The 115,343-nt window shown below is 63.5% G+C and carries 90 protein-coding genes (2 of these 90 cut by a window edge); 49 read left to right on the forward strand and 41 right to left on the reverse strand.

All coding sequences use genetic code 11. The features are described 5' to 3' along the window. The 3 genes from ACFWAD_RS12480 to ACFWAD_RS12490 all read left to right on the forward strand — a co-directional run. Window positions 1–2,458, forward strand: partial view of a non-ribosomal peptide synthase/polyketide synthase gene (locus tag ACFWAD_RS12480; protein WP_378544162.1) — the 3' portion only. It extends 24,131 nt beyond the left edge of the window; 2,458 of the gene's 26,589 nt are visible here — the last part of the coding sequence; its start codon lies beyond the left edge, outside the window; it ends in the stop codon at window positions 2,456–2,458. 80 nt (window positions 2,459–2,538) lie between these two features. Further along, window positions 2,539–3,744: a lipase family protein gene (locus ACFWAD_RS12485; protein WP_378544606.1), complete on the forward strand. Its 1,206-nt coding sequence runs from the start codon at window positions 2,539–2,541 to the stop codon at window positions 3,742–3,744. Between the two features lie 73 nt (window positions 3,745–3,817). Then, complete coding sequence (locus ACFWAD_RS12490) at window positions 3,818–4,291, forward strand: DUF5709 domain-containing protein (RefSeq protein WP_003945009.1); 474 nt, start codon at window positions 3,818–3,820, stop codon at window positions 4,289–4,291. On the opposite strand, the gene ACFWAD_RS12495 is transcribed toward ACFWAD_RS12490, so the two are convergent. Beyond that, a complete protein-coding gene (locus ACFWAD_RS12495; RefSeq protein ID WP_378544166.1) occupies window positions 4,280–5,320 on the reverse strand; it encodes a diguanylate cyclase domain-containing protein in 1,041 nt (346 codons plus the stop codon). The two genes, ACFWAD_RS12490 and ACFWAD_RS12495, sit on opposite strands and share 12 nt — an antisense overlap. 621 nt (window positions 5,321–5,941) lie before the next feature. Here ACFWAD_RS12495 and ACFWAD_RS12500 point away from each other — a divergent pair. Next, window positions 5,942–6,922, forward strand: coding sequence for a hypothetical protein (locus tag ACFWAD_RS12500; RefSeq protein ID WP_378544169.1), 981 nt, complete (start codon window positions 5,942–5,944; stop codon window positions 6,920–6,922). Here the strand turns inward: ACFWAD_RS12500 and galE are convergent. From galE to ACFWAD_RS12530, 6 genes are all read right to left on the reverse strand, one after another. Continuing rightward, window positions 6,894–7,928, reverse strand: a complete 1,035-nt coding sequence (gene galE / locus ACFWAD_RS12505) for a UDP-glucose 4-epimerase GalE (protein WP_378544172.1) — start codon at window positions 7,926–7,928, stop codon at window positions 6,894–6,896. The genes ACFWAD_RS12500 and galE overlap by 29 nt on opposite strands. Further along, on the reverse strand, window positions 7,925–9,055 hold the full coding sequence (locus ACFWAD_RS12510) for a nucleotidyltransferase family protein (RefSeq protein ID WP_378544175.1): 1,131 nt from the start codon (window positions 9,053–9,055) through the stop codon (window positions 7,925–7,927). Before ACFWAD_RS12510 ends, galE begins: the two co-directional genes overlap by 4 nt. Further along, the gene (locus tag ACFWAD_RS12515; RefSeq protein WP_378544178.1) at window positions 9,034–9,912 is read right to left on the reverse strand and encodes a hypothetical protein; all 879 of its coding nucleotides are present in this window, start codon (window positions 9,910–9,912) and stop codon (window positions 9,034–9,036) included. The genes ACFWAD_RS12510 and ACFWAD_RS12515 overlap by 22 nt, the downstream gene beginning before the upstream one ends. Window positions 9,913–9,919: 7 nt before the next feature. Further along, entirely contained in the window at window positions 9,920–10,192 is a 273-nt protein-coding gene (locus ACFWAD_RS12520) for a PqqD family protein (RefSeq protein WP_378446008.1), read from the reverse strand. Between the two features lie 47 nt (window positions 10,193–10,239). Further along, window positions 10,240–12,327: a glycosyltransferase gene (locus tag ACFWAD_RS12525; RefSeq protein WP_378544181.1), complete on the reverse strand. Its 2,088-nt coding sequence runs from the start codon at window positions 12,325–12,327 to the stop codon at window positions 10,240–10,242. 775 nt (window positions 12,328–13,102) lie between these two features. Beyond that, window positions 13,103–13,900: an ArsR/SmtB family transcription factor gene (locus ACFWAD_RS12530; protein ID WP_378544184.1), complete on the reverse strand. Its 798-nt coding sequence runs from the start codon at window positions 13,898–13,900 to the stop codon at window positions 13,103–13,105. Between the two features lie 410 nt (window positions 13,901–14,310). Here ACFWAD_RS12530 and ACFWAD_RS12535 point away from each other — a divergent pair, with 410 nt between their 5' ends. Continuing rightward, the gene (locus ACFWAD_RS12535) at window positions 14,311–15,726 is read left to right on the forward strand and encodes an NAD(P)/FAD-dependent oxidoreductase (RefSeq protein ID WP_378544187.1); all 1,416 of its coding nucleotides are present in this window, start codon (window positions 14,311–14,313) and stop codon (window positions 15,724–15,726) included. A gap of 68 nt (window positions 15,727–15,794) precedes the next feature. Here ACFWAD_RS12535 and ACFWAD_RS12540 read toward each other — a convergent pair whose 3' ends face one another. Together ACFWAD_RS12540 and ACFWAD_RS12545 are read right to left on the reverse strand one after the other, a co-directional pair. Continuing rightward, a complete protein-coding gene (locus ACFWAD_RS12540; RefSeq protein ID WP_003945020.1) occupies window positions 15,795–16,223 on the reverse strand; it encodes a PaaI family thioesterase in 429 nt (142 codons plus the stop codon). A 236-nt stretch (window positions 16,224–16,459) separates the two neighbouring features. Further along, window positions 16,460–17,242, reverse strand: coding sequence for a hypothetical protein (locus ACFWAD_RS12545; RefSeq protein WP_378544190.1), 783 nt, complete (start codon window positions 17,240–17,242; stop codon window positions 16,460–16,462). Between the two features lie 202 nt (window positions 17,243–17,444). On the opposite strand from ACFWAD_RS12545, the gene ACFWAD_RS12550 reads away from it, so the two are divergent. From ACFWAD_RS12550 to ACFWAD_RS12560, 3 genes are read left to right on the forward strand one after another with little or no spacing between them, the layout of a single operon-like run. After that, entirely contained in the window at window positions 17,445–18,905 is a 1,461-nt protein-coding gene (locus tag ACFWAD_RS12550) for a FecCD family ABC transporter permease (protein ID WP_378544609.1), read from the forward strand. Further along, window positions 18,902–19,993, forward strand: coding sequence for an iron chelate uptake ABC transporter family permease subunit (locus ACFWAD_RS12555; RefSeq protein WP_230815623.1), 1,092 nt, complete (start codon window positions 18,902–18,904; stop codon window positions 19,991–19,993). Before ACFWAD_RS12550 ends, ACFWAD_RS12555 begins: the two co-directional genes overlap by 4 nt. After that, window positions 19,990–20,841, forward strand: coding sequence for an ABC transporter ATP-binding protein (locus tag ACFWAD_RS12560; protein ID WP_378544193.1), 852 nt, complete (start codon window positions 19,990–19,992; stop codon window positions 20,839–20,841). The genes ACFWAD_RS12555 and ACFWAD_RS12560 overlap by 4 nt, the downstream gene beginning before the upstream one ends. Before the next feature lie 10 nt (window positions 20,842–20,851). Here the strand turns inward: ACFWAD_RS12560 and ACFWAD_RS12565 are convergent, their stop codons facing one another. Beyond that, window positions 20,852–23,425 carry a bifunctional lysylphosphatidylglycerol flippase/synthetase MprF gene (locus ACFWAD_RS12565; RefSeq protein WP_378544196.1) on the reverse strand — a complete coding sequence of 858 codons (2,574 nt, stop codon included), beginning with the start codon at window positions 23,423–23,425 and terminating at the stop codon, window positions 20,852–20,854. Between the two features lie 189 nt (window positions 23,426–23,614). On the opposite strand from ACFWAD_RS12565, the gene ACFWAD_RS12570 reads away from it, so the two are divergent. The 14 genes from ACFWAD_RS12570 (at window position 23,615) to ACFWAD_RS12635 (ending at window position 40,499) form a co-directional block, all read left to right on the forward strand. Further along, complete coding sequence (locus ACFWAD_RS12570) at window positions 23,615–24,028, forward strand: BlaI/MecI/CopY family transcriptional regulator (protein ID WP_003944876.1); 414 nt, start codon at window positions 23,615–23,617, stop codon at window positions 24,026–24,028. Window positions 24,029–24,053: 25 nt separating this feature from the next. Further along, complete coding sequence (locus tag ACFWAD_RS12575; RefSeq protein ID WP_230815619.1) at window positions 24,054–25,007, forward strand: M56 family metallopeptidase; 954 nt, start codon at window positions 24,054–24,056, stop codon at window positions 25,005–25,007. Between the two features lie 261 nt (window positions 25,008–25,268). Further along, window positions 25,269–27,242: a DEAD/DEAH box helicase gene (locus tag ACFWAD_RS12580; RefSeq protein WP_378544199.1), complete on the forward strand. Its 1,974-nt coding sequence runs from the start codon at window positions 25,269–25,271 to the stop codon at window positions 27,240–27,242. Window positions 27,243–27,459: 217 nt separating this feature from the next. Then, window positions 27,460–28,917 carry an NADP-dependent phosphogluconate dehydrogenase gene (gndA, locus tag ACFWAD_RS12585; RefSeq protein ID WP_378445999.1) on the forward strand — a complete coding sequence of 486 codons (1,458 nt, stop codon included), beginning with the start codon at window positions 27,460–27,462 and terminating at the stop codon, window positions 28,915–28,917. 62 nt (window positions 28,918–28,979) lie between these two features. After that, entirely contained in the window at window positions 28,980–30,482 is a 1,503-nt protein-coding gene (locus ACFWAD_RS12590; protein WP_378544202.1) for a DEAD/DEAH box helicase, read from the forward strand. A gap of 4 nt (window positions 30,483–30,486) precedes the next feature. Then, the gene (locus ACFWAD_RS12595) at window positions 30,487–31,368 is read left to right on the forward strand and encodes a DMT family transporter (RefSeq protein ID WP_378544205.1); all 882 of its coding nucleotides are present in this window, start codon (window positions 30,487–30,489) and stop codon (window positions 31,366–31,368) included. 3 nt (window positions 31,369–31,371) lie between these two features. Beyond that, window positions 31,372–32,808, forward strand: a complete 1,437-nt coding sequence (locus ACFWAD_RS12600; protein ID WP_378544208.1) for a GuaB1 family IMP dehydrogenase-related protein — start codon at window positions 31,372–31,374, stop codon at window positions 32,806–32,808. Between the two features lie 311 nt (window positions 32,809–33,119). Further along, window positions 33,120–34,502, forward strand: a complete 1,383-nt coding sequence (locus ACFWAD_RS12605; RefSeq protein WP_378445995.1) for a hemolysin family protein — start codon at window positions 33,120–33,122, stop codon at window positions 34,500–34,502. Then, on the forward strand, window positions 34,495–35,583 hold the full coding sequence (locus ACFWAD_RS12610) for a hemolysin family protein (protein ID WP_214886613.1): 1,089 nt from the start codon (window positions 34,495–34,497) through the stop codon (window positions 35,581–35,583). Before ACFWAD_RS12605 ends, ACFWAD_RS12610 begins: the two co-directional genes overlap by 8 nt. Window positions 35,584–35,586: 3 nt before the next feature. Then, window positions 35,587–36,462, forward strand: coding sequence for a 3-methyladenine DNA glycosylase (locus ACFWAD_RS12615; protein WP_378544212.1), 876 nt, complete (start codon window positions 35,587–35,589; stop codon window positions 36,460–36,462). A 19-nt stretch (window positions 36,463–36,481) separates the two neighbouring features. Beyond that, window positions 36,482–37,783 (forward strand): CoA transferase, encoded by a 1,302-nt coding sequence (locus ACFWAD_RS12620; RefSeq protein WP_378544215.1) that lies wholly within the window; start codon window positions 36,482–36,484, stop codon window positions 37,781–37,783. A gap of 31 nt (window positions 37,784–37,814) precedes the next feature. Next, window positions 37,815–38,291 carry an OsmC family protein gene (locus ACFWAD_RS12625; RefSeq protein ID WP_230815609.1) on the forward strand — a complete coding sequence of 159 codons (477 nt, stop codon included), beginning with the start codon at window positions 37,815–37,817 and terminating at the stop codon, window positions 38,289–38,291. After that, window positions 38,284–39,318, forward strand: a complete 1,035-nt coding sequence (locus tag ACFWAD_RS12630) for a nucleoside hydrolase (protein WP_378544218.1) — start codon at window positions 38,284–38,286, stop codon at window positions 39,316–39,318. Before ACFWAD_RS12625 ends, ACFWAD_RS12630 begins: the two co-directional genes overlap by 8 nt. 233 nt (window positions 39,319–39,551) lie before the next feature. Continuing rightward, window positions 39,552–40,499 carry a sulfite exporter TauE/SafE family protein gene (locus ACFWAD_RS12635; RefSeq protein WP_378544221.1) on the forward strand — a complete coding sequence of 316 codons (948 nt, stop codon included), beginning with the start codon at window positions 39,552–39,554 and terminating at the stop codon, window positions 40,497–40,499. A gap of 61 nt (window positions 40,500–40,560) precedes the next feature. Here the strand turns inward: ACFWAD_RS12635 and meaB are convergent, their stop codons facing one another. From meaB to mutA, 3 genes are read right to left on the reverse strand one after another with little or no spacing between them, the layout of a single operon-like run. Beyond that, on the reverse strand, window positions 40,561–41,580 hold the full coding sequence (gene meaB / locus ACFWAD_RS12640) for a methylmalonyl Co-A mutase-associated GTPase MeaB (RefSeq protein ID WP_378544224.1): 1,020 nt from the start codon (window positions 41,578–41,580) through the stop codon (window positions 40,561–40,563). A 17-nt stretch (window positions 41,581–41,597) separates the two neighbouring features. Then, entirely contained in the window at window positions 41,598–43,850 is a 2,253-nt protein-coding gene (gene scpA, locus ACFWAD_RS12645) for a methylmalonyl-CoA mutase (protein ID WP_378544227.1), read from the reverse strand. Next, the gene (mutA, locus tag ACFWAD_RS12650) at window positions 43,847–45,742 is read right to left on the reverse strand and encodes a methylmalonyl-CoA mutase small subunit (protein WP_378544230.1); all 1,896 of its coding nucleotides are present in this window, start codon (window positions 45,740–45,742) and stop codon (window positions 43,847–43,849) included. Before mutA ends, scpA begins: the two co-directional genes overlap by 4 nt. Window positions 45,743–46,178: 436 nt before the next feature. Between mutA and ACFWAD_RS12655 the strand changes: the two genes are divergently transcribed. From ACFWAD_RS12655 to ACFWAD_RS12665, 3 genes are read left to right on the forward strand one after another with little or no spacing between them, the layout of a single operon-like run. Then, complete coding sequence (locus tag ACFWAD_RS12655) at window positions 46,179–46,922, forward strand: TVP38/TMEM64 family protein (protein ID WP_378544612.1); 744 nt, start codon at window positions 46,179–46,181, stop codon at window positions 46,920–46,922. 31 nt (window positions 46,923–46,953) lie between these two features. Beyond that, the gene (locus ACFWAD_RS12660; RefSeq protein WP_378544233.1) at window positions 46,954–47,550 is read left to right on the forward strand and encodes a hypothetical protein; all 597 of its coding nucleotides are present in this window, start codon (window positions 46,954–46,956) and stop codon (window positions 47,548–47,550) included. Window positions 47,551–47,604: 54 nt separating this feature from the next. After that, window positions 47,605–48,138 (forward strand): hypothetical protein, encoded by a 534-nt coding sequence (locus ACFWAD_RS12665; protein WP_378544236.1) that lies wholly within the window; start codon window positions 47,605–47,607, stop codon window positions 48,136–48,138. A gap of 49 nt (window positions 48,139–48,187) precedes the next feature. Here ACFWAD_RS12665 and ACFWAD_RS12670 read toward each other — a convergent pair whose 3' ends face one another. From ACFWAD_RS12670 to ACFWAD_RS12680, 3 genes are read right to left on the reverse strand one after another with little or no spacing between them, the layout of a single operon-like run. Beyond that, window positions 48,188–49,471 carry an SPFH domain-containing protein gene (locus ACFWAD_RS12670; protein ID WP_378544239.1) on the reverse strand — a complete coding sequence of 428 codons (1,284 nt, stop codon included), beginning with the start codon at window positions 49,469–49,471 and terminating at the stop codon, window positions 48,188–48,190. Then, entirely contained in the window at window positions 49,471–49,902 is a 432-nt protein-coding gene (locus tag ACFWAD_RS12675) for an NfeD family protein (RefSeq protein WP_003944877.1), read from the reverse strand. Before ACFWAD_RS12675 ends, ACFWAD_RS12670 begins: the two co-directional genes overlap by 1 nt. 42 nt (window positions 49,903–49,944) lie before the next feature. Continuing rightward, on the reverse strand, window positions 49,945–50,772 hold the full coding sequence (locus tag ACFWAD_RS12680) for a DUF3097 domain-containing protein (protein ID WP_378544242.1): 828 nt from the start codon (window positions 50,770–50,772) through the stop codon (window positions 49,945–49,947). A 67-nt stretch (window positions 50,773–50,839) separates the two neighbouring features. On the opposite strand from ACFWAD_RS12680, the gene ACFWAD_RS12685 reads away from it, so the two are divergent. Then, entirely contained in the window at window positions 50,840–51,631 is a 792-nt protein-coding gene (locus ACFWAD_RS12685) for a hypothetical protein (RefSeq protein WP_378544245.1), read from the forward strand. Here the strand turns inward: ACFWAD_RS12685 and ACFWAD_RS12690 are convergent. Both ACFWAD_RS12690 and ACFWAD_RS12695 read right to left on the reverse strand, forming a co-directional pair. Next, window positions 51,621–53,414: an enoyl-CoA hydratase-related protein gene (locus ACFWAD_RS12690; RefSeq protein ID WP_378544248.1), complete on the reverse strand. Its 1,794-nt coding sequence runs from the start codon at window positions 53,412–53,414 to the stop codon at window positions 51,621–51,623. The two genes, ACFWAD_RS12685 and ACFWAD_RS12690, sit on opposite strands and share 11 nt — an antisense overlap. Window positions 53,415–53,568: 154 nt before the next feature. Then, complete coding sequence (locus ACFWAD_RS12695; RefSeq protein WP_378544251.1) at window positions 53,569–54,060, reverse strand: hypothetical protein; 492 nt, start codon at window positions 54,058–54,060, stop codon at window positions 53,569–53,571. Window positions 54,061–54,137: 77 nt separating this feature from the next. Between ACFWAD_RS12695 and ACFWAD_RS12700 the strand changes: the two genes are divergently transcribed. Together ACFWAD_RS12700 and ACFWAD_RS12705 are read left to right on the forward strand one after the other, a co-directional pair. Continuing rightward, entirely contained in the window at window positions 54,138–54,479 is a 342-nt protein-coding gene (locus ACFWAD_RS12700; RefSeq protein WP_003944783.1) for a metallopeptidase family protein, read from the forward strand. A 106-nt stretch (window positions 54,480–54,585) separates the two neighbouring features. Then, a complete protein-coding gene (locus ACFWAD_RS12705; RefSeq protein WP_378544254.1) occupies window positions 54,586–55,194 on the forward strand; it encodes a transcriptional regulator in 609 nt (202 codons plus the stop codon). An 11-nt stretch (window positions 55,195–55,205) separates the two neighbouring features. Here ACFWAD_RS12705 and ACFWAD_RS12710 read toward each other — a convergent pair whose 3' ends face one another. The 8 genes from ACFWAD_RS12710 to ACFWAD_RS12745 all read right to left on the reverse strand — a co-directional run bounded on the left by ACFWAD_RS12710 (window position 55,206) and on the right by ACFWAD_RS12745 (window position 63,943). Then, on the reverse strand, window positions 55,206–56,258 hold the full coding sequence (locus ACFWAD_RS12710; protein WP_378544615.1) for a ferrochelatase: 1,053 nt from the start codon (window positions 56,256–56,258) through the stop codon (window positions 55,206–55,208). Between the two features lie 84 nt (window positions 56,259–56,342). Beyond that, window positions 56,343–57,140: an NADH-dependent enoyl-ACP reductase InhA gene (gene inhA / locus ACFWAD_RS12715; protein ID WP_003944803.1), complete on the reverse strand. Its 798-nt coding sequence runs from the start codon at window positions 57,138–57,140 to the stop codon at window positions 56,343–56,345. Window positions 57,141–57,197: 57 nt separating this feature from the next. Continuing rightward, window positions 57,198–57,947 carry a 3-oxoacyl-ACP reductase FabG1 gene (gene fabG1, locus ACFWAD_RS12720; RefSeq protein WP_378533077.1) on the reverse strand — a complete coding sequence of 250 codons (750 nt, stop codon included), beginning with the start codon at window positions 57,945–57,947 and terminating at the stop codon, window positions 57,198–57,200. A gap of 70 nt (window positions 57,948–58,017) precedes the next feature. Then, window positions 58,018–58,998, reverse strand: coding sequence for a VWA domain-containing protein (locus tag ACFWAD_RS12725; RefSeq protein ID WP_378544257.1), 981 nt, complete (start codon window positions 58,996–58,998; stop codon window positions 58,018–58,020). Further along, a complete protein-coding gene (locus tag ACFWAD_RS12730) occupies window positions 58,995–59,987 on the reverse strand; it encodes a DUF58 domain-containing protein (protein ID WP_003944991.1) in 993 nt (330 codons plus the stop codon). The genes ACFWAD_RS12725 and ACFWAD_RS12730 overlap by 4 nt, the downstream gene beginning before the upstream one ends. Continuing rightward, window positions 59,984–61,180: an AAA family ATPase gene (locus ACFWAD_RS12735; protein ID WP_378544259.1), complete on the reverse strand. Its 1,197-nt coding sequence runs from the start codon at window positions 61,178–61,180 to the stop codon at window positions 59,984–59,986. The genes ACFWAD_RS12730 and ACFWAD_RS12735 overlap by 4 nt, the downstream gene beginning before the upstream one ends. A gap of 152 nt (window positions 61,181–61,332) precedes the next feature. Then, window positions 61,333–62,880 carry an NlpC/P60 family protein gene (locus ACFWAD_RS12740; RefSeq protein WP_378446120.1) on the reverse strand — a complete coding sequence of 516 codons (1,548 nt, stop codon included), beginning with the start codon at window positions 62,878–62,880 and terminating at the stop codon, window positions 61,333–61,335. 451 nt (window positions 62,881–63,331) lie between these two features. Continuing rightward, window positions 63,332–63,943, reverse strand: coding sequence for a DUF6676 family protein (locus ACFWAD_RS12745; protein ID WP_378544261.1), 612 nt, complete (start codon window positions 63,941–63,943; stop codon window positions 63,332–63,334). A gap of 455 nt (window positions 63,944–64,398) precedes the next feature. Here ACFWAD_RS12745 and acnA point away from each other — a divergent pair, with 455 nt between their 5' ends. Both acnA and ACFWAD_RS12755 read left to right on the forward strand, forming a co-directional pair. After that, window positions 64,399–67,200, forward strand: coding sequence for an aconitate hydratase AcnA (acnA, locus tag ACFWAD_RS12750; protein WP_019748421.1), 2,802 nt, complete (start codon window positions 64,399–64,401; stop codon window positions 67,198–67,200). 180 nt (window positions 67,201–67,380) lie between these two features. Continuing rightward, window positions 67,381–67,947, forward strand: a complete 567-nt coding sequence (locus tag ACFWAD_RS12755; protein ID WP_214886600.1) for a TetR/AcrR family transcriptional regulator — start codon at window positions 67,381–67,383, stop codon at window positions 67,945–67,947. A gap of 60 nt (window positions 67,948–68,007) precedes the next feature. Here the strand turns inward: ACFWAD_RS12755 and ACFWAD_RS12760 are convergent, their stop codons facing one another. Further along, window positions 68,008–69,639, reverse strand: coding sequence for an ABC-F family ATP-binding cassette domain-containing protein (locus tag ACFWAD_RS12760; RefSeq protein ID WP_020907739.1), 1,632 nt, complete (start codon window positions 69,637–69,639; stop codon window positions 68,008–68,010). Window positions 69,640–69,768: 129 nt separating this feature from the next. Here ACFWAD_RS12760 and ACFWAD_RS12765 point away from each other — a divergent pair, with 129 nt between their 5' ends. Both ACFWAD_RS12765 and ACFWAD_RS12770 read left to right on the forward strand, forming a co-directional pair. Beyond that, on the forward strand, window positions 69,769–70,554 hold the full coding sequence (locus ACFWAD_RS12765; protein ID WP_378544264.1) for an SDR family oxidoreductase: 786 nt from the start codon (window positions 69,769–69,771) through the stop codon (window positions 70,552–70,554). Window positions 70,555–70,564: 10 nt separating this feature from the next. After that, window positions 70,565–71,695 carry a lycopene cyclase family protein gene (locus tag ACFWAD_RS12770; RefSeq protein ID WP_378544267.1) on the forward strand — a complete coding sequence of 377 codons (1,131 nt, stop codon included), beginning with the start codon at window positions 70,565–70,567 and terminating at the stop codon, window positions 71,693–71,695. A gap of 14 nt (window positions 71,696–71,709) precedes the next feature. Here the strand turns inward: ACFWAD_RS12770 and ACFWAD_RS12775 are convergent, their stop codons facing one another. Then, entirely contained in the window at window positions 71,710–72,681 is a 972-nt protein-coding gene (locus ACFWAD_RS12775) for an alpha/beta hydrolase (RefSeq protein WP_378544270.1), read from the reverse strand. Between the two features lie 140 nt (window positions 72,682–72,821). On the opposite strand from ACFWAD_RS12775, the gene ACFWAD_RS12780 reads away from it, so the two are divergent. Further along, window positions 72,822–73,679, forward strand: coding sequence for a Ku protein (locus ACFWAD_RS12780; protein WP_230815586.1), 858 nt, complete (start codon window positions 72,822–72,824; stop codon window positions 73,677–73,679). 1 nt (window position 73,680) lies between these two features. On the opposite strand, the gene ACFWAD_RS12785 is transcribed toward ACFWAD_RS12780, so the two are convergent. The 8 genes from ACFWAD_RS12785 to ACFWAD_RS12820 all read right to left on the reverse strand — a co-directional run bounded on the left by ACFWAD_RS12785 (window position 73,681) and on the right by ACFWAD_RS12820 (window position 95,004). Beyond that, complete coding sequence (locus tag ACFWAD_RS12785) at window positions 73,681–87,996, reverse strand: amino acid adenylation domain-containing protein (protein WP_378544274.1); 14,316 nt, start codon at window positions 87,994–87,996, stop codon at window positions 73,681–73,683. Between the two features lie 338 nt (window positions 87,997–88,334). Next, complete coding sequence (locus ACFWAD_RS12790) at window positions 88,335–88,757, reverse strand: metal-sulfur cluster assembly factor (RefSeq protein ID WP_003944963.1); 423 nt, start codon at window positions 88,755–88,757, stop codon at window positions 88,335–88,337. Continuing rightward, window positions 88,754–89,254 carry a Fe-S cluster assembly sulfur transfer protein SufU gene (sufU, locus tag ACFWAD_RS12795; protein ID WP_378544277.1) on the reverse strand — a complete coding sequence of 167 codons (501 nt, stop codon included), beginning with the start codon at window positions 89,252–89,254 and terminating at the stop codon, window positions 88,754–88,756. Before sufU ends, ACFWAD_RS12790 begins: the two co-directional genes overlap by 4 nt. A 3-nt stretch (window positions 89,255–89,257) precedes the next feature. Further along, window positions 89,258–90,523 (reverse strand): cysteine desulfurase, encoded by a 1,266-nt coding sequence (locus ACFWAD_RS12800; RefSeq protein ID WP_003944865.1) that lies wholly within the window; start codon window positions 90,521–90,523, stop codon window positions 89,258–89,260. A gap of 5 nt (window positions 90,524–90,528) precedes the next feature. Continuing rightward, on the reverse strand, window positions 90,529–91,344 hold the full coding sequence (sufC, locus tag ACFWAD_RS12805; protein ID WP_230815582.1) for a Fe-S cluster assembly ATPase SufC: 816 nt from the start codon (window positions 91,342–91,344) through the stop codon (window positions 90,529–90,531). A 62-nt stretch (window positions 91,345–91,406) separates the two neighbouring features. Then, entirely contained in the window at window positions 91,407–92,627 is a 1,221-nt protein-coding gene (gene sufD / locus ACFWAD_RS12810) for a Fe-S cluster assembly protein SufD (RefSeq protein WP_378533099.1), read from the reverse strand. Then, complete coding sequence (sufB, locus tag ACFWAD_RS12815; RefSeq protein ID WP_003944799.1) at window positions 92,627–94,087, reverse strand: Fe-S cluster assembly protein SufB; 1,461 nt, start codon at window positions 94,085–94,087, stop codon at window positions 92,627–92,629. The genes sufD and sufB overlap by 1 nt, the downstream gene beginning before the upstream one ends. Before the next feature lie 170 nt (window positions 94,088–94,257). Further along, a complete protein-coding gene (locus ACFWAD_RS12820) occupies window positions 94,258–95,004 on the reverse strand; it encodes a helix-turn-helix transcriptional regulator (RefSeq protein WP_378544281.1) in 747 nt (248 codons plus the stop codon). 130 nt (window positions 95,005–95,134) lie between these two features. Between ACFWAD_RS12820 and mptB the strand changes: the two genes are divergently transcribed. The 5 genes from mptB to ACFWAD_RS12845 all read left to right on the forward strand — a co-directional run bounded on the left by mptB (window position 95,135) and on the right by ACFWAD_RS12845 (window position 101,271). Then, on the forward strand, window positions 95,135–96,889 hold the full coding sequence (gene mptB / locus ACFWAD_RS12825) for a polyprenol phosphomannose-dependent alpha 1,6 mannosyltransferase MptB (RefSeq protein ID WP_378533101.1): 1,755 nt from the start codon (window positions 95,135–95,137) through the stop codon (window positions 96,887–96,889). After that, the gene (locus ACFWAD_RS12830) at window positions 96,886–97,827 is read left to right on the forward strand and encodes an ABC transporter ATP-binding protein (protein ID WP_378533103.1); all 942 of its coding nucleotides are present in this window, start codon (window positions 96,886–96,888) and stop codon (window positions 97,825–97,827) included. The genes mptB and ACFWAD_RS12830 overlap by 4 nt, the downstream gene beginning before the upstream one ends. Window positions 97,828–97,841: 14 nt before the next feature. Further along, window positions 97,842–98,681: an ABC transporter permease gene (locus tag ACFWAD_RS12835; protein WP_378544284.1), complete on the forward strand. Its 840-nt coding sequence runs from the start codon at window positions 97,842–97,844 to the stop codon at window positions 98,679–98,681. After that, the gene (locus ACFWAD_RS12840) at window positions 98,663–100,123 is read left to right on the forward strand and encodes a hypothetical protein (RefSeq protein ID WP_378544287.1); all 1,461 of its coding nucleotides are present in this window, start codon (window positions 98,663–98,665) and stop codon (window positions 100,121–100,123) included. Before ACFWAD_RS12835 ends, ACFWAD_RS12840 begins: the two co-directional genes overlap by 19 nt. A gap of 173 nt (window positions 100,124–100,296) precedes the next feature. Continuing rightward, a complete protein-coding gene (locus tag ACFWAD_RS12845; RefSeq protein ID WP_378533107.1) occupies window positions 100,297–101,271 on the forward strand; it encodes a heme A synthase in 975 nt (324 codons plus the stop codon). Window positions 101,272–101,334: 63 nt separating this feature from the next. Here ACFWAD_RS12845 and ACFWAD_RS12850 read toward each other — a convergent pair whose 3' ends face one another. Further along, window positions 101,335–101,697 (reverse strand): hypothetical protein, encoded by a 363-nt coding sequence (locus ACFWAD_RS12850; RefSeq protein ID WP_378544290.1) that lies wholly within the window; start codon window positions 101,695–101,697, stop codon window positions 101,335–101,337. Between the two features lie 83 nt (window positions 101,698–101,780). On the opposite strand from ACFWAD_RS12850, the gene ACFWAD_RS12855 reads away from it, so the two are divergent. Next, on the forward strand, window positions 101,781–102,746 hold the full coding sequence (locus tag ACFWAD_RS12855) for a quinone oxidoreductase family protein (protein WP_378544293.1): 966 nt from the start codon (window positions 101,781–101,783) through the stop codon (window positions 102,744–102,746). A gap of 56 nt (window positions 102,747–102,802) precedes the next feature. On the opposite strand, the gene ACFWAD_RS12860 is transcribed toward ACFWAD_RS12855, so the two are convergent. Further along, the gene (locus tag ACFWAD_RS12860) at window positions 102,803–103,786 is read right to left on the reverse strand and encodes a heme o synthase (protein ID WP_283304656.1); all 984 of its coding nucleotides are present in this window, start codon (window positions 103,784–103,786) and stop codon (window positions 102,803–102,805) included. Between the two features lie 200 nt (window positions 103,787–103,986). Between ACFWAD_RS12860 and tkt the strand changes: the two genes are divergently transcribed. The 6 genes from tkt (at window position 103,987) to ACFWAD_RS12890 (ending at window position 111,660) form a co-directional block, all read left to right on the forward strand. Further along, on the forward strand, window positions 103,987–106,089 hold the full coding sequence (gene tkt, locus ACFWAD_RS12865) for a transketolase (protein WP_378533111.1): 2,103 nt from the start codon (window positions 103,987–103,989) through the stop codon (window positions 106,087–106,089). Window positions 106,090–106,094: 5 nt separating this feature from the next. After that, window positions 106,095–107,219, forward strand: coding sequence for a transaldolase (gene tal, locus ACFWAD_RS12870; protein WP_378445962.1), 1,125 nt, complete (start codon window positions 106,095–106,097; stop codon window positions 107,217–107,219). A 4-nt stretch (window positions 107,220–107,223) separates the two neighbouring features. Then, window positions 107,224–108,768, forward strand: coding sequence for a glucose-6-phosphate dehydrogenase (zwf, locus tag ACFWAD_RS12875; RefSeq protein WP_378544296.1), 1,545 nt, complete (start codon window positions 107,224–107,226; stop codon window positions 108,766–108,768). Beyond that, window positions 108,768–109,676, forward strand: coding sequence for a glucose-6-phosphate dehydrogenase assembly protein OpcA (gene opcA / locus ACFWAD_RS12880; protein ID WP_095970270.1), 909 nt, complete (start codon window positions 108,768–108,770; stop codon window positions 109,674–109,676). Before zwf ends, opcA begins: the two co-directional genes overlap by 1 nt. Beyond that, window positions 109,669–110,409 carry a 6-phosphogluconolactonase gene (gene pgl / locus ACFWAD_RS12885; protein ID WP_378544299.1) on the forward strand — a complete coding sequence of 247 codons (741 nt, stop codon included), beginning with the start codon at window positions 109,669–109,671 and terminating at the stop codon, window positions 110,407–110,409. Before opcA ends, pgl begins: the two co-directional genes overlap by 8 nt. 327 nt (window positions 110,410–110,736) lie before the next feature. After that, a complete protein-coding gene (locus tag ACFWAD_RS12890; RefSeq protein WP_378544302.1) occupies window positions 110,737–111,660 on the forward strand; it encodes an SDR family oxidoreductase in 924 nt (307 codons plus the stop codon). 10 nt (window positions 111,661–111,670) lie between these two features. On the opposite strand, the gene ACFWAD_RS12895 is transcribed toward ACFWAD_RS12890, so the two are convergent. After that, a complete protein-coding gene (locus ACFWAD_RS12895) occupies window positions 111,671–111,799 on the reverse strand; it encodes a hypothetical protein (RefSeq protein WP_283304649.1) in 129 nt (42 codons plus the stop codon). A gap of 68 nt (window positions 111,800–111,867) precedes the next feature. Between ACFWAD_RS12895 and ACFWAD_RS12900 the strand changes: the two genes are divergently transcribed. The 4 genes from ACFWAD_RS12900 (at window position 111,868) to ACFWAD_RS12915 (ending at window position 113,940) form a co-directional block, all read left to right on the forward strand. Next, complete coding sequence (locus ACFWAD_RS12900; RefSeq protein WP_378533121.1) at window positions 111,868–112,212, forward strand: iron chaperone; 345 nt, start codon at window positions 111,868–111,870, stop codon at window positions 112,210–112,212. 107 nt (window positions 112,213–112,319) lie between these two features. Beyond that, window positions 112,320–112,967, forward strand: a complete 648-nt coding sequence (locus ACFWAD_RS12905) for an AAA family ATPase (RefSeq protein ID WP_378544305.1) — start codon at window positions 112,320–112,322, stop codon at window positions 112,965–112,967. A gap of 29 nt (window positions 112,968–112,996) precedes the next feature. Next, complete coding sequence (locus tag ACFWAD_RS12910; protein WP_230815565.1) at window positions 112,997–113,317, forward strand: TfoX/Sxy family protein; 321 nt, start codon at window positions 112,997–112,999, stop codon at window positions 113,315–113,317. Between the two features lie 122 nt (window positions 113,318–113,439). Further along, window positions 113,440–113,940 (forward strand): hypothetical protein, encoded by a 501-nt coding sequence (locus ACFWAD_RS12915; protein WP_378544308.1) that lies wholly within the window; start codon window positions 113,440–113,442, stop codon window positions 113,938–113,940. Window positions 113,941–113,968: 28 nt separating this feature from the next. Here ACFWAD_RS12915 and ACFWAD_RS12920 read toward each other — a convergent pair whose 3' ends face one another. Together ACFWAD_RS12920 and ppc are read right to left on the reverse strand one after the other, a co-directional pair. Beyond that, window positions 113,969–114,754: an oxidoreductase gene (locus tag ACFWAD_RS12920; RefSeq protein WP_378544311.1), complete on the reverse strand. Its 786-nt coding sequence runs from the start codon at window positions 114,752–114,754 to the stop codon at window positions 113,969–113,971. Window positions 114,755–114,876: 122 nt separating this feature from the next. Next, on the reverse strand, window positions 114,877–115,343 hold the final stretch of the coding sequence (ppc, locus tag ACFWAD_RS12925; RefSeq protein ID WP_378544314.1) for a phosphoenolpyruvate carboxylase. 2,308 nt of this gene lie beyond the right edge of the window; only the last 467 of its 2,775 coding nucleotides appear in the window; the start codon falls outside the window, past its right edge; its stop codon occupies window positions 114,877–114,879.

Consider the following 115,343-nt stretch of genomic DNA (forward strand, 5'->3'; position numbering starts at 1 on the left):
GTCGATGACCTACCGCGAACTCGACGAGGAATCGACAAAGCTGGCGAGAGCGCTGTGCCGGCGCGGTGTCGGACCCGAAGATTTTGTGGCCTTGGGTCTGCCGCGGTCCGCCGCGGAGATCGTCGCCATCTGGGCGGTCACGAAGACCGGGGCAGCATTCTTGCCCGTCGACCCGAACTATCCCGACGACCGCATCAACCATATGCTCGACGATTCGCGGGCCGTACTCGGCATCACCGACGACGCTCACCGCAGTCAACTTCCCGACACGGTCGAGTGGATGGTCCTCGATGAAGCGGAGACCGTCGACGAGATCGAGCGCCAGAGCGTCGCCGCGATCACCGATCGCGACCGCACGATCCCACTGCATCACGGGCATCCCGCGTACCTGATCTACACCTCGGGTTCGACCGGGAAGCCGAAGGGCGTCATCGTCACCCACCTCGGGTTGTCCAACCTCAACGCCGAAGAACACAAGAGATTCAACGTCCAGCCGTACTCGCGGATCTCGCACCTCGCATCACCGAGCTTCGACGCCTCCGTCTTCGAACTCATGATGGCGTTCGGCAGCGGGGCCTGCCTGGTCGTCATCCCACCCACGGTCTTCGGCGGATCCGAGTTGGCCGAAATCTTTGCCGACGAACACGTCTCACACGCATTCATCACACCGACCGCGCTCAGCTCCATCGAAAGCTCCGCGCTGCCAGAACTCCGCGTGCTCGCTGTCGGCGGCGAAGCCTGCCCACCCGAACTCGTGGACATCTGGGGCCGAGACCGTCGCATGTTCAACGGATACGGACCCACCGAATCCACGATCCAGGCCAGCGTCAGTGAACCCATGCGCCCGGGCAAGGACATCAACATCGGCCGTCCGGCCATCGGCTTCGCCGGCCTGGTCCTCGACGGGCACCTCAAGCCCGTGCCGGTGGGAGTCATCGGGGAGCTGTACGTGACCGGCCCCGGACTCGCCCGCGGGTACCACAATCGTCCCGACCTCACCGCCGACCGATTTGTCGCCGATCCGTTCGGCGAACCAGGCCAGCGGATGTACCGCACGGGCGACCTGGTGCGCTGGCGCTCCGACAGCACCCTCGAATACCTGGGCCGCAGCGACTTCCAGATCAAGGTCCGCGGATTCCGCATCGAGCTCGGCGAAATCGACTCCGTCCTGATGGCACACCCCTCCGTCTACTTCGCCGCGACACTCGGCCACGAAGCGCCGTCGGGGGAGACGATGATCGCCTCCTACATCCAGCCCGTGGATGGACAGACCGTCGACGACTGGGAGCTCCGACGCCACCTGTCTTCTCGCCTACCTGCGCACATGGTTCCCGGCGCGATCGTTGTCGTCGACCGCATACCGGTGACGCCGGTCGGCAAGCTGGACCGCAAAGCACTGCCGACGCCGAGCTTCGAGCGTCGTTCGGTCCCGTACGCACCGCCGGCCAACGGCACCGAACGAACAGTCGTCGACATCTTCGAGACCGTGCTCGGTCACGAACACATCGGCGTGGACGACGACTTCTTCGAACTGGGAGGAACGTCGATCGTGGCCACCCGGATCACCATCGAACTCGAAAAGCGCCTCGGGATGCGGGTGCCGTTGCAGGCACTGTTCCTGGATCCGACGCCTGCCGGTGTCGCCCGGGCGGCCGACGGAATGGACGCACACTCGCCGGACGACTCGTCGGATCTGCTTGCCCCGATGATCACGCTGCGCGCCGGATCCGATCGTGCACCACTGTTCTTCGTTCATCCAGGTATCGGATTGTCCTGGGGCTACGCGGAATTCGTCAAGCATCTCGAGCTGGATCAACCCGTCTACGGTCTGCAGCTACCGTCACTGAGCGGCGGGCCCAGCTTCGACTCGCTGACCGAACTCGCCGACGACTACGCGAATCGCATTGCAGCGGTGGCATCGACCGGCCCGATCCATCTGGCCGGCTGGTCGCTCGGCGGCGTCATCGCACACGCCGTGGCGCACAGTCTCACTCGGAGCGGACGTGACGTGACGCTGTCGATCCTCGACAGCTATCCATCGTCCGATTCCGATCAGCCCGCTGAACTCTCGGTCTCCGAACTGCTGGCGGGGCTCGCGATGCCTGCGGGATCGAAGACAGTCGAGACTTTCGAAGAAGCGGCGGAATTGCTGGAGCGGACCCTGGGAGCCGGGATCGGGATCGAAGCGGAGCATCTAGCGCGGATCAGTCGCGGTTACTCCCACTCCGTCGCGTTGACGAATCAGCACCGACCGCCGGTTCACGCCGGAGACATCGAGTTCTTCGTCGCCGGAAGGTCGAGCGAAAACGGACACGATGTGGCCGAATGGCGCCGGTTCGTGACGGGTGACATCCGCGTCGTCGAAGTCGACTGTGAACACAACCAGATGATCGAACCGGGGCCTGCGGCATCCATAGCTGTACGATTGCGAGAAGTTATCGCTCAGTGGGGTGTCTGAACCAGGTTCGACATGGGTATGAGTGAAACACACAGGGTGATGGATCCCGCGTGGGTCCGGACGAGGGGAAAACATTGAAACTGCGAACCAAACGCGTGTTTACCGGATCGATGCTGACTGCCGCGGCACTGACCGCCACACTGCTCTCCGGGTGGACCGCACAGGCAGATCCCGCGTACCCCGCACCGGACCCGGACCCGTTCTATTCGCAGGCAGCAGCCGAGGGCAGCGCCGGCACGCCGATCTCCGTACGGCGAGCCCCCGATCTGATGACCTTTCCTGGCGTCGCGATCTGGCAGGTCAGCTATCGGTCCACGAATTCCGAGAACAAGCCGATTGCCGCGGTCAGCACGATCCTGGTCCCGCCGAACCAAGCGCAAGACGGCCCATTGCTCTCCTATCAGCACATCGTCAACGCACTCGGAACAGGTTGTGCGCCATCGCGAGCGCTCTACGCATCGGATCCCAACATCGTCATCCGTGAAGCACCCATCCTCAACGTCGCTCTGCAGCGCGGATGGACTATCGCGCTTCCCGACCATCTCGGACCCAACAGCGCATACGGCGCCGCAAGACTGGGCGGACAGATCACGCTCGACGGCATACGCGCCGTCCAGAAAGTCCCCGAATTGCGTAGCGGCGCCAGCCCAGTCGGCATCGCTGGATACTCCGGTGGCGGTATGGCCACCGCGTGGGCAGCTGCACTGGCGCCGACCTACGCACCCGAGGTCAACCTCGTAGGTGTAGCCGAAGGCGGCGTTCCGATGAATCTGTCCAAGATGGCCAATGGACTCGGGCAAGATCCGCACCCGGCATTCGGTCTCGCCTTCGCCGCAGCGATGGGCCTCGAGCGGGAGTATCCCGACCTCCTGCCACTCGGTAACCAACTCAACGACCTCGGTCGGTCGATGCGGTCCGAACTCACCAATGCCTGCACCAACGACATCCTGAGAGTCGGCGCCGGGCGCAGTGCTTCCCAGGTGTCGACGTCGACTTCCCTGTTGTCCAGTCCTGAGGTGCGAAAGGTGATGGACGACAACAGCGTCGAACTCTATCCAGGAGTACCGACCGCCCCGGTGTTCGAATGGCACACGCCCGACGACGTGCTGATTCCCATCGATTCGGTGGTCAACACCATTTCGAGGTACTGCGCCGCCGGAGCAACGATTCAATCCCAACTGTTCCCCAGCCCGGACCACCTGACCACTGCGGTCCTCGGCTTGCCCACCGCGTTCGAGTACCTGCAGGACCGGTTCGACGGAGTGCCGGCCCCGCGTTCGTGCTGAATGTATCCGGAGTGATGTATCGGGCAAGCGCGGCACATGGCCAACTCGGTGTGCTCGTGGCATCGTTGATCGTATGAGCGACACGGATGACACCGGCGCAGCCGGCAATGGCGATTACAGTCTCGATCCCGACGACCAGCTTCAGCCCGAAGACACCCTGATCGATCGAGGCGTGGACGACATTCTCGACGAGGGAATCTCACCACCGGAGCGCCCACTCGGACTGGACGCTCACGGGTTGACCGGTAGCGAAGAATCAGCGGGGGAGACCCTCGACGAGCGCCTGGCCGAGGAAGAACCCGATCCGTACGCGTCGCTGGGTGATCCGCTGAAGGATCCCGCCGATGCCGACGAATTCGAACGGGAAGAAGAATTCCCGAATGGTGACGAAGTGGGTAACCGCCGTGTCGGGCGTCTCGTTGCCGAGGACGAGGGCCGATACGAAGACGAGGAAAGCGAACTCATTGCCGGAGACGTCGGAATCGACGGCGGCGCAGCGTCGGCAGAGGAAGCCGCGATGCATCTGATCGACGACTCAGAGGACTGAACGACCGCCGACCTGTTGTGGCTGCTGATCGGTGAGAACGATGGAATGAACGTGATTTCCGCCCATCCTCTTACTTTCGTACATCGCTGAATCGGCTAGGCGGTGTAGATCGTGCAGGCCGCTTTCTGCTGCCTGCACGTCCGGCCAGCCGCCGTTGTGTACGGCTATGCCGATGCTCGTCGTCGAGAGTGGTTCGCCTGTAGGGGAGTTCATGACGGGGTGGATCCGCGCGAGCAAGTCGCCCACATAGGGCAACGGCATCATCTGAACGACGACGAATTCGTCTCCGCCGATGCGAGCGATCGCTGCGTCCGATCTGGCCCAGTCGTGGAGTCGGTACGCGGTCCGTAGGATGACGCGGTCACCAACGTCGTGGCCATAGGTGTCGTTGAAGTGTTTGAAATTGTCGATGTCGATCACCACAACCAGCAAAGACTGATCGAGGCTGGATTTCGCCTGTAGGAGTTCGGAAGTCCGCCGCGCCAATCCGCGCCGATTCAGCAGATCCGTCAATGGATCGAGTTCGGAGCTTTGTGCGTCGTTGCTCAGGAGAGCCAGAGCAATCTGTGTGACAACCGGTATGACAGTAATGACAGGGATGGCAAAGGCAATGCGTCCCAGTACGTCTGAGGCTGATGAAGGTGCGTCCGTGAAAACCCCGATGCTGGCGACAACGATAATCGCCCCGGACCACAGGAGGTGCCACAGTTGGGCTCGAAGGTTGTGAAAGAAGGCTACATACGAGCCGACGAGCCCGAAGACGAGGCATCCGAGCAATCGCTGATCCGGATTCGCCTCGGCCAGCACGATCACCGCAATAGCGAAGTCCCCGGAAACGACTAAGAAATACGACCTTTCACGGCTGGTCGCAATGACAGGCAGGGCAATTCCACCGATCATCACAAGCACTGCGACGACGACGTCCAACGGAAATCCGATGGTCTGTACCGAGTGGGTGCCCAGTCGCTTCAACAGAATCGTGACACCCAGGAGGAGAACCAATACGCCGATGCCTATCCGAGTCGGCATCAGAATTCCGTTGTCACGCAAGAATCGCGTGAATCGGTCAAACTGGTCTGGCACTGCGAGCCACCGGTGCACGACCTTGGGTGTGTCGCTCATCGCGGCCACTGACCATGAGAAGCGGCCGGTCGAATACAACACATGCGGCGATAGTAGTCCGTGGCAAGGACAATGGAACTGCACTCGCGTCCAGCCTGTCGCCCTTAATACGTCACAGTGACGAATTGACGGCGGGTGGCTGGAAGTGGGCGAGCCGCATTCATCAACATCAATCCACATCAGAGCGCTTATTGGACGATCTTGCTTCGTGAGCAACTAGGCCACTCGGCGCGGCCGCAGTCGCCGACAAGGCCAGATGGCGATCGCTGGCAACTCGGCCGGCGACAGTCGAGTCGCAATGATCAGATCAAGTCAGCCCTAGGCAGTCAGTGATCTCGGACGGAAATATGCGAACAGACGGCAGATGAAACCGACAGATCGACACGGGCGGGCGGCGCCTAAGGCGAATGCAAGAAACGGCACTTAAGCCGAAATATCGCCAGGTCGATAATTTGCCGATAATCTACATTATGTCAAGTAATGGATATTCGAACGTCCCCCGTCAGCTCGTCCGCTAGCTTTACCCACATGGATTCTGTGGCGCTTGTCCTCGGCTCACCGCGTGGTCGTCGGTTCTGCGCCAACGTCGGGTACGCGAGCCACGCCGGCGCACGCTCCGGTAGACATTGGACTCAATCGACCGAGCATGCGCTCGAAGTGCTCGACGCTGTTGACGTCCGAGCAATCACCGAAATGTCGGAACTCGAGATTCTGCACTGTCTCGCGTATGCCGTGGATTTTGCACGCTATTGGGAGCCGCCCGACGAGGAAGACTTGATCTTCGTGCGCCCCGCGGTCATTGCGGCATTACACCCGATCGCCCGGACCCTTCTCGGCTCGCCACACTCTGCCTGGTGGACCGAGCCGATTGACCTCCTGAACCAGCATCTGGTTGAGAAGCGAAATCCCATCTACGGCTGGTCGGACTTACCCTTGCGGATTTACCGTACGGAAGACGGCCTTGAACAGTGGCGCGCTGAGGCGCTCGATACCGAACGTCAGTTTCTGGAGTATCAGAACGCAGATCCGGACCGTCATATCGGAGGCGAATGGTGGTCCACCCCATTTGCCAACGGCACAACTGAAACGACCAGGACTCGCGACGGTATCGGAGCCCTCGGAGTGTTTCTCGAAGAAGACAGCTCGTCGAACGAGGCTCGGGTGCAGCCTGTAAGGATCCATGGCACGCCCCGCATCTATGAAATCGCCGGTCCATCGGACTGGGCGAAACTGGTCGACACCTATCCCCTGGCAGTGCCCGCTTCACGTCGCTCCGTGTGGTACGACACGACCGGTGAATTCCGCAACTGGTTCATCCCGGATTGGGTCTCGGTGGCCGACGACTACGACGCCGTCCACCTGACGATGATGGCGTACCTGACCACTCCAGGCATCGCGATACCGCTGTCGTCCAACTCTGGTGCCACCGTGCTCGCCGGGTGGAATCCCGACACCACCTTCTGGCTACGTAGCAACAACATCACCCTCGACGACGACCCGACAGGCTGACGTTCGGCGACACCGAATTCAGTAAGTGCGACCGCACGGCCAGCCACCGTGCGGTGTCCTCGATCCCCTGTTCCAGGGTGAATGTCGGAACCCACCCGAGTAGTCGCAACGCACGGTCGTTCGACGCATAAGCGCCGGCAGTGTCACCGGTGCGTCGGTCGGCAACGACCACGTCGATATCTTCACCGAGCACATTCTCGAATGTGCGAACCAGCTCCCACACCGTGGTCCCCCGCCCACTGCCCAGATTGACGACAGTCATTCCCGATGAATCGGCGGTGATCCGGTCGAACCGTTGCAGTGCTCGAACATGAGCATCTGCAAGGTCCCAGACATGAACGTAATCACGCACTCCGGACCCGTCGCGCGTCGGCCAATCCGTCCCGGTCACTGTGAAAGGTGTTCCTGTCGAATATGATTCGAAGAGCTTTCCGAGTGCGTGCGTCGGGTGTGCCGATGGTGTTCCGCTTCGCAGTTCCGGATCTGCTCCGACCGGGTTGAAATAGCGGAGAGATATCGCCGATAAATCTGTTGCTGCCACGATGTCGTCGAGCATCGTTTCGAACTGAGCTTTGCTGTGCGCGTAGGGACTCTGCGGTTCGATCGGCGAGGATTCGTCGACACACCCGCCCTCGCCCGGCGCGTACACCGCGGCAGAGGAACTGAATACGAAGCGCCCACACCCGTTCCGAAGGACACTCGAAACCAGCGCCAGTGATTTGGAGACGTTGTTCTCGTAGTACCGCGCCGGGCTACTCACGGAATCTCCGACCACGATCAGGGCAGCACAATGAACTGTGGCACCGATATCAGGATGGTCGGTGAATATCTTGTCGAGTAATTTCTCGTCCGCAATGTCGCCGCAGTAGAACGGGAATCGACGGGCGAATTCGGCACGGCCTGTCAGCAGGTTGTCGAGGATCACGACATCGATCCCGGCGTCGACGCACCTCGACGCCACGGTGCTTCCGATGAACCCCGCTCCGCCGGTGATCAGGACTTTCATGCTGCTCCCCCGGCATCTTCGACAGCAGTCCTCGCACGACGGACGAAGTGAGACACGCGTGCGCGCGCCAAGTCCCATCCGCGTAGGTCCCGTCCGTCCCGGATCGAGAGCCGATCACGGTCGAGAAAGAGCGGCACCATGACCAGGTCGCGGTAGAGCGAGTGCAGACGTGGGCGATCGGCCAACCACAACGTCCATTGCCACCACCAACGCGCGGTGGTGGTGCTCACTCCGGTGCTCACGCCGAAGATCGATTCCACGGCGGCCCAGTGGACGTTCACAGCCCGACGGACATCGCGTGGCAACTGGCGCCGAGATAGCGTCACAGCGAGTGCCGGTTCGGAAGAGAGCAGATACCCCACGTCGAAAACACTGTTCAATGACAAATCGGCTCGAATCAAGGCCCGATCAGCCAGCCGCGCGTGAGCGATGACGTGCAGCGTCACGTCGGCAATCGCAAGCCGGGATCCTTTCGCCTCTGCGCTGATTCCTCGGACCGCGGCCTCTCGGGTCAATGCGTGACGGGCGAACCGCGGAAGCAAGTGCGAATGGATTTCGACGGAGCCATGACGGTCGTCGCGAAGTAGTGCCGGTTCCTGATGATCGTCGTGATCGATGGCGTCAGAGTCCACTTCGTCCAGGCGGACCATTCGATAGCCGAAATCGAGGATCGCTTCGTTGGCCGGAACGGCGTGTGCAGGGTCGACGACCAAGAGGTCGATGTCCGTCATCCGTCGTGCTGCCGGGTTCGGCCAGACACTTCGCTCGAGAAGGGCGGCACCCTTCAGCGCAACCGTCGGAAATCCGTTGCTGTGTAACAACTCTTGCAGTTCCACTCGCTGCGCGTCGAGGTCCGAGATCCGAATGGTGTTTCGGTGATGGACAAGGCTCAGCGTCAATTCCGGACTCGATGCGGTGGCCGAGGATTCCGACAGCATTTCCGCGAAGCTCGCAGGCAGGACCGATGCGAAGCCGGCCTCGACTGCTCGGGAGGCGAGCAGCGGCAACACCTTGTGCCTGGCAGCGGCGTCGATGACTCTGGGCCAATCCTGCTGTGAACACAAGCGGATGACATCGGCCCCACACTCGGGTTCCAACATGGAAATCAGATACCGGGTGTCACGCATGACGCCACCAGTTCCTCCACAGTGTCCGCGCCGGTGTCGCCGTGGTGCCGAATCAGTCTGTAGCACGGGGCATTCGAGAGTAGGGCAGCGATGTTTCTCAGGGTCAGTCCGTGATTGTCGGACCACAACGCGGATTGCTCGGCCAGCGACTGTATCGCCTGGGATACGGGCATCGGAGCGAGTCGAGTCGGACCCTCGTCCCATCCGTCGAGGATCAGCACCAGGTCGATTCCGCGAACCGCCGAGTCGACGTTCGGTTCGGCCGGCAAGGTTGACGGGTCCAATGCCCACACCGGCGGGGCGTACGGAAGATACAGCGAATCGTGCGCTTTGATCTCCGGGAGGACGTCGAACGTACCCGCTTTGAGGTGAACCCGCCGCGGTAAGCCCACAGCGTCGGTACCACGAATGAAGACGCCTTCGTCAGCACGCAGTTGTGCACCCCGCAGGGCAAGGGCGAGCGCCAAGGTGGTCTTGCCCGCCCCGGAATGCCCGGCGATCGCCACTCTCACACCGTCGCAGTCGACCAGAGCGGCGTGCAGCCGTGTCCACTGTTGGGCCTGTGCGGCTGTCATGACATCCCGGTGCACCGTGCGATACACACTCTCCGCGAGATGTAGACCGGCCAGACCGACCAGCATTTCATTGCCCCCACCGATGGTCGATTCGATAGTGACGTCCCAGCGACCGAATGTCGCTCGATTCCGCTGAATCCGAACGTCGACGTTGTTGTCCGCAGGCCAGGGGCTGGCAATCCGATGCTCGACGACGCCGACCTCTGGTATGCCGAAACCGCGCACAATCGCGTCAACCCACAGATAGTGCGCCCGGAATTGCGGTACGTCGTTCCCGATCACGGAATTCTCACACCAGCAGACGCGAGGTGCTCAGCTGTCCGTACGTCTCGGTGACTACCGACTGCGCGTCGTGGTCAGGGATCTCGAGCACCTCCGCCACAGCCTGGACGATCTCGCTGACGGTCCGGCCGTCACACAGTTCCCACACCAACGTCGCGACTGGGTTGAGGTGATGGGCAACCTCGCTGGAACTGTCGTACAGCACAACCCCGTCGGTGAGGTCGTTGCTCTCCACCGTCTGAGAGCGTTGCGGTCTCACATCTTCGAGTAGTTCGGTCAAGATATCTCCTTGATTCAGCGAATCCGATTTTCGTTTTGGTGGTGGTCTCACAGCGCGAAGCGTCGTGAGTATTCGGATTCGATTGCGCCCGAACGAATCAGGCTGCGCGTGGAGGCGATGCCGGGTGCCACCGTCAGGCACGTGAGCGCTCCCCCGGCACTCGCATCCACCAGGTACTCGCCCAGAGTTCGGTAGTGACCCGCCCATTTTCCGAATGCTTCGGGATCTGACTCCGGATCCGCAATCTCGTCGAGAATTCGCTCGAAGGCGCGCGAATGGACGAGAACGGCGTGGACACCACGGTTCTCGGGGCTGGTGCGCAAGAGTGCCGAACCGACGAGCAGAGCTCCGTCCCTCGATTTCGGGTCGTGTCCTAGTTGGACGAGATCCCAATCGCGGTGATCGAGCTCTTCGCGTGCATGGTCCAGGATCGAGGCAGCCGCATCGAGCAAACTGACGTCGTCAGCAGTGATGAGGACCGAATCCCAGCCCTTCTCGGTCGCCCGAGAGACCGCGCGACGCCACGAGACGGCAAAGGCCGCTTCCTGATTCAGCACGTCCTCGAAAGCTGAGACCCTCTCCACCGCGGCTACGCCCGGCAGGCGAATGAATCTATGCCAGGACGCCTTCCATCTGTCGATGTCGAGGTCGAGATTCACGACGACAACGCCGAGTTCCGAGTTCGAATCCTCGATATCCGAGTCATGTTCTCCCACTGACCGGGCGGGCGACAGGGGACGATCGAGCACAACGTCGACTGCGCCCCGCTCGAGCAGATACGCCGCCAGTGAAAAGTCGGTCGGCGCGGGTCCGTCGATGAGACGAGAGAGTTCGTCCCGCAAAGCTCGGTACGCCGCCGCGCGAACAATCAGTGTGGCCCCGGGCAGGTTGTCGCCGGGTGCGTGGATAACGGCAGTATCGGCGTCGGTGGGGAGATCGTTGGTTATGTTCCGCAGTTTGTACGCGAGGGCGGGTTCGATCACGCGCTCCTCGTCCAGGAAAACCACCGACTTCCATCCCAGCAGAATTGCCTTGTCGATTCCGGCGAGCAACGCGGACGCCGTCCTCCACACCTCCGGACCGTCCTCTTGCGACGGAATCGCACGGTGAACGGTCAGTTCGATCGACTCGGCCTCGGCCAGGCATGAACGCCACGGAGCGACTCGGCTGTCATCGCTGAGAACGATCACCCCACCGAAAATCAGTTCCGGTCGCTGGACGCTCAGTTCGGCACGGCGGCGAATCTCGGGATACGAATCACCGAGGTACCTGGAGAACTGACGATGGAGTGAGCCGAGGTCCCAACCGACTTCACTCCAACCGAGCAGGTAATTGTGAACACGATCTTCCCAATTTATTCGATACGGGACACCTGCCGGGCGCTCGAATCGATGGTGCCAACCGAATGCCGGAAGGCAGACGACCTTGCCGCCGTTGATTCGGAACTTCTCGTGGATGTACCCCTCCTCGCCTCCGAATCCGGTGAAATGCGAGTTCAATCCGGGCCACGCCTCGCGCCTGCAGGCAAATGAGCCGAGGCCCTGCATGACAATTTCGAAAGGCACGTCGGGGTGTTGCTTCGCGCGCGGATCAACACCCCAGGAGCCGAACATTCCGTTGCGCCACTTGGGGTCCATATGGGTCGCCGCGATATGCGAGGAATCCTGGGAGAGCATCGGTCCCTGGATCAAATCGTCGGTTTCCGGGTTCGCATCGAAATACGCCAGCAGGGCCGACAGCGATCCAGGTGCCAGGATCACGTGAGAATCGAGGACTAGGACGTACTTCCCGGTTGCCTTGCGGAACAGGACATCCCGCACTGCGGTGGATCGAACATCGGTAAACGGAATGTAGCGGAAACGGTCGATGTATCCCGCAAACGACTCGAGCATAGGCGCCGGCAACCCCTCGGGGTTGTTGTCCAACAAGACGAACTCGACTCTGTCCAGAATCTCGCGATGATGGACCAGGATCGAGTGGATCGTGAAGTACGCCCCGTCGAAATCGTCGTAGGTCGCGATTGCGATAGTCAGATCAGCCGGTTCTCCGTGCGGCGGCGTCTCCCTCACCTGGACTGGGCCCGCGCTCTGAAGCTTCTTCAGAGCGCGGTGTAGCGCGACGTCGAACTCTGTCATCGTCGTGTGCTCACTCGGAACCAATTTCGTTGTGTCGGTTACGTGGGTTCTGTGGGATTCGTCGGCAGAGTCGGGACGGTCGGAAGGGTTGGCTCGGTGCGAGTGGTCGGCACCGTTGGCACAGTCGGGACGGTCGGCTCTGTCGGCTCAGTCGGCCCAGTGGGCCCGGTGGGTTTTGCGGTCGTCGTTCCACCCGAACCTGAAGAGCTACCAGTTGATCCCGAACTCCCGGTACTACCAGAACTACCCGAGGACCCCGAACTTCCCGACGATCCTGAACTTCCCGACGATCCGGGGTTGCCCGGCTCGTTTCCGCCCGGCTGGTTCCCTCCCGGAGTATTGCCTCCGGGTTGGTTCCCGCCCGGTTGTTCACCGCCTGGTTGATTCGGATTCTGCTGGCCACGACTAGGCGCTCCGGAAAGATTCGGCGTGTCACCGGCTGCGAAGGCCGGCGCCGCACCACCGAGGCTGATCGACGTCACGACCGGCACAGTTACCGCCGAGGCCGCTAGAACTGTCTTGACGAACTTGCGCCGATCAACCGGAACATTCTGAAAAGCGTCGCCGCCCATAGCGTTTCTCCCATGCGTCCGAGACGAGGTCGTCCTCACCCGATGTCGGGGCAAACGCTAGCATCCAACTGGCAACTTTACAGACTGAACGCGCCGGAATTTGGGCTTTTTGCGAATTTGAGACCGGATCGTGCCGACAATTCGGGCCGAAGTACGGCGAACTCCTCCTGTTCAGGGGACACGTTTGTCGTGGTCGACAACCGTCAACCGACCGGCATCTCCCACGGCGCCACCGGAAGCGTGTTTCCGGTCTCGAGATAGGACTTCAGGTTCGACAGCACCGCCGACCATCCGCCCGCTACCTCCATGCGAGCCGATTCGTCCGCCAAATCGGTGTGCTTGACGGTCAGGCGCACGATCGCGCCGAAGGCTTCGATGTCAAAACTCACCCGCGAGATGTCGACGCCTGGTTCACCGTTCGGATCGGCCCAGGTGGTAACCAACCTCGACGGCGGGTTGCTCTCGACCACGGTGCCGACTACATCCGCGATGTTCGAGCCGTCGATCCGGCGATGCTCCCACGTCGATCCCGGCTGCCAATCGGAGACGTTGCTGTGTCCCCAATACTCTGCAGTGGCCTGTGCATCCGTGAGTGCTTTCCAGACGTTCTCGGCTGTGCTGGCGATGTAGGTGACATACACAAAGCTGGGCTTGTCGGTCATGGCTTCCTCCGCGAGTTTTTTGACGGCACTGAGCGCGTTCAGGCGCGGTACCTCGAACTTGTTGATCCATCGCTCTCGAATTTCCTCGAGCGCAACGGGATTGAGATAATGAAGCTTGGATCTCCCCTGCCGAACCGTGCTGATCAGATTTGCATCCTCGAGCGCTGTGAGGTGTTGCGTGACAGCTTGTCGACTCATGTCCAGGCTGTCGCACAGGTCGCCGAGCGACTGACCGTTGGCTATGAACAAGCGATCCAGAAGAAGCCTCCGTGTCGGATCGGCAAGAGCTTTGAACACTGCATTCATCCGGTCGTCCACAACTTCATAATATGCAAGCATTTACTTGCATGTCAATGGTTGGGCGTGCCGGGTTTCGAAAGTGGGGATCGATGAGGTGTGATGTCACTAGGTAAATGTGATCTGAATCCCGGATCGCAGCAGACGAGAGGTTGGGCACATGGACTGGGCAGCAATTGGAGTAGGTGTCGGGTACGCGTCGGTGGCCCTGTCGATCCTGGTTTTCGTCGGCGGGTGCATCGCACTGTTCATCTTGTCGGTCCGCCAGTAGCCGACACCTCGACAAAGTGGTGATCACCCCCGGTTCGGCGAAGCCGATCGCATCGGGAGTGATCACCTCCGAGGCCGCTTGATCGATTCGGACCCTGCTGCGTTCGACGGCCTGCTCGCAGAGAAGCTCGGCCGCGGTGGGACTACCGTAGGACTGTCGCCTAGAACTCGAGGAGTACGGAATGAGCATCCAGTCGGTTGAACCGCACCGCCACCGCGTAGTGGTGATCGGTTCCGGCTTCGGAGGATTGTTCGGCACTCAGGCTCTCAAAAAAGCCGATGCCGACATCACGATGATCGCGCGTACAACCCACCATCTGTTTCAGCCGCTCCTCTATCAGGTTGCCACCGGCATCCTCTCGGTCGGGGACATCGCTCCCGCTACGAGGCTCGTGCTGCGTAAGCAGAAGAACGCCCAGGTACTGCTCGGTGAAGTCGAGACGATCGATCTCGAGAACCGGACTGTGACCTCGCGCCTGCTCGAACGCGTCACGGTAACGCCATTCGACAGTCTGATCGTGGCAGCAGGTGCCGGTCAGTCGTACTTCGGTAACGATCAGTTCGCAGAGTTCGCCCCGGGCATGAAAACAATCGACGATGCCCTCGAACTGCGTGGACGTATCCTCGGCGCGTTCGAACAAGCTGAGCTGTCGGACGATCCTGCCGAGCGCGCGCGCTTGCTGACCTTCGTCGTGGTCGGCGCCGGCCCCACCGGCGTGGAGTTGGCCGGACAGATCGCCGAGCTTTCCCGCCGAACGCTCGACGGCGCTTTCCGCAAGATCGATCCGCGTGAGGCACGTGTTGTGCTCCTGGACGGCGCGCCTGCAGTCCTGCCCGTGTACGGCGGCAAGCTCAGCCGTAAGGCAGCCGAGACCCTCGAGAAGCTCGGCGTAGAGATCCAGCTCGACGCGATGGTCACCGACGTCGACAACGACGGTCTGATCATCAAGGAGAAGGACGGCACGCTTCGCCGTATCGAGTCGCAGTGCAAGGTGTGGTCTGCCGGAGTTCAGGCGAGCCCTCTCGGCAAGCAGCTCGCAGAGCAGAGCGGCGGAGAAACCGACCGCGCCGGCCGCGTGATGGTCAATCCCGACCTGTCGCTTCCCGGACACCCTAATGTCTTCGTCATCGGCGACATGATGTCGCTCGACAAGCTTCCCGGTTTGGCTCAGGTCGCCATGCAGGGCGGCAAGTACGCGGCCAAGCAGATCAAGGCGGAACTGAATGGTCAGTCCCCCTCGGCGCGAGTTCCGTTCAAGTACTTCGACAAGGGCAGCATGGCAACGATCTCGCGCTTCAGCGCGGTAGCCAAGGTGGGCAAGCTCGAGATCAGTGGCTTCATCGGATGGGTTGCCTGGCTGGCAATTCACCTTCTGTACTTGGTCGGGTTCCGTTCGCGAGCCTCGACGCTCTTGTCATGGGCTGTGACGTTCTTCGGGCGTGGCCGTGCTCAGATGGCGTCCACCGAGCAGCAGGTCTTCGCGCGAAACGCGATGGGCGAATTGGAGAAGAAGAACAAGGAAGCGACCGAGTCCGGCACTGCTTCCAACGGCGAGTCGAAGAAGACGGCAGGCAAGCAACAGAAGGCTGCCGGCTGATCAGTACCTGAGTGAACGGCGAAGGGTGGCAGTGGAGTTCAACTCCACTGCCACCCTTTCCCGTGTTCTCAGTTTCCGATCTTCGCCACCTCGGTGATGTTCGCGAGGCGAACCTGTCCCTTGGAGACGAGTCTGTCGTTCTCGTCGGTGATGCGAACCTCCCAGAGCTGCTGAGTGCGTCCGCGATGAATCGGGGTGGCTTCTGCGGTGAGTGTGCCTTCCCTCGTTGCACGCAGGAAGTCGGTGTTGTTGTTGACGCCGACCACGTGACCTCGCTCGCCCAGCCACACGGTGCCACCGACGCTGGCGAGAGACTCCACCACCGAGCAGTAGACGCCTCCGTGCTGAATCCCCGCGGGTTGGTGCAGCGTGGGCTTGACCGTCCATTGCGCCCGCACACGATCTGGGCTCAGTTCGGTGTATTCGAGGCCGATGGTGGCGTCGAAGCCCGTTCCGAGCCGTTTCATCATCTCTGCGGTCTCAGCAGTGTCGACCATGCCATCTCCATCTGTGATTCTCCGGCGCCGGTGTGGCTGCCACTCCCTACTTGATTACACGAGAGGTAACTCGAGCTTGGAATCAGGTCTGGAAAAAGAACCGGCGGGTTTCACATCAATCGATGTGAAACCCGCCGTGGGAAGGACCGGGAGTCTCTGCAGCCCTCAGGACTCCGGCGCGGTCCGGCAGTTTCGCCGCTCTCGCGGTGTGTAACTCTCCGCGAGGTGTTCCACAATCATAGGCAAGGCTGACCTAATTTAGCAAGCCCTTCGTCGAACTGGTTCCAGCGAGGGCGCAGCGAGACCTTGCGGCGCGCGCGAACCGGCAACCCGGCTGCGACAAAGGCGTCGAGCAGGCCCTGTCCACGGCGCTGCGCTACCGATTCGCCTTCACCGGCCAGGATGGGGACATAAGCAGCTGCACCCAGGATCGACTCCCCCACCAGTCCCCAGAATCTGAACTGGTCGACGGGCGCACATCTGGCCACGGCGTCGTAGATGGCGCGCAGCGACGTCAGGCAACGGTGCGCAGTCCAGATGAGGAGCGCCTCTTCACACGGCATGTCGACGACGCCGTCACTGCCGCACTCTCGCCCGTTGGGTGCCACACGAAGCGTTTCGTCGACTACGCCTGCCCAATCGATTCCGCCGTCGCTGTCCATGTGGATGAACAGGTTCTCGAGCCCCGGATCCCAGGCGGACCCCTCGGAGACGATGGATGCGGCAACTCTGCCGACCACGGCATGAATGAGCGACGTCGCAACCTGTATCGCGGCAGCTTCAGCACTGTCGAGATCTTGAAGTGACCGGGCGAACATCTGTTGCACCCGATCCCCACACAAGCCTTCGCTGAGCTGCCACCAGCGCCGTTTGCCTTCGCCCGCCATGGCGGCAACCGCATAGACACGCGGATAGTCAGGGTTGAGTGCTCGTAGGCGAACGCTGGTGCGGCTCAATGCGTTCGACCGGAGTTCGAATTCACGAACATCCGCATGCTGGGTGGTCAAGGTGATTGTCACCGTGCACTCCAATCGGCCGAAGTTGTCTTGTGGTTCTTAATGTAGGTTAGCCTCACCATAATTCAAGAGTAAAGAACTGTGACGCTGGGCACCGCATATTCACAGGAACTTGCCCCGCGGGGAGCACACCCACATAGGGTTCCGTAACCTAAGATGCGAATTCCCTGCGCACAAAGACCAGGAGCTCGAACCGCCAGTGACGATGATCAAATCTCTCGGGAACGGACATCCCCGAGGACCCAGCGAGACGTACGGACGGCGCATAGTGCCGCGCGGCCCGGCTCCTGTCCGAATGCGTGTTCTAGCTGGCATTTTCGACGCGGGGGTGTTCCTGCTTCCGTTGCTCGTCGGCTGGTACATCGTTCAGTCGCTCCGAGACGAGAACGGTGGCGGCGAAGCCGACCGCGCCGTATTCGGTGGGACGGCAATAGCCATTGCCGTCGGTCTCCTTGTGTGGAACCTCGGATTCCGCGAAGGTGCCACGGGCCGGACCTCGGGAAAGGGATGGGTAGGCCTGGTCACGCGAGACGCGAAGACAAAGCAGCCCATCGGTGTTCGCCGGGCTCTGCGCAGGCCGTTCGATCGAACCGGTATCGAGGTGGTGCGTGAAAGCACGGCGCGCGAAGAAGGGTTCGAGGAACTCGCGCGCGACAACAGCGTCGGGGCAACTCGTCGACGCCGACTGATCGGTCTCGCGGTGCTCACGGTACTTCTCGCGCTCGTCATGCTCGCGAGCATCGCGGTGGGCGCTCGGCCGCTGACGTTTGCCGAGATCTTCCACGCCATCTTCAGTTCGGACGGCACCCAGACGGACATCATCGTGCGAACGTTGCGTGCGCCTCGGACCATCCTGGGTCTTGTTGTCGGCATCGCACTCGGTATCGCCGGCGCCCTGATTCAGGGACACACGCGTAACCCGTTGGCAGATGCCGGTCTGCTCGGCCTCAACGCCGGCGCGGCGTTCTTCGTAGTCATGGCGATCTATCTTTTCGGCTTCACCGCACCGAGTCAGTATCTCTGGTTCGCGTTTGCAGGATCGTTCGTCGCCAGCATCGTCGTCTTCGGCTTGTCCTCCATCGGAAACGGCGGCGCAAGTCCTCTGAGTTTGGCTCTGGCGGGCGCAGCCGTCGCGTTCTTCCTGCAAGCCATGACCAACGCCGTGATCATCCTCGACCAGACCAGCCTGGACGCCTACCGTTTCTGGGTAGTCGGGTCGGTGTCCGGTCGAGGGTTCGACGTTCTCTGGCAGGTCCTCCCCTTCCTGATACTCGGTTTGGTCATCGCCCTGGCAAGTACGCCTGGTCTCAACGTCCTGAGCCTGGGTGAAGACGTCGCAAAAGCGTTGGGAACGAACATCGCGTTCAGTCGCACACTCGGCATCATCGCGATCACCCTGCTGACCGGCGCCGCGACTGCAGCGTGTGGACCTATCGCGTTCATCGGATTGGTGGTCCCCCACGTGGCCCGGGCCATCACCGGACCCGACTACCGATGGCTGGTCCCGTACGCGGGCTTGCTCGGTGCGGTCATGCTGATCACCGCGGACATCATCGGTCGCGTGGTCGTGCGCCCCGGCGAGTTGCAGGTCGGAATCATCCTGGCCCTCTTCGGCGCTCCGTTCTTCATCGCTCTCGTACGCCGCAGGAAGTTGGCAAGTCTGTGACGCTCAAGCAAGAACTCCGGGTACTGCCCCGGACCGTCCCCTCCCGTAAGTCGATTCGTATCGGTGGATTCTCGCTCGTCTACCGTCCACTCGCGGTGTCGGTGAGCATTGCACTCGCGGTCGCACTCTTCCTTCTGCTCTGCATCAACATCGGACGCGGCGACTATCCGATCTCGATCCCCGATGTCATTTCCGTCCTGCTCGGCAATGGAAGCAAGACACAGAACCTGATCGTCTTCGACCTCCGACTTCCTCGCTCGCTCACCGCACTCTTCATCGGTATGGCACTCGGCATTGCCGGTGCGGTCACCCAGACGATCGCTCGCAACGCCCTCGCCAGCCCCGACATCCTCGGAATCACGGCCGGATCGAGTGCTGCCGCAGTTGCTCTCATCGTGCTCGGCGGTGGCGGGTCGTTCGTGGGACTGCTTGCCACACTGGGGATTCCGTTGGCGGCACTCTGTGGCGGACTGCTGACAGCAGTGGTGATTTACGCCTTGGCATGGCGTAAAGGCGTAGAGGGGTTCCGCCTCATCCTGATCGGCATCGGCATAAACGCCATGCTCGTGGCAGCGACGGGATGGCTCCTCATCTCGGCGGACATAAACGATGCTTCCCGAGCGCAGGTGTGGCTCAACGGTTCGCTCAACGGTGCCACCTGGAATCAGATGTGGCCGGTAGCCATCGCTGTCGCGGTGGTCGGCGGCTACGCGGTGATCGCCTCGTTCACCATGGGAGCGCTGCGGTTGGGCGACGACAACGCCACCTCACTCGGTGTTCGCTTGCAATCGTCGCAGGCCAAACTGTTGCTCTCCGCCGTGGCGCTGGCCGCCATCGCAACCGCCGCAGCAGGTCCGGTCGGCTTTGTCGCCCTGGCTGCGCCTCAGGTCGCCATGCGTCTGGTGCGCTCTGCCGGCCCGCCCATCGTGGCTTCCGCGCTGACCGGTGCTGTACTGGTGGTCGGCAGCGACGTCATTGCTCGAACAATTCTGCCTGTGGAACTCCCCGTCGGAATCGTGACTTCCGCACTGGGTGGTCCGTTCTTGCTCTACCTGTTGGTTCGTAACAATCGGAAGGTCACAGCATGACCACCATCGCCCAGTCCACCGATGCTCCTTCGCGTCTCGTCGCGCAGAATCTGACGCTCGGGTACGGGGATCGCATCATCGTCGACGGACTCGATCTCGAGATCCCCACCGGCGTGATCACGACGGTCATCGGACCCAACGGTTGCGGCAAGTCGACACTTCTCCGCGCGCTGGGCCGTCTACTCAAGCCCAAGGGTGGATCGGTCATTCTCGACGGCAAGGCGATCAGTTCGATGAAGACCAAGGAAGTCGCGCGGGTCCTCGGCATGCTCCCCCAGACGCCGGTAGCGCCTGAAGGGCTCACCGTCGCCGATCTGGTCTCACGTGGACGCCACCCGCATCAGTCGTGGATTCGGCAGTGGTCTGCGGACGACGAGGGCGAGGTCGCCGAAGCACTCGAGCTGACCGGAGTCTCGGACCTTGCGGATCGGCCGGTCGATCAATTGTCCGGCGGCCAGCGTCAGCGGGCCTGGATCTCGATGGCTCTCGCCCAGGGAACCGACATCCTGCTCCTCGACGAGCCGACCACGTACCTCGACCTTGCGCACTCGATGGAAGTCCTCGACCTGGTGGATCAACTCCACGAGGAAATGGGGCGCACCGTGGTGATGGTTCTGCACGACCTCAATCTCGCAGTCCGGTACAGCGATCATCTGATCGTGATGCGCGACGGCTCCGTCGTCGCTTCGGGCGTCCCCAAGGACATCATTTCCGCGGAACTTCTGCTCGAGGTGTTCGGTCTCGAAGCTGCAGTCATCGACGATCCGGTCTCGGATCGGCCCCTGATCGTCCCGATCGGCACCCGACACGTCTTCGGCGCTGTCGGCGGGCCGGCCAAGCCCGCCTGAAGATCGCGAATCAGCGACCCAGAATCGTCCGAACGAGTTTGAATCCCTGACCGATCGACACGGTCGGCAGATACGCCCGCCCGACCGCGTTGCCGATGCTCGGTAGCGCGGCCGGATCGGCAAAAGTCATGTGCATCGGCACGTACCGGGGTTGGAACTTCGATTTGAAGGCCAGCAGCGATCGGAAGCCGTACACCGGTTCCAGTGTGCGACCGAGTAGATCGAGGACGCTGTCCATCATCGCCGAGAAGGTCGTGGCCTCAGGTTCGGCTGCGTCCGTAGTGGAGTCGGCGGCGATTGTTGCCAACGGTGCACCGGACAGACTGAGGAACTCGACACCCTCCTCCTCCAATTTCAGTGCGGCAGAAGCAATGAGGAACTCCATCGCGGGCCGGAACCCTTCGGAGCGTCGCCTCATGAAGTCGAGGGTCCAGCCGACGACCTGGCCGTCACGGTGCACCGGCAGCCACGACGTGACACCGTGCACCGTGCGATCCTCGTCGACGGCGATCAGGCAGCGCACCGCCTCGTCGTCGACCTCGTCGAGTCCGCCGAGAGTGAAGCCCATCTCGGGCATCCCCTTGTCCGCTACCCACTCTTCCGAGATCGCGACGATCTGATCCTTGATCGCGAGAGGCGCGTGCGGGAAGGAAATCCACTCGGCCGTGATCCCGGACTTCTTCGCCCGATTCAGTGCCGTGCGCACGTCCTGGAACCGCTTGCCCGTGAACGCGATTCCGCCCAGATCGAGCACAGTTTCCTCGGCGACCTGTAGGCCGCTCCAGCCCATGGAATCGGTAATGGTGCGCGCGTCGTCGGTCACCGAGTAGAAGCACGGGATCCAACCGTTCGACGACGCGAACTCCGCGAACCCCTCGATCGCTGCGCGCATCCGATCAGGAGGACCGACCGGGTCACCCGTGGTGAGTGCGACTCCGGCGATGACGCGGTAGGCGACGTAGCTCGAACCGTCTGCACTGAACCAGTAGGTGTTGCCCTTCCACGTCGTCATCCACGACAACGGACTGCCGGTGCCGGCGAGCAACATCGATCGCGCACGTTCGGCGGCTTTCGGATCAGCGGTCTTGACGGGCTTGAGGAAGCTCACGAAGACCAGCACGGCAGCAACGCCCCAGAACACGACACCGGTCCACTCGAACAGCAAAGTCGACTCGATGTCCACGGGAAGCAGACGCGGGTCGATCAACTGCAGGTACACCGGCGGTACGAGGCGCTGCGGGAAGTCTGCGAGCAGCATGGTGACAGTGGGCTCGCGGTCGAACCCGTGCCTGGCGAGCATTCCGCCGCCCACGTAGATCACGGCGAGGACCCCGAGCGACGTCACGATCGCGACGCCCAAGCGTCTGTATGTCTTGGCCGGGGCCGCCACGTCGAAGTATCGGCGTGTGGAGATCAAGAGGACCAGCACGAACAGCGGCGTCAGGAACGGCACGAGTGTCCGGTACACGTTCGGATCGCTGATTCCGTAGAAGAGACTGTCGCTGTCCACGGCGTCGACGAACCTGATGACGAAGTTCCCGATCGAGAGGACGAGCAGGACAACCTGAGCGCACACCGTCGCAATCCAGGCGAATCTGCGGCCACGCCGAAGCCCGTCGCTCAGCACCAGGACAAAAATCGACGGCATCAGCGAGAGCAGAGTCGGCCCGATACCCGAGAGTCTGAGCTCGAGGAGTCCTCGCCGGCAGTCCGGGTCCGACGCGGACTCCTCGCACAGTTCTCGAACCTCGGCGACGGTCCACGGAACTCCGCGGAAGAGGTCACGCAGGACGGCAAGTGGACCTACCGCTTGCGGAGACAGTGCGGCGATCATCGGGCCGATCGCGCTGGCCGCCACGACGATGGCGACGAGGACGCGGCCCTCCCGCTGGGTCCCGGCGATGCGCTCACCGCGAGCCGACCGTCCTACGATCCACTGGCCGATCACCAGACCTACGACGGCGGCGAAGAACCTGATGACATCTTGAAGCTGCCCGCTGAACAGGGCCAAGGTGATGGTCAAAGCCAGGGTTCCGACGCGAATGCGTCGACGCCACAGTGTGCCCATGTTCGAGCTGGCGGCCATGGCGGCGCCGACGATCCACGCGCTCGCGCCGACAGCGGAGCCGACGTGTAGGCGGAATCCCCAGTTGGAGTCGAACACTTTCACGAACGATGCCCAGCCGAGTCCGAGGAGTACACCGAGGATTTGGGTGCTCGCTCCGGCGATTGCGAGCTTGAGCGTCCCCAAGCGCCGCTCGAGGGGCGCAGCGACCGCGATCAGGAGCACGCTCGCACCGATGTACCCGAGCAGGTTTCCCGCCCACAGAGCGGAGGTGAGCGGAGTCCAGATGCGTCCGTGCTGGATCGAGCCCATTCCCGCGCCGATCGCGTGCTCGAGGTCGCGGGACGGTCCGTGCACCAGGCTGCCGGTGGCGGCGCCCAGGATCCACATGGTGAGAAGTAAAACGACCGTCAACGGTGCGTCGCGAATGCCGAAACGAACGATGTCGGCAGCTTTCTGCGCGACTGCCCGTGCCCGTGATGTGGATTCTGCGGTGCTCGGCGAACTGTCGATCGTCATCTACGTGCGGCTGCTTTCTGCGGATCGACTGGCGGTGTCCAATTAGGGCATGTTCATTGTCGGGACTTTGGTCGTCTTTCACCACCGTAACCGTCACGCAGATCACTATGGCCAATACCACACCCCCACCGAGGCGGTTACTACTACCAGTAGTACGTATTTCGTCGTGGAAGTCCGTAGAATCGAAGAATGGCAGGTCTAGGTGAACTCGAACGCGCGGTGATGGATCATTTGTGGTCCACATCAGAACCGCAAACTGTGCGACAGGTGCATGAAGCACTCGCGACGCATCGCGAATTGGCGTACACGACGGTCATGACCGTTCTGCAGCGCCTGGCGAAGAAGCATCTGGTGATTCAGCAGCGCGACGATCGCGCGCATCGCTATCTTCCCGTCAACAAGCGCGAAGAACTGGTTGCGAGCCTGATGGTCGACGCTCTCGCCCAGGCTCCGGAGTCCGGCGGTCGCGCTGCGGCACTCGTTCACTTCGTGGGCCAGGTCAATGCAGACGAAGCAGATGCTCTCCGCGAAGCGCTCGCTGCCCTCGAGGTGCGCGAGTCCGCGAAAAAGGCTGCGCAGCCCGGAATTTCTAGGCCGAACTGAATTCGTCGTGCATGATGTGTAGGACATGAACGCCACTACTGCACTGGTTTTCGGACTGCTTGCCTTGTTGCTGGCCGGTCCGGTACCCGCACTCCTGAGCCGCTCCACGTGGCCTTACCGCGCTCCACGCGCGGCGTTGGTCCTGTGGCAAGCCGTCGCGATCGCTGCGGTGTTGTCGGCATTCAGCTCGGGCCTAGCCATTGCCAGCCAGCTGCTCGTTCCCGGCGCTGACGGAAGGCCGACGACGGCCCCGACGGCCGAAATCGATGCACTCGGACTCCCTCTGTGGATTCTGTACGTGGTTGTTTTTGCCCTGACACTCCTGATCGGCGCAAAGCTGATCTTCTCGGTCATCCAGGTCGCCGTGAGAACCCGACGTCGCCGTGCACGTCACCGCGTGTTGGTGGACCTTCTCGACGACTGCGCCATGCCCGCGTCGGTGGAACGCACACCCGATCTGCGAGTGCTCGACGTCGACGAACCGATCGCCTATTGCCTGCCAGGTCTGCGCCAACGCGTGGTTCTCAGTCAAGGCACCTTGCAGAACCTCGATCATGCCGAGGTCAAGGCCATCCTGACGCACGAGCGTTCACACCTGCGAGCTCGTCACGATCTGGTCCTCGAGGCATTCACCGCGGTCAACCACGCGTTCCCCCGTTTCGTCCGTAGCAAGTCGGCTCTGGGATCGGTACAACTCCTGGTGGAGTTGCTCGCCGACGATTCAGCTGTGCGGGCTACCGGTCCCACTCCCCTCGCGCGGGCACTGGTCGCGTGTGCCGGATCGACGGCACCCCGCGGAGCGATGGCAGCAGGCGGCCCGTCAACGCTCATCCGAGTGCAGCGCCTCTCGGCTGACGATGCCGATCCCCGGATTGCGATTTTCGCGTATCTGGGGGCGGTCGCCATTCTCGTGGTGCCCACCGTGGCTGTGGCAGTGCCCTGGCTCACGGAACTTCGCCTGCTTTTCAACGCCTACTGAGTCTTGACCAGCGCAACCACGTGTAGTAGTGCAGGTCACAGGCGGGGTTACCTGACTTCGACCTAGCCGGTGGCGTAGAGTGGACCTCGGCCACCATCGTGGTCCGTCAACATATAACGGCACACAGCCCAATTCCCCGCAGTATGCGTTCGGATTGCCAGGTGACATGTGCCCTGGCTCGTCCCTTTGCGAACTGTGTCGTGTATTTCAGCATGGCTTCTTCCGCTCCGCGACGTGCCCGTAGTCCGGAGAGGTTTCCGCGTGACCAACGCTGTCCAAATGTCGTCTTCCGAGAACATCGAAGACACCACCGTCAACACCCCCGCTGCCGAAGAAGCAGTCGCCACCGAGCCGGGTATCACCTTCGCCGAGATCGGCCTGCCCGAGCAGCTTGTTGCCGCATTAGCGCGCAACTCCATCACCGTCCCGTCCCCCATCCAGGCGCAGTCCATCCCGGACGCGCTCGCCGGAACCAACGTTCTCGGCCGCGCACAGACCGGATCGGGCAAGACCCTCGCATTCGGCCTGCCGATGCTGACCCGCCTCTCGCGCCACGAGGATCGCCCGGCCGCCAAGCGTCCCCGTGCACTCGTGCTCGTCCCCACCCGTGAGCTTGCTTTCCAGGTGGTCGACTCCCTCAACTCCTACGCCGGCGCACTCGGACTCACGGTTCGTCCCGCTGTCGGTGGAACGCCGTTCGCCAAGCAGGTCGATCAGCTCCGCCGCGGCGTCGACGTCCTCGTCGCCACCCCGGGTCGTCTCGGCGACCACCTGCGTCAGGGCACTTGCATCCTCGACTCGGTGGAAATCACCGCACTCGACGAAGCCGACCAGATGGCGGACATGGGCTTCCTGCCCGAGGTTCGCTCGATCCTCGGTGAGACCCCCGCAGACGGACAGCGCCTGCTGTTCTCGGCGACCCTCGACCGTGAGGTCCAGTCGCTGGTTCGTCAGTTCCTGGCCAACCACGTCACGCACTCCACCGAAGACGGCCGCGCGAGCGTCGACACGATGGAGCACTACGTCCTCCTCGTCGACCGCGGCCAGAAGGATTCCGTCCTCGCCGAGATCGGTGCCCGCGACGGACGCACGATCATGTTCGCCCGTACCAAGCTCGGTTGCGAGGGAATCACCGACCGACTCCGCGCAGTCGGCATCGCTGCCGAGTCGCTTCACGGCGGCAAGGCTCAGAACCAGCGCACCCGCGTCCTCGAGCGTTTCAAGAACGGCCGCACCCCGGTCCTCGTCGCAACGGACGTCGCAGCGCGCGGAATCCACGTCGACGGCATCGACCTTGTCGTTCACGTCGATCCCCCGGCTGACCACAAGGACTACCTGCACCGCGCGGGTCGTACCGCTCGCGCCGGCGAGAAGGGCACCGTTGTCGCAATCGTGCTGCCCAACCAGAAGCGTCAGTTCAAGCGTCTGACCGGAATGGCCGGCGTCAATGCCGCTGCCGTCGCCGTCACCCCGGGTTCTGCTGAGCTGGCTCGTATCACCGGCGCCAAGAAGCCGACCGGAGAACCGTTGCGCGAGAGCTCTTCTCGTGGCGAGCGTTCCTTCGGTGATCGTGGCGGAAGCCGCGGCGGCTACCAGGGCAACCGCTCTTCCGGCGGATACCAGGGCAACCGTTCCTCGGGTGGGTACCAGGGCAACCGCGACGGCGAGAGCCGCGGCGGCTACCAGGGTGATCGCTCCAGCGGTGGATACCAGGGCAACCGCGACAGCCGCCCCTCGACCGGATACCAGGGCAACCGCTCTTCCGGTGGATATCAGGGCAACCGTGACGGTGAGAGCCGCGGCGGCTACCAGGGCAACCGCTCTTCGGGTGGCAGTGGCTACCAGGGTGATCGCTCCAGCGGTGGATACCAGGGCAACCGCGACAGCCGTCCGTCCTACGGAGACCGCGACAGCCGCCCCTCGACCGGATACCAGGGCAACCGATCCTCCGGCGGATACCAGGGAAGCCGTGACGGCGAGAGCCGCGGCGGATACCAGGGCAACCGTTCGTCCGGTGGTGGCTACCAGGGCAACCGCGACAACACCCGCTCGTACGGCGATCGCGACAGCCGCCCCTCGACCGGATACCAGGGCAACCGCACTTCCGGTGGATACCAGGGCAACCGCGACGGCGGCGACAACCGTGCAGCCTCGACCAGCGGTGGCGGCTTCCGCAGCCGCACCGACCGTCGTAGCTATGACGGATTCGACGGCCCGAAGCGCGATCAGCGGTAATACCTGCGCTGAGCTGCGGCTCGACAACTGAACACTGAGAACCTTCCGGCTGCGCCGGAAGCTGTATCGAGACGGATGCAGGTCACTGCAATTAAAGTGATCTGCATCCGTGTTTTGTATGCACGGTCTGATGTTCACGCGCGTCGCGGCCGCACAGTTTTCGGCTGCGCACAGCGCAGGATTTCACAGCCGCGGACCGAGAGGGAAAGCTGTAAGCATGTCAACCACTAGCACCGAATCACCCCGGGCTCAGATCGGCGTCACCGGCCTGGCTGTCATGGGTTCGAATATTGCCCGCAATTTCGCCCGCCACGGTCACACCGTTGCCCTGCACAACCGCAGCATCGCCAAGACCGATGCTTTGATCGCCGAGCATGGTTCCGAGGGCGATTTCGTGCGCACCGAGACCGTCGAAGAGTTCGTTGCCGCACTGCAGAAGCCGCGACGCGTCCTGATCATGGTCAAGGCCGGCGCGCCGACGGATGCTGTCATCGAAGAGCTCGCGAACGCCATGGAGCCCGGCGACATCATCATCGACGGCGGTAACTCGCTGTACACGGACACGATCCGCCGTGAAGCCGCGATCCGCGCCCGCGGTCTGCACTTCGTCGGCGCTGGTATCTCCGGCGGCGAAGAAGGCGCACTCAACGGTCCGTCGATCATGCCGGGCGGCCCGAAGGAGTCGTACGAGGCTCTCGGCCCGCTTCTCGAGTCGATCTCCGCTCACGTCGACGGCACACCGTGCTGCACGCACATCGGCCCCGACGGCAGCGGTCACTTCGTCAAGATGGTGCACAACGGCATCGAGTACGCCGACATGCAGCTCATCGGTGAGGCGTACAACCTCTTCCGTGACGCGCTGGGCTACGACGCCGGTCAGGTTGCCGACGTCTTCACCGAGTGGAACAAGGGCACGCTCGAGTCCTACCTGATCGAGATCACCGCCGAGGTGCTCCGTCAGGTCGATGCCGAGACCGGCAAGCCGTTGGTCGACGTCATCGTCGACGCTGCCGAGCAGAAGGGCACGGGCCGCTGGACGGTCAAGTCCGCTCTGGATCTGGGCGTGCCGGTCACCGGTATCGCCGAGGCCGTGTTTGCTCGCGCACTGTCCGGTAGCCGCAATCAGCGCGCCGCAGCCCAGGCGCAGGGCTTGGCTTCGGGTTCGCTCGGCGACAAGCCGGTTGACGCCGAGCAGTTCGCCGCCGACATCCAGGCCGCGCTGTACGCGTCGAAGATCGTGGCGTACGCGCAGGGCTTCGACCAGATCGCTGCCGGTAGCGCCGAGTACGACTGGAACCTCAAGCCTGCCGACTTGGCAACGATCTGGCGCGGCGGCTGCATCATCCGAGCGCAGTTCCTCAACCGCATCAAGGACGCGTTCGACGCGGATCCGAGCCTGCCGAGCTTGATTCTGGCACCGTACTTCCGCGAGGCCATCGAGGCGGGCATCGACAGTTGGCGCCGTGTGGTCGCCACCGCGACGATGCTCGGCATTCCGGTACCGGCGTTCGCGTCTTCGCTGTCGTACTACGACGGTCTGCGCGCAGAGCGTCTGCCGGCCGCCCTGACACAGGGCCAGCGCGACTTCTTCGGCGCGCACACCTACGAGCGCATCGACAAGCCCGGCAAGTTCCACACGCTGTGGAGCGGTGACCGCAGCGAAATCGAGGCCTGATTCACAGCGGGTATCGGTAGATGCGGTTATCTGCGTCTACCGATACCCGGTAGCCTGGACAAATGCAGGAATCGACGATCGACTCGCCCACCTCGACCGAAGGGCGTTCGTTCGTCGACCTCGGAATCCCCGCCGTGATGGTGCACGCGTTGCGTCGGAACGGCATCGATGCCCCCTTCCCCATTCAGTCGGCCACCATCCCCGATGTCCTTGCCGGCCGGGATGTGCTCGGGCGTGGCGCGACGGGTTCCGGAAAGACTTTGGCCTTCGGGCTTCCGATGTTGGTGCGCCTCAAGGGTGGGGCGAGCAAGCGGAATCGTCCTCGCGGGTTGGTGCTCGCTCCCACCCGCGAACTGGCGATCCAGATTCACAAAGCACTCGACGACGCCGCTACCGAAATCGGCTTGCGCGTGGCCAACGCTGTCGGTGGTGTTCCGATCAAGCGCCAGGCCGACATCTTGACCAGGGGCGTCGATCTGCTCATCGCGACTCCCGGACGTCTACTCGACCTGCTCGAGCAGCAGTCGGTCGTGCTCGACGACGTCGTGATCACGACTATCGACGAAGCCGACCACATGGCAGACATGGGCTTCATCGACGAGGTCGCGAAGATTCTCGACACGACCCCGAAAGATGGTCAGCGTCTTCTCTTTTCGGCAACCCTCGACGGCAAGGTCGACGATCTGGTCGCGGATTACCTGCGCAATCCGGCGTCGCACTCGACTGCTCCCCCGGTTGCCACCGTCTCGACCATGGAGCATCACCTGCTCTTCGTCGACCGCGACGACAAGAGATCCGTTGTCGCACATATCGCTTCGCGCGCGGGGCGGACCATCATGTTCGTCAAGACCAAGCACGGCGTGGATCGGCTTGCGCAGCAACTGCATTTGATCGGCGTCTCGGCCGGGGCCCTGCACGGCGGCAAGACGCAGAACAATCGGACCAAGACCCTCGCGTCGTTCTCCGACGGGACAACCCCTGTCCTGGTCGCCACTGATGTCGCGGCCCGCGGAATCCATGTCGACGACGTGACCCTCGTTGTTCACGTCGATCCCCCGGCCGAGGCCAAGGACTACCTGCACCGCGCAGGCCGAACCGCTCGCGCCGGTGAATCGGGCGTCGTCGTCACCATCGTCACCGACGAAGAACGTGACGCGGTCGAGAAGTTGACCAAGCAGGCAGGCATCAAGGTTCATGGTGTGCGGGTCCGCCCCGACGATCTGGAACTCACACGAATCACCGGAGCAATGGAGCCGACGGGCATTCCGGTCGAGGCTCCCGATACAACCGTCGCCGTCAAGCACACCGCAAAGCGTGGACGCCAGGAACACGACACCGCAGGTCGGACGGCTGCCGGTGGCCGAATGAAAAAGGACGGCGACAAGCGAGCCGCCTCCTCGCGGCGCGTCACCGATCCCAAGAGTGTGAAGAAGATCCGGGCCGACGGCACCCCGGTCCCGACCCGTTCGGAACGTTTGGCCTCCAAGGGCCTGACGCCGCGGCGGGGCGCACCGGGCGCAGGAAAGCCGTCTGCCGGAAATCGGGCGGGCAAGCGCGCACACTGAGGACATGGGTGATCTTCCACTGATCTCGGTTCTCTGCGCACTCGTCGCCGCACTGCTCTTCGCGTGCGCGTCCGTCGCTCAGCAGCGGGCAGCGTCGGCGGTTCCCGAGGGCGAGGCGCTGGTGGCGTCGCTGATTCGGAGCCCTCGGTGGTGGGCCGGATTGATCGGCGACGGCGGCGGCTACGTCATGCAGGCCGTTGCACTGTCGTTGGGTTCGGTGTTGGTAGTTCAGCCGCTGATCGTGACCTCTCTGCTGTTCGCGCTGCCGCTCTCGGCCAAGTTCTCGGGAATCCGCATCACCCGTTCGGCGTGGTCACTGGCGATCATGCTCGCGATTTCGTTGGCGATCTTCCTCGTGGTCGGCGATCCCACCGAGGGTGACAGCAATGCTCCGTGGTCCGATTGGGCTTTGCCCCTGACGATCACGGTCGCAGTCGCCGTGGTCGCGACCATCGGCGGCTTGTCCAAACTCGACGGTGGTTGGCGCGCACTGCTTCTCGGCTCCGCGGCCGGCATCTTCTACGGCGTTGCGGTCGCGTTCACCAAGTACGTCACCGACCTACTCGGACACGGCGTCGTCGGAGTGATTTCGGCCTGGCAGACGTGGGCTCTGATCGCCTCGGGCGCGATCGGCGTCTACCTGCAACAACGCGCATTCCAGGTCGGGCCGTTGTCGGCGTCGCTGCCCGCTCTCACGATCGGCGAGCCGATTGCGGCCATCTTCCTGGGGATGACGGTTCTGGACGAACGCCTGCGCGTCGACGGCCCCGGAATTGCTCTCATCGGGTGCGCTGTCGCCGTCATGGTCATGACCACGATCGCCCTCTCCCGTTCACAAGCACGCGATACCGAGGGCGCTGCGGCGGAATCGACGGTAAGCTCGTGAAACGTGCAGTTCCTCGAAGGGCAACGCCCCCCATACGACCTGACCTACGACGACGTTTTTCTCGTCCCTAACCGGACAGAGGTCACCTCCCGGTTCGACGTCGATCTCACTTCTTCCGACGGATCCGGAACCACCATTCCCGTCGTCGTCGCCAATATGACCGCAGTGGCCGGCCGCCGTATGGCCGAGACAGTTGCCCGCCGCGGCGGGCTGGTCATCATTCCGCAGGACGTCCCCACCGAAGCCGTCGCCGAGACCGTGGCATTCGTCAAGAGCCGCCACCTCGTCGCCGATACGCCGGTCACCTTGAGCCCCGACGACGCCGTCTCCGACGCGCTGGCGCTTCTGCCCAAGCGCGCTCACGGCGCCGTCGTGGTCGTCGAGGACGGTAAGCCGCTCGGTGTCGTCACCGAGGCCGCCTGTGCGGACGTCGACCGGTTCACGCGTCTGCGCTCGGTCGCCATCACCGACTTCGTCACCGCCCCGGTCACCGCTACACCTCGCGAGGTGTTCGAACTCCTCGAAGCCAAGCATGATCCGCTGGCGGTCATCGTCAACGAAGACGGCACTCTTGCCGGAGTCCTCACCCGTACCGGTGCGATTCGTGCGGGAATCTACGATCCCGCAGTCGACGAACGGGGCGCACTCCGGGTCGCCGCGGCGGTGGGTGTCAACGGTGACGTGGGTGCCAAGGCAAAGGCACTCGTCGACGCCGGTGCCGACGTGATCGTCGTCGACACGGCGCACGGTCACCAGCAGAGAATGATCGATGCGCTCACCACTCTCAAGGCGCTCGACCTCGGCGTCCCGCTGGTCGCAGGCAACGTGGTGTCGGCACAGGGCACCCGCGATCTGATCGCGGCCGGCGCGGACATCGTCAAAGTCGGAGTCGGGCCGGGCGCCATGTGCACGACGCGCATGATGACCGGCGTCGGACGCCCACAGTTCTCGGCCGTCGCGGAATGTGCCGCAGCGGCACGTGAGCTCGGCAAGCACGTCTGGGCCGACGGCGGAGTACGCCACCCCCGCGACGTCGCACTCGCCCTCGCAGCGGGCGCGTCGAACGTCATGATCGGCTCGTGGTTCGCCGGCACGTACGAGTCCCCCGGCGACCTCAAGGTCGATCAGGCGGGCAATGCGTACAAGGAGAGCTTCGGTATGGCGTCCAAGCGCGCCGTTGCCGCTCGCACAGCCACCGAAACGGCTTTTGATCGCGCTCGTAAGGGATTGTTCGAGGAGGGCATCTCCAGTTCGCGGATGCGTCTCGATCCCGAGCGCCCGGGAGTCGAGGACCTGATCGATCAGATCTGTTCCGGCGTGCGCAGTACCTGCACGTACGCGGGTGCGCGCTCCCTCGAAGAGTTGCACGAGAAGGCAGTTCTCGGTGTTCAGTCCGCTGCCGGATTCGCCGAAGGACGGCCGCTTCCGTCAGGTTGGTGAACTGGGCTCCGTGACAGTCGGCGGGTGCTCGGGTCCCTACTCCCGGGCACCCGCCGGTATCATTGGTTCCGTAACCAGAAAACAAAACTCGGTCGGGTGCCCTTCGGCGACCCGACCGAGCCCGCTACAGCCGAGAAATCCTCGGCTCTGACGAGAGGAACCCGGTGCCCGAGGCACCCACACACTTACCCGGCGCTACACCCGTCGTTTTATCCGAGGAATCGTCTGATTCCGCCGGTTCGGAGGGCTCCTCTAGCGAGCCGGGAGACAAACCCGGCGGCCCCCGTGCACAACTCAGGTGGCGATGACACATGGACATCGTTTTCACCATTCTCAGCCTCTTCGGCTTCATCGCGCTGACTGCAGGCACCGCCCTCTTCGTGGCGGCCGAATTCTCACTGACCGCGCTCGAGCGCAGTACCGTCGACGAAGCCGCTCGCGACGGCGACCGACGCTCGCGCCAGGTTCAACACGCGCACAAGACTCTCTCGTTCCAGCTCTCCGGTGCCCAACTCGGCATCACGATCACGACACTGATCACCGGTTACCTGGCCGAGCCCGTTCTGGCGCGGTTCATCACACCGGTTGCGAAGGCCGTCGGACTCAGCGAATCCGCTGCCTCGACAACGTCTTTGATCTTGGCGCTGGTACTCGCGACGTCGTTCTCGATGATCTTCGGCGAGCTCGTACCCAAGAACCTCGCAATCTCCAAGCCGATGCCCACCGCCCGTGCAACTGCGGGCCTGCAGGCCGGCTTCTCGCTGATCTTCAAGTGGGCAATCAACGGTCTCAACGGAACTGCCAACTGGATCGTGCGACGCCTGGGCATCGAACCCGCGGAGGAACTGCGCTCGGCGCGTTCACCGCAGGAACTCGGATCCCTCGTGCGGACGTCCGCGCAGCGCGGTTCCATCGACAAGGGCACGGCGATGCTCGTCGACCGTTCGCTGCAGTTCGGTGACCGCACGGCAGAAGAACTGATGACCCCGCGAGTGAAGATCGAATCGCTGGAACTCTCGGACACCGTCGCAGACCTGATCGTGACGGCGTCGCGGACCGGCTACTCGCGCTTCCCGGTCGTTCGCGGTGATCTGGACGACACGGTCGGCGTCGTACACATCAAGCACGCGTTCACGGTTCCCGCCGAGCGCAGGCGCACGACGCGAGTCGACAGTCTGGCTCAACGTGTTCCGGTCGTGCCGTCGAGCCTGGACGGTGACACCGTCATGGAGCGGATCCGCTCGGACGGCATGCAGGTCGCTCTGGTCGTCGACGAATACGGCGGAACTGCGGGCATCGTCACGATGGAAGACCTCATCGAGGAAATCGTCGGCGATGTGCGCGACGAACACGACGAGCCCGAGCTGGACGTGCAACGCGTCGGCGACGGATGGTCATGCTCCGGTCTCCTGCGTATCGACGAGGTCACTTCGGCTACCGGATACACCGCGCCCGAAGGCGACTACGACACCCTCGGCGGATTGGTGCTCACCGAATTGGGGCGCATCCCCGAGGAAGGTGACGAAGTGGAGTTGCCCGACGTGGACTCGTCCGGGGATTCCCGCGGAAAGTGGATCGCCCGAGTGACCAGCATGGACGGCCGTCGTATCGACCGAGTAACCATCACACCGGTCCCGGCGGACGTCGAACCCGAATCCGCCGACCACGACAAGAAGGAGTCCGACGATGAATAACCTCTTCGGCGTTCTCCTGACCGTCGTATTGCTCGCGAGCAACGCATTCTTTGTCGGCGCGGAATTCGCGCTGATCTCCGCTCGCCGTGATCGTCTCGAGGCACTGGTCGCGCAAGGCAAGAAGCGGGCACTCACAGTCATCAAGGCCGGTGAGAACCTGTCGCTGATGCTCGCGGCGGCTCAGCTGGGTATCACGATCTGCTCGATCCTCCTGGGTAAGGTCGCCGAACCTGCCATTGCGCACCTCCTCGAGGTGCCGATGGAAGCCGTCGGCCTGCCTGACGGACTGCTGCACCCGATCTCGTTCGCGATCGCGCTCTCGCTCGTCGTCGTACTGCACATCCTGCTCGGCGAGATGGTTCCGAAGAACATCGCGTTGGCCGGCCCCGAGAAGACGGCCATGCTGCTCGTTCCCGTGCATCTGGCCTTCATCAAGATCGCTCGCCCGATCATCGCGTTCTACAACCTGTGCGCAAACGGCGTGCTGAAGCTCCTGCGCGTCGAACCGAAGGACGAACTCGACGTCACGGTCTCTGCCGTGGAGTTGTCCGCGATGATCGGTGAATCGCGATCCGAAGGTCTGATCGACGCCGAAGAACACCGGCGGCTGAAGCAGGCTCTCGAATCGACCGATCGCACGGTGTCCGAGGTTCTGATCACCCTCGACAAGGTTCGGACCATTCCCCTCACACCGTCGGGAACGACACTGGGTGAGATCGAGCGTGCGGTCATCGAGACCGGATACTCGCGTTACCCGGTGCGGGCGAGCGACGGATCCCTGGCTGGGTACGTGCACCTCAAGGACGTGCTCGACGAGGTTCTGGACGAAGCTGCCGGACCGGACACCGTCGTTCCGACGTCGGATATCCGCCCGCTGCCCATCGTTCCGCTCAGCACGCCGCTGGCCGAAGCGTTGGCCGGCCTCCGTCGGGCCAGCTCGCACCTCGGTGCAGTCGCCGACGCTGACGGAGTTGTGATCGGTATCGTCGCGCTCGAGGATCTCCTCGAGGAGTACGTCGGCACGGTTCGCGACGGCACGCACCGCGGCACGGATGCTGTTCCCGGACAACGAAACAGCTGATCGATGACACGTTCGGTGCACTCACTCGCACTCGCGCAGAGCGAGTGGACGGCTCGGCGGGCACTTCACCTCGAGGAGGTGGAGAAGCTCGTCGAGCCGCACCGAGCGCGTCGTAGCGCCGGTATCTCGCACCCGGTGCACGACTTCCTCTTCACGTACTACAACTTCAAGCCCGCTCAATTGCGGCGCTGGCACCCCGGCTACGGAGTCGCGCTCGAGGATGCCGGTGAGTACGCAGCCTTCTCCGGCTACCGTGTCGATTCGGGTACCGCGACAGTCGACGATTCAGTGCTCGAGCGGCGTCGTCACACTGTCGAATTCGTGTGGAATCTGTTGAACCAGACGTCTGCGCGCCCCGCTGTGCTCGGCTGCTTCGGTCTCCACGAATGGGCGATGGTCTATCGCGGCGGCGAGGATGCGATCCGGCATCAATCCGTGCCGCTGCGGCTCGGATTCGCGGGTACAGACGCGGTCGTCGAATCCTTGCCGCTCAAATGCACGCACTACGACGCGTTCCGGTTCTTCACGCCGGACGCGGCCCCCAAGAATTCGCTCCCCCTTGCCCGGGAGACTCAGGCGGACCACGAGCAGCCGGGCTGCCTGCACGCCGGTATGGACCTGTACAAGTGGTCTTTCAAGTTGTTGCCGCTCGTCGATTCGGATCTGGTGATGCGGTGCTTCGAACACGCGCTCCTGGCCCGCGAACTCGACATGCGCGCGAGCCCCTACGACCTCGCCGAGTACGGGTACTCCCCCATTCGCATCGAAACCCCCGCCGGACGCGCCGAATACGTGCGCCAGCAACAGCACTTGGCGGATCGTGCTGCGCCGCTCCGCGATACGCTGGCAAAGAAGTGTCGGGAGCTTCTCGACCACTGAACTGCCCGAAAGGCGTCGTATGGATCACGGGTACGGGTTCTATCTCGACGAATACCAACGCGACGTCGGAGTGCATACCGAGGACCGGCGCGGGCACATCGAATGCCCGGACTCGGCGGGCTTTCTCGCGGCCCACTTGCCGGTGTTCGACCTCGCTGCGGGTTCGGTTGGGGCGTTCGCCTCTGCGATTGATCGAGCGGCCGGGCACTGGACGCTGAATCCCGAGCGTATCGCCGCGTCCTTCTCGAGCGATCGCCTGTTCCGCACCGGAGGCGAACCGATCAACGGGTTTTCCGAGTACTCGGGATTCTTCGCCGCCCGTGACGGTTGGGTCCGCACGCACGGCAACTATCCGCACCATCGCGACCGACTGCTCACCATTCTGGAACTCGAACCTGGGTCGCCCAAAGAGGCAGTGGCGCAACGTATATCCGAACTCTCTGCTATCGAGATCGAACAGCAAGCCGCCGAGATCGGTGCCATCGCGGTTCGCGTGCGTACCGAGACCGAGTGGCGCCTGAGTGAGCAGTGTGCAGCCGCGAGGTCTGCGCCCCTGGTATCCATCCGAGCACGCGAGATGGGGGAACCCCGCGCACTCCCCACGCGCCCACGTGTTCTCGACCTGACCCGCGTCATCGCCGGCCCGGTCGCGACCCGCGCCCTCGCACTGGTCGGTGCCGAAGTTCTACGGATCGATCCCCCGGCGATCCCTGAAATCGGATGGCAGCACCTCGACAGTGGCCAGGGCAAGCGCTCGGCGCTTCTCGACCTGAAATCCTCGGAGGGTGCGACAGCGTTCCGCGAACTCCTCGAAACAGCCGACGTGCTGGTCACCGGCTACCGGCCGGGTGCACTCGAAGCGCTCATCGGGCAAGATCTTCCCGCGCACCTGATTCACGGGCGTGTCAGCGCATGGGGTTGGGAAGGTCCGTGGGCGGATCGGCGCGGCTTCGACAGCATCGTGCAGGCCGCGTCCGGTATCTCGTTCCTCGAGGGGGGAGAGAAACCCGGCGCCCTTCCCGCACAGGCACTCGACCACGCAAGCGGGTACTTCCTTGCAGCAGGGATCCTCGACGCGTTGACCATGCGCTCGCACGACGGCCGTGGCCGCGCTGTCGACGTGTCGCTGGCAGGTACCTGCGCCCGTCTTCTGGACGCGCCTGGGCGGACCCTCCACCCCGGCCTGCCGACGGCCCCCGGCTTCGGTGCTGTTGTCAACCACGGCGACGTGACCACCGCACGACCCGCGTTGGCAGAGTTCGAGGACTACCCTTCACCGGCACATTCGTGGGGATCGGATCCGGCGGAGTGGGCACACTGAGGGACCGGCACATTCAGGGCAAGATGGACCTGTGAAGTCACATACCTACACACTCGACCTGCAGTGGACGGGCGATCTGGGATCCGGAACGTCCAGCACACAGGCATATTCGCGCAATCACGCAATATCCGCGGTCGGGAAGCCGGAGCTTCTCGGCAGCTCCGATCCCTCGTTCCGCGGTGACGCGCAGCGGTGGAATCCCGAGGAACTGCTCGTTGCCTCGCTCGCCCAGTGCCACATGCTCTGGTACCTCGGCCTGGCAGCGGCCGCAGGGGTCGTCGTTCTCGACTACAGCGATCAGCCGGTCGGCAGCATGATCGAGGAATCCGATGGCGGCGGCCAGTTCATCGAAGTGACGTTGAATCCGACGGTGTTGGTCGCCGACGCGTCGATGGTCGAGACGGCCGAGGATCTTCACGGCCCGGCACACACGAAGTGCTTCATCGCTCGTTCGGTGAACTTCCCGGTCCTGCATTCCCCGACGATCCTGGTGGCCACCGATGAGTGATGTCCACAAGCTCATTGTCGACGTCGACACCGGTATCGACGACTCGCTGGCACTGCTCTATCTACTCGCCAGCGCCGAGGCCGAGATTCTGGGGATCGCGAGTACCGCCGGCAATGTTCCCGTGGAACAGGTCGCGGCCAACAACTTGAACTGGCTTGCGCTCTGCGGCGCCCCGGACATCGAGGTTGCACTCGGTGCCCGCGCGCCCCTGGTCATCCCGCTGCGCACCACCGAGGAGACTCACGGTCCGCAAGGAATCGGGCATGCCGTGCTCCCCGATTCGGGTCGTGAGCTCTCGGTTCGCACCGCCACCGACCTCTGGGTGGATCTCGTCCGTGAGTACCCCGGACAACTCACGGGGTTGGTGACGGGACCGCTCACCAATCTGGCCCTGGCGATCAGACGCGAACCCGACCTTCCCTCTCTACTGAAACGACTGGTCGTGATGGGTGGGTCGTTCAACTATCCGGGCAACACGACGCCGACTGCGGAGTGGAACGTCTCGGTCGATCCGCACGCCGCCAAGGAAGTGTTCGACGCGTTCTCCGCAGTACCCGCGCACCGACGTCCGATCATCTGCGGCCTCAACGTCACCGAATCCATCGAGATGTTCCCCGAACATGTGCGTCGACTCGCCGACGCTGCCGGGAGCACCCCGGAAGAGATCATCTCTCCTGACGACGGCCCCGATGTCCGCAGCTCCGCCTCCAACAGCGTGATCCGGCACATGTCCGACGCGATCCGGTTCTACATGGAGTTCCATCGCGAGTACGACCAGGGCTTTCTTGCTCACATGCACGATCCCTTTGCGGCTGCCGTCGCGCTCGACCCGACCCTGGCGACCCTGAAACCGGCAACGGTAGACGTCGAAACCGAAAGCCCACTCTTGATCGGAACCACCGTCGCGGACTGGGTCGGACACTGGAAACGCGAACCAAACGCGGACATCGCCGTCAGCACCGATCCGGCGGAATTCTTCGATCGACTTGTCCACCGAGTGGGAAATTACGCCCGCGCCGTGGGTTGATCGAGCGCGGCACCGGCTATGCTCGCATGGACAGAACACCAACGAACGAGAACCGAAGGACCTTGACGTGCAGATTTCCAGCCACGATGCCTCCCCGGCATTTGCGCTCGGATTGATGGCGTTCTGGCCCACTCGTCGTAGCGCATGCTTCGATCAGGCGTGTTGCTGAGCGGCGATTTCTCGCTGCCTGCACCCCTGACTTTGTCGCTTCTTCGCTCGGAGTCTGTCTTCTCATGTTCAACCTTCTTTTGTTCACCCTTGTCGGCGTCGGCGCCCAGCTCGTCGACGGCGCCCTCGGCATGGCCTTCGGTGTCACCGCAACGACCCTGCTGATGATCGGTGGCCTCGGTCCGGCTCAGGCGAGCGCCGCGGTTCACCTGGCCGAGGTCGGCACCACCCTCGCTTCAGGGGTGTCGCATTGGAAGTTCAAGAACATCGACTGGAAGCTGGTCGCCAAGCTGGGCGTGCCCGGCGCTGTCGGTGCATTCATCGGTGCCACCGTTCTCTCGGGTCTGTCGACCGAAGCGGCAGTCCCCATCACGGCGACAATTCTGCTGGCAATCGGTGTCTATGTGGCACTTCGCTTTTCGGTCCGTCCACCGGCCGTCGCGAATGCTCGCACCACCCCGCATACCGCTCGCTTCCTGTCCCCGCTCGGCCTGTTCGGTGGTTTCATCGACGCATCCGGCGGCGGCGGTTGGGGCCCGATCACCACCAGCACACTGCTCTCCCGCGGCAAGACCGCACCGCGCACGGTGATCGGCTCGGTCAGCGCCTCGGAGTTTCTGGTCGCGTCAGCCGCGTCGCTGGGATTCCTTGTCGGATTGGGACGTGAGTCGGCGGGAAACCTCCTCGTTGTCGCCGGTCTCGCGCTCGGTGGTGTCATCGCGGCCCCGTTCGCGGCGTGGCTGGTCAGCCGCGTACCTGCAACCTTGCTCGGAACGGCAGTGGGCGGCGTGATCGTGTTGACCAACGCGCAGAAGCTGTTCAAATCCTTCGACATCACCGGAGCGGTCACGGTGGCCGGATACCTCACCATCATCGCCGCCTGGGCAGCGTTGCTGTTCTACGCGTGGAAGCGGTCCACGCTCACCCCAGCCGAAGCAGAAGGCGACCTCACGGGAGTCGAACTCGCGGTCGAGACCGAACTCACCGAGCCTGCAGCCAAGCGCGAACGATAACTCGTCACAGAAGAAATCCCGGGTATCCGAGCTCGGATACCCGGGATTTCCTGCTTTCGCTTTAGTTGCTTCCGTCGAACGCGTCGAGAATCCGCCCCGCAGCCAACGCCGCTGTCAGCGAACCGTCGCGCACGCTCTGCTCGACGTCGGCCCGGATCGCACGCACCCGATCGTTGCTGGAGAGTCTGCGCAGCAGCTGATCGTTGACCATCGTCCAGGTCCAGTCGACCTGCTGCTGTCGACGCTTCTCCTCGAACTGTCCCGCTTCGGTGAGCACCTCACGGTGCTTGGTGACAGTTCCCCAGAACTCGTCCAGACCGACACCTTCGAGGCCGCTCATCGTGATGACGGGCGGCTTCCAGATGGCGTCGTGCGGGTAGATCAGGCGCAGCGCTCCGGCCAGTTCGCGGGCTGCGCCTTTCGCCTCGCGCTCGTGCTTGCCGTCGGCCTTGTTGACCGCGACCAGATCCGCGAGTTCGAGTACACCCTTCTTGATCCCCTGCAGCTGATCGCCCGTACGAGCGAGGGTCAAGAACGTGAAGCAGTCCACCATGTTCGCGACGGTGACCTCGGACTGCCCGACGCCCACCGTTTCCACGAGGATGACGTCGAAACCGGCAGCCTCGAGAAGCACGATGGTCTCGCGGGTTGCCTTTGCAACACCGCCGAGGGTGCCGGACGTCGGTGACGGACGAATGTATGCGTTCTTCTCGACCGTGAGGCGAGCCATGCGCGTCTTGTCGCCGAGGATGGAGCCACCGGTGCGGGTGGACGACGGATCGACCGCCAACACCGCAACCCGATGCCCCTTCTCCAGCAAGTACATTCCGAGCGCATCGATGAACGTCGACTTTCCGACGCCGGGAACGCCGGTGATGCCGATTCGGTGTGCTCCCCCGGCCTCGGGCAGCAACTTCAGCAGAAGCTGCTGTGCTAGAGCCCGGTGGTCGTCGCGAGTGGACTCGACGAGGGTGATCGCCCGAGCGAGGCCGGCACGCTGATTTCCACGTACCGCCTCGGCGAGAGAATCAACTGATGGCCTTGCCGCTGGCGACGGCGTGTCGATGGGCTGACGTGCCATCTTCAGTGACCCCCTTCTCAGCTGTTGTCGTGACCCAGTTGGGCGGAGAGCTTCTCCAACAATCCGCTGGCGGCGTCGGCGATGACGGTTCCGGGCGGGAAGATGGCAGCAGCGCCGGCCTCGTAGAGTTCGTCGAAGTCACCGGGCGGAATGACGCCGCCGACGACGATCATGATGTCGGGACGACCGGCCGCAGCCAGAGCTTCCCGCAGCGCCGGCACCAAGGTCAGGTGACCGGCTGCCAACGACGACACACCGACTACGTGGACGTCGTTGTCGGCCGCCTGGTTGGCGACCTCTTCGGGGGTCTGGAACAGCGGTCCGACGTCGACGTCGAATCCGATGTCGGCAAATGCCGTGGAGATGACCTTCTGGCCACGGTCGTGACCGTCCTGGCCCATCTTCGCGACGAGGATGCGGGGACGACGTCCCTCGTCCTCGGCGAACTTCTCGACCAATTCCATCGCCTTGCTGATGTTGCTCACCGATCCTGCCTCGTCGCGGTACACACCACTGATGGTGCGGATCTCCGCCTGGTGGCGTCCGTACACCTTTTCGAGGGCGTCGGAAATCTCGCCGACGGTGGCCATGGCGCGGGCGGCGACGACAGCGAGGGCGAGGAGGTTGTTCTCCATGCCGCCTTCGGTGGACGCTGCTGCGCGAGTGAGGTCGGCGAGCGCAGCCTCGACGGCTACCGGATCACGTTCTGCGCGAAGACGAACCAACTTCTCGAGCTGTTCCTTACGCACCTTGGAGTTCTCGACCTTGAGAACTTCGATGGTGTCGACCTCGTCGGGAACGTATTTGTTGACGCCGACCAACGGCTGACGACCGGAGTCGATGCGTGCCTGGGTGCGGGCGGCAGCTTCCTCGATGCGCAGCTTCGGGATGCCCTCGTTGATAGCCTGAGCCATTCCGCCGGCTTCCTCGACCTCTTCGATGTGCTTACGTGCCCGGTTGGCGAGCTCGTTGGTGAGCCATTCGACGTAGTACGAGCCGCCCCACGGGTCGATCGGGCGAACGGTGCCGGACTCCTGCTGCAGCAGCAACTGGGTATTGCGGGCAATTCGCGCCGAGAAGTCCGTCGGGAGAGCGATGGCTTCGTCGAGAGCGTTGGTGTGCAGCGACTGGGTGTGTCCCTGCGTGGCTGCCATGGCTTCGACGCAGGTACGCGGAACGTTGTTGAAGACGTCCTGAGCGGTCAGCGACCAGCCCGAGGTCTGCGAGTGGGTACGCAGCGACAAGGACTTGGCGCTCTTGGGGTCGAACTTGGCAACCAGCTCGGCCCACAGGAGGCGTCCGGCGCGGAGCTTGGCGACCTCCATGAAGAAGTTCATACCGATGGCCCAGAAGAAGGACAGGCGAGGCGCGAACTTGTCGATGTCCATCCCGGCGTCGAGGCCGGCGCGGATGTACTCGACGCCGTCGGCGAGGGTGTATGCCAGTTCCAGATCGGCCGTCGCTCCGGCTTCCTGGATGTGGTAGCCCGAGATGGAGATGGAGTTGTACTTCGGCATTTCCGCGCTGGAGTACGCGAAAATGTCCGAGATGATCCGCATCGAGGGCTTGGGCGGATAGATGTAGGTGTTACGAACCATGAACTCTTTGAGGATGTCGTTCTGGATCGTTCCGGCCAGCTTGTCCGGAGTGACACCCTGCTCGCCTGCCGCTGCGACGTACAGCGCGAGGATCGGCAGCACGGCACCGTTCATCGTCATCGAAACCGACACCTGCGAGAGGTCGATCCCGTCGAAGAGCTGACGCATGTCGAGGATGGAATCGATTGCGACACCGGCCATTCCGACGTCGCCGGCCACACGCGGGTGGTCGGAGTCGTAGCCGCGGTGTGTAGCGAGGTCGAAGGCGACCGAGAGGCCCTTCTGACCGGCCGCAAGGTTACGTCGGTAGAACGCATTCGACTCGGCGGCAGTGGAGAAGCCGGCGTACTGACGAATGGTCCACGGCTGGTTCACGTACATGGTCGGGTACGGACCACGCAGGAACGGAGCAGCACCTGGGAAGCTGTCGAGCGGGTATCCGGATTCGGCAGCGGCCGTGCGGTCCGCACCGGTGTACACCGGCTTGACGTCGATGCCTTCCGGCGTGGACCAGACAACCTGCTCGGCGGCGTAGTTGTTGGCGTTGGCGCCCTCTTCGATGAGCGCCTGGGCCTGCTCGACCGACGGCGGTGTGGGTGCCGGAGACTGCGGGTCCTCGAGTGGGACCTCGGCGAAACTGCCGATCACGTGCTTGACCTCTCGTGTCGTCACTTGGAGCTTCCCGTCTCGATGAAGTCGAGCAGTTCGGTCAGAGCCGACACTGCGTCGATGCGGGCGGTGAGGAATCCGTCCGGGCGAGAATCGCCGGTCGCGTCGGCGACTGCCTTTTCCGGGCCGGCCAGCAGCACCTTGGTGATACCAGCGGCGCGAAGTTCGGCGACGGCCGCTGCGGCACTCTCGCCGTAACGCTTGTCCGTGCCGCACAGCACGGCGACGGTGGCGCCGGATGCCTTGACGGCTGCGGAAATGGCCTCGGCGCCTACCTCGAGCGGGCCGGGGTTGACTGCGTCGATACCACCCGAAGCGAGCAGGTTGGACGCAAACGTGGTGCGCACGTTGTGTTCTGCAACCGAGCCCAGCGGCGCGAGAAGCGCAGTGGGACGGGCGCCGCCGGCGGCGAGGAACGCATCCGAACGGTCGCGAAGCGCTTCGAACGCAGCTGCGTAGCGGGCGACGGCCTGGCCCGGCTCGACTGCTTCGGCGGACAGCGGTGTTTCACCGAGGTTCGGGAACTCGTTGACACCGGTGACCGTGGTCTTGCGGTGTGCGATGTCGGAGTCGCGCTTGGCCTTGGTGGCCGCGATGCGATCGGAGACGATTCCCGCTTCGAGTGCGGCAAGATATCCGCCGGCCGCTTCGATTTCCTGGAAGAACTCCCACGCGGTGGCGGCGATCTGCTGTGTCAGGTCTTCGACGTACCAGGATCCGGCCGAAGGATCGAGGACACGGCCCAGGTGCGACTCTTCGAGCAGGAGCAGCTGTGTGTTTCGGGCGATGCGTGAGGAGAACGACTTGCTGACGCCGAGGGTGCCGTCGGCAAGCGCGACGTCGAACGGAAGAACCGTCACCGCGTCTGCTCCGCCGACACCGGCGCCGAATGCGGCGAGGGTGGTGCGCAGCATGTTCACCCAGGGATCACGCTGAGCCATCATCGCGGCGGAGGTGACCGCATGCTGGGGTGCTCCACCGAAATCGGAAGCTCCGCAGACCTGGGCGATACGTGCCCACACGAGACGTGCGGCACGGAACTTCGCGATGGTCTGGAACTGATCGTCGGTTGCCGAGTAGCGGAAAGCCAACTGCGACAACGCAGCACCGATACTCAGGCCGCTCTCGGCGGTGAGTGCGCGGAGGTATTCGAGGCCTGCGGCAATCGCGGCTCCGAGTTCTTCGGCATCCCCGGCACCGGCGTTGTGGAACGCCGTGCCGTCGACGGTGATCGCGTGCACGGTTTCCGCGCGAGCTGCAGCGAGGGCGGCCAACTCGACGGCGTCGGCAAGTTCGACGTCGGCTGAGCCGGAAAACGAACTGGTCAGCGGAGCAGCACCGAGGTGGATGCGGATACCGGCGCGATCGCTGACGCCGTCACCGGCTTCGGCACGCGCGTCGAGGAGTGAGAAGAGTGCGCGGACGCCATCGCCGGCCTCCGCGCCTGCGTCGAGCGTCAGCGGCGCGAGATCGAGAAGCACGCCCTCGAGCGCAGCGGCGAGGTCGGTGACCGGAACGCCGTCCCCGCCCACCTTCAACCAGAGTGCGCTGACGCCGTTTTCGAGGGCGTCCAGGACGCTGCGATTCGTCTCGGCTGCGGAGGAGGTTCCGAATGCAGCGGAGACCAACCAGCCTGCATTGACGTCACGGTGAGCATCGACACCCCGCACGTACGGGAACGTGCCCGGCAGGGTCTGCTCGGGGCGTTCGTCGCGGGGGCTGTAAAGCGGTGCGACAGTGACTCCGTCGTAGGTGACGGTTTCAAGCAGTTTCTGAGGCTCGGGGCCCAGTTCTGCCGCATCGACTCTGCGGGACTTGGCGAGCACACCGGCTACGGAGCGCTGCCACTCCGCGTATGCCTGCTCGACAGCCTCGGCTTCTGAAGCTAATGACACTGTGTCCGCTCCCTCTCATTTTTAGCGTGAGCGCTTTACCGATAATCGGAATTGTTCGTTAGTTCTGTGATGCTAACCCGCGTCTGAGCTCAGATATCGTGAGGATCACGTCAGGTTCTTCACAGTGCCGTTCACGACGCGGTTCACGACCACTTCCCGACCGGTCCGCCGGCGTGCGTGTTCAGTGATTCGGACACCTGCAACTGGTCCTTACCTAGCGATTGTTCAGCATGTATGTGAGTTACTCGCGAGTTCGTTTCACTGGCCGGGACTGCAGGTGTGGACCACCTGGAAAGCGTAGTGGTTTTCGTCACAGCACAGCTTTCATTGTCGCCTGGAGCACGTGAATTACCAGCATTCGGGATGGTCTTCGGCACACCGTTCCCAGCGCGCGAGCGTCTCGGTTCACCGTTCACAGGTAGCCTTGTGACCTGTGATGGGACGCCTGCTGGACCGAAGATTGATCGCAATAGTCCTGGTAGTGCTCGCTTTGTTCCTCGCAGCCCTCCTCGCTCCACATCCCACGGTGTCTCAGGTGCGCGAGTGGGCGGACTCGGTTGGCCCGGCGTTTCCCCTCGTGTTCTTCCTGGTTCACTCGATAGTCACCGTCGCGCCGTTCCCGCGCACCGTCTTCACCCTCAGCGCGGGCGTTCTCTTCGGTTCGGTGACCGGCATCGCCCTGACCGTGGCGGCGACGACGGTGAGCGCTGTTCTGGCCCTCTACCTGGTGCGCGCCATCGGCCGCGACGTCGTCTGGCAACGGATTTCGAGTCCGACGATCCGGCGGGTGGACGAGCGGATCGAGAAGCGGGGCTGGCTGGCCGTCGGCTCTCTGCGCTTGATCGCGTTCGTCCCCTTCTCGGTGGTGAACTACTGCTGCGGCATTTCGTCGATCCGGATCGTGCCTTACGTCCTTGCCACCGTTGTCGGCATTTTGCCCGGCACCGTGGGGATCGTCGTTCTGGGTGATGCTCTCTCCGGCGAAGCCGATCCTCGTCTCCTGATCCTGTCGGGGGTCTGCATCGCAATCGGCATCGCCGGTCTGGTGTTCGACGCTCGCCGCCAGCCCCCGCTGGGCGAAACTACCGCCGACAATGGTCAACCCGACGACACTGGTCAACCCCACGACGTTGGTCAACCCCAAGAGATTGATTTAATGAAGTCAACCCAAAACGATTGACTAATGAAAGTCAACTATTTAGCATTGACTAATGTTCGTACTGACAGTGGATCAGCGAGGTAGCCGACGGGATGTCGATCGCGTCGGGGACATCATCGACGACATGGCCGATCTCAGGTTCCTGCGGCCGTTCGAGCGCACTGCAGGCGACGAGATTCAAGCGGTGACCGACAATCCGGCGCTGCTCGTCCTCGTCGCACTGGAGCTGATTCGGCGCGAGCACTGGAGTGTCGGGATCGGGATCGGCCCAGTCGAGCAGCCTCTCCCACGGCAGACCCGAGCCGGACGCGGACCGGCGTTCGAAGCTGCCCGGATCGCCGTCGAGCGAGCCAAGCGAGCCCCGGCCAGAATAGCCGTCGAACAGGCGCCGGCCGACAGATCACGCGACGAACTTGCCGCCGACGTCGATGCCGCGTTCACCTTGCTCGGCACAATTGTCACGAGACAGACGAACGACGGGCGCGAAGCCATCGCTCTGATGGACAGCGGACTCACACAGGTCAGCGCGGCCACCCAGCTCGGAATCACCAAGCAGGCCATGTCGAAGAGACTCCTGACCGCCGGATGGCACGCAGAACTCGCCGGGCGCCGCCTCGCAGAACGACTTTTGGTCAGACTCCAGCCCTAGACTGCTCACGCTCGCACCGGTACAACTCGTCGAAACAGCAGGGGGCTCGGATACATGGTCGTTCTGGCGTTGATCGCACTCGCCGTCGCAGCCGCCGCACCAGCTGTTGCAGCGGCGCTGGGACCGCTCAGTCGTGGTCGACTCGAAGTCCCCGAATGGGCGTCGTCCGTGGTGGCTCTACCAGCGCTCGGTGTTGCCGCGCTGGCATCGACCCGAACGAGCCCGGTCACCGGATTTGCACTCGGGGCGACGCTTGTCCTGTGCGTACTTGCCGCCGCCACGGCCGGCGCACCGATGGTGCTCGCCACCTTCAAGATCGCCCGCCGCCAACCAGACGGAAGCCCGGCACCGGATGCCGGACCTCTTCGCGGCGGACGTGTGATCGGGATACTCGAGCGGCTCGCGGTGGCGGCGTCGATTCTCGCGACCTGGCCGGAAGGCATCGCGATCGTCTTGGCAGTCAAGGGACTCGCACGGTACCCGGAACTTCGCGAACCGCACGCGTCCGAGCAGTTCATCATGGGAACCTTCGTCAGCGTCCTCTGGGCCATCGCTGTATGTGGAACGGGACGGGCACTCATCACATAGGTGATGAGTGCCCGTCCCGACTACTACGAGTTACTACTACGAGAGGTGCCTACTGGCGCTGGCCGCCTTCCGGCGGCTGACCCTGGTACGGGTACTTCTGCTGGAATTCTTCACGCTCGGACGGCAGCGGTAGCTGACCTGGCCACGGGTTTTCACCCTGCTGCGGCAGCGCGGGATCTACGAATCCAGGCTGCTCGGGCGCACTTTCACGGCGGTGCCTGACTGCAGCTGCCGGATCTTCGACGGGTGTGCGCGCAGCAACTTCAGCGGCGCGCACCGCTTCTGCGATGGCAGGGTCGGATTTTGTCTCGAACCACTCTGCCACCTCAGCTGAATCGTCCTCGGGGTTGGGAAGATTCTCTTCGGCGGCCGGCGGCTCGTAACGGAAAACACCGTCCTGCCCCTGCGCGCCAAGCGTTTTCGCAAATCCCTTCAGTGCATCACCGAAGTCGCTGGGTACGAGCCAGACCTTGTTTGCATCGCCCTGCGCCATCTGCGGCAACGTCTGAAGGTACTGGTATGCAAGCAATTCCGGAGTCGGCTTACCGGACTTGATGGCGGCGAAGACCTTCTCGATGGCCTTGGCCTCGCCTTGTGCCTGCAAGTACTTGGCCGCGCGGTCACCTTGAGCGCGAAGGATCTGAGACTGACGCTCGCCCTCGGCGTTCAGGATCGACGCCTGCTTGTTGCCCTCGGCAGAAAGAATCTGACTCTGCTTCGCACCCTCGGCGGTCTTGATGGCGGACTCACGGTGGCCTTCAGCCGTCAGAATCATGGCGCGCTTTTCACGGTCCGCCTTCATCTGCTTCTCCATCGACTCCTGGATCGAGGGCGGCGGATCGATGCTCTTGAGCTCGACGCGGGCCACTCGCAGGCCCCAGCGACCGGTTGCCTCGTCGAGGACACCGCGAAGCTGACCGTTGATGGAATCACGCGAGGTCAGCGTCTCTTCGAGGGTCATTCCGCCGACGACGTTTCGCAGCGTCGTGGTGGCCAACTGCTCGACGGCAGCGATGTAGTTGCTGATCTCGTACACCGCAGCTTGGGGATTGGTGACCTGGAAGTACACCACGGTGTCGATGGACAGTGTCAGGTTGTCCTGGGTGATCACCGGTTGCGGGGGGAAGGAGACGACGCGCTCGCGAAGATCCACCTTGGCGCGCACGCGATCGGCGAACGGGATCAAGAACGTGAGCTGACCGGACACCGTCTTCGAATATCTGCCGAGCCGTTCGATGACCGCGGCTTCTGCCTGCGGTACCAGTGCCACCGACTTCGCGACCACCAAGATCACGAATAGCACCAACACACCGAGCACTATGAGTGCTGCCATTAAGGTCCCCTCCAGACGACTGCTGTTGCGCCGTTGATTTCCATCACCGTCACCTTGGTGCCCGGCGGGTACACCTCGGTGGTGTCGTACGGCCTGGCAGTCCACACCTCGCCGTCCAACTTGACCTGTCCGGAATGCTCGCCTACTTCTTCCAGAACCAGAGCGTGCTTACCTTCGAGTGCTTGAATTCCGGTCGGGGTCGGCGGCGGACTACCGAAGCGACGCAACATGATCGGTCGCACGCCCAGGACCAGAGCGGCGGAGAAAACTCCGAACATGACGGCGTCGACCCACACCGGGAAGTCGGTGACAGCACTGACACCGGCAGTAGCGAGTGCCCCACCGGCGAGCATCAGCAGGAAGAAATCCCCCACCAACGCCTCGGCCCCGGCGAGCACAAGTGCTCCGATCAGCCAAATTAGTGCAGCCACAACACCATCTAACCAGAATGTGTGACCCAGGCCGCCGCTACGTCAGTTCGGCTCGGTAACGAAATCGACAAGTTGTTCGACGGCGCCGATCAACGGAGCTTCCAGATCGCGGAAGCTCTCCACCGAGTTGTAGACCCGCCGCCAGCCCTCCTGAGGGGTCCCCCAACCGAGTTCGCGGCAGATTCCCGTCTTCCAATCCTCGCCGCGCGGGATCTTCGGCCAGGCTGCGATACCGACGGATGTGGGGCGCACTGCCTCCCAGACGTCGATGTACGGGTGACCGGTCACCAGCACGTTGGGGCCGAGGCCCTGAGTCAGTTGGGTTTCCTTGGAACCGGTGACCAGGTGGTCGACCAGGACCCCGACGCGGCGGCCTGGGCCTGGACCGAATTCGGCAAGACGCTCCCCCAGATTGTCGAGTCCTTCGAGATGTTCGACGACAACACCTTCGACGCGAAGGTCGTGACCCCATACCCGCTCGACGAGGGCGGCGTCGTGCACGCCCTCCACCCAGATCCGGCTGGGCAGTGCCGTGCGGGCACGCAAGCCTTCGACTCGCGTCGAACCCGAAGCCGACCGTGCGGGCTTGGTGGACGCGGCCTTGTGCGCAGGCCGGACGAGGGTGACCGGTGAGCCGTCGACGAGAAAAGCCGCCTCGCGCATCGCGAACAACCGCGTCCGGGAACGCCCGTCCTCGAGGCGCACGAAATCGCCGTCGTACGTGCGCTCGAAACCGACTACCGCCCCGCAGAATCCCGTCGCCGCATCCTCGACGACTAGATCACGTTCGGCCGCCACTTCGGGCGTCACGCGCTTCTGTTTACGGGTATGACCCGCAAAAATGTCACCGTATCCGTTGCCACCGCTCACGCCGGATCACGCTAGGTCACAACGCCGGGGCCGCGCATCTCGCCACGCCGAACTAAACTTCACGGTCATGAGTTCTCCCAGCGCAACCCTCACCGTGTGGGCAGCGTCATGGCTCGCCGGCGACGCTGCGCCGGACGACGTCATCGACGCCCTTGCCGCGTGGGCACCGATGCACCTGATCGGGGCCGCCGATGCGGAAACCGCAGTCCGCCACGATCTCGAGTGGCCGGGTCTCACGGCATCCGGTATCTCCACGCTGCTGAGAATCGCGCGCTCGGAGGCTGCCGAAGTCCGCCTGGTCCTTCCCACGGCCGGCGACGTGCGAGGCCTGCCTACCGGAACCGAGTTCGCTCGCGCTGCGATCACAGCGGGTGAGGGGATACAAATCGGCGCCGTCGGCAAACCTGGAGTCGGCCTCGTGCCGTCGAAGGAAGGCCCGGACGTCTTGCGGTGGACGGTCTTCTCCATCCCGACTGTGGCGGGCAGCGCCGAAACGGTCGGGCTCCGTGAAGCCGAATACGAACTGCGTCAAGCTGTTCGGGATGCAGCGGAGATCCTCGGTGGGCTTCCGACTGTTGCCACGGGTATGCCCGGTAGCGACGCGCGCACCCTGGTCGCCGAAGCACTGCAGGCGCAGGCCGGGTATCGCTGGCCGTCGACGCTGTCACCGCGGCATCTGCAGGTGATCGACACCGCCGACAACGTGGCAGCGATTCTTGCCGTCGCCGCGTCGGCCGGGACCAACCAGGCACCGAGCGTGTCCACCGCGCAGACGCGTGAAGACCTGCTGCGACGACTGTGGGACGTCGTCCGCATCGCCCGTGTTGCGTCGGCCAACAGTGTGTCGATCAGAGCTTGAGCACGAAGTTCCGGCGTTTCTCGGCGAACCCGTTGCGGTCACCGAACATGTCGATCTTCATCTCTTCGAGTTCACGTTCCTCGTAGGGCTGCACCGGATCGCGTTCCAGCCGAAGACGTTTGCGCTCCAGCATCGATTCCAGGCGATCTCCTTCGAGTAAGTCGACGGCGACCTTGTCCAGCCACGCCTCGAACAGATCCGGCCGCCTGGGGCCGATCGCGTCGACCAGTCCGATGTCCAATGCGCGACGAATACCGATAGGACTGCATTCGGTCAGCAGGCTGCGTGCCTGCTCCTCGCCCACGCGGGCCGGAAGTGTGTACGTGTGCAGTTCCGAGCCGAACAGGCCCATCGTGGCGTAGTGAGGATTGAGAACCACACCGTCCCTGGCCACGACTACGTCGGCCCCGAGCGGGAGCATGACCCCACCGGCACCGGCGTTGCCGGTGAAAGCCGCCACCACCACCTGCTCCGTACAGGTGACTATCGCTTTCGCGATCTCGTTGATGGCCTTGATATTGGCCCACGCTTCTCCGGCTTGATCCGACGCAGCCTCGATGACGTTGAGGTGGATACCGTTGCTGAATCTGTCGTAGTCGCCCGTCAGGACAAGGATCTTGGTGTCCTGCGCGATCGCCCAGCGCAGCCTGGCCACCAGGCGTGCGCATTGCTTCGTACTCATCGCGCCGTTGTAGAAGCGGAACGAGAGATATCCGATATCACCGTCCCGGTGATAGTCGGTCTCAGGATAGCGGCTCTCCCAGACCTGTGGAACGAACACGTCCGGCCGCACGACAGCGGTCGACGGAAGTTTGACATTGCCCGCGCCGACGAGCCGCGCATGCCCAATCCACACCGAACCGGCACCGGTAGCAACACGTATTGCCTGGTGGAAGTACTCGACGATGGTGCCAGGTGCCGCATCGACGTGGGCGTCGAGGAAAGCGTCGTAGACGTAGACACGGTCGAGCCCGAGTTGAACGGCGACGCCGGGAAACCCGTCGGCGGCGTTGACGGCGCGGACGATGCTCGATGCGTCCTCCGCCCAACTGAACACGCGATCGGACTGTTTCATGCTCGGCCTCGATCGGGCCGATGCCACGGGTCTGGCAACGCGCTCGGACGGGATCGGCTGGAAATCAGGAGTACGGAAATGCTCGACGACCTCCGCTATGCACTCCATCGCCGCGTCGGTGACTGCCCCGTTGTACACCGAGGATTTGGTTGCCCCGCTCGGGATTTCGAAGGTCCGCCACGCCCACACCGCTCCTGCATCGAGTTCCTCGGCGGCCTGCAATGCGGTGACTCCCCAGATCGGTTCGTCGTCTGCAATTGCCCAGTCCAGCGACGACGGTCCGCGATCTCCGGGCGGGCCGGGGTGAATGATGATCGTCGTCCACCGCTGCCAAATAGATTCCGGTACATAGGCTTTCAGGAATGGGCAGATGACGATATCGAAATCCCCCGCCGCCGTTGCGGCCAGCGCCGCTTCTGCGTCGGCGACGACGGAGGTGCGGACCTGGTGTCCGGCCTCCCGAAGAACCAGGGCGGCCCGCTGGGAAAGACCGTTGTCGGAGGTGACGAGGAGAAGCACGCTCAACGGCGGCGCGGAAGCGACGTGTGGGCGCGAGCGCCGGAACAGCGCCGCGGTGGCCGCCCGCAAGCGCCCTTTGGCCGATCCACCTTCGCGTAGCTTCACCGTAGCTCCCACACCCGCAGTGGCCACAGAAGTCGCGAGGGCAGCGGATGTGGGCAGCGGTGTGACTTCGGGGGTTGAAACCATGGATTCCTGCTCGCATGCTCGAGTATCCGCAGCGCAGACCCGGCTCCCCCCAGAGCCGGGCCGACGCACCGATAGATTGATTGAGGTATTTAGGGACTTTATACCTACCGTCGGTTTGTTTCAATAGCTATTTTCAAGCAAACAGTTTGTCTGGTCAACGTCCGGGCTTGTGGTTGATCGCGATGTGGCGGTCGATTCGAATATGTTCGTCCAGCGTCGGGTAGCGCAGACCGGTGTCCTGGCTGTACCCCTGACGGCGCAACCAATCCAGGACATCGCCCCAGAACCAGATGCCACCGGCCACCGAGTTGTACGGAATCGGGAACGGAGTAGCGGCCTGCCGGACCCCTCGCACCCACTGTCCGACGGCTTGCCGGGTCACGCCCGCGCGGTCGGCAATGTCCTGGCGTGACACCAGGTCAGGATGTGTCCGCTGTGGGCGCACGCCCGCGGCTACCAACTGGTCCACCACGGTGATAGCCGTCGTCGCTGCGCGCATGCCCTCCGCGGTGAGCGTCAGCAACTGCAACCCACGTCGATCCTCGACCCTTCCGCCCAAGCTCTCTTCGATCGCCTGCTCTTGCGAGACTGTCAGCATCTGAACGATGAATGTGAATTCGTAACGGTGATAGAGGTCTTCGGCCACGCAATGAACATAGCCGTAAGCTGCACTGTTTCCACATGGACACACCCGGATCCCACCCTCGCACGCACAATGGGCAGATGATCGACGTGGACGACAGTCAGTTCGAGGACATGGTCAAACGGGCGCTCGACAGTCTGCCGCCCAAATTGGGAGCGGAGATGGCCAATGTCGCGGTGACCGTTCAACTCGAAGGGGGACGACCAGGGCTACTCGGGCTGTATCAAGGTATCCCGCTGACCAAGAGAACCACCACGTACGCGGGCGTACTCCCCGACCGCATCACGATCTACCGCAGGGCCATCTGTGCGATCTGCAGCACCGAAGACGAAGTGATCGAGCAGGTTCGCCGAACCGTGATCCACGAGATCGGCCACCACTTCGGGATCGGGGATCCCCGGTTGCGCGAACTCGGATGGTGACAACCGACTCATCTACAAGTCGGAAATCAGCTAGAGGTTGATAATCGGCGAATTGTCATGTCAGCTGTACCAAGCCCGCAACAATTGAACACTCACAGGAGTTCGCATGGTCAATTTGATCCAGATCGCCCCGAAGAATGCCCCGACGTTTGCGATGAGCCGACAAAAGGCTGCCGAACTGTTGGGTATCTCGGTCGACAGCGTCGCGTTTCTCCTCAAGTCTCGCTACCTCCCGGATCTGGACGCCGGCCGGTTGATCTCGATGGCCAACCAACCGTGGTTGTACTCGGACGGCGACTTTCCCGTCCTTCAGCAAGGCGCATCCGAACTTGCACCGAAGAAGATGCTGCCCGCCCGTAAGTACATCGGCGAGAGCGCAATTCACTCCGATGCCGAATGCGTGGAAGCCAACCAGGGACAGTGGGCCGGCTTCAATGTCGACCACGTGTTGAGCGCCCGCTTCCTGCCCGTGACGCTGCGCAAGTTCCCGGTGTCGGTTCTGCAGATCCACGACGTCAACGACGATGACGAGGAACGGGTCTCGTTTGTCGCGACCCTCGCCGGGCGAGTCCGCGAACTGGGCGCGCCCGAACTCAACTACATCGACCCGTCACTGAGCCCGCAAGAGCGACAGATCGTCGAGACGCTCCTCACCTCGCGCAGCACGTCCACCGTTCCGGGGCCCTGCGGAAAGCTCAAGCAGCCGAGCACCTGAGCGTCGGGGCGTCAGCGGGGGCGCTGAACGGCCGCGCAGCAGTTCACTGCACACGAGAGTCCGTTGGTGGTCGAGCCGAGCAGCGGCTCGACCCCCAGTCGCAGTGGCTGCTCGGCCTCGGCCAGTTCCTGAACGAGCGTGGGCACCAGCTGCGCAAAACGCTGATCGCGGCCGGGTGTCGCTGCACGAACGAAATCCATCCCGAGTTCGGCTGCCTTGTCCTTGGCCTCGGTATCCAGATCCCACACCACTTCGAGGTGATCGGAGACAAAGCCGACGGGGCACACGATCACGGCACGAACGTCCTTGGCGGACAACGTATCCAGATGATCGCAAATGTCAGGGTCCAGCCACGGAACCTGCGGCGGGCCTGATCGCGACTGCCACACCAGATCAAAATCTTCGACGCCGACGGCGTCGGCAACAAGCTTCGCGGCCTCGGCGACCTGTCGGCTGTAGAGGTTTCCACCCTCCGTCGGCGGACCCGCATTGCGGTCTGCGGCAATCGGTACCGAATGCGCTGTGAACACCAGGCGCGCGGTATCGCGAGTCGCTTCGGGCAACTCGGCGCGGGCAGCTCGGACCCCGTCGGCGAATGCGCCGACGACCAGCGGATGGTCGTAGTACTGGCGAAGTTTGGTCAGCGTCGGCGCGCCGTCACCGACCGCCTCACGGGCACGGGCGATGTCCTCGTGGTACTGCCGACACCCGGAGTAACCGCCCCACGCCGACGTGGCGAACACGGCGGCGTTGCGGACACCGTCCTCGCGCATCTTGGCAACGGTGTCTTCGACCATCGGGTGCCAGTTGCGGTTGCCGAAGTACACGGGCAAGTCCAGGCCGGCTGCTGCCAGTTCACCCTCGACCCGGTCGATCAGGTCCCGATTGAGCGCGTTGATAGGTGAAACCCCACCGAAATGCATGTAGTGCTCGACGACGGCGTCGAGGCGCTCCGCCGGCACTCCCCTACCGCGCGTGACGTTTTCGAGAAAGGGTCGTACGTCTTCGGGTTTTTCGGGACCGCCGAACGACAAAACGAGAAGAGCATCGAACTGCACGTCCATACTTGCGGTCATGAGTTCAATCTTGCGCGATGCCGTTCGGCGGGGATCATCCGGGTACTCACCTGCGTAGTAGAACTAGTGCTACTAGCCGACCATCGCGTGGAAGCCGCCGTCGACGTAGATGATCGACGCGGTCGTGCCGGGCAACCAATCCGAGAGGACGGTGCAGACGGTCTTGGCCACGGGCTCGCGATCGTCGACGTCCCAGCCGATGGGCGCAGCGCCGTCCCACGCGGTGTTGAGCTTGTCCAACTCCGCGCCCGGACCGGTGCTGTCACCGGCAATGGCCTTGGCGGCCAGGGTCTTGATCGGACCGGAGGACACCAGGTTCGAGCGGATGCCACGAACGCCGACCTCTTTGGCCACATAGCGGTTCACGGCCTCGAGCGTCGCCTTGGAGACGCCCATCCAGTTGTAGAACGGCATCGCGCGTGCCGGATCGAAGTCCATACCGACGATGGACGCGTTGTCGTTGAGCACCGGCAGCAACGCCTTGGCCAGCGCGCTGTACGAGTATGCGGACACCTCGAGTGCGACAGCCACGTCCTCCCACGGCGCGTCCATGAACGGGCTTCCCAGGCAGGAACGGGGGGCAAAGCCGATCGAGTGGACGACGCCGTCGATACCCTCGGGAGCCAGCTCGCGAACACGCTCGGCGAGGGAGGCGAGATCCTCGGAACTCTGGACGTTGAGCGAGATTGCCGGCGGCACGGGCTGCGGCAGGCGCTGTGCGATGCGGTCGATGAGGCGCAGACGATCGAACCCGGTGATGAGAACCTTCGCGCCCTGCTCCTGCGCGACCTTGGCCACGTGGAACGCGATCGACGAATCGGTGATGATGCCGGTGACAAGAATGGTCTTACCCTCGAGCAAACCGCCCATGAGATGTCCTCCTGATTTCAGACGTACGAGAAAGGTGTGCGTGTTCGAAAAAGCGGGTCAGTGCCCCATGCCGAGTCCGCCGTCGACGGGGATGACCGCACCCGAGACATATGCCGAATCGTCCGAGGCGAGGAAACTGACAACTGCTGCAACATCTTCCGGCTTTCCGGTCCGCTGCAACGGGATGAACTCGGTGGCCTTGTCCTTGACGTCGTCGCCCAAGGCGGCCGTCATGTCTGTCTCGATGAATCCGGGAGCGACCACGTTGGCGGTGATCGAGCGCGAGCCGAGTTCCCTGGTCAGGGAACGAGCGATACCGACGATGCCTGCCTTGGACGCGGCGTAGTTGACCTGGCCGGCCTGTCCTGCCAGACCCACCACCGAACCGAGGAAGATGAACCGTCCGAAACGCGCGCGCAGCATCGAACGGGTCGCACGCTTGGAGAGGCGGAAGGTTCCGGTCAGATTCGCGTCGACGACGCTCGTGAACTGCTCTTCGCTCATCCGCATGATCAGTGTGTCGTCGGTGACGCCGGCGTTGGCGACGATGACCTCGACCGGGCCCTGGTGTGCCTCGACCTCTTTGAACGCCCGGTCGATCGACTCGGTGTCGGTGACGTCGCAGACAACGCCGAACAAACCTTCAGGGACACCGGAACCGCGATGCGTGACGGCTACCTTGTGACCGTCTGCAGCGAGTCGCTGAGCGACGGCCAAGCCGATTCCGCGGTTGCCGCCGGTGACGAGCACCGAGCGCGGTGTGGTGACGGTCCGTTCGGAAACCACTGGCGTGGGAGGGATAGACATGGCGATCAACCTATCAATTCTCTGCGGGCCGCGTACCAGCGGTATTTGGACAATTCGGAACTGCTCTCGATCAAGGCAGACGCTGCCTGCGTACCAGGGCGATCGTCAGACCTGCGGTCGCGAACACGACGCCGAGGATCAACCATGGTCGACTCGCGTCGCCTCGAGTCGTCTCGAAACCGATCTGCTCTTCGAGCGTGTCGTACACCTGGCGCAGTTCTTCCAGGCTCGATGCCGTGAAAAAACTTCCCCCGGACAGGTTGGCGATCTCTTTCAACGACGCATCGTCGACCGGGACGGGGATTCGGTCCCCTTCGATCTCGACGCGTCCGTATGTCGTTCCGAAGGAAATGGTCGAGATCGGAACGCCTTTGTCCTTGGCCTGACGGGCAGCGGTGAATCCGCCCCGCGGATCGTCCGGGTTCTCGGGAACGGTCTGCTTACCGTCGGACAGCAACACGATGCGCGCCGGGGGCGCCTGATCGCTTCCGCCGAGAACCGCCGACAGCGTGTCGATCGACTGCAAGGAGGTGAAGATCGCCTCGCCCGTCGCCGTCCGCTCACTTAGCTTCAGGTTGTCGATGGCGACCTTCGTCGCGTCACGATTCGTGGTGGGCGACACCAGAACCGAGGCGGTTCCGGCAAACGCGACCAACCCGAGGTTGATTCCAGGAGTGAGACCGTCGGCAAACGACTTGGCTGCTTCCTGCGCTGCTGCCAATCGCGTCGGCTCGACATCGGTGGCCTGCATCGACAGCGACACGTCGATCACGAGGATCACGGTGGCGCGGTTTCGCGGGACCTTCTTGTCTGCCGTCGGACCGGCGAGGGCAACGGTGAAGAACACCAACGCGACGACCATCAGAATCGCCGGAATATGACGCCACCGCCCCGGCCGCGAAGGCGCGACCTTCTCCAGTAGCGCGAAGTTCGTGAACCGAAGTGTGTGCTTTTCACGCTGCTTCTGGACAAAAACGTAACCGACCACCAACGCGGCGATGACAGCGAGGAACAGCAGCCACCACGGTGCGGTGAATTGAGAAAGACTCACGAACGAACGCCCCCAGTTCCGGCGCCGGCACCATAACTGTGGCGGCGTGCCGAGATGAATCTCACGACGTCGGCGATCCAGTCCCTGTCGGTGTGCAGAGACATCAGTGGTGCGCCGCAACGACGTAGAGCTTGCCGGACCTCGACGCGGTGCTCAGCGGCGACTCTGGCGAAGTCTGCTCGCAGTTGCGGCGTCGTGGTGAATTCTCTCGTCCGACCGGACTCCGGATCGTGGAGCACCACGTCGCCGACGTCGGGCAGTTCGAGGTCACGCGGATCGACCACTTCGACGCCGAGCACGTCATGCCGTCCCGAAATGGCGCGCAGCGAGCGTTCCCAGTCGATCGGCCCGAGGAAGTCACTGATGACCACCGCGAGTCCGCGTCGACGCTGTGGGCGTCTGAGCGCTTCGATCGCCCCGACCAGATCGCCTCGTACCCCGTCCGGAGCGTGCGGGGTCGTCGCGATCTTACGAAGCATCGCCTGTGCGTGAATTCGCCCACCACGGGCCGGAATTCGTGTTGTCTGTGCGCCCGTCGAGATGATGGCGCCGACGCGATTACCTCCCGAACTGGTCAAGTGGGTGATCGCTGCAGCCGCGGCGACGACCAGGTCGCGCTTCTCGCATCCGGCCGTCCCGAAATCGAGACTTGCGGACAGGTCGATGACGAGCCACGTCTCGAGCTCACGATCTGCGACCGACTGACGCACGTGCGGATGCGTCGTACGGGCGGTGACGGACCAGTCCATCTGCCGCACGTCGTCGCCTGGCTGATACTCGCGAGCGTCCCCCGGTTCCGAACCCGGGCCGGGAATCAGACCGAGGTGGTCGCCGTGCAGCACACCGTCGAGGCGGCGACGAACCGTCAGCTCGAGGGTGCGCAGCGCAGCGGTGAGCTTGGGATCACTGAGCTCGCCGGATCGGAACGACGGCGGAGAACCGGTGGATCCGGCGGGTGTCGCCTGGCCACCGTCGCGGCCTTCGGTCACTGCGGGCGACTCATCGTCTCAGCGGTCGCGATCGGCGCGCCGTTGCCCTGCGGATTAGCTGTGCCCTGTGGGTTGACGGTGCCCTGTGCGTTGAACTGCGGTGCTTGCGGTGCGCCCTGTTGGGGCGGTCCGGGAACGGTGGGGACCGGTCGCGCGGCGATCTGCGGCAGTCCGACGGTCTGCAGTACCCGGGCGATGACGGCGTCGGGAGTCACCTCGTCGGCCATGGCGTCGTACGAGAGAACGAGGCGGTGACGCAACACGTCCGGGATCACTTCGATGACGTCCTGCGGCACGACGTAGTCGCGGCCTCGGACGAGTGCGAGGGCCCGCGACGCGGCGATGATGCCGAGCGTCGCACGGGGTGAGGCACCGTAGGCGATCCAGCCTGCGACGTCCTCGAGTCCGACCTCACGCGGCGTGCGGGTAGCGGCGATGACTCGGACCACGTAGTCGACCAGGGCGTGGTGGACGAAGACGTTGCTGGCGACGCGTTGGAGCCTGACCAACTCCTCCGGACCGAGAATCTGGTGCGGCTCCGGAGCTGCCACGCCCATCCGGTAGACGATTTCGCGTTCTTCCTCCACTGTCGGGTAATCGACGAGGATCTTGAACAGGAAGCGGTCGCGCTGCGCTTCGGGGAGCGGATAGACGCCCTCGTTCTCGATGGGGTTCTGCGTCGCCATCACCAGGAACGGATCGGGCATGTGGTACCGCTTGCCACCGATCGAGACGTGGCGTTCTGCCATCACCTCGAGGAGCGCGGACTGCACCTTGGCCGGGGCACGGTTGATCTCGTCGGCCAACACGAAGTTGGCGACGACGGGGCCGAGTTCGGTATCGAACTCCTCGCGGCCCTGACGGTAGATGCGCGTACCGATGAGGTCGGTGGGCACCAGGTCCGGGGTGAACTGCACGCGGGAGAAGGAACCACCGACGACCTTCGCGAAAGTCTCGACGGCCAGCGTCTTGGCGACGCCGGGGACTCCCTCGAGGAGGACGTGCCCCTTGGCCAGGAGACCGACGAGAATGCGCTCGACAAGACGGTCCTGCCCGACGATGACTCGCTTGACCTCGTAGATCGCTCGTTCCAAGGTCTGAACGTCGGCTGTCAGGGAAGGTGCTGCTCCGTCCGCACTTCCGCCCGCCTTGCTTACGTCGACCGTTCCGACCGAATCTTCACGTGAGGTCACCAAGAATCCATCGCTTTCACCTAGAAAAGTACCGACAGTAACGTGTTCCCCGTCAACTATTCCAGGTAGTTGCGCTCGATGCCGTAACACCACGTCGGGAACTTGATACTTCTCCTGACAATGCGGTCGTCAGCGACAATTTCCTCTGACCGTCAGGACACCAGTCGGACGGCGTACGGCGTCATTCCGCCCCAGCGAACCGGGGAGACCATGACACTCGAACCGGATTGTGGTGCTTCGAGCATCTGCCCGTTACCGAGGTAGAGCGCCACGTGCTGGCTGGCGTTGGGGCCGTAGAAGATCATGTCGCCGCGCTTCATCTCCGAGGACGGAACCTGCGTGCCCGCGGTGTACTGATAGCCGGTGTAGTGCGGCAGCGAGATCCCGATGCCGGCAAAGGCGTAGATCATCAAGCCGGAGCAGTCGAACCCGACTTTGTTGAAGTCGCCGTAACTGTCAGCGACGCCGCCGTCACGGATGCCTCGCGTCGGACCGTTCTCGTCGCCGCCGCCCCAGGCGTACTGCACGCCTAGCTGAGACATCCCGCGGTCGATGACGGATTCGATTGCAGCGCTTCCGGTAACGGAAGGCTTCGGCGTGGTGGGTTTCGGCGTCGTCGGCTTGGGGGTGGTGGGCTTGGGCGTGGTGACCGTTTCCTCGTCGGTGCCGGTCTCTTCGTCCGTGCCTGTTTCTTCGTCGGTCCCGGTTTCCTCGTCCGTCCAGGTGTCGTCGTCGTCCGGGATGACGGTCGGAGTCGGGTCTTCGACCGCGGTGTGCGGACGCTGGGCTGCTGCCAGTGCTGCAGCTCGGTCCTTGGCTGCCTGGTCGGCAGCGGCACGGGCGGCGGCCTGAGCGGCGGCTTCCTTGGCAGCGGCTTCGAGAGCCTTCTGATGAGCTTCCTCGGCGCGGCGCTGTTCGTCCCACGTCGCGTACGCCTGGCGTTGCCCCTGCAAGCCGGCGACGGCATTGCGGGCGGCGTCGAGCTGAGCCTGAGCGGAGTTGCGCTCGGCTTCGATCGACGCCTTCTTGGCTACCTGCTGATCGAGGGCATTGCGCGCGATCTGAATCGCTTGCTCCGCCAGATCCTTCAGCTGGGCGGCGACCTCGGCGGCGGCGTCGGCCTGCTGCTTGGCCTGACGGGTCGCGGAGTCCTTGTTCGCCTGCTCGGTACGTGCTCGCTGGAGACCGTCGAGCACTGCGCTCTGTGTATTGGCGAGAAGTTTGAGGACCTGGGCACGGTCGAGAACGTCGCCCGGCCCCTTGGCGTCGAGGAACGACGAGATCGATGCAGTATTGGTGCCCTTGACGTAGCTCGAGCGTGCGTACTTGTCGAAGTCCGTCTGAGCGACTTCGATCTGCGCCGACGCGTCCTTCAGAGCTTGTTTGGTGACTCCGACGGCCTGCGCTGCGGAGTCTGCGGCGCCGCGGGCGTTCTGCAGATCCACGAGAGTCTTGTTGACGTCTTCACGCTTGATCGCAACTTCGTTGTCAAGTGCCGACAACTGTTCGTTGGCCGATGCGACTTGATTGATGAGCGCGCTGACGGTGCCGACGCTCGACGAGACCTGCGAATCTGCCGCGGCGATGTCCGAGTCACTCGGATTCGGTGGCGGCGGCGGTACGGCCGAGGACATGGCCGGCGTTCCGACGATCAGGGATCCGACGACGCCGAATCCGATGACCAGTTGCGCCAGGCGCATCGACTTACGGGAAGGACCACGACGGGACTCGCCGCCACGTGTTACTTGCCTCACAAATAACTCTCCCTCGCGTGTAACGCCACGGCCCGCTGGGTCGCCGATCCGTGCGGGGAGGGAATGCGCAGACCAAGCACCGGTCGCCCACAGCCCGAGAGCTGACGGTTGACCCGGACGTGCCGTAAGAACGCCACCGCCGGAACCTCGAGAACAAGGCAACCGACAAGTACGCGTCGAACAACATCAGCCTGTCTGCGACACTTCTTCCCCAAAAAGTGCCAGTTGTACCGTACGACACTCAAGCGTTCTTTGGAAACTTTAGCCACAAATAACACAAACGGTATTTGAGCTGGTCGAATGGCATGCAGGCACCAAAAAGGGCAGGTACTCACCGCAAACAGCGGTGAGTACCTGTTTTCGACGAGTTACTGAAAATCTCGCAAAAGGACCAAGGTCAGACGGAATCGGCCCGGTGGTCGGAAGATTTCGCAATCTCTGAAGCAGAACCGATATGTCTGGTTTGCGTATTTTCCGGCTCTCGCCGCCATTTGACCGCGAAGGTAATTCCGGCAATTACCGCCACGACGGCGATGACAAGAACCGTGTACAACGTCCACGGCGGACCAGGCGCCACGATCTCGTGCGAGAAACGGTCCGCGGTCACACTCGCGCTCTCGCCGAATGACCGGTCCTGCGCAGTTTCGAGTTGGACGCGGCTGACCGAGTCGCTGTAGCTTCCCATCCAATCCGGGCTCAGAACGAGAACTGTGCCGCCTTCGGTCTTGCCGACCGTCGTGGCCAGGTCCCGAAGATCGGACGGCCGGCCCGGATTCGCATCGACGACGACGACGACGCTCAAGTCGACACCACGTTCGCGAGCGTCGGTCACCACCGCGGTCAGCCCGGCAACATCGGACTCGGGGGCGGAGACGCCGTCCGTCGAGAGATCCGCGAATACGTCGTCGAGATCGACGTCCGACGGAACAGCGGTGTGCGACGGAAAAGAGGTGTGCGACGGGGACTTCACGTGCACGGGCGCGAAAGCGTGATTGGTAGGAGCAGACATCTCTCATCCGGGTGCTGTTCGGATTCCGTCCACCGCTGAGTTGCGGGGAGTTGGTCCGAGGTCGTTTGTCGGCGGCCGACCCGCGACGGGCCTGCATGCAGCCTACTTCAGGTCGACTGCCACCCGGCGTCACACACAACCGCCGCGCGTGCCGCCTGAGTGGCAACTGTGGGTGCGGTCACCCAGCCAAGCCTGCGTTGCGCAGGCCCGCAGTCTGCATGAAGATTGTTTCGGTCAACTTGCCCTGAATTCTCACAGGACAAGCGTACTGTTAGACTTGGACCGAGAGGTACCACCGGTCAGGACAGGTTCTACCGCAGCTCCGATGTTCGGACAGTTCTCACGCGAACTGTGCGATTGGCGTGAGCTACGGAGGATCTACCAGCCGAAGTACCTCGCTTCAGCTGCCGACACAGCCCCGTCGGTAGCGACCCTCATAGACGAGTGGAGCAGACGTGAGCACCAGTATCGATTCATTCGGAGCCAAGGGAACCCTCGAGGTCGGTGAGAACTCTTACGAGATCTTCCGCCTCTCGGCTGTCCCCGGCACCGAGAAATTGCCCTATTCCTTGAAGGTTCTCGCCGAGAACCTTCTCCGCACCGAAGACGGTGCCAACATCACCGCGGATCACATCCGCGCCATCGCGAGCTGGGATCCCTCAGCTGAGCCGAGCATCGAAATCCAGTTCACGCCTGCCCGCGTGATCATGCAGGACTTCACCGGCGTTCCTTGCATCGTCGACCTCGCCACCATGCGTGAGGCCGTCACCACCCTCGGCGGCGACCCGAACAAGGTCAACCCGCTCTCCCCCGCCGACATGGTCATCGACCACTCGGTCATCCTCGACGTCTTCGGCCAGGCCGACGCACTCGAGCGCAACGTCGACCTCGAATACGAGCGCAACGGCGAGCGTTACCAGTTCCTTCGTTGGGGCCAGGGCGCATTCGACGACTTCAAGGTCGTCCCCCCGGGAATGGGAATCGTTCACCAGGTCAACATCGAATACCTGGCTCCCACCGTGATGTCCCGTAACGGACAGGCCTACCCCGACACCTGCGTCGGCACCGACTCGCACACCACGATGGTCAACGGCCTCGGCGTGCTCGGCTGGGGCGTCGGCGGCATCGAGGCCGAGGCAGCAATGCTCGGCCAGCCCGTCTCCATGCTGATCCCCCGCGTTGTCGGCTTCAAGCTCTCCGGCGAGATCAAGCCCGGCGTCACCGCAACCGACGTCGTGCTCACCGCCACCGAGATGCTCCGCAAGCACGGCGTCGTCGGCAAGTTCGTCGAGTTCTACGGCAACGGTGTTGCCGAGGTTCCGCTCGCGAACCGCGCAACGCTGGGCAACATGAGCCCCGAATTCGGTTCCACCGCAGCGATCTTCCCGATCGACGCCGAGACCATCGAATACCTGCGCCTCACCGGCCGCAGCGACGAGCAGCTCGCTCTCGTCGAGGCGTACGCCAAGGAACAGGGCCTGTGGCACAACCCCGACAAGGAACCCGTCTTCTCGGAGTACATCGAGCTGGATCTGGGAACCGTTGTTCCCTCGATCGCCGGCCCGAAGCGCCCGCAGGACCGAATCCTGTTGTCGGAGTCCAAGACTGCGTTCCGCAAGGACATCCACAACTACGTGGAAGAGAACTACCCGACCGAGCACACCCAGCTCGACGAGGCAGTCGAAGAATCCTTCCCGGCTTCCGACCCCGCAGTTCTGTCGTTTGCCGACGACGGAGCAGTCGACGTTCTCTCCGCTGCCAACGGTGCAGAAGGCCGTCCGAGCAAGCCGGTTGTCGTCAAGTCCGACGCCGGTGAGTTCGTTCTCGACCACGGCGCCGTCGTTGTAGCCGGCATCACGTCCTGCACCAACACGTCCAACCCGTCGGTCATGCTCGGCGCTGCACTGCTCGCACGCAACGCCGTCGAAAAAGGCCTTGCCACCAAGCCGTGGGTCAAGACCAACATGGCTCCCGGTTCGCAGGTCGTGACCGACTACTACGAGAAGGCCGGCCTGTGGCCGTACCTCGAGAAGCTCGGCTACTACCTCGGTGGTTACGGCTGCACCACGTGCATCGGTAACACCGGACCCCTGCCCGAGGCAGTCTCCAAGGCGATCAACGACAACGATCTCTCGGTCACCGCGGTGCTCTCGGGTAACCGTAACTTCGAGGGACGTATCTCCCCCGACGTCAAGATGAACTACTTGGCTTCCCCGCCGCTGGTGATTGCCTACGGCCTCGCCGGAACCATGGACTTCGACTTCGAGACCGATTCGCTCGGTAACGACACCGACGGAAACCCCGTCTACCTCAAGGACATCTGGCCGTCCACGCAGGAAATCGAAGAGACCATCAAGTCCTCGATCGACCAGGACATGTTCCGCAAGTCGTACGCAACCATCTTTGCGGGCGACAGCCGCTGGCAGAACCTCGAAACCCCGAAGGGCGACACCTTCGAGTGGGACGTGAACTCCACCTACGTGCGGAAGCCACCCTACTTCGACGGCATGACGATGGATCCGGCTCCGGTCAAGGACATCAAGGGCGCCCGCGTCCTCGCGCTGCTCGGCGACTCGGTCACCACCGACCACATCAGCCCGGCAGGTCCGATCAAGGTCGGTACCCCCGCCGCGCAGTACCTCGACTCTCACGGCGTCGAGCGTGCGGATTACAACTCGCTCGGCTCGCGTCGCGGTAACCACGAGGTCATGATTCGCGGTACTTTCGCGAACATCCGTCTGCGCAACCAGCTCCTCGACGACGTCTCGGGTGGATACACACGCGACTTCACGCAGGAAGGCGCACCGCAGGCATTCATCTACGACGCGTCGCAGAACTACCAGGCAGCCGGCATCCCGCTGGTCGTCCTGGGCGGCAAGGAGTACGGCTCCGGATCCTCGCGTGACTGGGCAGCCAAGGGCACCAGCCTGCTCGGCGTCAAGGCCGTCATCACCGAGTCGTTCGAGCGCATCCACCGCTCCAACCTCATCGGCATGGGCGTTGTCCCGCTGCAGTTCCCGGTCGGCGAGTCCGCAGGTTCGCTCAAGCTCGACGGCACCGAGACCTTCGACATCGAAGGCGTCGAGAAGCTCAACGAGGGCGTCACCCCGAAGACCATGAAGGTCACGGCGACGCGCGAGAACGGCGAGAAGGTCGTGTTCGACGCAGTCGTACGCATCGATACCCCCGGCGAAGCGGATTACTACCGCAACGGTGGCATCCTGCAGTACGTGCTTCGCAACATGATCCGGGGCTAGTAGGCACTACGTGCCTGTGAGCACTTTCGGCCCATGACGGGTCACAAAGCGCTCACGACCACTTTCGCCGGAAGGCGAACCATGTTTCATCGGTGGTCGTGAGCGCTTTGTGCACTGAGTCGTCATTCAGCGCCTACGGCCGAAAGTGCTCACAGGCAACCCGACAAAGGAGGGATGCCCGTGCCCAAGGTCAGTGAAGACCATCTCGCGGCACGGCGCAGTCAGATCCTTGACGGCGCCCGCCGCTGCTTTGCGGAATACGGCTACGACGGCGCCACAGTTCGCCGTCTCGAAGAAGTCACCGGTTTGTCCCGGGGAGCGATCTTTCATCACTTCAAGGACAAGGACGGCTTGTTCCTCGCGCTTGCCAGCGAGGATGCGAGCCGGATGGCAGATGTCGTCGCCGAAGAGGGCCTCGTCCAGGTCATGCGGGACATGCTCGCGCAGCCCGATCAATTCGATTGGCTGGGAACGCGACTGGAGATAGCGCGTCGACTACGCAACGACGCCGATTTCCGTGAGAAATGGTCGCAGCGCTCCGCAGAACTGACGGAAGCGACCAGTGCGCGCCTCGCCCGACAGAAATCGGCCGGCCGACTCCGTGACGACGTTCCCACCGAAATCCTGATCGGGTATCTGGATCTGGTGATGGACGGCCTGGTCGCGAGAATCGCCTCCGGCCACGGCGTCGACAACCTTTCGGCTGTTCTCGACCTGGTCGAGGAGTCTGTGCGACGAAGGGATTGAGGGGCTTCGCCCCCGTGAGTGGTTGAGGAGTGCGGGGACTCCCTAACCACTCACAGGGGGTCAGGCGAGCTGGATCAGCTCGAGGTACTCCTGCGACCAGTGGTCCTCGTTGCCGTCGGGCAGGAGGATGACGCGCTCGGGGTTGAGTGCCTCGGCAGCACCCGGATCGTGAGTGACCAGAACGACGGCGCCGGTGTAGCTGCGGAGCGCGTCGAGCACCTGCTCGCGTGAGATCGGGTCCAGGTTGTTGGTGGGCTCGTCGAGAAGCAGAACGTTGGCGGCCGAAGACACCAGACCGGCCAGAGCCAGACGCGTCTTCTCACCACCCGAGAGCGTTCCGGCCGGCTGTTCGAGCTGCGGGCCGGTGAACATGAAGGCACCGAGCAGCGAACGCAGTTCCTGCTCCCCTGTGTCCGGCGCGGCGTGGCGGATGTTCTCCCACACGGATGCGTCGTCGTCGAGAGTGTCGTGCTCCTGAGCGAAGTATCCGACCTTGAGTCCGTGACCGGCGATCAGCTCGCCCGCGTCCGCCTTCTCCGCGCCCGCGAGGATGCGGAGCAGCGTGGTCTTACCCGCACCGTTGAGTCCGAGGATGACCACACGCGATCCACGGTCGATCGCGAGATCGACACCGGTGAAGATCTCGAGCGAGCCGTACACCTTGGTGAGGTTCTTGCCCATCAGCGGAGTCTTGCCACACGCTGCCGGTTCCGGGAACCGAATCCGCGCCACCTTGTCCGAAACGCGTTCTGCGTCGAGGTTCGCCATCAACTTGTCGGCTCGCTTCGCCATGTTCTGCGCGGCGACGGCCTTGGTTGCCTTCGCGCCCATCTTCGCAGCCTGAATCCGCAGCGCGCCAGCCTTCTTCTCGGCATTGGCGCGCTCACGACGGCGACGCTGCTCGTCCGTGGCGCGCGCGTCGAGGTACTTCTTCCAGTTCATGTTGTAGACGTCGGCCTCACCGCGGACGGCATCGAGGAACCACACGCGGTTGACGACGTCGTTGAGCAGGTCGACGTCGTGGCTGATGACCACCAGTCCACCCTCGTGGTTCTGGAGGAATCCACGCAGCCAGGTGATGGAGTCGGCGTCGAGGTGGTTGGTGGGCTCGTCGAGGAGCAGCGTCGTGTCCGAGCGTGCACCGCTGCCGTCCGAGGCGGCAAAGAGGATTCGTGCCAATTCGACGCGACGACGCTGACCGCCGGACAGTGTGCTGAGCGGCTGGCCGAGAATACGGTCTTCGAGGCCCAGGCTGCTGGTGATTCGTGCGGCTTCACTCTCGGCTTCGTATCCGCCGAGGGCCGAGAACCGATCCTCGAGCTGGCCGTACTTCTTGACGGCGCGATCCTGGGATTCCTGATCGAGCACCTCGCCCATCAGGATCTGCTGCTTCTCCATCTCACGGAGCATCGTGTCGAGACCTCGTGCGGAGAGAACCCGGTCCTTGGCGAGGATGCTCAGGTCGCCCTCCTTGGGGTCCTGAGGGAGGTATCCGAGTTCACCGGTGCGTACGACGCTTCCCGCGTATGCCTCACCTTCACCGGCCAGGATGCGCAGTGTGGTCGTCTTTCCGGCTCCGTTACGTCCGACGAGTCCGATCCGATCGCCCGGCTGGATGCGCAGCGAGGGCCCGGGAGCCGTGAGAAGGGTGCGGACACCGGCACGAACTTCGAGGTCAGTGGCGGTAATCAAGCAAACTCCTCAGGAAAAACGACGAATACGGGTAAACAATGCCTGACTTCAGACACAAGAACTATCGATTTTACCGTGACCTGACGGTCGTTCCGACCAGCAGCGTGTGAGTCCGCTAACGTTCGGGACATGACTAGCGAAAACAGCACTCGTCCTCGCGACCTCGAAGGCCGCGCCGCCATCGTCACCGGCGCAAGTCGCGGGATCGGCAAAGCTGTCGCCGCCGAACTCCTCGCGCGCGGCGCAGACGTCCTGATCACCGCCCGCAAGCCGGAGCCCCTCGAGGCCGCCGCAACAGAACTGTCCGCTCTGGGTCACGGCGGAAAGGTCGTCGCATTCGCGGGCAACGCTGCCGATGCCGAAGCCCGCTCCGGCGCCGTCGACCGCGCCGTCTCCGAATTCGGTTCGCTCGACATTCTGGTCAACAACACCGGCATCAATCCCGTCTTCGGTTCGCTCATGGAGGCGGACCTCGACGCCGTGCGCAAGATTTTCGACGTGAACGTGGTTGCCGCCCTCGGTTACGTCCAACAAGCACATCGGGCGTGGATGGGCGAACACGGTGGAGCCGTCGTGAACCTGGCAAGTGTGGCCGGGATCCGGTCGACGGGCGTCATCGCGGCGTACGGCGCGTCGAAGGCTGCGCTCATTCGGTTGACGGAAGAACTGGCCTGGCAACTGGGACCGAAGATTCGAGTCAATGCCGTAGCTCCCGGGATCGTCAAGACGCAGTTCGCGGCAGCACTGGTCGCTGCCGGCGAGGACAAGGCGTCGGCGGGCTACCCGATGAAACGACTCGGCACTCCCGAAGACGTTGCCGGCCTGGTCGGCTTCCTCGTCTCCGACGCGGCGGGATGGATCACCGGCGAAACGGTCCGGGTCGACGGCGGTCTGCTCGCAACGGGATCGATGTAGTGCGCCGATCATGAGCACACTCGACTCCTCCGCCGACGTGGTGATCGTGGGCGGAGGGCCGGCGGGGCGGGCACTCGCGACGCGCTGTATCGCCCGGCAACTCACCGTTGTCGTTGTCGATCCGCATCCTCATCGGGTGTGGACGCCGACGTACTCGGCGTGGGCAGACGAGCTGCCGTCGTGGCTGCCGGACGAGGTGATCGCGAGCCGAATCGAACGCCCGAGCGTGTGGACCAGCGGGCAGAAAACGCTTGATCGCATCTATTGCGTATTGAATACATCTTTACTGCAATCATTTCTCTCCGACACATCCATAAAGTTCAGAGGCTTACGCGCTCAAACACTGTCCACCACCACCGTCGTGTGCGTGGACGGATCGCAGCTGACGGGATCCGTCGTCGTCGACGCCCGAGGCACCGATCTGACAGTGACAACCGCGCAGCAAACGGCCTTCGGAATGATCGTGGACCGACCTCTGGCCGATCCGATTCTGGGCGGCAGCGAGGCCTGGTTCATGGACTGGCGAACAGACAACGGCACCTCCGACGCCGACGCCCCGTCGTTCCTCTATGCGGTCCCTCTCGATGACGAGCGAGTTCTCCTCGAGGAGACCTGCCTCGTCGGCCGGCCGGCGTTGGGGCTCCGCGAACTCGAAACACGTCTGCGCACCCGACTTCACAATCGGGGCTGCGAAGTGCCCGACGACGCGCCGGTCGAGCGAGTCCGTTTTGCGGTCGAAGGCCCGAGGGGGTCCTCACCGGACGGCATCCTCCGGTTCGGCGGGCGAGGCGGTTTGATGCATCCTGGAACCGGATACAGCGTTGCCTCCTCACTCGCCGAGGCAGACGCTGTCGCGAAAGCAATCGCCGACGGTGGGGATCCCAACGCGACACTCTGGCCGCGGTCGGCCAGGGCGGTGTCTGCCCTTCGCCGCGTTGGCCTGAATGCACTTCTCACCCTCGACTCGGACGAGGTCGCGACATTTTTCGACACGTTCTTCGATCTACCGATCGAGGCTCAGCGGTCCTACCTGTCCGATCGGCGGGACGCGTCCGCGACGGCGAAGGTGATGGCATCCCTGTTTCGGACATCACCGTGGCACGTCCGAAAGACGTTGATGCGCGCGCCGTTTCTGAGGTGAGCACTCTGGACCGACTACTGCGTTCCCATCGAGCCGGCGATCATCGGCCAGGAATTGTGTAGATCGTCCTGCCAGTAACCCCACGAGTGTGTTCCGGTCGGCTTGAAGTCGAAGGTCGCGGGGATGCCCAGAGCGTTCAGTCGGTCCGCCAGTCCGTGCGTGCACCCGTTGACCGCGGATTCGATGATTCCGCCGACGATGATCTGATTCAGGAGCGCTCCGGGATTTCCGTTCACATCGGGTGCCTGAAGGTTTTCGTGTGGACCTGGCAGCCCGGAACCGGTGGAGACGTACAGTTCGGTTCCTCGCAGTTTCTCCGCGTTCACGACGGGATCGTTCTCGCGCCATCCGGGACCGTCGAACGGTCCCCACATGTTTGTCGGGTCAGCGCCTCCCCGCGCGCCGACCACCAGCCGCACGTAGTCCTGCCCTGGCTGGGTGGAAGTCTCCGCGCACCCGCTGTAGGCACCGACACTGCGATACAGCCCTGGGGCTGAGATCGCGAGGTTGAGAACCGAGGTCGCCGTCATCGAGATCGCCGCGATGGAGTTGACCCCGTTGGTGCTGAACTGCGCGTCGATCACTGGCGGTAGTTCGCGGGTGAGAAATGTCTGCCACTTGTTGCGTCCGAGTACGGGATCGTCTTTCTGCCAGTCGGTGTAGTAGCTGAACGCTCCTTCCAACGGCGTCACGACGTTGACGTTCTTGTCGGCGAAGAAGTCCAGGACATCCGTCCGTCCTTCCCACGTTGCACTGTCCTCGCCACCGCCGGCGCCGTTGAGCAGATACAGCGTCGGGCGTGGGGCGCTGTAGTCGTCGGGAAGGATCACCTCGAGTGGTATGTCGCGGTCCATCGCATCCGAATGAACGGTGACCCTGACGGTGCGTGCCTGTTCGGCTGTTGCGGGCCAAGGTGCGAACAGCAGTGGAACCAGTGAAATCGCCAGCGCAGCGGTGACGCGTCGACGGAAGGTTCGGATACTCATCGGAGTATGCCCCCAAGTGTGCGAGTCGGATTCTCGGAGCGGATACCCGCTCGCTGCGCCCCGAACCGGCCCACCCGGACACAACGGTTCGGGATCAACCGAGAGCGTTTGCCTCGCGCAAACGGCCGGCGGCGACCATCATGGGAGACATGCGCTCGATTTGGAAAGGCTCGATAGCCTTCGGTCTGGTCAACGTTCCGGTCAAGGTGTACTCGGCGACCGAGGACCACGACATCCGATTTCACCAGGTCCATGCAAAAGACGGTGGCCGCATCAAGTACAACCGCGTGTGTTCCGAGTGCGGCAACACGGTCCAGTTCGCGGACATCGACAAGGCGTACGACTCGGAGGACGGGTCACGGGTCATCCTGAGCGACGAGGACTTCAACAAGCTCCCAGCCGCCGAGAAGCACGAGATTCCGGTGCTGGAATTCGTGCCGAACGATCAGATCGACCCGATCTTGTTCGAGAAGAGCTACTTCCTCGAACCGGATTCGGCGTCACCGAAGGCGTACGTCCTGCTCTCGACTGTGCTCACCGAGAGCGATCGAACAGCACTCGTGCACTTCACGCTGCGGCAGAAGACGCGTCTGGCCGCGATGCGCGCCCGCGACGGTGTCCTCGTGATCCAGACGCTTCTCTGGCCTGACGAAGTTCGCGCCGCAGAGTTCCCCTCGCTCGACGACGTGGAGAAGCCGAAGGTCAAGGAACTGAAGATGGCGCAGACGCTCGTCGAGAGCATGGCGGGCGACTTCGATCCGACCGAGTTCACCGACGATTACCAACTCCAACTGCGGCAGTTGCTCGACGAGATGATCGAGAACGGCGGCAAGAAGGTCATCCCTGCCGCCGAGGTCGATCAGGAAGGCACCGACGCCGAAGTGGTCGACCTGGTTGCCGCACTCCAGCGCAGTGTGGACGAAGCCAAGTCGAACGCAAGCAAAACCTCTGCCGGCAAAACGAGTGGAAGCAAGACGCGAGCGAAGAAGCGCGCCTGAGTCAGCCGCGCACGTCCTGAACCTCGATCAGAGCGTCCAGTTCCGCGTCGACGTCCGGGGCGGCGTGACGGCCCGTTCCGACTGCCAGGTTGATCACGGGTCCGACAGCGTCCAGCCCTGCTTCGGTGAACATCTCGGCGTGTGACGTGGGCACCGGACGGTCGATGATCACCCCGGACACGAACGGGCGCCACGCCGACGCAGTCCGCAGTGGGTCGAAGGTGTCGGTCTGTGCCGAGAAGAAGAGCAGATCGCCCACGAACTTGCCCGGACGGTAGCGGTGAGCCAGCTCGGCGCCGGCCGAGTACTCCTCGAACAGTCGCTCGATCCGCTCGCTCGAGACCAAGGGATGATCGCCGATGGCTCCGCGCAAGAGTTCTTCGGCGTCCTCGGGTGTCAGATCGCGCTCGTCGGTGCCCGGCACCGAGATCCCCAACCCGCCGATCAGTTCGGCGAGAGAAGGCTGCGCACCTGCCATAGTCGGGTCTTCGAGAACGAAGCTGTCGAGCAGAATCAGGTCGGCGACGCTCTCACCGGCTGCTTGCAACTGCACCGCCGCCGCATGGGCGATCAATCCGCCGATCGACCACCCCAGCAGGTGATACGGACCGTGCGGCTGGACGCCGCGAATTTCCTCGACGTACCGCGCCGCGAAGTCCTCGATCAGCTCCGCCCGGAATTCGGGGTCCGTCAGGACCGGTGACTGCAGGCCGTACAGCGGCCTGCTCGAATCGACGTAGCGATCGAGCGCCCCGTAGCACCAGGCCAATCCGATGGCCGGATGGATACAGAACAGTGGCTCGGCGCGGCCTTCCGGCCGCAGTGGCAGAACTACTGCAAGTGCGGAGGTATCCGCGTCACTTGTCACAACTTTTTCCTCGAGTTCGAAGAGTCTGCGCGCCAATGCCTCCGGAGTCGGGTCGGAGAATATCCACGCGACGGGAGCGGTCAGGCCGGTGCGTTCCTTGATGGCAGCGACCAAACGCGTTGCCATGAGTGAGTTTCCGCCGAGTTCGAAGAAACTCGAATCGGCGAAGGTGTCGGCGTCGGCAAGCTCAAGTACCTCCGCGAAAGCAGCGCAGATCGCGATCTCGTCGCTGCCTTCCGGGCCGCGTCCACTGGGCGACTCCCAGAGGGGAGCAGGTAGAGCGGTGCGGTCCAGCTTGCCGGCCGGTGTGGTCGGGACTGCGTCGATCGTGACAACAGCGGACGGGATCATGTGCGCAGGCAGGGATATGGCTGCGTGGCGGCGTAACGCGGAGGCGTCGACGTCCCCGTTGGCCGGGACGACGTACGCGACGATCCGAGCGTCGCCACCTTCACCGACGACCACGCTCACGGCCGAATGCACAGACGCCTCCGACGCCAGCACCGCGTCGATTTCGCCGAGTTCGATCCGGAACCCTCGCACCTTGACCTGGTGGTCCGCGCGTCCGAGGTAGACAAGCGACCCCGCACGATCTTCACACACGAGATCCCCGGTTCGGTACATCCGAGCGCCTTCGGGTCCGTGCGGGTCGGCGACGAACCGCGTCGCCGTCAGCGCGGGGTTGCCGAGGTACCCGCGGGCGAGACCGTCGCCGCTGACGTAGAGCTCACCGACGACCCGGCCGGGGACCGAGCGCAGGCGGGAATCGAGAACCATCGCGTCCACGCCGCGGATCGGACCGCCGATCGTGACGGGCTCCCCCGCTGCCAGCGAATCGCTGACGGTGACCGCGACGGTTGCCTCGGTGGGGCCGTACGCGTTGAACATTCGACGCCCAGGGGCCCACCGAGATACGAGGTCGGTAGAGCACGCATCGCCGCCGACGACTACGGCTTCGAGATGGTCGAGTCCAGCGGGATCGACAGTTGCCAGCGCGGCCGGAGTCACAAACGCATGGGTGATTGCCTGCTCGTCGAGCAATTCGTGCAATTCGACGCCGCCGATAATTGTCGGCGGCGCTATCACCATCGTTGCGCCGGCGCCGAACGCCAGCAGTAGCTCGAGAACCGAAGCGTCGAAGCTCGTCGAGGCGAAGCTCAGAGCGCGGGAGTGTGTGGTGACCCCGAAGCGTTCACGCTGTTCGTCGGCAAACGCTGCCAGTCCGGCGTGAGTGACCAACACGCCCTTGGGTTTTCCAGTCGAGCCCGAGGTGTAGATCAGGTAGGCCGGATTGTCGAGCTCGAGTGGCGCGTCGGGCAGAGTCTCGGAATGGACGGCCTCGATTTCGGCGGTGAATTCGGCCGCGTCGAGTTCGATCCACGACGTGACATCCGGGAGTTCGGCCAGATACCGGCCTCTGGTGATACCGAGGACTGCCCCACTGTCGGTGAGCATGTGCTCGATCCGCTCGGCGGGATACGCGGGATCGACGGGAAGGAACACACCGCCTGCTTTCGCCACGGCCCAGAGCGCGATCACGTAGTCGGCTGACCTTGGAAGCGCCAGTGCCACAACCATTTCCGGAGTGATTCCGCGAGCGATCAGTGCAAACGCCATCGCGTCGGAGCGTCGGTCGAGTTCGCCGTACGTGAGGGTGGTGGATGCAGCGACGTCGACAAGTGCCAGGGAATGCGGATCGGCGGCGCCGCGAAGCAGCAGTTCCGGCAAGGTCAGAGCATCGCCGGCCGGACGTCCGTGCAGCGCGCGCCGACCATGTCCCACGAGGTCCACGTCACCGACGACGACGGAGGGCTGGGCGGTCAGTGTCTCGACGATCGTTTCCAGCATCACCGCAAACGAGTTCGCCGTGTCGGCGTCGAAGAGGTCCTGTGCATAGGTGAGGGAGGCCGCGTAGTCGCCGCCCTCCTCCGCGGTCTGTTCGACAACGGTGAACTGCAGGTCGTACTTGGCGATGTCCGGTGTGATCTCGTGGGCGCGAACGGTAAGTCCCGGGAGATCCCACGCCGTCGGATGAGCGCCGTGGAACGAGATCATCGCCTGGAACACCGGATGACGGTCGGTGGCCCGGGTCGGCGCCACGACGTCCACGACCTGCTCGAACGGAATGTCCGCGTGGGCGAACGCGTCGAGATCGACGGACCGGACTGTACGCAGGACGTCGACGAAAGTGGATCCGGGGTCAATCGTCGTACGCAGCCCTACCGTGCCCACGAACATCCCGACGAGGTCGTCGAGAACTCGGTGTCCGCGCCCGGCGACCGGGGATCCGATCACGATGTCGGTGCTCCGGCTGAGCCTGGCCAGCAGCACCGCGTATGCAGCGTGCAACACCATGAACGGCGTCGCCCCATTCGCGCCGGCAACCGCCTCGACCGCGATCCGGGTGTGCGCCGGGAGCGAGACCGCGGCGTGGGCACCGCTCAACGACTGGGTGAGCGGGCGAGCCCGATCGCTGGGAAGGTCGATCAGCTCGGGGGCTCCCCGCAACGTCTCCTGCCAGTACGACGCCTGTGCCCCGAGCACGCTCTCGGATTCGTTCACCGCGCCCAGCGCTTCCCGCTGCCAGATCGCGAAGTCCGCGTAGTGCACCTCGAGGGGCGTGAACTCGGGGGCGTGCCCCGAACTTCTCGCGACGTAGGCGGTGAGCACGTCCTTCATCAACGGGGCGATCGACCACCCGTCCGCCGCGATGTGGTGGATCACGATGACCAGAGTGTGGCGCTGCGGTGTCGACTCGAGCAGAAGTGCCCGAACGGGGGCTTGGGTTGTGACGTCGAATCCGCGCGACGCAAACTCTCGGGCGAGCTCTGCCGGTTCGCGGGTGTCGGCGTTTCCGAATTCCAGCGAGGTGAACGCGTCCTGGATCACCTGGTGTGGACCGGTGTCGGAGTCGGGGAACACCGTGCGCAGGATTTCGTGTCTTTCGATCACGTCGAGGACAGCAGCTTCGAGAGCCGGCACGTCGAGCGCACCGTCGAGCGAAATCGCGGCAGGGACGTTGTAGGCCGGCGAGCTGGGATCCATCTGATTGAGGAACCAGATGCGTGACTGCGAGTAGGAAAGCGGAATCCGGTCCGGGCGATCGGCAACGGCGATCGGAGGAAGTGCCTTTACCTCGGCGGAAGTGTCGAGTGCGGCGGCAAGTTCCCGAATTTCGGGGTGCTCGAACAGCGTTCGGACAGGGATCTGCCTACCCAGCGACTCCCCCAGGCGCTGAGCCAGCCTGGTGGCGAGTAGGGAGTTGCCACCGAGTTCGAAGAAGCTGTCCGACGCACTGATCTGTTCGATTCTCAGCAGTTCCGCCACGACGCCGGCGACCTGGAATTCGGTCTCGGTGATCAGCGGCTCGACACTTCGTTCGGACGAACGCAGTGTCGGCGCAGGCAGCGCGGCTCGGTCGAGTTTCCCGACGGGGGTGAGCGGAACGCGCTCGATCGGGGTGATCGCTGACGGCACCATGAAAGCGGGCAGTGAGCGGCGCGCGTGACTCAACAGCTCGTCCACCTCGACGGATTCCGTACCGAGCACCACGTACGACGCCAACATCGTCTCACCGGAGGCTGCGTTCACGCCCACGGTGACCGCGAACTCGACGCCGGGGTATGTGCTGAGCACGGAGTCGATCTCGCCCAGTTCGATGCGGAATCCGCGCACTTTCACCTGATGATCAGAGCGTCCGACGTATTCGAGCGTCTCGTGCGGCGTCCACCGAACCAGGTCTCCGGTCCGGTACATGCGGGTGCCGGCCGGACCGAACGGCGCCGCCACGAATCGCGTCGCCGTCAAGGCGGGTTGGTCGAGGTAGCCGCGGGCAAGTCCCAGGCCGGCGATGTAGAGCTCACCGGTGACCCCGACGGGAACCGGCCGAGCGGAACCGTCGAGAACCACCGCGGACACTCCGCGGACGGGTCCGCCGATGGTCACGGTCTCCCCCGCCGTCAGGGCATCGCTGATGCACACCATGACGGTGGTTTCCGTTGGCCCGTATCCGTTGAACAACCGGCGACCGGGTGCCCACTTGCGGACCAGTTCGGGTGAGCAGGCCTCACCGCCGACAACGATCGACTGCAAGACGTCCAGCCCGGTGGGATCGACCGAGGCCAGTGCAGCCGGCGTGATGAACGCGTGGGTCACCTGGTGATCGGTGACAAGTTTCGCGAGGTCCTCGCCGCCGTACACGTCGGGAGTTGCGATCACCATCGCCCCGCCCTCACCCACGGCGAGCAGCAGTTCGAGGATGGATGCGTCGAAACTCGGTGAGGAGAAGTGCAGTGTCCGCGACTGCGCCGAGATGCCGTAGCGCGCCGTCTGCTCGGCGGCCAATGCGCTCAGGCCACGGTGAGTGACGCTGACGCCCTTGGGCTTTCCCGTCGATCCGGACGTGTAGATGATGTAGGCGAGGTTGTCGATTCGGATCGGTGCGGCCGGAACCGGCTGCCCGACACCGTCGCCGTAGATGCCGCCCATCGTCATCCACGGAACCGGGCGGGGCAGCGACTCGATCACCGCTTCCGTCGTCACTCCGCGGGTGGCTCCCGAATCGGTGAGCATGTGCAGAACTCGATCGGCGGGGTATCGCGGATCGACCGGAACAAACGCGGCACCGGTCAAGGCAACGCCCCACAACGCGACGATCGAGTCGATCGAACGCGGAATAGCTATTGCCACAATATCTTCGGCGCCGATCCCCTCGGTGGTCAAGCGCCGGGCAAGGGAAGACGCACGGGCGAACAGGTCGCGGTAGAGCACGGTGGTGTCACCGGATCGAAGGGCCACCGAGTCGCCTGAGCGGGTAGCAGTCCGCGTCAAGATCTCGGCCAAGGTACGCGAGGCCGTCCACGCCGGACCGCGAACCGGCATCAGCGACGCCCGCTCGAGGGTGCTGAGGAATTCGATGTCGTCGATCGCCGTGTCCGGTTCGGCGGCGACGGCGCGGGCCACAGACTGCACACGGGCGGCGATCGACTCTGCGGTGACGGTGTCGAAGAGCGCCTCGGCAAATCTGAGCGATCCGGTGATCTCCGTGTTCTCGGAATCGCCGGCCAGCAGGGTGAACTCGAGGTCGAACTTCGCGACGGACGGTTCGAGTGGCTGCGCCTCTAGATGCGCGTCGTGGACCGTGACCTGCGGCGAGAGCAGATTCTGGTGGTACGACAGCATGACCTGGAACAGGGGGTGCCGTGTGGTGGACCGGTCGAGATCGAGGGCGTCGACCAGCACCTCGAAGGGCAGCTCGGCGTGCGCGAAAGCAGCAAGGTCGAGATCGCGGACCACCTCGAGCAAAGAGGTGAACGACGCTCGATGATCGACCGGTGTGCGAAGCGGTACCGAATTGACGAACATCCCGATCAGGGAATCCAGTTCGGGTCGCCCGCGGCCCGCTACCGGAGTCCCGATCACCACGTCGTCGGTTGCACCGAGACGGGCGAGAACAACCGCCAGGATCGCGTGTACGACCATGAATTGCGTCGTACCACTCCGCCGCGCCAGGGCGCCGAGTCGCTCCCCCGTCGCCGCGTCGATGACGATCGGGACCGATCCGACAGCGTTGGTGGTGACAGATCCGCGTGCGCGATCCACGGGTAGCAGTACCTCGTCCGGGGCACCCGCCATGGCAGCTGTCCAAAACGTCAGCTCGCGGGCAACCAGAGACTCCGGATCGTTGATCTGTCCGAGCGAGTCTTGCTGCCACAGCGCGTAATCGGCGTACTGCACGTCGAGCGGCGCAAGAACTGGTGCATCTCCGACAACGCGCGCGGTGTACGCAGCGATGAAATCTGTGGCAAAGGGAGTCAGGGACCAGCCGTCGAAGGCGATGTGGTGGATGACGACGACCAGTACGTGGGCGGCGGCGTCCTCGCGCACGAGCAGTGCCCGAATCGGTAGATCCGAACCGAGATCGAACCCCCGCGCCGCAAACTCCGTCGTCGCCGCAAACTCCGTCGTCGCCGCGTCGACTCCTTCGGAACCGACATACTGCTCGATGGAGAACTGCACGTCGGAAAGCGCTCGGATGACCTGGCTCGGGCCGTCCGCGCTGTCGACGTAGATCGTTCGAAGTACCTCGTGGCGTGCGATGACGTCCGCAAGTGCGTCTTCGAGTGCATCGCCGAGGATGTGTCCGGTGATCCGGATCGCGAACGGGATGTTGTAGACCGAGGACTGCGGATCGAAGCGATTGACGAACCACAGTCGCTGTTGTGCAGCGGAGAGTGGCAGGCGGTCCGGGCGAGCACCGGCGCTCAGGGCAGGTCGATCGTCTGATTCTTCGGCGTTCGCCGCCAGACGTGCAGCGAGAGCTTCGACGGTCGGTGCTTCGAAGATCGAGCGCACGTCCACGGCGAATCCCGTCGCTGCGCTCAACCGTGCGGACACCTGCGTCGCGACGAGGGAGTTGCCTCCGAGATCGAAGAAGCTGTCGGCGGCCCGGACCTCGGATACGTCGAGCAGCGAGGCGAAGACGTCGGCGACGGTTCGTTCGAGCCCGGGTTCCGGATCACGACCCGTTCCGAGGATTTCGCGCGGAATCGGCGTCGGTAGTGCTCTGCGATCGAGTTTGCCGACCGGGGTCAGCGGAATCGCGTCGATCGGGGTGATCGACGACGGAATCATGTAGCGCGGCAGCGTCTCGGCGAGGGTGGCAAAGAGCGACTCGGTATCAGCGTGTCCGTTCAGCAGCACGTACGACGCCAGGGTGGTGCCGGCAGCAGATTCGACGGGAATTGTCGTCGCGAAGTGCACGAGAGGGGAATCCATCAGGGCAGCGTCGATCTCGCCGAGTTCGATGCGGAACCCGCGGATCTTGAGCTGATGATCGCTACGGCCGACATAACGAAGGGTGAGGCCCTTGGTCCAGCGGACAAGATCACCGGTTCGGTACATCCGGGCACCGGGCGTCGAGTACGGATGCGCGACAAAACGATCCGACGTCAGTGCAGGCCGGAGGTGGTAGCCACGCGCGAGGCCCGGCCCACCGATGTACAGCTCGCCGACGCCGCCGATGGGGACCGGTTGCAGCCGGGCGTCGAGCACCACGGCGTCGATCCCGCGGATGGGACCGCCGATGGTGATCGGCTCGCCCGGTGAGAGTGGATCACTGATGGCGACCATGACGGTGGTTTCGGTCGGACCGTATCCGTTGTGCAGTCTGCGCCCGTTACCCCAGCTCGAGACCAGTTCCGGAGTGCACACATCGCCGCCGACGACGACGCATTCCAGTGCCGTCACGCCCGCCGGATCGACGGTCGCCAGAGCAGCCGGGGTGATGAAGGCATGAGTGATTTCGCGGCTTCGGAGGAACTCGCTCAACGCCTCCCCTCCGTAGATGTCGGCGGGTGCGATCACCATCGTCGCGCCGGTCGAACCGGCGAGCAGAAGTTCGAGCACGGCGCCGTCGAAGCTCGGCGACGCAAAATGCAGAGTCCGCGAATCAGCGGTGATCCGGTACCGATCCTGTTGTTCGCGAGCAAGATTGACCAAACCCGCGTGGGTGACGACGGTGCCCTTCGGCACTCCGGTCGAGCCGGACGTGTAGATGACGTACGCAGCCGAGGCCGCAGATATCGATCCCGTTCTGTCCGCTTCGTCGATCGCAGCATCGGAGTAGGCGGCACATTCTGCAACGGTGTCCGCGTCGCCGAGGTCGATCCAGACCGCGACGTTCCCCCCGACCGCCGGACCAGCCGCAACCTCGGCGGACCGAATTCCGATGCGCACCCCCGAATCTTTGAGCATGTGCGCAACGCGATCTGCGGGATAGCGAGGATCGACCGGGACGAAAACGCCGCCGGCTTTGGTGACCGCCCAGACTGCGAGCACCGAGTCGACCGATCGGGCGACGGCCAGCGCGACCGGCGTTTCGGGGCCGACGCCCAGGTCCATGAGGTATCGAGCAATCCGATTCGATCGGCGCTCCAACTCTGCGTACGTGAGTGACCGCTCGGAGTCTTCGAGGGCGATCGCGTCGGGATGGGCCAGCGCGCTCTCGCCCAGGATCTGCGCCAAGGTCGATTCGCCGAGCGAGAGGTCACCGCGCCGCGGCAATATCACGGCGCTCTCCCGGGCGCCGAGTACACGAAGGTCACCAACCGGTGCAGACGGTTCCGACACTGCCGATTCCACGAGTGTCACAAAGTTACGCGCCAACGCTTCGACGGTCGTTTTGTCGAACAGATCGGTGGAATAGGTGAACGTGGCATCGATTCCCGCTGCGGACCCGCCCTCGCGACGCTCCGTGACGGTGAGTTCGAGATCGAACTTGGTCAGCCCCGTCTCCACCGCCCGCGCCGTCATCGACACTCCTGCGAGTTCAGCTGTGTGAGTGGTGGTTATCCGCGAGGTGATGGCCGCCTGAAAGACCGGGTGATGCGAGGACGAGCGGTCCAGTTCGAGCGCGTCCACGACGACGTCGAACGGCACGTCCGCATTGTCGAAGGCATCCACATCGACGGCTCTGACCTGCGCGAGGTACTCCCCGAAGGGTGCATCACGATCGACGACGGTCCGCAAGGCAAGGGTGTTCACGAACATGCCGACCAGCAGATCGAGAGACCTGTCCCCTCGCCCAGCCACCGGTGTTCCGACGACGATGTCGTCAGTGCCGCTGTAGCGGGCCAGAAGGAGCGCGAAGCACGCGTGCAGCGCGATGAATGTAGTGGCGTCGTGATCCGCAGCGAGCGCAACGAGCTTCTGGTGGGTGGAAGCGCCGATCCTGATGTCGACGCCGGCTCCGCGCATGGACGGATCGAGTGGGCGCAGACGGTCTGTCGGCAGGTGGAGTTGCTCGGGCGCTCCCGCCAGGCGCTGCTTCCAGAAGGCAATTTGGGAGTGGGCAAGAGACTGGGCGGATGTAGCGTCACCGAGGTGTTCCCGGTGCCAGAGCGCATAGTCGGCATATTGAACGGGAAGGGGCGCCCACTGTGGTCCGTTGCCGCCGACACGGGCCGCGTAGGCGCCGGTGAGGTCGGCGGCCAGCGGCGCGAGTGACCAACCGTCGGCCACCATGTGATGCAGAACTACGACGAGGACGGCTTCCTCGTCTCTGCCCTCCTTGTCGTCGGCGACAGTGATCAGCAAGTAGCGCACCGGGCGTTCGCGAACGAGATCGAAACCGGCCGAAGAGAATTCGAAGATCACCCTCTCGAGGCTTTCGCGTTCCACCTCGATCGACTCGAGCCCCGCGATACCCTCACCGAGGCCCAGAACCTTTTGCGTTGCGTTGTCCCCGACCTGAGGAAACACGGTGCGCAGTGACTCGTGGCGGGTCACCACGTCCATGATCGCGGCGCCCAGTGCGTCGGCGTCGACGTCGCCGCGCAGCGACACCGCCAGCGGAATGTTGTAGGCACCTGATTCCGGTGCGACACGGTTGAGGAACCACAGTCGCTGCTGCGCGGGAGCGAGCGGTAGCACCGCCGGCCTGGCCACTACCTGAATACCGTCGGCGTCCGGCGTCTGTGCGGCACGCTCGATGGTCGCCGCGATCCCGGACACCGTGGGGTGATCGAAGAGAGCACGCAGCGGCATCCGAACCCCGGTAGATTCGGTCAAGCGCGCTACCGCCGTCGTCGCTACCAGCGAGTTTCCGCCCAGATGGAAGAAATTGTCGTCGAGTCCGAGCGGTCCGCTACCCAGGATGTCAGCCAGAACCGCGGCAACCTTGCCCTCGATCGGTGTCGTCGGAGGCCGGAAGGCCTTGGTGGAGGCCAGGATCGGCGACGGCAGCGCACGCCGATCGAGTTTTCCGTTGGTGGTCAACGGAATTGAATCGATGACCATGAAGGCGTCGGGAACCATGTAGGTCGGGAGGACTTCGGCCGCGTGGGCGCGGAGGACGTCGACGTCCACGGCGCCGGAAGCCGTCACGTACGTCACGAGAGCGCCACCGGCCGGCGTCGGAGCCACGACGGTCACGGCGTCGTCGATTCCCGGCGCGCCGAGGATGACGGAGTCGATCTCGCCGAGTTCGATCCGGAATCCGCGGATCTTGACCTGTGCGTCGCCGCGCCCGAGGTACTCGAGTTGTCCGGGCGCAATCCAGCGTGCACGGTCGCCGGAGCGGTACAGCCGTCGTCCGCCGGCATTGAAGGGATCCGCGACGAACCGGCCCGCGGTGAGATCGGGTCGGCCCAGATAACCACGGGCGAGTTGACCGCCCGCGACGTAGATCTCCCCCGCAATTCCCACCGGGACCGGCGAGAGATGCTCGTCGAGCAGGTAAACACGAAGTCCGTCGATCGCGTCACCGATCCGGCTGCCGGTAACCGAACTCGCGCTCGGTCGGTCGAGTTCGAGATGGGTGACGTGCACCGTCGTCTCGGTGATGCCGTACATGTTGACGAGCGCGGGCCCGGATTTCGCGTGATTGTCGTAGCCCGGGTGATTGTCGTACCAACGCCCGAGTCGACGCAGGTCCAAGGCTTCGCCACCGAAGATCACGTACCGGAGCCGAGTCTGCGAATCGGCCCGAAGGTCGGCTTCGATGTACTGGTAGAAGGCCGAAGGCGTCTGATTGAGCACCGTGACGCCTTCCGCAGCAACCAGCGCTCGGAAGGCATCGGGGTCGCGTGAGACTTCGTGATCGACCAGCACCAGAGTTCCACCGTGGAGCAGCGCGCCCCACAGTTCCCACACCGAGAAGTCGAAGGCGAACGAGTGGAACATCGTCCACACATCGTTGCCGTCGAACCCGAATTCGACGTGCGTGTTCTCTAACAATCGCACCACGGTGGCATGGGTGACGGAGACGCCTTTGGGTCGACCCGTAGAACCCGAGGTGTAGATGACGTACGCCAGATTGTCGGCTCCGTGCCCGCGCGGGCGCTCGTCCGCTTCCAGACTCGCACCGGAGTACTCGTCGGAGCCAACTCCGACGACCGTCACATCAGAGTTCGGGAAGGTGGAGTTCGGGAAGGTGGAGTTCGGGAAGGTGGAATCGGAAATGATGCACACCGGTTGCGCATCCTCGACCACATATGCCAATCGCTCGGCCGGGTGCGCGCGATCGAGCGGGAGATATCCGCCGCCGGCCTTCAACACCGCGACAGCCGCGACAATCATGTCGACGGATTTCGGCAGCATTATTCCGACCAGCGACTCGGAGTGCACGCCGTGATCGACGAGCTTGCGCGCCAACCGATTCGATCGTCGATCGAGTTCGAGGTACGACACTCGCTCGTCGCCCACGACGGCGATCGCGTCAGGGGTCGCGCGAACACGGTCGGCGAAGATGTCGGAGAGCGTTCGGACCGGCGTGGTCGGCAGAACGGGCGGTACAAGCGCCTGGCGCGCGTCCGCGCGGAGCAAGTCCACAGCGCCGAGCACCGACTGCGGTGCACTGACCATTGCGGTCAAGATTCGTAGATAGCGGTCGGCGAGGTCTTCGGCTTGCTCTTTCGTGCCGAGCCAATCCAGAACCCCGGAAATCGGCTGATCGAAGTCGGCATGCTCACCCGTCGGAATCGCGAGGGAGACAAACAATTCCGGAGCTGTCGCGAGGTCGGACCCGATCGGCGCACCGACCATGAGTCCCGGAAATCTCGGGTGTGCATCGAGCGGTTCCTCGAAGCAGACCATCGCCCGGAACAACGGGCCCGTCTCCACCCATCGACCGTCGCCGAGGGCGGCGGTCACCGAAGACAGAAGAATGTCTGCGTGTTCGAAGGCGTCGATCGCGACAGTGTCCACCGCGCCGACCAGATCGGTGAGCGTCATGGTGTTCGACACCGTCGAGCGAAGCACCAGCTGATTGGCGAACATCGAGACGAAGTCGTCCGGATTCGAGGCGCCGTATCCGCGAACCGAGACTCCGATCGACACCTCGTCGGCCGAACCGACGCGGCGCAGCAGTCCGGTCATCGCAGACTGGAACAGCACGAACAGACTCGTGTTCATCGTCGTCGCCATCGTCTCGAGGCGGCGGCAGAGGTCTGCCTCGATCTGGAGGGGCGTGGACGTTCGACCGGTTCCGGCGACGACCGGCAACCCCAGTTCCTCGGCCGGGTTCGACAATGTCGACGACCAGTATTCGACGTTGCGGGCGTGCTGTACTTCTGCGATCCACTTCCCCGCGGCGTCCGGGTCGATGTCCATCAATCGAGTTCCCGATTCTGCGGCACAGAACAATTCGAGGAAGTCGAGGAACCGTCGATGGTGACGCGAAATGTCTTCGTCGGTGTAGAGGTCTGGATTCGCGGCGAAGTCGATCTGGATCTCTTCGGCTGCGGAAGTCTGATAGACGTTGACCGAGAGGTCTTCGATCGGCCCGGTCGAGATCACGTTGAGTTCGCCGTGCGCGTCGCCGAGGGTGATTCCGGAGTGGAACAGCATGAGGTTGATCAGCGGCCCGTGGAAGCCGCGGCCATCGGCGATACTGTGATCACCGGCGTTGAGGACGCGGCGCAGGTCCTCATGGCGGTACTTCTGATGACGCAGTGCGCCGGTGAGTTCGAGCTTCACCTCACGAAGCAAGTCCCCCACGGCGAAGTAGGGGTCGACGCTCGCGCGTATCGGGACGACGTTCGACATCATTCCGCCGGACCTGCGAGCAGCCTTTGTCGTCCGCCCCGAAACCGGGAGGCTGAGTACGACATCGCGAGTTCCGATCGCCCGGGCGAGGTAGGCGGCCAGAGCGCCGATCACCACCGAGGACGTCGTCACGTTGTGCGCTTCGGCAAGGCGTTCGAGGGAGCTTCGCAGTTCTTCCGGCACCGTCGCCGACCGCAGCCGTGACCAGGCCTGCGACGGAGCGGTCGAGGACGCGAGCGAGGTTCCGCTCGGCTTGTCGGCCATCTTCGTAGTCCAGTAGTCGCGATCGCGCTCCCACCGCGTGGAGCCCAGATAGTCGGACTCAGCCTTCACCAAAGCCTCGAGAGGCGCAGTTACCACCGGGGGAACTGGCAGACCCCGTACGGCGGCGGTGTAGATCTCGGCCGTGCGGTTCATCATCGACATCGCACCGAAACCGTCGAGGGCTACGTGATGGATGCGGCTGTACCAGTAGGAATGGTCGTCGCGAAGAATCAGGACCGCGAGCTTGACCAGGCGATCGGTGAACGGATCGATGGCGGCGGTGTGCTCGCGCCGCATCCATTCGCGCGCCGCCGATTCCGGATCCGATTCGGTGCGCAGGTCGACCACGTCGAGGGAATCGTCCATGTCGACATCGAGCCACTGACGCGCAACCCCGTCGACCTCGACCAGGCGCAGGTACCCGGAACCGATCTCGCGGCCGGTCTGCTTACTGGCAGCGGTCAGCAGGTCGATGTCGAGCGGGCCGTCCACATCGACGTACTGAGCGATGCTGACCGGTATCTCGGGTCGAAGCTGTTGTGCGACAAGCAGGGAAAGTTGCGCGGCAGAAAGAGGGAAGGTGAGTTCGTCGTCCGGACGAGCTGCGGAAACGATTCCTCGGTCGGGACTGCCATCCACACGAATCTCCCTCTTACAACTTGATCATGATGCAAACAGGTATATGCGCCCGCTGGACGCCTCGAACTGATCGGGGTACTTCGAAATGAGACGAATACATTGGAAGGTTCCGGTGGAAACCGGCAAATCGCCCGCCGGAGATCACATCGTGACAATCAGCTGCGATGTTACCGATGAGTCAGCTTCCAGCAAATATTCATCAAACAACCATTTGGGACTATTGTCCTGAATATCATGGCTAAAACGGCCCTATATAACAAACCGAAGCGCCGGTACCCGACGAACGGGCACCGACGCTCCGGTGAAATCTATTCAGTTGATCGTGCTGAGATTCCTCGTCAGACGGTGAAGCCGAGTGCGCGCAGCTGCTCGCGTCCGTCCTCGGTGATCTTGTCCGGTCCCCACGGCGGCAACCACACCCAGTTGATCTTCATGTCGGTACACAGATCGCTACGCACTAGTGCACCGCGTGCCTGGTCCTCGATCACGTCTGTCAACGGGCACGCCGCCGACGTCAGAGTCATGTCGATCGTGACGACGCCGTCGTCTTCGAAGAGTCCGTAGACCAATCCGAGATCGACGACGTTGATCCCCAGTTCGGGGTCGACGACGTCGCGCATCGCTTCTTCGAGTTCGTCGAGTCGCTCAGGCGACGGGACAGTGCCACTGCCCTGTGCGCCACCGAATTCCGCAGTGGAATCGGGATTCGGATTCACCGGAGCGCCGACCTCGGCGTCCTGCACTGGTTGTGTCTCGGTCATGATCCCTGTCCTTCAGTCGTGTCGACCAATTCACTGCTGTCCGCCGTCGTCACAGCACTGCCGTCGACAATCTGGACTACAGCATCCTTGAATGCCATCCATCCGAGCAAGGCGCACTTGACGCGTGCCGGGTACTTCGAGACGCCGACGAAGGCGATGCCGTCGCCGAGAACGTCCTCGTCCCCCTCGACGGTGCCCCGACTGCTCACCATTTCGCTGAACGCCGTCACGGTCTTCAGTGCGTCGGCGACCTGCATCCCGATGACGAGGTCGTTAAGCACTGACGTCGACGCCTGGCTGATCGAACAACCCTGCCCGTCATACGAGACGTCGGAGACCGTTCCGTCCTCGGAGATCTGGACGCGCATCGTCACCTCGTCGCCACACGTCGGGTTGACGTGGTGCACCTCGGCGCCGAACGGCTCACGCAGCCCGCGGCCGTGCGGATGTTTGTAGTGATCGAGGATCACTTCCTGATACATCTGCTCCATGCGCATGATTCAGTTCAACTCCCCTGCGACACCGAAAAATTCCTGCGCACGCTTGATCGCGGCAACGAGAACATCGATTTCCGCGGTGGTGTTGTAGAGCGCAAACGACGCACGGGCCGTCGCAGCGACACCGAACTTACGATGCAGCGGCCACGCACAATGGTGTCCGACGCGAATCGCGACGCCCTCGTCGTCGAGGATCTGTCCGAGGTCGTGGGCGTGAATACCGTCCACGACAAAGGAAATCGCTCCGCCGCGGTTCTCGGACGTCTGCGGTCCGATGATGCGCAGACCTTCGATCGCCGACAACTTTTCGAGAGCAGCCTCCACCAACACGTGCTCGTGCGCGGCGACTGCGTCCATCCCGAAGGTGTTCAGGTAATCCACGGCAGCGCCCAGCCCGACAACCTGTGAGGTCATCGGTACGCCTGCCTCGAAACGCTGAGGCGGCGGCGCGTAAGTGCTGACCTCCATGGTGACCGTCTCGATCATCGATCCGCCGGTGATGAACGGAGGCATCGCTGCCAGCAGTTCACGACGGCCGTAGAGAACTCCGACCCCGGAAGGGCCGAGCATCTTGTGACCGGAGAACGCCGCGTAGTCCACTCCCAGTTCGTGGAAGTCGACCGCCATGTGAGGCACCGACTGGCACGCGTCGAGCACGACGAGCGCACCGACGGCGCGTGCTCGTCGCACCAATTCCTCGACCGGTGCGATCGCGCCGGTCACGTTGGACTGGTGGGTGAACGAAACAACCTTCACCGCGTCCGTCAACTCCAGCGAATCGAGATCGATCCGCCCGTCGTCGGTGACGCCGTACCACTTGAGCGTGGCACCGGTTCGGCGCGCAAGTTCCTGCCAGGGAACGAGGTTGGCGTGGTGTTCGAGTTCGGTGATGACGATTTCGTCGCCAGGACCGACATGGCGGTCGAAGCGATCGTCACCGAGAACGTAGGTCACCAGATTGAGAGCCTCGGTGGCGTTCTTGGTGAACACCAACTCGTCCGAATCCGCACCCACGAAGGAAGCGATGGTGGCGCGAGCATTCTCGTACGCGTCCGTCGCCTCTTCTGCAAGCTGATGAGCACCCCGGTGTACTGCCGCGTTACACGTCGTCAGGAAGTCCCGTTCGGCATCGAGAACCTGGACCGGACGCTGCGAAGTAGCGCCGGAATCCAAGTACACCAGAGGTTTTCCGTCGCGCACGGTCCGCGCCAGGATCGGGAAGTCGGCCCGAACCGCTGTGACGTCGAGCTCGCGCACCGAGGTGGTCATCGTGATTACGCTCCCTGGGTAGCTGCGGTGTCCGCGGTGAAACGAACGTAGCCGTTGGTCTCGAGCTCGTCGGCCAGTTCCGGTCCGCCGGACTCGACGATGCGGCCACCGACGAACACGTGGACGAAGTCGGGGTTGATGTAGCGCAGGATGCGCGTGTAGTGCGTGATCAGCAGAACTCCGCCGTTCTCGCGCTCCTTGTAGCGGTTGACGCCTTCGGAGACCGTGCGCAGAGCATCGACGTCGAGGCCGGAGTCGGTCTCGTCGAGGATCGCGATCTTCGGCTTGAGCATGCCCAGCTGCAGGATCTCGTGGCGCTTCTTCTCACCACCGGAGAAGCCTTCGTTGACCGAGCGCTCGATGAACGAGGGGTCGATCTCGAGCTCGCTGAGGGCTTCCTTGACTTCCTTGACCCAGTGGCGGAGCTTGGGAGCCTCGCCGCGCACTGCCGTAGCGGCGGTGCGCAGGAAGTTGGACATGGAAACGCCGGGAACCTCGACGGGGTACTGCATCGCCAGGAAGAGTCCGGCGCGTGCGCGCTCGTCGACGCTCATCGCGAGGACGTCTTCACCGTTGAGGGTGATCGAACCGGAGGTGACCTGATACTTGGGGTGACCGGCGATGGCGTACGACAGAGTCGACTTGCCGGAGCCGTTGGGGCCCATGATCGCGTGGGTCTCGCCGGAGCGGACCGTCAGGTCGACGCCCTTGAGGATCTGGATGGGCTCGGCGTTGGCGTCGGAGTTGGCAACCTCGACGTGCAGGTCACGAACCTCGAGGACCGAGATGGCCGGTGTGGTGGTGTTGTCACTGGTAGACATGAAATTCCTTCAAGATGAGGCGGGGCGAGCGTAGCGACGGGGTGGTGTCGCCGGCAGGGCGGTCAGGAGCCGACTGCTGCGAGTTCGGCTTCGACCGCGGCTTCGAGGCGATCGCGCACCTCGGGAACAGCGATCTTGTTGATGATTTCGTGGAAGAACCCACGTACGACCAGACGACGCGCCTGATCCTCCGGGATACCGCGAGCACGCAGGTAGAAAAGCTGCTCGTCGTCGAAACGTCCCGTTGCACTTGCGTGGCCGGCTCCGACGATCTCACCGGTCTCGATTTCGAGGTTCGGAACCGAGTCGGCGCGGGCGCCGTCGGTCAGCACCAGGTTGCGGTTGAGCTCGAACGTGTCGGTGCCCTCCGCTGCGGCGCGGATGAGAACGTCGCCGATCCACACGGTGTGCGCGTCGGGCTTGCCGGATCCGGGATCTCCCTGAAGCGCGCCCTTGTAGACCACGTTGGACTTGCAGTTGGGCTGCGAATGGTCCACCAGCAGACGCTGTTCCAGATGCTGGCCGGCGTCGGCGAAGTACAGGCCGAGCAGTTCGGCGTCGCCGCCCGGTCCGTCGTACTTGACGGTGGCGGACAGGCGAACCAGGTCGCCGCCCAGGCTGATCGAGGTGTACCGGAGCACTGCGTCGCGGTTCAGGCGAGCGTGGTGTGACGTCACATGAACTGCGTCGTCCGCCCAGTCCTGAATGGCCACGACGGTCAGCTGCGAGCTGTCACCAAGAACGAATTCGATGTTCTCCGCGAAGGTTCCGCTGCCGCGCTGGTCGATGACGAACGTCGCCTTGGCGAACTGCGCCAGACGAATCTGGGTATGTCCGTAGGCGACATTGTCGACTCCGGGGCCGGTCATGGTGACCACGACGGGCTTCTCGACCTCGACCTCGGCGCCAACCGAGATGACCGTCGCAGTCTCGAAGCTCGAATATGCCTGCGCTGCAATGCGATCCGCAGGAACACCAGCCTTGCCCAGACGCTCGTCGTCACGGCCGACGGTCTCGACGGTGATGTCGCCGCCACCGTCCACCTCGACGGTGACCTGAGCGTTGGCAACTGCGCTGCCGTCGTGCAATCCACGCAGACGACGCAGCGGGGTGAACCGCCAGATCTCGTCACGTCCGCCCGGGACCTCGAATGCGTTGACGTCGAACGACGAGAACTGCTCGCCCTTGTTCGTGATGGGTGAGCCGGTGGCTGCACCCTTTACAGGAGCGGTCGGGTTCTCCCCGGCAACAGCTCCGATGACTCCGGTCTCTGGCGTGGTCACTAACCCACAGCCCCTTCCATCTGAAGTTCGATAAGGCGGTTGAGCTCGAGCGCGTACTCCATCGGGAGTTCCTTTGCGATGGGCTCGACGAATCCACGCACAATGGTGGCCATCGCTTCGTCCTCGGTCAGTCCGCGGCTCATCAGGTAGAAGAGCTGATCGTCACTGACCTTGGAAACCGTGGCCTCGTGACCCATGGTGACGTCGTCCTCGCGGATGTCGACGTACGGGTAGGTGTCGCTTCGGCTGATCTGGTCGACGAGCAGAGCGTCACACTTGACGGTCGACTTGGAGCCGTGGGCACCCTTGTTGACCTGCACCAGACCGCGGTACGACGCGCGTCCACCGCCACGGGCGACGGACTTGCTGATGATGGTCGAGGACGTGTGCGGCGCGAGGTGGAGCATCTTGGCGCCGGTGTCCTGGTGCTGACCCTCGCCGGAGAACGCAACGGAGAGAACCTCACCGCGGGCGTACTCACCCATCAGCCAGACGGCCGGGTACTTCATGGTGACCTTGGAGCCGATGTTGCCGTCGACCCACTCCATGGATCCGCCGGCCTCGACCTTGGTGCGCTTGGTCACCAGGTTGTAGACGTTGTTGGACCAGTTCTGGATGGTCGTGTAGCGGCAGTGGCCGCCCTTCTTCACGATGATCTCGACCACGGCCGAGTGCAGTGAATCGGACTTGTAGATCGGCGCGGTGCAACCCTCGACGTAGTGCACGGAGGCATCTTCGTCGACGATGATCAGGGTGCGCTCGAACTGACCCATGTTCTCGGTGTTGATGCGGAAGTACGCCTGCAGCGGGATGTCCACGTGGACTCCCGGCGGAACGTAGATGAACGAGCCGCCCGACCACACAGCGGTGTTCAGCGCGGAGAACTTGTTGTCGCCGGCCGGGATGACCGATCCGAAGTACTCCTTGAACAGCTCCGGGTGCTGCTTGAGACCGGTGTCGGTGTCGAGGAAGATGACACCCTGCTCCTCGAGGTCCTCACGGATCGAGTGGTAGACGACCTCGGACTCGTACTGAGCTGCGACACCGGCAACGAGGCGCTGCTTCTCCGCCTCGGGGATGCCGAGCTTGTCGTACGTGTTCTTGATGTCCTCGGGCAGGTCTTCCCAGGACTCGGCCTGCTTCTCGCTCGAGCGCACGAAGTACTTGATGTTGTCGAAGTGGATGCCTTCGAGGTCGGAGCCCCAGTTCGGCATCGGCTTCTTGTCGAAGGTGCGCAGAGCCTTGAGGCGGATGTCGAGCATCCACTCCGGCTCGCTCTTCTTCGCGGAGATGTCCCGCACGACAGCCTCGGAGAGTCCGCGCTGCGCGCTGGCTCCGGCTTCGTCGGAATCGGACCAGCCGTAGCCGTAATGACCGAGGGACGCGATGGTCTCTTCCTGCGTGAGCGGCTCGGTGCCTGCAGCTGCAGTGGTAGTCGCCTGGTCTGATGTGACGGTCATGCGAGCTCCTTCCGGAGTCTTGTTTCTTGACGGCTGCTCGGTCTCAGCGAGGGCTGGTCGCTACGGTCGAGCAGTTCTGACTTTGAAGAACTAGCTGAAAAATCTCTATTCGAACGCTGCTCTTGGGCAACGGCCTGCAGAACAACGCTCTGTAAAACACTGTGGTCCGGTCATCTACTCCCGGTGGACACGAGGGGCACGTGTGTCGTGCAGGCGCAGTCACCGTTGGCGATGGTCGCCAGGCGCTGGACATGCGTCCCGAGCAATTCCCGGAATGCTTGCTGCTCTGCCTCGCACAGTTCCGGAAATTCTTCTGCCACATGGGAAACCGGGCAGTGGTGTTGGCAGATCTGCACGCCGTTGCCTACCGGCCGGGTCGACGCGGCGAACCCCACTGCGTTGAAGGCTTCGGCGATTGCGTCCGCTGTCGCCTCGACGTTGTCCACATCTGTCGGATCAGCCGGTTCGACGTCTCCGACGATCGCCTGAACCCGACGCTTGGCGAACTCCTCGATTGCCGCGTCCCCGCCGATTTCGCGGAGTTGCCGCATCGCGGCTCCCGCCAGATCGTCGTAGGTATGGCCGAGGCGCCCGCGACCGGTTGCGGTGATCTGGAACTGCTTGGCAGGTCGACCGCGTCCGCGCTGGCGCAGCGACGCCGCCGAAGCCGTTCGTGCTTCGCCGGACTCGATCAACGCGTCCAAGTGACGTCGGACACCTGCGGCACTCAAACCGAGGCGTGTGCCGATTTCGGAGGCCGTAATAGGGCCTTCTTCGAGTAGCAGCTTGACCACTGCGGCCCGGGTCTGGCCTTCGACGCTCACCGTCACCGGATTTGCGGCAGCACTCGGCGAGGTCGCTACAGTGGGCTGACCTGCAACTTCCTTGCTTCGAGGGTCTGACGCATTTCTTTTCACAACACAAGTGTGACCGAATTCTTTTCGCAGGTCTACTAAGGGCAACCTGCATTACATTCGGGAATATCCGGACAGCGCACGTTGTCTGTGCTTGTCTGTCCGGCTGTATCGAGCCGCTACGCTGCCTGGTGTGCCGCAGACCCCCGAGAAGACGACGACCGCGCGATCGGCGCGCGCGATCCTGCTGGACAAACCCAAGGCACTCGCGCTTTCCACGATCGGCGTTCGGCCTTTCGGTTCCGCTCCCCGGCAAAGTATGGCCGCGGTGTTGCACGGCGACGAAAGCGAGCGCCCGGGCCTGAACGCGAAGGAAACCGCGCAACTGCGAGGTATCCGTCGATTCGGAGCGACCGGCGCAGTCTTGATGGCAGTGGGCGCGCTCGGCGCCGGCGCACAACCAGTCCTGCAGAATCCGACCGCCGGCCTTCGAGTCCTCAGCCTTCCCGGACGTATGCCGACGGTCTCGCTCACCATGACGATGACCGGAACGGTGCTCGTCGTTCTCGCCTGGCTGATGATGGGCCGATTCGCCGTCGGGGACATACGCAGCCGATCCGGCGCACCGCGGCGCATGACCCGTTCTCAGTTGGACCGCACGCTTCTGCTGTGGATCCTGCCGCTCTCCGTCGCACCGCCGATGTTCAGCCGCGACGTCTACTCGTATCTGGCACAAAGCGAAATCGCGGCTCGCGGACTCGATCCGTACGCCATCGGCCCCAAGGCGGCACTGGGCGTCGACCACGTCCTCACCCGCACTGTTCCGACCATCTGGCGGGACACGCCGGCTCCGTACGGGCCGTTCTTCCTGTGGCTGGGACGCGGGATCAGCTCACTGACCGGCGACAACATCGTGGCCGGAATCTTCTTGCACCGCCTGCTCGCCTTGGCCGGCGTCGCGCTCATCGTGTGGGCGATACCTCGACTGGCCAAGCGATGCGGCGTCTCTGCCGTCAGTTCACTCTGGCTCGGTGCCGCGAACCCGCTGCTGCTCTTCCACTTGGTGGCCGGCATCCACAACGAAGCGCTCATGCTCGGGTTGATGCTCGCCGGAATCGAGATCGCCCTCCGCGCAGTCGAAGGGTCCGGGCCCATCCGTGGCCGAGCGCTGTTCTATCTCATTGCGGGATCAGGTTTGATCGCGTTGTCGTCGACTGTCAAAATTCCGTCCTTGCTGGCACTCGGATTTGTCGGTATGGCTCTGGCCCGGCGTTGGGGTGGAACCTGGAAAGCCTTGGCGGGAGCTGCGATTCTTCTGGGCATCGTTGCCGCCGTCGTCACGTTTGTCATCAGCGTGGCCAGTGGGCTCGGTATGGGGTGGATCAACACCCTCGACACCGCTACGGCGGTGCGGAGTTGGATGTCCATCCCGACGCTCCTGGGCGTCGGCACTGGATTGGCAGGTGTACTGCTCGGACTCGGCGATCACACGACGGCAATCCTCACGATCACGCGGCCGATCGCGTATCTGGTTGCCATTCTCATCACCGCGCGGATGATGATCTCGGTATACATGGGCCGCATTCACCCGGTCGGTGGACTCGGCATCGCACTCGGGGCCATAGTTCTCCTGTTCCCGGTCGTTCAGCCCTGGTACCTGCTGTGGGCGATACTTCCGCTCGCAGCCTGGGCTACTGCGCCGATTTTCCGCATCCCTGCCGTGGTCTTCACCTCGATCGTCAGCGTCATGTTGATGTCGAACGGCGCCGAATACCTTCCGTTCATGATCGTGCAGGCCGTCATCGCGACCATCCTCACCGCCGGAACGCTCATCGTCTTCACCCGCAATTCACTCCCCTGGCGTAGCGACAAGCCAGTAGCGGAGATCACGAAAGGCGGACCGGTAGACGAAGACAACTCGGCGGGGGCTTACGCTGATTCCCCGTGACCTCGAGAGCCTCCAGATCGTCGACGCCGGCGGTACAGATCCAGGGTGTCGTCAAGTCCTTCGACGGTGTTCGAGCCGTCGACGGTATCGATCTCACTGTCGAGACGGCCCAGGTCGTTGCCCTGCTCGGCCCCAACGGAGCCGGTAAGACAACAACCGTCGAGATGTGCGAAGGGTTTGTCACCCCCGATGCCGGCACCGTTCGAGTGCTCGGTCTCGACCCCATCGCCGACTCCGGTGAAGTCCGCTCGCGAATCGGCGTCATGCTGCAGGGCGGCGGCGCATACCCCGGGTCCAAGGCCGGAGAAATGCTCGACCTCGTCGCCGCATACTCTGCCGACCCACTCGATCCCGCCTGGCTCCTGTCCAAACTCGGCCTCACCGATGCGCGCAAGACGCCTTACCGTCGCCTTTCCGGCGGCCAGCAGCAACGACTGTCTCTGGCGTGCGCGCTTGTCGGCCGTCCCGAGTTGGTATTTCTCGACGAACCCACCGCTGGACTCGACGCTCAGGCACGTCTACTCGTGTGGGAACTCATCGACGCTCTGCGCCGCGATGGCGTCAGCGTCCTGCTCACCACGCACCTCATGGACGAGGCCGAAGCGCTCGCCGACGAATTGGTCATCATCGACCACGGCAAGATCGTCGCGTCGGGAACGCCGGCCGAGGTCACCAGCAAGGGCGCCGAAGGCCAACTCCGTCTGACGACGGTTCCCGGTTTGAGCCTCGACTCGCTGGTCGGCTCACTCGCCGGGTTCCGCGTCGAGGAATCCAATCCCGGCACCTACGTCGTCGAAGGTGCAATCGATCCGGCAACCGTGGCGACTGTCGCGACGTGGTGTGCCGATCAGGACGTGCTGATCAACGACATCCGCGTCGATCAACGGAGTCTGGAAGACGTCTTCCTCGAATTGACGGGCCGGGAACTGAGGGGATGACGGAGATCAAGGTCATGAACGAAACAGCAGCGAACGGCCAGAACAGTGGGACTGCCAACGGAGCCAGGGAACGCCGGCTCGCCGAGAACCGCTTCGAGCCGGGCACCTTCTCGCCGGATCCCCGCCCCAGTTCGGCGGCCGAGATGCTGGCGGCGCAGACCAAGCTGGAACTGACTCTTCTGCTCCGCAACGGTGAGCAACTGCTGCTCACCATGTTCATCCCGATCACCCTGCTCATCGGACTATGCCTACTCCCGATCGGCGATTTGGGCGATTCTCGGGTCGATACCGTGCTCCCAGGTGTCATGATGGTTGCCGTGATGTCGACGGCGTTCACCGGACAGGCCATCGCCGTCGGATTCGATCGCCGATACGGCGCGCTCAAACGACTCGGTGCAACGCCGCTACCGCGGTGGGGAATCATCGCGGGCAAGAGCGCTGCCGTCATCATCGTCGTGGCCCTGCAGTCTCTGCTGCTCGGCGCTATCGGTTTGGCGTTGGGGTGGCGTCCGTCGTTCGCCGAACTGGTACTCGGCGCAGTGGTCATTGCCATCGGTACTGTCACGTTTGCAGCGCTGGGACTGCTGCTCGGCGGCACTTTGCGAGCGGAGATCGTTCTCGCTCTCGCCAACGTCTTGTGGTTCATCATGGTGGGCATCGGCAGTGTGGTCTTCGCCAGTGGCGAACTTCCGACCGCTGTTCACACGCTGGTGCGCATTGTTCCGTCCGGTGCTCTCGCACACGCTCTCGAAGCGGCCCTCGACACCTCGATGGACTGGTTCTCGATTCTCGTACTTCTCATCTGGGCCGCGGTGGCCGGTATCTTCGCAGCAAGGTGGTTCAAGTTCACGTGAGTACACGACGGAGCGCTCAAATCGTCGGCTGTGTGGCCGCAACAGTGATTTTGTGTGCCGGACCCGCAACGGCGACTCCCTCAGTGTCCGGTCCACTCGCACCTGCAAATCCGTACCTCGGTCCCGTCGGTACCTCCACCATGCACGGTGACGCGGGCTCGTCCGACGTCACTCCGCTGCCCGGACCCGGAACCGGCCCCCACGAAGTGACCGCCTTCCCGATGATGGCTGCCTGCCCGACGGTCCTGCAGGGTTCCGACGGCATGATCGTCTCGCTCTGCACGACGATGATCGGCCAGATCCCGACCATCCATTTGATCGATCCGAAGGCCGACGCCACGCCGTTGGGCCGGTCGGTAGCGCAACTGCCGCTGGCAAAGGGAAGCCTCCTGGGCGGCGTCTACGCCTATCTGGACAACGAGAACCGCCTCGTCGCGGTCGACGGAAATCGTCAGTTGGTCCGCATTTCCCATGCTCAGAATCCGGACGGCAGTTGGCGGTTGGAACTCGCCGATGCCGTCGATCTCAGTGGTGCGGTTGCCGCCGACGACAACGTCACCGGCCTCGCTCCGGACTGGGACGGCAATGTCTGGTTCGCCACCGGGCATGGCACCGTCGGGTATGTCGGCGCGGATCGAATCGCGCACAGCATTTCACTCCCCGAAGGTGAACAGGTGCAGAACAGCATCTCCACCTCCCCGACGGGCACTGCCGTCGCAACTACCCACGCGCTCTACCAACTGAAGCGAAATGGCGACGAGGTCGTCATCGACTGGCGTCAGCCGTACGACCGCGGGCCGGCCCGTAATCCGGGTCAGCTCAGCTGGGGAACCGGATCGACTCCGACGTACTTCGGCCCGTCGACGGGCAGCGATTTCTTGACCATCGTCGACAACGCCCACCCGACAGTGAGCTTGCATGTCTATCGCGCTGACACGGGCGCCGAGGTGTGCACGCAGCCGGTGTTGTCCGCTGCCAGCCAGGACGGCTCACCGAGCGGCAGCGAGAACTCCCCCGTCGGCATCGGTCATTCCGTCTACGTCGCCGGCACTTACGGATACCCGTACCCCACAACTCCTGAAGGCGCCGGCCCGGCGGTCCCCGCCACGGCACCCTTCAACGGCGGAATGACCCGCGTCGACATCGATCCGGTCGGCTGCCATGTCGTGTGGGACAACACGATTCGTAGCTCCGCGGTACCCCACCTCTCGACGGCTGACGGCTCGATTTACACCGTGACACGGGACGGTGCTCCGAACACCTCTCCGCTGGACGGTTACTCCTTCGCGGTGATCGACTCGAAGGACGGGTCGCAAATCGGTTCGACTCCCCTGCCGTCGACCATCCTCAACGACACCCTTCAGATGTCTGCGCTCATCACCGAGTCGGGTGAGTACTTCCAGGGCACGATCTCGGGAATCGTGCGCGTTCGCGCAAACTGACGCGCGCTGGTCCCATCGGCGCGAGGCATATCGCTTCGCGCTTGCTTCAAACGCCTAGCCCCCAACGACGCGGGGCAGGCGCGGAGCGAGCTGGCCCCAACGACGCGGGGCAGGCGCGGAGCGAGCTGGCCCCAACGACACTGTGTAGTTGATGGGGAACTACGATCGTTGGCGTGGTGAATCGTGTGTATGCCGGATTTTTGCGCTTGGTGGATCGACTACCTCTCCCCTCGCTGAAAACGCAGAAGATCATCGCGTTCATCGTGATCCTGACGCAGGGCGGCATCGCTGTCACCGGCGCGGTGGTGCGCGTGACGGACTCGGGACTCGGTTGCCCGACGTGGCCGCAGTGCTTCCCCGGTAGCTTCGTCCCGGTCGGCCACGGACAGGTCGCGGTCATTCATCAGGCTGTCGAGTTCGGCAACCGCCTGCTCACGTTCCTGGTTGTGATCGTCGCGGCTGCAATCGTGCTCGCGGTGACTCGCGCTCGCCGTCGCAAAGAGGTGCTTGTCTACGCCTGGATGATGCCGCTCGGCACCGTGGTTCAGGCAGTCATCGGCGGAATCACCGTCCTGACCGGACTGCTGTGGTGGACGGTGGCAATCCACCTGGTGGCGTCGATGCTGATGGTCTGGGTTGCCACGGTGATGTACGCGAAGATCGCCGAACCCGACGAGGCGACAACACTGATCGTGATGCCGAAGCCGCTGCGCTGGCTGACCGCACTGTCGGGAGTGGCGCTCGCCGGCGTGCTCGTCGCCGGCACCCTCGTAACGGGTGCAGGCCCGCACGCGGGCGACAAGGGACTGGAACGCACGGTGCCTCGCCTGGAGGTCGAGATCGTAACGCTTGTTCATCTGCACTCGCAGCTGCTGGTCGGATACCTCGCGCTGGTCGTGGGACTGACCTTCGGCCTTTACGCGGTAGGAACGTCAGCCGCCGTGAAGCTCCGCTTGAAGGTCTTGCTGGGACTTATCCTCGCGCAGTCACTCATCGGCGTCGTGCAGTACTTCACCGATGTGCCAGAAGTTCTCGTGATCATGCACGTCGCTGGTGCCGGGCTGTGCACGGCTGCGACGGCAGCAGTTTGGGCCGCGGGCAAGACCCGCCAGTTCACGCCGACCGGCTCGCCGATACCAGCTGTCTGACGCTTGAAGACACGTCTGGGGCGTAGGAACACCTTTTGGTGTTCCTACGCCCCAGACGTCATTTCAGGATTCGTTGCGAGCTTTCGGGAACCGAGTCTGATTGGCAACCCAACCGGCCATCTTCTTGAAGTGGCCTTCCTGCGGGGTGACGATGCTCGTCAGCTCACGCTCCCACTCGGCAACGGTGACGTTGTCCAAGGATGCGACGACGGCATTGGCCGTGGCGAGGTCCTCGACGACCTGGTCACCGAGGATGCCGTCGGCACCCACGAGAGTGATGCGAACGCCGGCAACGCCGACCGGCTGGATGACGGCGCTGGCGGTTCCGCCGTGCTCGGCGACGAACTTGGTGATGGCATTCACCGTGGACTTCGGCAGTTCCGGCGCGGACGGGGTGGCGTCCGACTTCTCTGTATCGGTGCTCATGACTCGACAATACTGGTCGGTAGCCCGGAAGCGACACCAGGCATGGACTGAGGCTCGGTCGCCGCGGGTGTAGAACAGAAACCATGCGAGCCATCTACGTGACCGAGACCGGCGGACCAGAGGTTCTGACTCTGACCGAACAACCCGAACCGACACCGGGCCCAGGCAATCTACTTGTCCGGACCGAAGCGATCGGCATCAATTTCATCGACACGTACTTCCGAATGGGCCAGTACAAGCGGCCGCTCCCCTACATTCCCGGCGACGAGGGCAGCGGTGTTGTCGAAGCCGTCGGTTCCGATGTCACCGACTTCGTCGTGGGCGACCGTGTCGCGTGGGCCGCGGCCACTGGCAGCTATGCCGAGAAGGTGGCTGTTCCCGCCGCAGTCGCAGTCAAAGTGCCCGACGGTGTCCCGGCATCAGCCGCAGCGTCGGCGCTCCTGCAGGGGATGACGGCGCATTACCTCGCGAAGTCGACGTATCCGATCCAGAGCGGAGACACCGTGCTCGTGCACGCGGGCGCGGGCGGCGTCGGGTTGATCCTGACGCAGATGGCCGTCAGCCTCGGGGCGAAGGTCGTCACGACTGTGTCATCGGATGCGAAGGAAGAACTCTCGCGTGGCGCCGGTGCCTCGGAGGTACTGCGGTACGACGAGGACATCGCAGCACGCATTCGGGAGTTGACCGGCGGCGAAGGAGTCGCGGCGGCTTACGACGGCGTCGGCGCGACAACTTTTGATTCGAGCTTGGCTTCCGTGCGTATCCGCGGCACCGTCGCGTTGTTCGGTGCGGCCAGTGGTCCGGTTCCGCCGGTGGATCCGCAGCGGCTCAATTCGTCGGGCTCACTGTTCCTGACGCGTCCTACGCTCGCGCATCACATTCGCACTCGTGAGGAGCTGACCTGGCGTGCCAGCGATGTCTTCGACGCCATTGCGGCCGGGAAACTCGATATTCGCGTCGGGGCCGAATACCCCCTCGCCGATGCAGCGACAGCGCACCGGGACCTGGAAGGTCGAGCAACAACGGGGTCAATCGTTCTGATCCCCTAGCGAAGTGCTGTGCGCCTTTATTAACCGCCCGCGGTTAATAAAGGCGCACAGCAGAATCAGCTGAGCATGTCACTGATCGTCTGGAGTCCGAGCACCGAGTCGACAGCGAGGCCGACGAAGACGATCGCAAGATAGTTGTTGGACTGCAGGAACAGGCGCAGCGGCTTGACCTGGGCACCGCCACGAACGCTGCGGTACAGCTGATGGGCCATGAGCAGGAACCACGCGCCGGCGACGATGGTGATGGCGGCGTAGATGACGCCGGACGCGGGCACGAGGACGAGCGTCGTGACGACCATCGCCCAGCTGTAGAACAGGATCTGCTTGGTGACGTGCTCTTCGGTGGCGATCACGGGAAGCATCGGAACACCGGCAGCTTTGTAGTCTTCCTTGTAGCGCATTGCGAGCGCCCAGGTGTGCGGCGGCGTCCAGAAGAAGATGATCAGGAACAGCACGACGGGTTGCCAGCTCAGTGACCCGGTGACTGCGGCCCAGCCGACGAGGACGGGCATACATCCGGCAGCGCCACCCCAGATGACGTTCTGCCAGGTACGACGCTTGAGAACCATCGTGTAGATGAGTACGTAGAACGCGATCGTGATAACGACAAGGATGCCGGCGAGGAGGTTGGCTCGCCACCACAGCCACAGGAACGACGCGAGACCCAGGAGAAGTCCGAAGACGAGCGCGTTGCGAGTCGGTACCGCCTCGCGGGCCAGCGGACGCTTGGCGGTGCGCTTCATGACCTTGTCGATGTCGGCGTCGACGACGCAGTTGAGGGAGTTCGCACTCGCTGCGCCCATCCAGCCACCGAAGAGGGTGCTGAGGATCAGAGCGATGTCGACTGTTCCGCGATCGGCCAGCAGCATTGCCGGAATGGTTGCCACCAACAGCAATTCGATTACTCGCGGCTTCGTGAGCGCGATATAAGCCAGAACCTTGCCCGTTGCGCGACCCCACACCGTATCGGTGTTGGTCGCCCGCGGGGCGGCACCTGGGCTGCCGAAGCCATGTCCGCTCGGCTGTTGCCCTGTCCGCACGTTCTCTCCTTGCACCACGCGTTACCGCACTAACTCTTCACGACACACTGCTGACACTGTTCTCTACTACGGACGATGGTAGACCGCAGCCATGGAGGAACCGAATCGACCCGGACAGCCAGGACCATTAGGCTGGGTTGCGCAGTGGAGGGACACCCACCCTCGCAATCCACGTACACCATGTCAGGAGACATCTGCCAGTGTCGATCACAGACGAGATCCACGTCCTCACGCAACCCGTCCACCCCTCGGACTGGACCGACCTGGACACCAAGGCTGTCGATACCGCCCGCGTGCTCGCCGCTGACGCGGTTCAGAAGGTCGGCAACGGCCATCCCGGAACTGCAATGAGCTTGGCGCCGTTGGCATACACCCTCTTCCAGCGCGTCATGCGCCACGATCCTTCGGATGCAGAATGGGTCGGCCGTGACCGCTTCGTTCTTTCCTGTGGCCATTCGTCCTTGACGCTGTACACCCAGCTCTACCTGTCGGGCTACGGTCTCGAACTCGCGGACCTCGAAGCTCTCCGCACGTGGGGCGCTTTGACCCCCGGCCACCCCGAGGTCGGCCACACCGTCGGCGTCGAGATGACCACGGGTCCGCTGGGCCAGGGCCTCGCCTCCGCAGTTGGTATGGCGATGGCTGCGCGCCGTGAGCGCGGGCTGTTCGATCCGGAGACCCCGGTCGGCTCCTCCCCCTTCGACCATCACATCTACGTGATCGCGTCCGACGGTGACATCGAAGAAGGCGTCACCTCCGAGGCGTCGTCCCTCGCCGGTGTCCAGGAACTGGGCAACCTCGTCGTCTTCTACGACGACAACAAGATCTCCATCGAGCACGACACCACCATCGCTCTCGGCGAAGACGTCGGAAAGCGCTACGAGGCGTACGGCTGGCACGTTCAGCACGTCGAGGGCGGCGAAAACGTCTCCGGCATTCTCGACGCAGTCGCTGCGGCCAAGGCCGTCGTCGATCGCCCGTCGATCATCCTTCTCCGCACCATCATCGGTTTCCCGGCTCCGAAGAAGATGAACACCGGCGACGTCCACGGTTCCGCCCTGGGTGCCGACGAGGTCGCTGCGGTCAAGGAAGCCCTCGGATTCGATCCGAGCAAGTCCTTCGACGTCGACGCCGACGCTTTGGCTCACGCCCGTGAGGTCGTCTCGCGCGGCGCCGACGCACGCAAGGCATGGCAGGTCGAGTTCGACGCGTGGGCTGCACGTGAGACCGAACGCAAGGAACTCTTCGACCGCCTGTTCGCCGGCGAATTCCCCGCCGGCTGGGCCGACGCTCTCCCGACCTACGAGGCCGACGCCAAGGGCGTTGCGACTCGCAAGGCCTCCGGTTCGGCACTCAACGCGCTCGGACCGATCCTGCCCGAACTGTGGGGCGGCTCCGCTGACCTCGCGGGCAGCAACAACACCACCATCAAGGGCGCAGATTCGTTCGGCCCGTTCTCCATCTCCACCAACGACTGGAATGCGCAGCCTTACGGCCGCACGCTCCACTTCGGCATCCGTGAGCATGCGATGGGCTCGATCCTCAACGGCATCGCGCTGCACGGCCCGACCCGCCCGTACGGCGGAACCTTCATGGTCTTCTCCGACTACATGCGTCCGGCCGTTCGCCTGGCTGCACTGATGAAGACTGCCGTCACCTACGTCTGGACCCACGACTCCATCGGTCTCGGCGAAGACGGCCCGACTCACCAGCCGGTCGAGCACCTGGCGGCACTGCGCGCCATCCCGAATCTCGCCGTCGTCCGCCCGGGCGACGCCAACGAGACCTCGTTCGCCTGGCAGGCAGCACTCGAGAACAAGACAGGACCGACCGCTCTGGCACTCACCCGCCAGGACATTCCGGTTCTCGAAGGCACCAAGGAGAAAGCTGCCGAGGGCGTCAAGCGCGGCGCGTACGTTCTCGTCGACGCAGCCAACGGTTCGCCCGAGGTCATCTTGCTGGCCACCGGTTCCGAACTGCATCTGGCCACCGAGGCTCGTGAGACCCTCGAAGCTCAGGGCGTTGCAACCCGCGTCGTTTCCGTGCCCTGCCTCGACTGGTTCCTCGAGCAGGATCAGGCGTACCGCGACGAGGTCATTCCGCCCGCCGTCCGCGCACGCGTGTCCGTGGAAGCCGGCATCGCAATGCCGTGGTGGCGCATCCTCGGCGACGCCGGTCAGGCCGTCTCGCTCGAGCACTACGGCGCCTCCGCCGATTACAAGACCTTGTACCGGGAGTTCGGCATCACTGCCGACGCGACTGTCGAAGCCGCGCAGCGCTCCCTCGCAGCTGTGAAGGGATGATCTCGATGACACAGAACGTGAATACCGAAAAGCTCTCCGCTGCAGGCGTTTCCATCTGGCTCGACGACCTCTCGCGAGATCGCATCCAGTCCGGCAACCTGCAGAACCTCATCGACACGAAGTCGATCGTGGGCGTCACGACCAACCCGTCGATCTTCCAGGCAGCCCTGTCCAAGGGCTCGGCTTACGATGCTCAGGTTCGTGAGCTCGCACAGCGCGGCGCCGATGTCGACGCCACCATCACCGCGGTGACCACCGACGACGTGCGCGCTGCGTGCGACATCCTGGCTCCGCAGTTCGAGGCGTCGAACGGCGTCGACGGCCGCGTGTCCATCGAGGTCGATCCTCGCCTGGCACACGACACCGACGCCACCGTCGCGCAGGCGATCGAGCTGCACAAGATCGTCGATCGCCCGAACGTCCTGATCAAGATCCCCGCGACGCTGGCAGGCATTCCCGCCATCGCCAAGGTGATCGGCGAGGGCATCAGCGTCAACGTCACCTTGATCTTCTCGGTCGAGCGCTACGAAGCAGTCATGGGCGCATACCTCGAAGGTCTGGACACCGCCAAGGCTGCCGGCCGCGACATCTCGTCCATCGAGTCGGTCGCCTCGTTCTTCGTCTCCCGCGTGGATTCCGAGATCGACAACCGCCTCACGGCAATCGGCACGCCGGAAGCTCTCGAGCTTCGCGGCAAGGCTGCACTCGCAAACGCTCGCCTGGCGTACAACGCGTACCAGCAGATCTTCGAGGTGCAGCCGCGCTTCCAGGCTCTTCTGGCAGACGGCGCCAAGGCTCAGCGTCCGCTGTGGGCGTCGACCGGCGTGAAGAACCCGGATTACCCGGACACGCTCTACGTCACCGAGTTGGTTGCACCCAACACCGTCAACACCATGCCGGAGAAGACGCTGGACGCTCTCGCCGACCACGGCGAGATCACGGGCGACACCATCTCGGGTACCGCTCAGGAATCACAGGCGGTCTTCGATCAGCTCGCCGCTGTCGGCATCGATCTTGCGGACGTGTTCACGGTCCTCGAAACCGAGGGCGTCGACAAGTTCGAGGTGTCCTGGAACGAGTTGCTCGACGCAACTGCCGAGCAGCTCCGCGCAGCAACCCAGAAGAGCTGAGCCTGTGAGCGATTCCGCGGCGGCATCAGATTGGGTGAATCCCCTTCGGGACAGCACCGACAAACGGCTTCCGCACATTGCGGGGCCCTGCGCCCTGGTGATTTTCGGTGTTACCGGCGACCTTGCCAGGCGCAAGCTCATGCCAGCCATCTACGACCTCGCCAACCGTGGACTGTTGCCGCCCGGATTCGCTCTGGTCGGGTTCGCCCGGCGTGACTGGACGGACGAGGACTTCGCGAACGTCGTCCTCGAAGCAGTCAAGGACGGTGCTCGCACCAAGTTCCGCCAGGACGTGTGGGAGCGGCTCGCCGAAGGCATCCGGTTCGTGGAGGGCAGTTTCGACGAGGCCGAGGCCTTCCAGAACCTGTCCGAGACGTTGGCCACGCTCGACAACGAACGTGGTATCGGCGGCAATCACGGGTTCTACCTTGCGATTCCGCCCAACGCGTTTCCTCAGGTGCTCGAGCAACTGTCGGCGTCGGGCCTCGCGCAGGCCGAGGACGGTCAGTGGCGACGCGTGGTCATCGAGAAGCCGTTCGGTCACGACCTCGAGAGCGCTCGCGAACTGAACGCCGTCGTCAACAAGGTGTTCCCCGAGGACACGGTCTTCCGTATCGACCACTACCTCGGTAAGGAAACGGTCCAGAACATCCTGGCTCTGCGCTTCGCGAACCAGTTGTTCGATCCGATCTGGAACGCGCACTACGTCGACCACGTTCAGATCACGATGGCTGAGGACATCGGCCTCGGTGGACGCGCCGGGTACTACGACGGCATCGGCGCGGCCCGTGACGTGATCCAGAACCACCTGCTGCAATTGCTCGCGTTCACGGCGATGGAAGAACCCATCAGCTTCGAGCCGCTCAATCTGCAGGCGGAGAAGATCAAGGTCCTCTCTGCCACTCGCCTCGCAGAACCCCTCGACGAGACCACCGCCCGCGGCCAGTACGCGGGCGGCTGGCAGGGTGGGCTGCCGGTGGTCGGGCTCCTCGAAGAAGACGGCTTCGCAGCGGACTCCATCACGGAGACCTTTGCCGCCATCACCCTCGAGGTCGACACCCGCCGCTGGGCGGGTGTGCCGTTCTACCTGCGCACGGGCAAACGACTCGGCCGTCGTGTCACCGAGATCGCAGTGGTGTTCAAACGCGCACCGCACCTGCCGTTCGACAAGACGATGACCGAAGACCTCGGCCAGAACGCTCTGGTCATCCGCGTGCAGCCCGACGAGGGCGTCACCATGCGGTTCGGCTCGAAGGTTCCCGGATCGAGCATGGAGGTCCGTGACGTCAACATGGACTTCTCGTACGGTCAGGCTTTCACCGAGTCGTCACCGGAGGCGTACGAGCGACTCATTCTCGACGTGTTGCTCGGCGAGCCGTCACTGTTCCCGGTGAATGCCGAAGTTGAATTGTCTTGGGAGATACTCGATCCCGTCCTCGAGCACTGGGCCGCCGGCGGTAAGCCGGAACCCTACGAGGCCGGAACGTGGGGACCACCGTCTGCGGACGAAATGATGCAACGCACCGGACGCGAATGGAGGCGACCCTAGTGATTCTCGATTTGCCGTCCACCACCACGGTCCAGGTCAGCAAGAAACTGGTCGAGGTACGTAAGACCGGCGGCGCTGTCACCTTGGGGCGAGTGTTGACGCTCGTCGTCTGCACCAGGGACACCGGGAACGCCGAGGAAGCCATCGAGGCCGCCAACGAGGCAAGTCGCGAGCACCCTTGCCGCGTCATCGTGCTTCTGCGTGGCGACGAGCAGAGTGAGCCCCGGCTCGATGCTCAGATCCGTGTCGGCGGCGACGCCGGCGCCTCGGAGGTCGTGGTCCTGCGTCTCTACGGTCCGCTTGCGGATCACGAGAGCAGCGTCGTCATCCCGTTCCTGCTCCCCGACACCCCGGTAGTCGCGTGGTGGCCCCTCGAGGCACCCGAGATTCCGGCGAAGGACCCCGTCGGGAGGCTCGCGATACGGCGCATCACCGATGCCACCGGTGCCCCCGATCCGACGGCCACCATCAAGGGGCGACTCGCGTCGTATACCGCCGGTGATACCGATCTCGCCTGGAGTCGCGTCACCTACTGGCGCGCGCTGCTTGCTTCGGCTCTCGATCAGCCGCCGCACGAGAAGATCACCTCCGCAGTGGTCTCCGGTCTCAAAACCGAACCGGCACTGGATATTCTCGCCGGTTGGCTGGCGGCCAAGATCGACGGTCCGGTCATTCGGCGTACGGGTGAGCTGACCGTCGAGTTGAAGCTAGAGACCCGCAGCATTTCCATCAGTCGCCCGCAGGAGGGCACGACTGCAACGTTGATCCGCACCGGTCAGCCCGACGCGCTGGTTTCTCTGGGTCGCCGAGAGACACGCGATTGCCTCGCCGAGGAATTGCGTCGACTCGATCCCGACGAGATCTACGAGGAAGCTCTGGCTGGATTGGAGAAGGTGACCTATGAGTGATGTTGTCGTAGAGAAGTTTTCCGACGCCGGCCAACTCGTCAATGCTGCTGCCGCACGCCTGGTCACGACCATCGTCGAGGCCCAGAAGGCTCGCGGAGTCGCATCCATCGTTCTGACCGGTGGCGGAACCGGGATCGCACTTCTCGGGAAGTTGCGGAATGCTCCCGGCGACATCGACTGGTCTCAGATAGACCTTTACTGGGGTGACGAGCGGTTCCTGCCGTCCGGCGATCCCGAGCGGAACGAAGTGCAGGCTCGAGAGGCGCTCCTCGATCATGTGCCGGTCGATCCCGACCGAGTACATGCGATGGCCGCATCCGACGGTATCTACGACGGTGATCCCTACGGTGCGGCGACGGCGTACGAACAACTGCTGGGCGCCCAGGCACACGGCAATCAGGTCCCGACCTTCGACGTGCACCTGCTCGGCATGGGCGGCGAAGGACACGTCAACTCGTTGTTCCCGCACACCGACGCCGTTCGAGAAGAAGCGCGATTCGTTGTCGCGGTAACGGACTCCCCCAAGCCGCCACCGGTTCGCATCACGCTGACGTTGTCCGCTGTTCGGCGTGCCAAAGAGGTCTGGTTACTGGTCTCCGGCGCAGCAAAGGCCGAGGCCGTTGCCAAAGCGGTTGGTGGTGCCTCGGCCGAGGACTGGCCGTCCGCCGGAGCCACCGGTTTGGTTGCGACGCGTTGGTTCCTCGATACAGACGCTGCCTCGCAGCTTCCGTGATCTGATTTTCACAGATCTGATTTTCACACCGGCCGGGAATCGTCTTCGGGCGATTCCCGGCCTGGTGGAAGGTCGACGACCTTCTCACAGCGGCGAGTTTCGATTACCCGCCGACTCCGGATCGAATGCGAATTTCCTTTTGACGGAACGGAACTCAATCCCGAGATCCCGTTCCTCCAACGGGCACTCTGCCCGACACAACGATTCATCTCTCCCCCTGTTTCGCTCCTCCGAGCAATTACTACCTTGGACGCCGCGGATCAAGGTTCGGTTCCGCAGATCGCCGTCGCTCTTGAACGAAGCAAACCGGGCGGGAACAATCGAACAATGTCGTGGACACTGAATCCGGACGCTCTCCGCGGGCGCGTAGCTGTTGTTGCCGGGGCGACGAGGGGCGCCGGACGCGGAATCGCCGCAGCCTTGGGCGAGGTGGGTGCAACTGTCATCTGCACTGGTCGGAGCACATCTGCCGGGATACTTCAGTCGGACTACCCGCGCGGCGAGACCATCGAAGAGACTGCGGAACTTGTCACCGCGCTGGGCGGCGTCGGAGTGCCGATTGCCGTCGATCACCTCAAGAGCAAACAAGTGGCTGATCTCGCCGAACGCTTGCGCGCCGACTACGGACATATCGACATCTTGGTCAACGACATCTGGGGCGCGGAATTGCTCAAGGGTGGGCCGGCGGAGTGGAACACACCGGTATGGGAACACGATGTGGACAAGGGCTTTCACATCTTGCGCCTGGCGATCGACACTCACATCACCACGTCGCATCACCTCCTGCCGCTGATGATCGATCGACCTGGTGGAATGGTCGCCGAAATAACCGACGGCACTACTGAATACAACGCGTCGAACTATCGCATCTCGGTGTTCTACGACTTGGCGAAAGTGTCGGTGAACCGGCTCGCTTTTTCGCAAGGCCACGAATCGGCCCCGTTCGGATGTACTGCCGTCGCCATCACTCCGGGGTTCCTGCGATCGGAGATGATGCTCGACAATTTTGGTGTCGGCGAATCGAATTGGCGTGACGCACTGTTGCCGAATCGGGATGGCCCGACTGCACCTCCGGATTTCGCACGCTCCGAGTCACCGAGATTCATCGGACGTGCGATCGCGGCCCTCGCCGCCGATCCGAACCGGAAGCGATGGAATCAGCGATCTGTCAGTTCCGGCGAACTCGGAACCGACTACGGGTTCACCGACGCCGACGGGAGCCGACCCGATTTTTGGCATCACCAACGCTGAACGTGATTAGTCAGCGATCTTCCGACGAGCCGTCTACCTCGCGATACGACCACCCCCGCAGAAAGCGCCTTGCGTTGGTCAGATACGCGCGCAGATGCGTGAGCATGCCGGCGAACTCCCAAGGTTCCACATTTTTCATACCTAATGGTCTCATTTGCCCCCCCCAGTCGCCATCAGTGGGAGTCGGAGTGCGATTAGGATCCGAGCATGGCAGAATTCGCGACGATCGACGGATACATCGCGTCGTTTCCCGCCGACGTGCAACCAGCCCTCGAAAGCATCCGCGAGACGATTCACAACACGGTTCCAGGCCTCGATGAAACCATCAGCTATCAGATGCCGACCATGACGGTGAACGGCAAGAACCTGGTTCATTTCGCAGGCTGGAAACACCACATCTCGATGTACCCACTGCCGGCGGGTGACGCAGAGTTCGAGAAGTCCGTCGACCCGTACCGGTCCGCGAAATCAACCGTGAAGTTCCCACTGAACAAACCGATCCCCCTCGATCTGGTGGCTCGGATCGTCGAATTGCTCGCGCAGCGCCACTAGCCTCGGTTCCCGTCGGAGCCTTGTGAGAACGTATGGCAGTGCAGAGACAACCCATCCGCCGCATCAAGGCGGGGCCATCGTCGGGCGCTGACGTAGGCAGTTGGCCGATGACCGTGCCTGCGGTCGCGCAGATCGTTGAGGACGGTCTCGAACTTCCACCGGGTGTCACGATTTTGGTCGGCGAAAACGGAGCCGGGAAGTCGACCGTCATCGAAATTCTTGCCGCCGTTCTCGGGCTCAATGCCGAAGGCGGGTCGACCAATACGCGGCATCAGACCCGATCGAGTGAACCGGGCGGCCTCGGCCTTCTGGTCGAGCGGAGCCCCGGCGCATCGAAGTGGGCGTACTACCTTCGGGACGAAACCTTGCACGGGTTGTACACGTACCTGGAGGACAACCCCAATCCCCGGCACCCTGAACCGCAATATCATCAGCTTTCCCATGGAGAAGCGCTGCTCGAGATCTTGTCGTCGAGGACCGCCGACGGCGGGTTCTATCTCATCGACGAACCCGATGCCGCCCTCTCCTTCCGAGGAACGTTGACGCTCGCCGCGTTGCTCGGTGAGCTGGTGGACTCCGGCGCACAGGCAGTGATCGCGACGCACTCGCCGATCATCGCGGCGCTCCCGAACGCCAACCTGCTCGAGATCGGCGAATGGGGAATCAGAACCGCAGGATGGGAAGACCTCGATCTCGTCTCGAACTGGCGACGGTTCCTTCACGACCCACAGACGTACCTGCGCCACCTGATCTAACCTGGAACTCCACCCCCCAGGAGGCCTCCATGGCATACGACAAAGCGCTAGCTGAGCGTATCCGCGACGCGCTCTCGGGCGAGGACGACGTCGAGGAAGTAAAGATGTTCGGTGGCCTGAGTTTCATGGTCAACGGGAAGCTGGCCGCCAGCGCGAACTCACACGGCAACATCATGGTTCGTTGTGCCCCCGATCGTGTCGACGAGCTTCTGACGCACAAGGGTGCAAGTTGGCCCGAGATGCGGGGTAAGCCGATGAGCAAGGGATGGATCGTCGTCGACCGAACCGGAACGAGTTCTAACGTCGAATTCAATGCGTGGATCAAAGAAGCGCTGGACTTCGTTCACTGACTGGTACTGCCGGTTCGATCAATTTCGGTCGATTCGGCAAAAGTGAACTGGGCGGCCCTTAGACTCCGGAAAAGCATTTCGATTGGGCGCCTCGACGCCGCGGAGGAAAGGTGGTCCGTCCCGTGACGTTCACACCCAATCAGCCGGATCACCAACGCGCCTTCGGCTTTCAGCCGCCGACGACCCGCGCAATTCCCTCCCTCATGCCCGACCGTTTCGGACCGAATCTCGTCGGATCGTTGTGGGCGTGCGCCGGAATCGTCGCCGGCAGCCTCGGCCCGTGGACGTCGTCTTCCGCCCTCGACCACAGTGGTATGGACGAATGCGGGGCGATCACTCTCGTCCTCGCGATGTGTGCGGTCACTCCACTGATCGCGATCATGGTCCGCGACGTCACCCCCGAGATGAAAAATCACTGCACCGGACCGCTGGTGGGAATCGCTGTCTTGATCGTTGCCGTCGGAAACGCCGCGGCCATCGTGGGACGTAGTCCCGAGATCGCCGGGCCGTCCATCGGGTGGGGACTGTGGGTGGTCATCGCGTCTGCAGTGATCCTGTGCGTCACGTCATCGACCGTCGCGCACCTGATCAGGTTCCAGGCGGCAATGATCACAAGGTCTTGATCAGCGGTCACAAGGTCTTGATCAGCGGTCACAGGGTCTTGATCAGACCGCCGTCGATCACGAAGTCCGCGCCCGTCACATTCCCCGCACGATCGCTGGCGAGGAACAACACCAGGTCGGCAACCTCTTCGGGGAAAGTGAACCGCCCAGTCTCGGCGCCGGCCGCGGCACTTTCGACGATGTCGTCGGCGGCAGATCCACTCGCCTTCGCCAACGTCGATGCCACACCGTGCTTGCCTAGCCACAACTCCGTTTGCACCGGCCCAGGACTGACGGTGTTGACGCGGATCCCTTTCCCACCCAGCTCTTTCGACAACGACTTCGAGAAGTTGGTCAGCGCTGCTTTGGCGGCGCTGTAGTCGATCACCGTGGGGTCGGGCAGGAAGGCGTTGACCGAACTGATCGTCACGATGCTCCCGCCGCCTCGGCGGATCAACTCCGGTAACGCGGCGCGAACCGTGCGCACAGCCGACAAGAACGTCAGATTGAACGACGACGCCCACTCGTCGTCCGTGATACTTGCGAAACCACTGGTTCTCGGGGTGACAGCACCGACGTTGTTGACCAGGATGTCCACGCCGCCCCTGCCTGCTGCGACCTCGAGCAGTCGAGTTGAGCCTTCGGCACTCGCCAAATCGACCGCAACAAACCTGACGGCGCCTCCGGACTGCAGCGATTCGAGTTCAGGTGAGAGCGTCCGAGAGCCGGCGACAACATGGACGCCCTCAGCGACCAACGCCCGCGTGACAGCCAGTCCGATACCCTTTCCCGCGCCGGTCACCACCGCGGTTCGCCCGTCCAATTGCAGATCCACCGCGGTCCCCGTTCGGTCCTGCGCGCAGCGGGAGATGTGCGTGCAACAGCCCTAGAGTCGCCGCACGCACACCGTGATAAACCTGCCGGCCTATCCGCTGTCACACCTAGCCACTGTTACACCTAGCCACTGTTGCGAAGTGCAGTCGCCAGGCCGTTCATCGTCAGCTGGATGCCCCGACGCACCTGGTCGCTCTCGTCGCCGGACCGGTATCGACGGATCAGCTCGACCTGTAGATGGTTGAGAGGTTCGAGGTACGGGAACCGGTTGTGGACCGAACGCTCGAGGCCCGAGTTGTCGGCAAAGAGGTTCTCGTTTCCCGTGATTGCCTTGTACATGCGAATTGTGCGTTCGTGCTCGTCGGTGATCATTCCGAAGACTCGATCGCGTAGTTCTGCGTCGGGGACGAGGTCCGCGTAGCGAGCCGCCAAACCGAGGTCCGACTTCGACATCACCATGGCCATGTTCGAGAGCACGGTTCGGAAGAACGGCCACTTCTCGTACAGGGCCGTCAACGTGGCAAGCCGACTGTCGTCTCCGTCGATCCATCGTTCGAACGCGGCACCGGTGCCGTACCAACCCGGAAGCA

Source organism: Rhodococcus sp. NPDC059969 (genome assembly GCF_042738325.1).
In the GTDB taxonomy this organism is placed as follows: Bacteria; Actinomycetota; Actinomycetes; order Mycobacteriales; family Mycobacteriaceae; genus Rhodococcus_F.

Excerpts from the sequence above, each read along its gene's own strand:
- gndA (WP_378445999.1), top strand. The coding sequence starts at position 27,460 with ATGTCAACCACTAGCACCGAATCACCCCGGGCTCAGATCGGCGTCACC.
- ACFWAD_RS12835 (WP_378544284.1), top strand. The coding sequence starts at position 97,842 with ATGAACGAAACAGCAGCGAACGGCCAGAACAGTGGGACTGCCAACGGA.
- ACFWAD_RS12690 (WP_378544248.1), bottom strand. The coding sequence starts at position 53,414 with ATGGTTTCAACCCCCGAAGTCACACCGCTGCCCACATCCGCTGCCCTC.
- ACFWAD_RS12570 (WP_003944876.1), top strand. The coding sequence starts at position 23,615 with ATGGCAGGTCTAGGTGAACTCGAACGCGCGGTGATGGATCATTTGTGG.
- ACFWAD_RS12590 (WP_378544202.1), top strand. The coding sequence starts at position 28,980 with ATGCAGGAATCGACGATCGACTCGCCCACCTCGACCGAAGGGCGTTCG.
- ACFWAD_RS12495 (WP_378544166.1), bottom strand. The coding sequence starts at position 5,320 with ATGCCGACTCGGATAGGCATCGGCGTATTGGTTCTCCTCCTGGGTGTC.
- ACFWAD_RS12610 (WP_214886613.1), top strand. The coding sequence starts at position 34,495 with ATGAATAACCTCTTCGGCGTTCTCCTGACCGTCGTATTGCTCGCGAGC.
- ACFWAD_RS12770 (WP_378544267.1), top strand. The coding sequence starts at position 70,565 with ATGAGCACACTCGACTCCTCCGCCGACGTGGTGATCGTGGGCGGAGGG.
- ACFWAD_RS12745 (WP_378544261.1), bottom strand. The coding sequence starts at position 63,943 with ATGTCTGCTCCTACCAATCACGCTTTCGCGCCCGTGCACGTGAAGTCC.
- ACFWAD_RS12635 (WP_378544221.1), top strand. The coding sequence starts at position 39,552 with ATGTTCAACCTTCTTTTGTTCACCCTTGTCGGCGTCGGCGCCCAGCTC.
- ACFWAD_RS12550 (WP_378544609.1), top strand. The coding sequence starts at position 17,445 with ATGATCAAATCTCTCGGGAACGGACATCCCCGAGGACCCAGCGAGACG.
- ACFWAD_RS12855 (WP_378544293.1), top strand. The coding sequence starts at position 101,781 with ATGCGAGCCATCTACGTGACCGAGACCGGCGGACCAGAGGTTCTGACT.
- ACFWAD_RS12490 (WP_003945009.1), top strand. The coding sequence starts at position 3,818 with ATGAGCGACACGGATGACACCGGCGCAGCCGGCAATGGCGATTACAGT.
- ACFWAD_RS12670 (WP_378544239.1), bottom strand. The coding sequence starts at position 49,471 with ATGGCAGCACTCATAGTGCTCGGTGTGTTGGTGCTATTCGTGATCTTG.
- galE (WP_378544172.1), bottom strand. The coding sequence starts at position 7,928 with ATGAAAGTCCTGATCACCGGCGGAGCGGGGTTCATCGGAAGCACCGTG.
- ACFWAD_RS12700 (WP_003944783.1), top strand. The coding sequence starts at position 54,138 with ATGATCGACGTGGACGACAGTCAGTTCGAGGACATGGTCAAACGGGCG.
- ACFWAD_RS12900 (WP_378533121.1), top strand. The coding sequence starts at position 111,868 with ATGGCAGAATTCGCGACGATCGACGGATACATCGCGTCGTTTCCCGCC.
- ACFWAD_RS12660 (WP_378544233.1), top strand. The coding sequence starts at position 46,954 with ATGTTCGTACTGACAGTGGATCAGCGAGGTAGCCGACGGGATGTCGAT.
- ACFWAD_RS12685 (WP_378544245.1), top strand. The coding sequence starts at position 50,840 with ATGAGTTCTCCCAGCGCAACCCTCACCGTGTGGGCAGCGTCATGGCTC.
- ACFWAD_RS12775 (WP_378544270.1), bottom strand. The coding sequence starts at position 72,681 with ATGAGTATCCGAACCTTCCGTCGACGCGTCACCGCTGCGCTGGCGATT.
- ACFWAD_RS12500 (WP_378544169.1), top strand. The coding sequence starts at position 5,942 with ATGGATTCTGTGGCGCTTGTCCTCGGCTCACCGCGTGGTCGTCGGTTC.
- ACFWAD_RS12575 (WP_230815619.1), top strand. The coding sequence starts at position 24,054 with ATGAACGCCACTACTGCACTGGTTTTCGGACTGCTTGCCTTGTTGCTG.
- ACFWAD_RS12630 (WP_378544218.1), top strand. The coding sequence starts at position 38,284 with ATGAGTGATGTCCACAAGCTCATTGTCGACGTCGACACCGGTATCGAC.
- ACFWAD_RS12540 (WP_003945020.1), bottom strand. The coding sequence starts at position 16,223 with ATGGTCGACACTGCTGAGACCGCAGAGATGATGAAACGGCTCGGAACG.
- pgl (WP_378544299.1), top strand. The coding sequence starts at position 109,669 with ATGAGTGATGTTGTCGTAGAGAAGTTTTCCGACGCCGGCCAACTCGTC.
- ACFWAD_RS12620 (WP_378544215.1), top strand. The coding sequence starts at position 36,482 with ATGGATCACGGGTACGGGTTCTATCTCGACGAATACCAACGCGACGTC.
- ACFWAD_RS12895 (WP_283304649.1), bottom strand. The coding sequence starts at position 111,799 with ATGAAAAATGTGGAACCTTGGGAGTTCGCCGGCATGCTCACGCATCTG.
- ACFWAD_RS12565 (WP_378544196.1), bottom strand. The coding sequence starts at position 23,425 with ATGACGATCGACAGTTCGCCGAGCACCGCAGAATCCACATCACGGGCA.
- sufC (WP_230815582.1), bottom strand. The coding sequence starts at position 91,344 with ATGTCTACCAGTGACAACACCACCACACCGGCCATCTCGGTCCTCGAG.
- tal (WP_378445962.1), top strand. The coding sequence starts at position 106,095 with ATGACACAGAACGTGAATACCGAAAAGCTCTCCGCTGCAGGCGTTTCC.
- ACFWAD_RS12525 (WP_378544181.1), bottom strand. The coding sequence starts at position 12,327 with ATGACAGAGTTCGACGTCGCGCTACACCGCGCTCTGAAGAAGCTTCAG.
- inhA (WP_003944803.1), bottom strand. The coding sequence starts at position 57,140 with ATGGGCGGTTTGCTCGAGGGTAAGACCATTCTTGTCACCGGCATCATC.
- ACFWAD_RS12790 (WP_003944963.1), bottom strand. The coding sequence starts at position 88,757 with ATGACCGAGACACAACCAGTGCAGGACGCCGAGGTCGGCGCTCCGGTG.
- ACFWAD_RS12510 (WP_378544175.1), bottom strand. The coding sequence starts at position 9,055 with ATGCGTGACACCCGGTATCTGATTTCCATGTTGGAACCCGAGTGTGGG.
- ACFWAD_RS12890 (WP_378544302.1), top strand. The coding sequence starts at position 110,737 with ATGTCGTGGACACTGAATCCGGACGCTCTCCGCGGGCGCGTAGCTGTT.
- ACFWAD_RS12595 (WP_378544205.1), top strand. The coding sequence starts at position 30,487 with ATGGGTGATCTTCCACTGATCTCGGTTCTCTGCGCACTCGTCGCCGCA.
- ACFWAD_RS12615 (WP_378544212.1), top strand. The coding sequence starts at position 35,587 with ATGACACGTTCGGTGCACTCACTCGCACTCGCGCAGAGCGAGTGGACG.
- sufB (WP_003944799.1), bottom strand. The coding sequence starts at position 94,087 with ATGACCGTCACATCAGACCAGGCGACTACCACTGCAGCTGCAGGCACC.
- ACFWAD_RS12705 (WP_378544254.1), top strand. The coding sequence starts at position 54,586 with ATGGTCAATTTGATCCAGATCGCCCCGAAGAATGCCCCGACGTTTGCG.
- fabG1 (WP_378533077.1), bottom strand. The coding sequence starts at position 57,947 with ATGTCTATCCCTCCCACGCCAGTGGTTTCCGAACGGACCGTCACCACA.
- ACFWAD_RS12905 (WP_378544305.1), top strand. The coding sequence starts at position 112,320 with ATGACCGTGCCTGCGGTCGCGCAGATCGTTGAGGACGGTCTCGAACTT.
- ACFWAD_RS12530 (WP_378544184.1), bottom strand. The coding sequence starts at position 13,900 with ATGCTTGCATATTATGAAGTTGTGGACGACCGGATGAATGCAGTGTTC.
- sufU (WP_378544277.1), bottom strand. The coding sequence starts at position 89,254 with ATGCGCATGGAGCAGATGTATCAGGAAGTGATCCTCGATCACTACAAA.
- ACFWAD_RS12560 (WP_378544193.1), top strand. The coding sequence starts at position 19,990 with ATGACCACCATCGCCCAGTCCACCGATGCTCCTTCGCGTCTCGTCGCG.
- ACFWAD_RS12780 (WP_230815586.1), top strand. The coding sequence starts at position 72,822 with ATGGGAGACATGCGCTCGATTTGGAAAGGCTCGATAGCCTTCGGTCTG.
- meaB (WP_378544224.1), bottom strand. The coding sequence starts at position 41,580 with ATGGCACGTCAGCCCATCGACACGCCGTCGCCAGCGGCAAGGCCATCA.
- ACFWAD_RS12765 (WP_378544264.1), top strand. The coding sequence starts at position 69,769 with ATGACTAGCGAAAACAGCACTCGTCCTCGCGACCTCGAAGGCCGCGCC.
- ACFWAD_RS12655 (WP_378544612.1), top strand. The coding sequence starts at position 46,179 with ATGGGACGCCTGCTGGACCGAAGATTGATCGCAATAGTCCTGGTAGTG.
- ACFWAD_RS12710 (WP_378544615.1), bottom strand. The coding sequence starts at position 56,258 with ATGGACGTGCAGTTCGATGCTCTTCTCGTTTTGTCGTTCGGCGGTCCC.
- ACFWAD_RS12740 (WP_378446120.1), bottom strand. The coding sequence starts at position 62,880 with ATGCGCCTGGCGCAACTGGTCATCGGATTCGGCGTCGTCGGATCCCTG.
- ACFWAD_RS12800 (WP_003944865.1), bottom strand. The coding sequence starts at position 90,523 with ATGACCACCTCGGTGCGCGAGCTCGACGTCACAGCGGTTCGGGCCGAC.
- ACFWAD_RS12535 (WP_378544187.1), top strand. The coding sequence starts at position 14,311 with ATGAGCATCCAGTCGGTTGAACCGCACCGCCACCGCGTAGTGGTGATC.
- ACFWAD_RS12850 (WP_378544290.1), bottom strand. The coding sequence starts at position 101,697 with ATGAGCACCGATACAGAGAAGTCGGACGCCACCCCGTCCGCGCCGGAA.
- ACFWAD_RS12910 (WP_230815565.1), top strand. The coding sequence starts at position 112,997 with ATGGCATACGACAAAGCGCTAGCTGAGCGTATCCGCGACGCGCTCTCG.
- ACFWAD_RS12665 (WP_378544236.1), top strand. The coding sequence starts at position 47,605 with ATGGTCGTTCTGGCGTTGATCGCACTCGCCGTCGCAGCCGCCGCACCA.
- ACFWAD_RS12605 (WP_378445995.1), top strand. The coding sequence starts at position 33,120 with ATGGACATCGTTTTCACCATTCTCAGCCTCTTCGGCTTCATCGCGCTG.